The organism is Mycobacterium uberis, from assembly GCF_003408705.1.
Lineage (GTDB): Bacteria > Actinomycetota > Actinomycetes > Mycobacteriales > Mycobacteriaceae > Mycobacterium > Mycobacterium uberis.
In genome coordinates this window covers 346,029-461,371 of sequence record NZ_QAYL01000001.1, presented here as the reverse complement: position 1 = coordinate 461,371, position 115,343 = coordinate 346,029, and the positions used below count along the sequence as shown (strand labels likewise).

General features: G+C 58.8%; 105 protein-coding genes, 1 tRNA gene and 13 pseudogenes (2 of these 119 cut by a window edge). 36 read left to right on the top strand and 83 right to left on the bottom strand.

The window, feature by feature from the left end; genetic code table 11:
- Positions 1-882: pseudogene (locus MUBE_RS16710) on the bottom strand (LLM class flavin-dependent oxidoreductase); it reaches 275 nt to the left of the window's first position.
- Positions 879-1,859 (bottom strand): alpha/beta fold hydrolase, encoded by a 981-nt coding sequence (locus MUBE_RS01995; protein ID WP_424399007.1) that lies wholly within the window; start codon positions 1,857-1,859, stop codon positions 879-881. The pseudogene MUBE_RS16710 and the gene MUBE_RS01995 overlap by 4 nt, the downstream one beginning before the upstream one ends.
- 282 nt (positions 1,860-2,141) lie before the next feature.
- Between MUBE_RS01995 and ftsH the strand changes: the two genes are divergently transcribed.
- The 14 genes and pseudogenes from ftsH (at position 2,142) to lsr2 (ending at position 14,110) form a co-directional block, all read left to right on the top strand.
- Positions 2,142-4,502: an ATP-dependent zinc metalloprotease FtsH gene (gene ftsH / locus MUBE_RS01990; RefSeq protein WP_116539261.1), complete on the top strand. Its 2,361-nt coding sequence runs from the start codon at positions 2,142-2,144 to the stop codon at positions 4,500-4,502.
- Between the two features lie 16 nt (positions 4,503-4,518).
- Positions 4,519-5,136 carry a GTP cyclohydrolase I FolE gene (folE, locus tag MUBE_RS01985; RefSeq protein WP_116539260.1) on the top strand — a complete coding sequence of 206 codons (618 nt, stop codon included), beginning with the start codon at positions 4,519-4,521 and terminating at the stop codon, positions 5,134-5,136.
- Positions 5,133-5,960 (top strand): dihydropteroate synthase, encoded by an 828-nt coding sequence (gene folP, locus MUBE_RS01980; RefSeq protein WP_116539259.1) that lies wholly within the window; start codon positions 5,133-5,135, stop codon positions 5,958-5,960. Before folE ends, folP begins: the two co-directional genes overlap by 4 nt.
- A 19-nt stretch (positions 5,961-5,979) precedes the next feature.
- A complete protein-coding gene (gene folB, locus MUBE_RS01975) occupies positions 5,980-6,378 on the top strand; it encodes a dihydroneopterin aldolase (RefSeq protein ID WP_116539258.1) in 399 nt (132 codons plus the stop codon).
- On the top strand, positions 6,378-6,965 hold the full coding sequence (gene folK / locus MUBE_RS01970) for a 2-amino-4-hydroxy-6-hydroxymethyldihydropteridine diphosphokinase (protein WP_116539257.1): 588 nt from the start codon (positions 6,378-6,380) through the stop codon (positions 6,963-6,965). The genes folB and folK overlap by 1 nt, the downstream gene beginning before the upstream one ends.
- Positions 6,965-7,441 (top strand): DUF3180 domain-containing protein, encoded by a 477-nt coding sequence (locus MUBE_RS01965; protein ID WP_116539256.1) that lies wholly within the window; start codon positions 6,965-6,967, stop codon positions 7,439-7,441. Before folK ends, MUBE_RS01965 begins: the two co-directional genes overlap by 1 nt.
- Before the next feature lie 144 nt (positions 7,442-7,585).
- Complete coding sequence (locus MUBE_RS01960) at positions 7,586-8,860, top strand: DUF6779 domain-containing protein (protein WP_116539255.1); 1,275 nt, start codon at positions 7,586-7,588, stop codon at positions 8,858-8,860.
- Between the two features lie 107 nt (positions 8,861-8,967).
- Positions 8,968-9,863, top strand: a pseudogene (locus tag MUBE_RS01955) (DUF2520 domain-containing protein).
- A complete protein-coding gene (gene panC, locus MUBE_RS01950) occupies positions 9,860-10,783 on the top strand; it encodes a pantoate--beta-alanine ligase (protein WP_116539254.1) in 924 nt (307 codons plus the stop codon). Before MUBE_RS01955 ends, panC begins: the two are co-directional and overlap by 4 nt.
- A 17-nt stretch (positions 10,784-10,800) precedes the next feature.
- Positions 10,801-11,229, top strand: coding sequence for an aspartate 1-decarboxylase (gene panD, locus MUBE_RS01945; protein ID WP_116539253.1), 429 nt, complete (start codon positions 10,801-10,803; stop codon positions 11,227-11,229).
- Between the two features lie 134 nt (positions 11,230-11,363).
- Positions 11,364-11,501, top strand: a complete 138-nt coding sequence (locus tag MUBE_RS19680; RefSeq protein ID WP_424399006.1) for a hypothetical protein — start codon at positions 11,364-11,366, stop codon at positions 11,499-11,501.
- Positions 11,492-11,977 (top strand): annotated as a pseudogene (locus tag MUBE_RS19675) (type III pantothenate kinase). Before MUBE_RS19680 ends, MUBE_RS19675 begins: the two are co-directional and overlap by 10 nt.
- A gap of 167 nt (positions 11,978-12,144) precedes the next feature.
- The gene (gene lysS / locus MUBE_RS01935) at positions 12,145-13,656 is read left to right on the top strand and encodes a lysine--tRNA ligase (RefSeq protein WP_243632754.1); all 1,512 of its coding nucleotides are present in this window, start codon (positions 12,145-12,147) and stop codon (positions 13,654-13,656) included.
- Positions 13,657-13,771: 115 nt separating this feature from the next.
- Entirely contained in the window at positions 13,772-14,110 is a 339-nt protein-coding gene (gene lsr2, locus MUBE_RS01930) for a histone-like nucleoid-structuring protein Lsr2 (RefSeq protein WP_116539251.1), read from the top strand.
- A gap of 1,640 nt (positions 14,111-15,750) precedes the next feature.
- On the opposite strand, the gene tyrS is transcribed toward lsr2, so the two are convergent.
- Entirely contained in the window at positions 15,751-17,031 is a 1,281-nt protein-coding gene (gene tyrS, locus MUBE_RS01925; protein ID WP_116539309.1) for a tyrosine--tRNA ligase, read from the bottom strand.
- 10 nt (positions 17,032-17,041) lie between these two features.
- A complete protein-coding gene (locus tag MUBE_RS01920; protein WP_116539308.1) occupies positions 17,042-17,653 on the bottom strand; it encodes a DNA-3-methyladenine glycosylase in 612 nt (203 codons plus the stop codon).
- A 132-nt stretch (positions 17,654-17,785) separates the two neighbouring features.
- Between MUBE_RS01920 and MUBE_RS16705 the strand changes: the two are divergent.
- Positions 17,786-18,491, top strand: a pseudogene (locus MUBE_RS16705) (ATP-binding cassette domain-containing protein); the annotation flags it as partial.
- 562 nt (positions 18,492-19,053) lie between these two features.
- Here the strand turns inward: MUBE_RS16705 and MUBE_RS01905 are convergent.
- The 10 genes and pseudogenes from MUBE_RS01905 to MUBE_RS01845 all read right to left on the bottom strand — a co-directional run.
- A complete protein-coding gene (locus tag MUBE_RS01905; protein WP_116539249.1) occupies positions 19,054-19,287 on the bottom strand; it encodes a Trm112 family protein in 234 nt (77 codons plus the stop codon).
- Positions 19,280-22,318, bottom strand: coding sequence for an acyl-CoA synthetase (locus MUBE_RS01900; protein WP_116539248.1), 3,039 nt, complete (start codon positions 22,316-22,318; stop codon positions 19,280-19,282). Before MUBE_RS01900 ends, MUBE_RS01905 begins: the two co-directional genes overlap by 8 nt.
- A gap of 77 nt (positions 22,319-22,395) precedes the next feature.
- Positions 22,396-22,578: pseudogene (locus MUBE_RS19670) on the bottom strand (helix-turn-helix domain-containing protein); the annotation flags it as partial.
- A gap of 541 nt (positions 22,579-23,119) precedes the next feature.
- Positions 23,120-23,395: a hypothetical protein gene (locus MUBE_RS01890; RefSeq protein WP_116539246.1), complete on the bottom strand. Its 276-nt coding sequence runs from the start codon at positions 23,393-23,395 to the stop codon at positions 23,120-23,122.
- 1,121 nt (positions 23,396-24,516) lie between these two features.
- The gene (locus MUBE_RS16235; protein ID WP_207801623.1) at positions 24,517-24,762 is read right to left on the bottom strand and encodes a hypothetical protein; all 246 of its coding nucleotides are present in this window, start codon (positions 24,760-24,762) and stop codon (positions 24,517-24,519) included.
- Between the two features lie 2,797 nt (positions 24,763-27,559).
- Positions 27,560-28,189 carry a hypothetical protein gene (locus tag MUBE_RS01870; protein WP_116539243.1) on the bottom strand — a complete coding sequence of 210 codons (630 nt, stop codon included), beginning with the start codon at positions 28,187-28,189 and terminating at the stop codon, positions 27,560-27,562.
- Entirely contained in the window at positions 28,186-28,509 is a 324-nt protein-coding gene (locus MUBE_RS01865; protein WP_116539242.1) for a hypothetical protein, read from the bottom strand. The genes MUBE_RS01870 and MUBE_RS01865 overlap by 4 nt, the downstream gene beginning before the upstream one ends.
- A 5-nt stretch (positions 28,510-28,514) precedes the next feature.
- The gene (locus MUBE_RS15350) at positions 28,515-28,658 is read right to left on the bottom strand and encodes a hypothetical protein (RefSeq protein WP_165849633.1); all 144 of its coding nucleotides are present in this window, start codon (positions 28,656-28,658) and stop codon (positions 28,515-28,517) included.
- Positions 28,659-28,766: 108 nt separating this feature from the next.
- Positions 28,767-28,982 carry an adenylate/guanylate cyclase domain-containing protein gene (locus MUBE_RS01860; RefSeq protein ID WP_165849632.1) on the bottom strand — a complete coding sequence of 72 codons (216 nt, stop codon included), beginning with the start codon at positions 28,980-28,982 and terminating at the stop codon, positions 28,767-28,769.
- 1,739 nt (positions 28,983-30,721) lie between these two features.
- Positions 30,722-31,236 (bottom strand): annotated as a pseudogene (locus MUBE_RS01845) (enoyl-CoA hydratase-related protein); the annotation flags it as partial.
- Positions 31,237-31,650: 414 nt separating this feature from the next.
- Between MUBE_RS01845 and MUBE_RS01840 the strand changes: the two are divergent.
- Positions 31,651-33,396: pseudogene (locus tag MUBE_RS01840) on the top strand (ATP-binding cassette domain-containing protein).
- 119 nt (positions 33,397-33,515) lie between these two features.
- On the opposite strand, the pseudogene MUBE_RS19240 reads toward MUBE_RS01840, so the two are convergent.
- The 16 genes and pseudogenes from MUBE_RS19240 to MUBE_RS01760 all read right to left on the bottom strand — a co-directional run.
- Positions 33,516-34,120, bottom strand: a pseudogene (locus tag MUBE_RS19240) (type III polyketide synthase); the annotation flags it as partial.
- A 95-nt stretch (positions 34,121-34,215) separates the two neighbouring features.
- Positions 34,216-35,625 (bottom strand): argininosuccinate lyase, encoded by a 1,410-nt coding sequence (gene argH, locus MUBE_RS01830; protein WP_116539239.1) that lies wholly within the window; start codon positions 35,623-35,625, stop codon positions 34,216-34,218.
- Between the two features lie 78 nt (positions 35,626-35,703).
- Positions 35,704-36,900, bottom strand: a complete 1,197-nt coding sequence (locus tag MUBE_RS01825) for an argininosuccinate synthase (protein WP_116539238.1) — start codon at positions 36,898-36,900, stop codon at positions 35,704-35,706.
- Positions 36,900-37,403: an arginine repressor gene (locus MUBE_RS01820; RefSeq protein ID WP_116539237.1), complete on the bottom strand. Its 504-nt coding sequence runs from the start codon at positions 37,401-37,403 to the stop codon at positions 36,900-36,902. Before MUBE_RS01820 ends, MUBE_RS01825 begins: the two co-directional genes overlap by 1 nt.
- Positions 37,404-37,475: 72 nt before the next feature.
- The gene (gene argF, locus MUBE_RS01815) at positions 37,476-38,408 is read right to left on the bottom strand and encodes an ornithine carbamoyltransferase (protein ID WP_116539236.1); all 933 of its coding nucleotides are present in this window, start codon (positions 38,406-38,408) and stop codon (positions 37,476-37,478) included.
- Positions 38,405-39,607, bottom strand: coding sequence for an acetylornithine transaminase (locus MUBE_RS01810; RefSeq protein ID WP_116539235.1), 1,203 nt, complete (start codon positions 39,605-39,607; stop codon positions 38,405-38,407). Before MUBE_RS01810 ends, argF begins: the two co-directional genes overlap by 4 nt.
- Positions 39,608-39,656: 49 nt before the next feature.
- Positions 39,657-40,550 (bottom strand): acetylglutamate kinase, encoded by an 894-nt coding sequence (gene argB, locus MUBE_RS01805; RefSeq protein ID WP_116539234.1) that lies wholly within the window; start codon positions 40,548-40,550, stop codon positions 39,657-39,659.
- 7 nt (positions 40,551-40,557) lie between these two features.
- The gene (argJ, locus tag MUBE_RS01800) at positions 40,558-41,742 is read right to left on the bottom strand and encodes a bifunctional glutamate N-acetyltransferase/amino-acid acetyltransferase ArgJ (RefSeq protein WP_424399015.1); all 1,185 of its coding nucleotides are present in this window, start codon (positions 41,740-41,742) and stop codon (positions 40,558-40,560) included.
- 26 nt (positions 41,743-41,768) lie between these two features.
- Positions 41,769-42,812, bottom strand: coding sequence for an N-acetyl-gamma-glutamyl-phosphate reductase (argC, locus tag MUBE_RS01795; RefSeq protein WP_116539232.1), 1,044 nt, complete (start codon positions 42,810-42,812; stop codon positions 41,769-41,771).
- 176 nt (positions 42,813-42,988) lie between these two features.
- Positions 42,989-43,348 carry a hypothetical protein gene (locus MUBE_RS01790; RefSeq protein WP_116539231.1) on the bottom strand — a complete coding sequence of 120 codons (360 nt, stop codon included), beginning with the start codon at positions 43,346-43,348 and terminating at the stop codon, positions 42,989-42,991.
- Between the two features lie 293 nt (positions 43,349-43,641).
- A complete protein-coding gene (locus tag MUBE_RS01780; RefSeq protein WP_116539229.1) occupies positions 43,642-43,821 on the bottom strand; it encodes a PE domain-containing protein in 180 nt (59 codons plus the stop codon).
- A 196-nt stretch (positions 43,822-44,017) separates the two neighbouring features.
- Complete coding sequence (pheT, locus tag MUBE_RS01775; RefSeq protein ID WP_116539228.1) at positions 44,018-46,513, bottom strand: phenylalanine--tRNA ligase subunit beta; 2,496 nt, start codon at positions 46,511-46,513, stop codon at positions 44,018-44,020.
- Positions 46,513-47,565: a phenylalanine--tRNA ligase subunit alpha gene (gene pheS / locus MUBE_RS01770; protein WP_116539227.1), complete on the bottom strand. Its 1,053-nt coding sequence runs from the start codon at positions 47,563-47,565 to the stop codon at positions 46,513-46,515. The genes pheT and pheS overlap by 1 nt, the downstream gene beginning before the upstream one ends.
- Positions 47,566-47,681: 116 nt before the next feature.
- Complete coding sequence (locus tag MUBE_RS16695; RefSeq protein ID WP_243632736.1) at positions 47,682-48,011, bottom strand: hypothetical protein; 330 nt, start codon at positions 48,009-48,011, stop codon at positions 47,682-47,684.
- Positions 48,012-48,081: 70 nt separating this feature from the next.
- Entirely contained in the window at positions 48,082-48,270 is a 189-nt protein-coding gene (locus MUBE_RS16690) for a hypothetical protein (protein ID WP_243632735.1), read from the bottom strand.
- A gap of 315 nt (positions 48,271-48,585) precedes the next feature.
- Entirely contained in the window at positions 48,586-49,560 is a 975-nt protein-coding gene (locus tag MUBE_RS01760) for an adenylate/guanylate cyclase domain-containing protein (RefSeq protein WP_116539226.1), read from the bottom strand.
- A 159-nt stretch (positions 49,561-49,719) separates the two neighbouring features.
- Between MUBE_RS01760 and MUBE_RS01755 the strand changes: the two are divergent.
- Positions 49,720-50,763, top strand: a pseudogene (locus MUBE_RS01755) (oxygenase MpaB family protein).
- A gap of 68 nt (positions 50,764-50,831) precedes the next feature.
- Here the strand turns inward: MUBE_RS01755 and MUBE_RS01750 are convergent.
- The 4 genes from MUBE_RS01750 to infC form a co-directional block, all read right to left on the bottom strand.
- On the bottom strand, positions 50,832-51,611 hold the full coding sequence (locus MUBE_RS01750) for a TrmH family RNA methyltransferase (protein WP_116539225.1): 780 nt from the start codon (positions 51,609-51,611) through the stop codon (positions 50,832-50,834).
- Between the two features lie 25 nt (positions 51,612-51,636).
- The gene (gene rplT, locus MUBE_RS01745; RefSeq protein WP_116539224.1) at positions 51,637-52,026 is read right to left on the bottom strand and encodes a 50S ribosomal protein L20; all 390 of its coding nucleotides are present in this window, start codon (positions 52,024-52,026) and stop codon (positions 51,637-51,639) included.
- Positions 52,027-52,079: 53 nt separating this feature from the next.
- Positions 52,080-52,274 carry a 50S ribosomal protein L35 gene (rpmI, locus tag MUBE_RS01740; RefSeq protein WP_116539223.1) on the bottom strand — a complete coding sequence of 65 codons (195 nt, stop codon included), beginning with the start codon at positions 52,272-52,274 and terminating at the stop codon, positions 52,080-52,082.
- A 62-nt stretch (positions 52,275-52,336) separates the two neighbouring features.
- Positions 52,337-52,945 carry a translation initiation factor IF-3 gene (gene infC, locus MUBE_RS01735; RefSeq protein WP_243632753.1) on the bottom strand — a complete coding sequence of 203 codons (609 nt, stop codon included), beginning with the start codon at positions 52,943-52,945 and terminating at the stop codon, positions 52,337-52,339.
- 534 nt (positions 52,946-53,479) lie between these two features.
- Here infC and lysX point away from each other — a divergent pair.
- A complete protein-coding gene (gene lysX, locus MUBE_RS01730; protein WP_116539307.1) occupies positions 53,480-56,809 on the top strand; it encodes a bifunctional lysylphosphatidylglycerol synthetase/lysine--tRNA ligase LysX in 3,330 nt (1,109 codons plus the stop codon).
- A gap of 439 nt (positions 56,810-57,248) precedes the next feature.
- On the opposite strand, the gene uvrA is transcribed toward lysX, so the two are convergent.
- Positions 57,249-60,152 carry an excinuclease ABC subunit UvrA gene (gene uvrA, locus MUBE_RS01725; RefSeq protein ID WP_116539222.1) on the bottom strand — a complete coding sequence of 968 codons (2,904 nt, stop codon included), beginning with the start codon at positions 60,150-60,152 and terminating at the stop codon, positions 57,249-57,251.
- 125 nt (positions 60,153-60,277) lie between these two features.
- On the opposite strand from uvrA, the gene MUBE_RS01720 reads away from it, so the two are divergent.
- Positions 60,278-60,967 (top strand): MBL fold metallo-hydrolase, encoded by a 690-nt coding sequence (locus tag MUBE_RS01720; protein WP_116539221.1) that lies wholly within the window; start codon positions 60,278-60,280, stop codon positions 60,965-60,967.
- 35 nt (positions 60,968-61,002) lie between these two features.
- Here the strand turns inward: MUBE_RS01720 and MUBE_RS01715 are convergent, their stop codons facing one another.
- Positions 61,003-61,446, bottom strand: a complete 444-nt coding sequence (locus tag MUBE_RS01715) for a universal stress protein (RefSeq protein WP_116539220.1) — start codon at positions 61,444-61,446, stop codon at positions 61,003-61,005.
- Between the two features lie 313 nt (positions 61,447-61,759).
- Between MUBE_RS01715 and MUBE_RS01710 the strand changes: the two genes are divergently transcribed.
- Entirely contained in the window at positions 61,760-63,331 is a 1,572-nt protein-coding gene (locus MUBE_RS01710; protein WP_116539219.1) for a mannosyltransferase, read from the top strand.
- Positions 63,332-63,397: 66 nt separating this feature from the next.
- Here MUBE_RS01710 and MUBE_RS16685 read toward each other — a convergent pair whose 3' ends face one another.
- The 3 genes from MUBE_RS16685 to MUBE_RS16675 form a co-directional block, all read right to left on the bottom strand.
- On the bottom strand, positions 63,398-63,640 hold the full coding sequence (locus MUBE_RS16685) for a hypothetical protein (RefSeq protein ID WP_243632734.1): 243 nt from the start codon (positions 63,638-63,640) through the stop codon (positions 63,398-63,400).
- A gap of 114 nt (positions 63,641-63,754) precedes the next feature.
- Positions 63,755-64,006 (bottom strand): hypothetical protein, encoded by a 252-nt coding sequence (locus MUBE_RS16680; protein WP_243632733.1) that lies wholly within the window; start codon positions 64,004-64,006, stop codon positions 63,755-63,757.
- A gap of 29 nt (positions 64,007-64,035) precedes the next feature.
- Entirely contained in the window at positions 64,036-64,284 is a 249-nt protein-coding gene (locus MUBE_RS16675) for a hypothetical protein (protein ID WP_243632732.1), read from the bottom strand.
- Positions 64,285-64,477: 193 nt separating this feature from the next.
- On the opposite strand from MUBE_RS16675, the gene MUBE_RS16670 reads away from it, so the two are divergent.
- Positions 64,478-64,666: a hypothetical protein gene (locus tag MUBE_RS16670; RefSeq protein ID WP_243632731.1), complete on the top strand. Its 189-nt coding sequence runs from the start codon at positions 64,478-64,480 to the stop codon at positions 64,664-64,666.
- A gap of 104 nt (positions 64,667-64,770) precedes the next feature.
- Here the strand turns inward: MUBE_RS16670 and uvrB are convergent, their stop codons facing one another.
- From uvrB to MUBE_RS16665, 3 genes are all read right to left on the bottom strand, one after another.
- Entirely contained in the window at positions 64,771-66,930 is a 2,160-nt protein-coding gene (gene uvrB, locus MUBE_RS01700) for an excinuclease ABC subunit UvrB (protein WP_207801621.1), read from the bottom strand.
- Between the two features lie 114 nt (positions 66,931-67,044).
- Complete coding sequence (locus MUBE_RS01695; protein WP_116539218.1) at positions 67,045-67,263, bottom strand: hypothetical protein; 219 nt, start codon at positions 67,261-67,263, stop codon at positions 67,045-67,047.
- A gap of 556 nt (positions 67,264-67,819) precedes the next feature.
- Entirely contained in the window at positions 67,820-68,023 is a 204-nt protein-coding gene (locus MUBE_RS16665; RefSeq protein WP_243632730.1) for a hypothetical protein, read from the bottom strand.
- Positions 68,024-68,095: 72 nt separating this feature from the next.
- On the opposite strand from MUBE_RS16665, the gene MUBE_RS16660 reads away from it, so the two are divergent.
- Positions 68,096-68,398, top strand: a complete 303-nt coding sequence (locus MUBE_RS16660) for an FHA domain-containing protein (protein WP_243632729.1) — start codon at positions 68,096-68,098, stop codon at positions 68,396-68,398.
- A 2-nt stretch (positions 68,399-68,400) separates the two neighbouring features.
- Positions 68,401-69,185, top strand: a pseudogene (locus tag MUBE_RS16650) (ATP-binding cassette domain-containing protein).
- Positions 69,186-69,315: 130 nt separating this feature from the next.
- On the opposite strand, the gene MUBE_RS16645 reads toward MUBE_RS16650, so the two are convergent.
- Together MUBE_RS16645 and MUBE_RS16640 are read right to left on the bottom strand one after the other, a co-directional pair.
- A complete protein-coding gene (locus MUBE_RS16645) occupies positions 69,316-69,519 on the bottom strand; it encodes a hypothetical protein (protein WP_243632726.1) in 204 nt (67 codons plus the stop codon).
- 306 nt (positions 69,520-69,825) lie between these two features.
- Positions 69,826-70,044, bottom strand: coding sequence for a hypothetical protein (locus MUBE_RS16640; RefSeq protein WP_243632725.1), 219 nt, complete (start codon positions 70,042-70,044; stop codon positions 69,826-69,828).
- A gap of 108 nt (positions 70,045-70,152) precedes the next feature.
- Between MUBE_RS16640 and MUBE_RS16635 the strand changes: the two are divergent.
- Both MUBE_RS16635 and MUBE_RS19235 read left to right on the top strand, forming a co-directional pair.
- Positions 70,153-70,559 (top strand): annotated as a pseudogene (locus MUBE_RS16635) (DUF402 domain-containing protein).
- Positions 70,560-70,757: 198 nt separating this feature from the next.
- Positions 70,758-71,058, top strand: a pseudogene (locus tag MUBE_RS19235) (hypothetical protein).
- On the opposite strand, the gene coaE reads toward MUBE_RS19235, so the two are convergent.
- Positions 71,051-72,289 (bottom strand): dephospho-CoA kinase, encoded by a 1,239-nt coding sequence (gene coaE, locus MUBE_RS01675; protein ID WP_116539217.1) that lies wholly within the window; start codon positions 72,287-72,289, stop codon positions 71,051-71,053. The pseudogene MUBE_RS19235 and the gene coaE sit on opposite strands and share 8 nt — an antisense overlap.
- A gap of 25 nt (positions 72,290-72,314) precedes the next feature.
- Positions 72,315-73,763 carry a 30S ribosomal protein S1 gene (gene rpsA, locus MUBE_RS01670; protein WP_116539216.1) on the bottom strand — a complete coding sequence of 483 codons (1,449 nt, stop codon included), beginning with the start codon at positions 73,761-73,763 and terminating at the stop codon, positions 72,315-72,317.
- A 532-nt stretch (positions 73,764-74,295) separates the two neighbouring features.
- Here rpsA and MUBE_RS16630 point away from each other — a divergent pair.
- The gene (locus tag MUBE_RS16630; RefSeq protein ID WP_243632724.1) at positions 74,296-74,460 is read left to right on the top strand and encodes a hypothetical protein; all 165 of its coding nucleotides are present in this window, start codon (positions 74,296-74,298) and stop codon (positions 74,458-74,460) included.
- A 191-nt stretch (positions 74,461-74,651) separates the two neighbouring features.
- Here MUBE_RS16630 and polA read toward each other — a convergent pair whose 3' ends face one another.
- Positions 74,652-77,324, bottom strand: coding sequence for a DNA polymerase I (gene polA / locus MUBE_RS01660; protein ID WP_116539305.1), 2,673 nt, complete (start codon positions 77,322-77,324; stop codon positions 74,652-74,654).
- Positions 77,325-77,484: 160 nt separating this feature from the next.
- On the opposite strand from polA, the gene MUBE_RS01655 reads away from it, so the two are divergent.
- The gene (locus MUBE_RS01655; protein WP_116539304.1) at positions 77,485-77,925 is read left to right on the top strand and encodes a Zn-ribbon domain-containing OB-fold protein; all 441 of its coding nucleotides are present in this window, start codon (positions 77,485-77,487) and stop codon (positions 77,923-77,925) included.
- Positions 77,922-79,130, top strand: a complete 1,209-nt coding sequence (locus tag MUBE_RS01650) for a lipid-transfer protein (RefSeq protein ID WP_116539215.1) — start codon at positions 77,922-77,924, stop codon at positions 79,128-79,130. Before MUBE_RS01655 ends, MUBE_RS01650 begins: the two co-directional genes overlap by 4 nt.
- Positions 79,131-79,177: 47 nt before the next feature.
- On the opposite strand, the gene MUBE_RS01645 is transcribed toward MUBE_RS01650, so the two are convergent.
- Positions 79,178-79,807 (bottom strand): ANTAR domain-containing response regulator, encoded by a 630-nt coding sequence (locus tag MUBE_RS01645; RefSeq protein WP_116539214.1) that lies wholly within the window; start codon positions 79,805-79,807, stop codon positions 79,178-79,180.
- A gap of 112 nt (positions 79,808-79,919) precedes the next feature.
- Between MUBE_RS01645 and MUBE_RS01640 the strand changes: the two genes are divergently transcribed.
- The 4 genes from MUBE_RS01640 to MUBE_RS16615 all read left to right on the top strand — a co-directional run bounded on the left by MUBE_RS01640 (position 79,920) and on the right by MUBE_RS16615 (position 81,789).
- Positions 79,920-79,996, top strand: a tRNA-Leu gene (locus MUBE_RS01640).
- Between the two features lie 420 nt (positions 79,997-80,416).
- Complete coding sequence (locus MUBE_RS16625) at positions 80,417-80,686, top strand: hypothetical protein (protein ID WP_243632723.1); 270 nt, start codon at positions 80,417-80,419, stop codon at positions 80,684-80,686.
- Positions 80,687-81,421, top strand: a complete 735-nt coding sequence (locus MUBE_RS16620) for an ABC transporter domain-containing protein (RefSeq protein WP_243632722.1) — start codon at positions 80,687-80,689, stop codon at positions 81,419-81,421. It begins immediately after the preceding gene.
- Between the two features lie 182 nt (positions 81,422-81,603).
- Positions 81,604-81,789, top strand: coding sequence for a P-loop NTPase family protein (locus tag MUBE_RS16615; RefSeq protein ID WP_243632721.1), 186 nt, complete (start codon positions 81,604-81,606; stop codon positions 81,787-81,789).
- A gap of 675 nt (positions 81,790-82,464) precedes the next feature.
- Here MUBE_RS16615 and MUBE_RS01630 read toward each other — a convergent pair.
- From MUBE_RS01630 to MUBE_RS01575, 12 genes are all read right to left on the bottom strand, one after another.
- Positions 82,465-82,980, bottom strand: coding sequence for an SDR family NAD(P)-dependent oxidoreductase (locus MUBE_RS01630; protein WP_165849629.1), 516 nt, complete (start codon positions 82,978-82,980; stop codon positions 82,465-82,467).
- Positions 82,981-83,843: 863 nt separating this feature from the next.
- Positions 83,844-84,071: a hypothetical protein gene (locus MUBE_RS16610; RefSeq protein ID WP_243632720.1), complete on the bottom strand. Its 228-nt coding sequence runs from the start codon at positions 84,069-84,071 to the stop codon at positions 83,844-83,846.
- 481 nt (positions 84,072-84,552) lie between these two features.
- The gene (locus MUBE_RS01620) at positions 84,553-85,428 is read right to left on the bottom strand and encodes an acyl-CoA thioesterase II (protein WP_116539303.1); all 876 of its coding nucleotides are present in this window, start codon (positions 85,426-85,428) and stop codon (positions 84,553-84,555) included.
- A 118-nt stretch (positions 85,429-85,546) separates the two neighbouring features.
- The gene (gene pyk / locus MUBE_RS01615) at positions 85,547-86,965 is read right to left on the bottom strand and encodes a pyruvate kinase (RefSeq protein WP_116539212.1); all 1,419 of its coding nucleotides are present in this window, start codon (positions 86,963-86,965) and stop codon (positions 85,547-85,549) included.
- A 99-nt stretch (positions 86,966-87,064) separates the two neighbouring features.
- Positions 87,065-87,418, bottom strand: a complete 354-nt coding sequence (locus MUBE_RS01610; RefSeq protein ID WP_341537688.1) for a DUF2752 domain-containing protein — start codon at positions 87,416-87,418, stop codon at positions 87,065-87,067.
- 76 nt (positions 87,419-87,494) lie between these two features.
- Positions 87,495-87,887: an NINE protein gene (locus tag MUBE_RS01605; protein WP_116539302.1), complete on the bottom strand. Its 393-nt coding sequence runs from the start codon at positions 87,885-87,887 to the stop codon at positions 87,495-87,497.
- Between the two features lie 26 nt (positions 87,888-87,913).
- The gene (gene lgt, locus MUBE_RS01600; RefSeq protein WP_424399014.1) at positions 87,914-89,173 is read right to left on the bottom strand and encodes a prolipoprotein diacylglyceryl transferase; all 1,260 of its coding nucleotides are present in this window, start codon (positions 89,171-89,173) and stop codon (positions 87,914-87,916) included.
- 5 nt (positions 89,174-89,178) lie between these two features.
- On the bottom strand, positions 89,179-89,991 hold the full coding sequence (trpA, locus tag MUBE_RS01595; protein ID WP_116539209.1) for a tryptophan synthase subunit alpha: 813 nt from the start codon (positions 89,989-89,991) through the stop codon (positions 89,179-89,181).
- Complete coding sequence (gene trpB, locus MUBE_RS01590; RefSeq protein WP_116539208.1) at positions 89,991-91,253, bottom strand: tryptophan synthase subunit beta; 1,263 nt, start codon at positions 91,251-91,253, stop codon at positions 89,991-89,993. Before trpB ends, trpA begins: the two co-directional genes overlap by 1 nt.
- A gap of 66 nt (positions 91,254-91,319) precedes the next feature.
- Positions 91,320-92,138, bottom strand: a complete 819-nt coding sequence (gene trpC, locus MUBE_RS01585; RefSeq protein ID WP_116539207.1) for an indole-3-glycerol phosphate synthase TrpC — start codon at positions 92,136-92,138, stop codon at positions 91,320-91,322.
- A gap of 114 nt (positions 92,139-92,252) precedes the next feature.
- A complete protein-coding gene (locus tag MUBE_RS01580) occupies positions 92,253-92,915 on the bottom strand; it encodes a TIGR02234 family membrane protein (RefSeq protein WP_116539206.1) in 663 nt (220 codons plus the stop codon).
- A gap of 68 nt (positions 92,916-92,983) precedes the next feature.
- Positions 92,984-94,546 (bottom strand): anthranilate synthase component I, encoded by a 1,563-nt coding sequence (locus MUBE_RS01575; protein ID WP_116539301.1) that lies wholly within the window; start codon positions 94,544-94,546, stop codon positions 92,984-92,986.
- A gap of 130 nt (positions 94,547-94,676) precedes the next feature.
- Between MUBE_RS01575 and MUBE_RS01570 the strand changes: the two genes are divergently transcribed.
- A complete protein-coding gene (locus tag MUBE_RS01570; protein ID WP_116539205.1) occupies positions 94,677-95,141 on the top strand; it encodes a peroxiredoxin in 465 nt (154 codons plus the stop codon).
- 92 nt (positions 95,142-95,233) lie between these two features.
- Here the strand turns inward: MUBE_RS01570 and MUBE_RS01565 are convergent, their stop codons facing one another.
- The 11 genes from MUBE_RS01565 to hisD all read right to left on the bottom strand — a co-directional run bounded on the left by MUBE_RS01565 (position 95,234) and on the right by hisD (position 104,382).
- The gene (locus tag MUBE_RS01565; RefSeq protein WP_116539204.1) at positions 95,234-96,328 is read right to left on the bottom strand and encodes a calcium:cation antiporter; all 1,095 of its coding nucleotides are present in this window, start codon (positions 96,326-96,328) and stop codon (positions 95,234-95,236) included.
- 278 nt (positions 96,329-96,606) lie between these two features.
- Entirely contained in the window at positions 96,607-96,855 is a 249-nt protein-coding gene (locus tag MUBE_RS15340) for a hypothetical protein (protein WP_165849627.1), read from the bottom strand.
- A 721-nt stretch (positions 96,856-97,576) separates the two neighbouring features.
- Entirely contained in the window at positions 97,577-97,792 is a 216-nt protein-coding gene (locus MUBE_RS15335; protein ID WP_165849626.1) for a hypothetical protein, read from the bottom strand.
- Positions 97,793-97,979: 187 nt separating this feature from the next.
- Complete coding sequence (gene hisI / locus MUBE_RS01555) at positions 97,980-98,327, bottom strand: phosphoribosyl-AMP cyclohydrolase (protein WP_116539203.1); 348 nt, start codon at positions 98,325-98,327, stop codon at positions 97,980-97,982.
- Positions 98,324-99,109, bottom strand: coding sequence for an imidazole glycerol phosphate synthase subunit HisF (gene hisF / locus MUBE_RS01550; RefSeq protein WP_116539202.1), 786 nt, complete (start codon positions 99,107-99,109; stop codon positions 98,324-98,326). Before hisF ends, hisI begins: the two co-directional genes overlap by 4 nt.
- Positions 99,096-99,911: an inositol monophosphatase family protein gene (locus MUBE_RS01545; protein WP_116539201.1), complete on the bottom strand. Its 816-nt coding sequence runs from the start codon at positions 99,909-99,911 to the stop codon at positions 99,096-99,098. Before MUBE_RS01545 ends, hisF begins: the two co-directional genes overlap by 14 nt.
- Positions 99,912-99,918: 7 nt before the next feature.
- Complete coding sequence (gene priA / locus MUBE_RS01540; RefSeq protein ID WP_116539200.1) at positions 99,919-100,668, bottom strand: bifunctional 1-(5-phosphoribosyl)-5-((5-phosphoribosylamino)methylideneamino)imidazole-4-carboxamide isomerase/phosphoribosylanthranilate isomerase PriA; 750 nt, start codon at positions 100,666-100,668, stop codon at positions 99,919-99,921.
- Between the two features lie 9 nt (positions 100,669-100,677).
- Positions 100,678-101,298: an imidazole glycerol phosphate synthase subunit HisH gene (gene hisH, locus MUBE_RS01535; protein WP_116539199.1), complete on the bottom strand. Its 621-nt coding sequence runs from the start codon at positions 101,296-101,298 to the stop codon at positions 100,678-100,680.
- On the bottom strand, positions 101,295-101,927 hold the full coding sequence (gene hisB, locus MUBE_RS01530; protein ID WP_116539198.1) for an imidazoleglycerol-phosphate dehydratase HisB: 633 nt from the start codon (positions 101,925-101,927) through the stop codon (positions 101,295-101,297). Before hisB ends, hisH begins: the two co-directional genes overlap by 4 nt.
- Positions 101,924-103,057, bottom strand: coding sequence for a histidinol-phosphate transaminase (locus tag MUBE_RS01525; RefSeq protein WP_116539197.1), 1,134 nt, complete (start codon positions 103,055-103,057; stop codon positions 101,924-101,926). Before MUBE_RS01525 ends, hisB begins: the two co-directional genes overlap by 4 nt.
- On the bottom strand, positions 103,054-104,382 hold the full coding sequence (hisD, locus tag MUBE_RS01520; protein ID WP_165849640.1) for a histidinol dehydrogenase: 1,329 nt from the start codon (positions 104,380-104,382) through the stop codon (positions 103,054-103,056). The genes MUBE_RS01525 and hisD overlap by 4 nt, the downstream gene beginning before the upstream one ends.
- 137 nt (positions 104,383-104,519) lie before the next feature.
- On the opposite strand from hisD, the pseudogene MUBE_RS01515 reads away from it, so the two are divergent.
- A pseudogene (locus MUBE_RS01515) lies at positions 104,520-104,884 on the top strand (PNPOx family protein).
- Between the two features lie 313 nt (positions 104,885-105,197).
- Here the strand turns inward: MUBE_RS01515 and MUBE_RS16230 are convergent.
- The 6 genes from MUBE_RS16230 to nadA form a co-directional block, all read right to left on the bottom strand.
- Entirely contained in the window at positions 105,198-105,398 is a 201-nt protein-coding gene (locus tag MUBE_RS16230) for a hypothetical protein (protein WP_207801620.1), read from the bottom strand.
- A 148-nt stretch (positions 105,399-105,546) separates the two neighbouring features.
- Positions 105,547-105,684, bottom strand: coding sequence for a hypothetical protein (locus MUBE_RS16225; RefSeq protein ID WP_424399013.1), 138 nt, complete (start codon positions 105,682-105,684; stop codon positions 105,547-105,549).
- A 26-nt stretch (positions 105,685-105,710) separates the two neighbouring features.
- Positions 105,711-105,851 carry a hypothetical protein gene (locus MUBE_RS16220; RefSeq protein WP_207801618.1) on the bottom strand — a complete coding sequence of 47 codons (141 nt, stop codon included), beginning with the start codon at positions 105,849-105,851 and terminating at the stop codon, positions 105,711-105,713.
- Between the two features lie 282 nt (positions 105,852-106,133).
- Positions 106,134-106,988 (bottom strand): carboxylating nicotinate-nucleotide diphosphorylase, encoded by an 855-nt coding sequence (nadC, locus tag MUBE_RS01505; RefSeq protein ID WP_165849625.1) that lies wholly within the window; start codon positions 106,986-106,988, stop codon positions 106,134-106,136.
- A gap of 2 nt (positions 106,989-106,990) precedes the next feature.
- Positions 106,991-108,574 carry an L-aspartate oxidase gene (locus MUBE_RS01500; RefSeq protein ID WP_116539194.1) on the bottom strand — a complete coding sequence of 528 codons (1,584 nt, stop codon included), beginning with the start codon at positions 108,572-108,574 and terminating at the stop codon, positions 106,991-106,993.
- Positions 108,574-109,614, bottom strand: coding sequence for a quinolinate synthase NadA (gene nadA / locus MUBE_RS01495; protein ID WP_207801628.1), 1,041 nt, complete (start codon positions 109,612-109,614; stop codon positions 108,574-108,576). The genes MUBE_RS01500 and nadA overlap by 1 nt, the downstream gene beginning before the upstream one ends.
- Before the next feature lie 64 nt (positions 109,615-109,678).
- Between nadA and MUBE_RS01490 the strand changes: the two genes are divergently transcribed.
- Positions 109,679-110,389 (top strand): NUDIX hydrolase, encoded by a 711-nt coding sequence (locus tag MUBE_RS01490; RefSeq protein WP_116539193.1) that lies wholly within the window; start codon positions 109,679-109,681, stop codon positions 110,387-110,389.
- A gap of 204 nt (positions 110,390-110,593) precedes the next feature.
- Positions 110,594-111,934 (top strand): lipase family protein, encoded by a 1,341-nt coding sequence (locus tag MUBE_RS01485; RefSeq protein ID WP_116539299.1) that lies wholly within the window; start codon positions 110,594-110,596, stop codon positions 111,932-111,934.
- 6 nt (positions 111,935-111,940) lie between these two features.
- Here MUBE_RS01485 and MUBE_RS01480 read toward each other — a convergent pair whose 3' ends face one another.
- From MUBE_RS01480 to MUBE_RS01455, 6 genes are all read right to left on the bottom strand, one after another.
- Entirely contained in the window at positions 111,941-112,585 is a 645-nt protein-coding gene (locus tag MUBE_RS01480; RefSeq protein WP_116539192.1) for a DUF2567 domain-containing protein, read from the bottom strand.
- Entirely contained in the window at positions 112,582-112,836 is a 255-nt protein-coding gene (gene bsaP / locus MUBE_RS01475; protein ID WP_165849624.1) for a biotin synthase auxiliary protein BsaP, read from the bottom strand. Before bsaP ends, MUBE_RS01480 begins: the two co-directional genes overlap by 4 nt.
- Positions 112,823-113,881: a biotin synthase BioB gene (gene bioB / locus MUBE_RS01470; RefSeq protein WP_116539190.1), complete on the bottom strand. Its 1,059-nt coding sequence runs from the start codon at positions 113,879-113,881 to the stop codon at positions 112,823-112,825. Before bioB ends, bsaP begins: the two co-directional genes overlap by 14 nt.
- 218 nt (positions 113,882-114,099) lie before the next feature.
- Positions 114,100-114,627 (bottom strand): 2'-5' RNA ligase family protein, encoded by a 528-nt coding sequence (locus MUBE_RS01465; RefSeq protein ID WP_116539189.1) that lies wholly within the window; start codon positions 114,625-114,627, stop codon positions 114,100-114,102.
- The gene (bioD, locus tag MUBE_RS01460) at positions 114,627-115,307 is read right to left on the bottom strand and encodes a dethiobiotin synthase (protein ID WP_116539188.1); all 681 of its coding nucleotides are present in this window, start codon (positions 115,305-115,307) and stop codon (positions 114,627-114,629) included. The genes MUBE_RS01465 and bioD overlap by 1 nt, the downstream gene beginning before the upstream one ends.
- Positions 115,304-115,343, bottom strand: partial view of an 8-amino-7-oxononanoate synthase gene (locus tag MUBE_RS01455; protein ID WP_116539187.1) — the final stretch only. 1,118 nt of this gene lie beyond the right edge of the window; the window shows 40 of its 1,158 coding nt (coding positions 1,119-1,158); its start codon lies beyond the right edge, outside the window — the gene reads right to left on this strand; it ends in the stop codon at positions 115,304-115,306. The genes bioD and MUBE_RS01455 overlap by 4 nt, the downstream gene beginning before the upstream one ends.

The window sequence follows — 115,343 nt, the reverse complement described above, 5'->3', positions numbered from 1 at the left end:
GTATGCTAGTATAGCAGTCGCGTAGGCTTTGACAAACTAATTAGTTCTTTGCGTGCCGTCGACTGTGTTGGCAAGTGGAACGAATTTCACCACGCTGTAATAATTTGGCGAGTTATTACAATCCATAGATGCAGTTGTCAATAGCCTGGCCGCGAATTTTCGCAATATTCATAATTTTCAGAACACACTCATTATCCCGGCCCGGTTCGTTCCTGGCCGATTTGGTTGTCCACTTGCGCACTACTTCCCAAGAGTTTCTAGAGCAGCATAGCCTCCGGATATAGACATCGACAATGAGAGCAATAACGTGCTCAGTACTTCGGCCAGGTGTGGATCGGACGGCGAAATCATTGTTGTTATAGCGATTTTCGGGTTAGGTATAATGCAGGGACGGATATGTAATTGTGTGTAGTGCAAGGTGAATCAATCGAAGTGGCGTTCGACTCGCTTAGCGGATGCAGTACAAAATGGCGCTAAGATCGCGTCGATCAACTATTGTACTATTCTTCGTTGCTCAATTTGATCGATATCCAAATCATATAAGCGTTTTACGGCAGCACACCAAAATCGGGGCCAAACATAATCCAGTCCTACTGAGGATAGTTTACCATAATCAGCATAATCAGAGGGTGGTGGTAGAGTTCCGCTGTCGCACCACATGTGTTCGGTACGCTCCGCTGTGCTGGCGATGAACACTTCCGCGCGCGATCACTCTCGTAGCCACCGGAGTGGTGTTCGTTGAACCACGCCTAATCGAACCCCAGGAGAGCTAGTGCAGCACCACGCTCCATATAAATATAAGTAGTGCAACCTCACCGTGGGAGATTGGACGATTGGATGAAACGACGTGATGAAAGCGCTGAAACGGTGAGGTGCACTCACCGCAACTTCAATCCATTGAGGAAATCCAACAAGGTGGCGTTCACTTGCTCGGGTCGTTCCTGCTGTAGCCAGTGCCCCGCTCCATCGATCGTTACTTGGCGGTATGGGCCGGCGATCACCTCTGAAGTGCGGTCGGTGCGGATGAATGTCGATACCGGGTCGGCAGTTCCGGCGATAAACAACGACGGCACGGAGATAGTGGCGCCAGCGAGTTCAGCGGTGGTCTCCCAATTGCGGTCAAAATTGCGATACCAGTTCAAGCCGCCGGTGAACCCGGTGCGGGAAAATTCGCTGACATAGTGGTCGAGTTCCTCTTGACTGATCCAGTACGGCAGCTGGTCCGGTTCTGGAAGCCGATCGATAAAGCCTTCCGGACCGGGGGCGGCCATCCGTGTCGCTTCGCTCTGGTCGCCGAATGATGTGCGCATGGCGCCCATCATTCGGCGCATTGCGCGTGCAGGGTCGCCGCTGAGTTCGGCATCAGCAACACCTAACTCCTGAAAATATAACATATAAAAAAAGTTCTCCCCGAATGTCCGGCGGAACGCCTGTGTCGGGGGCACCCGCGCGCGCGGCAGTGCCGGCACACTCAACCCGGCGACCGCGGCGACGCGGTCGGGGTGTAGGAGTGACGCGTTCCATACCACGACAGCACCCCAATCGTGACCAATCCAGACCGCCTGCTGGGCATCAACATTGTCGAGCAGACCAACGATGTCGGCGGTCAGCTCGTGGATGGTGTAAGCTTCCACCGCATCTGGACGAGACGAGCCGCCGTAACCTCGCTGATCTGGAGCTAGGACATGGTAGCCGGCCTCGGCGAGGACCGGAATTTGGTGCCGCCACGAGTAGGCCAGTTCGGGAAAGCCGTGGGCCAGTACCACCACTGGTGCGCCGCGATCCCCGGCCTCGATTACCCGTAGCTGCACGTTATTGGTATTTATGTATCGTTCGGTTCCCAGTCGATTTGAACGCATCGTCTCACCAAATCACAATGGCACCAGGCTGAGAAGGACTTGTATTCCTTTGCGGTTAGCCTAGTCGGTGTGTGCGGCTAGGCAGTCGACTGTGCACTCAGGGTGAATTCGCCTGGCGTTTCGTCACCTAGGCTAGGTAACTGCCGGTTCTTGGTCTGAGCAAGCTGGTGGTGACCCACTGCGTTCGGCTCCGCCCGAGCTAGTGATCACCGTTGACGGTAGCCTGAACTTTTCTAGCTGCGTGTATCGGGGAAGGAACCTGGCCAGCACGGCCGATGCTTGATGAACCGAAGAAACGTGATCCGCACGGTTACAGCGATCGCCATAGTGGTGTTGCTCGGCTGGTCGTTCTTCTATTTCAGCGACGACACTCGCGGTTACAAGCCCGTTGACACCTCGGTGGCAATGGCTCAGATCAACGGCGACAATGTCAAGAGCGTGCAGATCGATGACCGGGAGCAGCAGCTGCGGTTGACCTTGAAGAAAGGCAACAACGACACCGATGGCTCCGACAAGGTCATCACCAAATACCCCACCGGGTATGGGGTCAATCTGTTCAACGCGCTGAGTGCTAAGAACGCAAAGGTCAGCACCGTCGTCAACGAAGGCAGCATTCTGGGTGAGTTGCTCGTTTACGTGCTGCCGCTGCTTTTGCTGGTAGGCCTGTTTGTGATGTTCTCCCGCATGCAGGGTGGCGCTCGAATGGGCTTCGGATTCGGCAAGTCACGCGCCAAGCAACTTTCTAAAGATATGCCTAAGACTACCTTCGCCGACGTCGCCGGCGTCGATGAGGCGGTCGAGGAGCTCTACGAGATCAAAGACTTCCTGCAAAACCCCAGTCGGTACCAGGCGCTCGGCGCGAAGATCCCCAAGGGTGTGCTGCTCTACGGGCCGCCGGGTACCGGTAAAACGTTGCTGGCCCGTGCTGTCGCGGGTGAAGCAGGTGTTCCCTTTTTTACCATCTCCGGCTCCGACTTCGTTGAGATGTTCGTCGGCGTTGGCGCCTCACGCGTAAGAGATCTGTTTGACCAGGCTAAGCAAAACAGCCCGTGCATCGTCTTCGTAGACGAGATCGACGCGGTGGGCCGTCAGCGTGGCGCCGGGCTCGGTGGTGGCCATGACGAGCGCGAGCAAACACTGAACCAGTTGCTGGTCGAGATGGACGGTTTCGGCGATCGGGCGGGCGTTATCTTGATCGCGGCCACCAACCGGCCCGATATCTTGGACCCTGCGCTGCTAAGGCCCGGCCGCTTCGACCGGCAGATCCCGGTGTCCAACCCTGATCTGGCAGGTCGTCGGGCTGTCTTAAGAGTGCATTCCAAGGGCAAGCCGATCGCCGACGATGCCGATCTCGATGGACTTGCCAAGCGCACGGTCGGCATGACCGGTGCGGATCTGGCTAACGTCATCAACGAGGCGGCGCTGTTGACCGCCCGAGAGAACGGCACTGTCATCGCCGGACCCGCCTTGGAGGAGGCGGTGGACCGGGTGATCGGCGGGCCGCGTCGCAAGGGTCGTATCATCAGCGAGCAGGAAAAGAAAATCACAGCTTATCATGAGGGTGGGCACACCTTGGCGGCTTGGGCGATGCCCGATATCGAGCCGATCTACAAGGTGACGATTCTGGCTCGAGGACGTACCGGCGGGCACGCGGTGGCGGTGCCCGAGGAAGACAAGGGTCTGCGTACCCGCTCGGAAATGATCGCGCAGCTGGTGTTTGCGATGGGTGGACGCGCTGCCGAGGAACTGGTGTTCCGCGAGCCGACGACCGGTGCGGTATCGGATATTGAGCAGGCCACCAAAATCGCGCGCTCAATGGTCACTGAATTTGGTATGAGCTCCAAACTTGGTGCGGTCAAGTATGGCTCCGAGCACGGGGATCCGTTCCTCGGTCGGACTATGGGAACTCAGGCGGTTTACTCCCACGAAGTCGCCCGAGACATCGATGATGAGGTTCGAAAGCTTATTGAAGCCGCACATACCGAGGCGTGGGAGATTCTCACTGAGTACCGTGATGTGCTCGACACCCTGGCCGGCGAACTGCTGGACAAAGAAACCCTGCACCGATCGGAGCTGGAGGGGATCTTCGCTGGCGTCGAAAAACGGCCCCGGCTTACCATGTTCGACGATTTCGGTGGGCGGATTCCGTCGGACAAGCCGCCTATAAAGACACCCGGCGAGCTGGCGATCGAACGCGGCGAACCTTGGCCCCAGCCGGTCCCCGAACCGGCGTTCAAGTCAGCCATCGCACGGGCTTCACAGGCTGCTGAGGCCGCGCAACAAGCTGTTAAGTCGGATGCTGACGGACCTGGCCACGGTGCCAATGGTTCACCTGCTGGGGACCGTCAGCGTCAGCATGGCCCTACCCAACCCGACTATGGCGCTCCGGCGGGTTGGCATGCGCCTGGGTGGCCGCCGCAGCAGTCGCCGGGTTACTGGTATCCGCCTGCACAGCAACCCCCGCAGGCGCCCTATTGGCCGCAGCCAGCGCCCAGTTATCCGGGCCAAGCCCACCCTCCGTATCCGTCGTGCCCGCCCTATCCGCCTTATCCTTCTCCTGGTCAATCCGCCCCGGACGCAGGTAAGTCGCCTGAACAGCCGGACGAGGGCGCTAGCCCCTCCAACCCACTGACGCACGGCTGACGAAACGGAGGATTCGATGGCCTTAACGGATTTAGGATCGGAGAGCATCGCGGTTCCGTGTATCCGGGTTTTCGACAAGCAACGTGCCGAGGCCGCGATTCGCGAGTTGCTATATGCGATCGGTGAGGACCCGGATAGGGAGGGTTTGGCCGGCACCCCGGCTCGCGTAGCGAGCGCGTACCGCGAGATGTTCTCCGGGCTTTACACCGACCCGCAAACCGTGCTGAACACCATGTTTGATGAAGAACATAACGAACTGGTGATCGTCAAAGAGATTCCGATGTATTCCACCTGTGAACACCATCTGGTGTCCTTCCACGGTGTGGCCCACGTCGGCTATATTCCGGGTGAGGACGGAAGAGTGACGGGCCTGTCGAAGATCGCTCGGCTGGTGGATCTCTATGCTAAGCGGCCGCAAGTGCAAGAGCGGCTCACCAGCCAGATCGCTGACGCCTTGATGAGCAAGCTCGATCCACGTGGGGTCATTGTCGTCGTCGAGGCCGAGCATCTGTGCATGGCAATGCGCGGTGTTCGCAAGCCCGGTGCAGTTACGACGACGTCGGCGGTGCGAGGTCAGTTCAAAACCGATGCTGCTTCTCGAGCCGAAGTGCTCGACCTCATTCTGCGTAAGTGAGCCCGGCGCTGGTGCAGGTTATCGGGGTGCTGAACGTCACTGATGATTCGTTCTCGGATGGCGGGCATTACCTTAATCCTGACGACGCTGTACAACACGGTCTGGCAATGGCCGCGGAAGGCGCGGAGGTTGTCGACGTCGGCGGTGAATCGACTCGGCCCGGCGCTATTCGAATAGACCCTCGAGTTGAGCTCTCTCGTGTCGTTACTGTCGTCAAAAAGATTGCAGAGCAAGGCATTACAGTAAGTATAGATACTATGCGTGCTGACGTTGCGCGGGCAGCGCTGCAAAGTGGTGCACGGATCGTCAACGATGTGTCTGGTGGGCGAGCCGATCCCGCGATGGCTGCTCTGGTGGCTGAAGCCGGTGTTACGTGGGTGTTGATGCACTGGCGACCGGTGTCGGCCGACCGACCGTATGAGGCTCCGCATTACCGCGATGTGGTGGCCGAAGTGCACGCTGACCTACTGGCCGGCGTTGACCGGGCGGTAGCTGCAGGTGTCGACCCCGGAAAGCTAGTAATCGATCCCGGGCTTGGATTCGCCAAGACGGGACAGCACAATTGGGCGCTGCTGAATGCGTTGCCGGAATTGGTGGCCACGGGGATCCCGGTCCTACTTGGCGCCTCGCGTAAACGGTTCCTGGGTAGCTTATTAGCTGGTTCTGATGGCGCGGTGCGACCACCGGACGGATGTGATACCGCGACCGCAGCGGTTTCCGCACTTGCCGCCCTATACGGGGCTTGGGGTGTGCGGGTGCACAACGTGCGGGCCTCGGTCGACGCTCTCAAGGTCGTCGAGGCTTGGCTGCATGTTGGGCCATAGACGGGAAGGTTTGAGTACGATGGCTGACCGAATCGAGTTGCGGGGCTTGACAGTTCGTGGAAAGCATGGGGTCTACGAAGACGAACGTGTCAACGGACAGGACTTCGTCGTGGACGTTATCTTGTGGATCGATCTGGCCGATGCGGCCGCGAGCGACGACCTGGCTGACACCCATGACTATGTGGTTCTGGCTGAGCAGGCTGCCAAGATTATTGCTGGCCCACCACGGAACCTGATAGAGACGGTTGGTAGCGAGATTGCCGAATTTGTGATGAACGATGAACGCGTGCATGCCGTCGAGGTGGTGGTGCACAAGCCGCAGGCGTCGATACCGCAGAAGTTCTCTGATGTGGCGGTGGTGGTTCGGCGGTCGCGGCGCAGTGGTCGTGGTTCGGTTATTCCTGGGATCGGGGTGTGATGACGCGCATTGTACTGTCCATCGGGTCCAACCTGGGTGACCGGCTGGCGCGGCTGCAGTTAGTCGTCGACAGGCTGGGTGGTGCGGTGGTCGCGGTCTCTCCGGTATATGAAACCGTCGCATGGGGTGGCGTGGAGCAGGGATTGTTTCTTAACGCGGTGGTGATCGCCGATAGTCCGGCGTATATTGCACAGGATTGGCTGTGCTGGGCCCAGGAGCTCGAGCGGAAGGCAGATCGGGTGCGCGGCCTCCGTTGGGGGCCGCGCACCCTCGACGTCGATCTGATCTCCTGCTACCAGACGTCGGGCGCTACGGCCGGTATGGCCGAGGTAATCACGCACGAACGCAACCTTACATTGCCGCATCCGCGGGCTCATCTGCGGGCTTTCGTACTGGTTCCGTGGTTAGCCATCGACCCGAATGCTGAGCTGACCGTCGCTGGGCGGACGCGACGGGTCGACCGGCTGTTGGCCGAAGTGGAGCCGACCGAGCGGGAAGGTGTGCGGTTGACTCGTCTGGCTCTCAAGCTGACGCGTACTTTGAAATGTAGTTCGCCAGCGTGGCTAGTCAGCCCGAAATCAGACTGATGGGACCGACCCGGAAACGTGACCTGACGGCTGCGGTGGTCGGCGCTGCAGCGGTGGGTTATCTGCTGGTGATTGTGTTGTACCGGTGGTTTCCACCCATCACCGTGTGGACTGGTCTGTCGTTGCTCGCAGTTGCCATCGTCGAGGCGTTGTGGGCGCGCTACGTGCGGACCAAAATCAACAATGGGGAGATCGGCGATAGCCCCGGTTGGCTGCACCCCTTAGCGGTGGCAAGCAGCCTGATAGTTGCCAAGGCGTCAGCCTGGGTGGGTGCGCTGGTGCTGGGTTGGTGGGTCGGCGTGTTGGTGTACTTTTTGCCGCGGCAGTCGTGGCTGCGAGTTGCCGAAGAGGACATTTCTGGAACGGTCGTGGCGGCCTTCAGTGCCCTGGCACTAGTGATTGCAGCTCTCTGGCTGCAACATTCCTGCAAATCTCCACAGGACCCCACCGAGCACGGCGAAGATGCCAAAAGTTAGCTTGCTCGCCGACGTTGCAGATCGCAAGTTGTAGCGAGGATTATCAGTTTGGTATTTCACCACAATTTGACTCAGGATTGACACAGGTGGGAATCGCTGGACTGGTGCGACACGCGGGTTGACCTCGCCGGGTACAGTCAGGCCATGACCGTTCTGTCCCGCGGCGCCCGGGTCCGGCGCGGCGGCTGCAGGCCGGGTTGGGTGCTCTTGACGGTGTTGCTGGTCCTCGCGATGGGGGCCAGTTCCGCACTAGTTTTCACCAATCGGGTGGAACTTCTCAAGCTCGCTGTGATCCTGGCATTGTGGGCCGCAGTCGCCGGCGCCTTCGTGTCGGTGCTGTACCGCCGGCAGAGCGATGCGGATCAGTCTCGGGTGCGTCACCTCAAGCTTGTCTACGATCTGCAGTTGGATCGAGAAATCTCGGCTCGCCGCGAATATGAACTGAAGGTGGAGTCCCAGTTGCGCCGCGAGCTGGCCTCCGAGCTACGCGCTCAGGCCGCCGACGAAGTGGCAATGCTGCGTTCGGAGTTAACCGCATTACGAACCAACCTGGAGATCTTGTTCGACACGGACCTCCAGCACCGCCCGGCATTGGCGGGTGTGGAAACACCGCAGGCAGAAGCAGCCCCCCCAACGCGCGCTTATAGCGATCAGGGCCGTGATAGCCGGAGCAAGCCCGTTGACTGGGTGCCCAGCGATCGGGTCACATCGGTCCGCCAGGATCGTCAACACTGGGTGCCCAGCCGTACCGAGGACGCTTCGATCATCGACGTGCCCGAGGTGGTGGGAGTACCAACCGCTAGCGAGGGACCACTGCCGCCGCGAGGGCCGGCGGTCTCGCGGGAAGAGGTGCGGCCGCATTTTGAGGCCCCGTCGTTACAGTCAGATTTGCTCTTCGAACCTCGCCACCGGCCGCCAGCATCATCCTCACCACAGGAACTGTTGCAACCGCAAGTACCGGATTGGCAGCCGGTCACGGCCGACGAACGGTGGTTGTCCCCCGGTGCGCCAGACAATGCCTGGGTGGGCGTCGAGTCGGCGAGCACCCCGCCAGGTCGTCAGCGGCGGGCCCGCCATTCCAGCCCGGACCAAGCCGTGGCAGCTCCCCCTGGCGATGCCGGGACAGCGCAGCAGCACAGCGGGTCCGGTCGTCGGGCACGGGCGCGCCAATTCGCCGAATACCACGAATACAGTATCAAGGACATTGCTGCCAAAGGTGGCACCTCGACCAGCCAGCCGCCGCCACCTGCTGATCGTGTTTTCGCTGAGCAGGCGCCTCGGCACCGCAGCGCAGATTCTTCGGCGGACGGGGTGAAGGGACGCGACTTAGCCGCCGGTGGTCAGTCGGTCGCCGATCTGATGGCGCGACTAGGGGCTGAGCCGACCTGTCGTGGCCGGCGTCGCAGACGTGAGCCGTGACGCATAACCCTGGGTCCTGACTGCCAAATCGACTACGGTCTTAGTGACCGTCTGGTACTCGTGTTATGGGACTGGAACGAACCAACAAACATGTGAGGTCGTCTGCGATGGTGCAGTTCGACGGTTTGTGCCTGGCTAGGCTCAAGGTGGGGATCATTTCCGTCGGCCGGGCGGGTACTGCGTTGGGTGTCGCACTGGAGCGCACCGACCACGTGGTGGTATGCAGCACCGCCTCGCCTGCATTGCGGCAGCGGGTGCAGCATCGCCTGCCCGAAACCACGCAGGCCTTGCCGGCGGAGGTGACTGCCAATACCGAGCTACTGCTATTGTCGGTTTCCGACAGCGAGCTCGCCGGCCTGGTATCTGGCTTGGTGGTGACTTCGGCAGTATTACTGGGGACGATCGTTGCACACACTGCGGGGGCTAATGGGGTCGGCATCCTTGCGGCACTGAGCAAGGATAGTTGTATTCCACTGGCAATTCATTCGGCGATAACGTTCATCGGCTCCGAAGAGGATCTCAGCCGATTGCCGGATACTCGCTTTGGGATCACCGCGGCCGACGATATCGGGTGTGTGATCGATCAGTCGTTGGTCTTGGGGTGGGTGGAGAGCTGTTATGTGTTCGCGAGGACGCCCGCATTTTCTACCACGCCGTTCTAGCCCATGCAGGCAACCTCAGTATGACGGTGTTCGCTGACGTGCTCAAGGCGTTGCGCAGCAGCGAACTGCTAGGGCAACAAACCGTCTACGACCAGCCTGGTGGCATTGCCAAACGCATCGTTGGGCCATTGGCTCGGGCGGCGTGCGAGAATACCCTGCAACGGGGTCAGGCCGCATTTACCGGACAGGTCACCTGCGGTGATGCGGCTGCGATCGTGGGACACTTGGCCGCGCTGATGCAGGTTTAGCCCAGAAGTAGCCCAGGCGTATCGGGTGAATGTCCTGTGACTGCCCAGCGTGCACGTGCTTACGACGATATTGTTGAGGTGCTGATGTCATGACGAACAGCCGACCACCGGTATTCAACCCGGGCGAACTCAATGTATATTCGACCCCCCGAGATGTCACCAATGTCAGTCGAGCGCTGCGCCATATCGGTCGCCGGGTGATGCTGGTGCCGACGATGGGCGCGTTACACGGGGGGCACCTGGCTCTAGTTCGCGCTGCTAAACGCGTTCCCGGCTCGGTGATCGTGGTGTCAATCTTCGTCAACCCGTTGCAATTCGGCGCCGAGGAAGATCTCGATGCTTACCCCCGCACCCTCGATGACGATTTGGCGCTGCTGCGTGCCGAAAATGTCGAGATTGTGTTCACGCCGACCGCCGCAGTGATGTGTCCCCACGGACAGCGCACCACCGTGCATGCCGGGGCGTTAGCGTCCGAGCTCGAAGGTGGACCGCGACCAACCCATTTTGACGGGGTGTTGACTGTTGTGCTCAAGTTGCTCCAGATCGTGCATCCTGACCGGGTTTTCTTTGGGGAGAAAGACTACCAGCAACTAGTCCTGATCCGACAGATGGTCGCCGACCTGAACCTCGACGTCGTCGTGGTTGGTGTCCCGACCGTGCGCGAAGCCGACGGGCTAGCGATGTCGTCGCGCAACCGCTATCTGGATCCTGTACAGCGTGATCTAGCCACGACGCTGTCGGAAGCGTTGACAGCCGGGGCGCACGCCGCAACTGGGGGGGTGCAGGCTGCGCTGGACGCGACCCGCGTGGTGTTGGACGCTACACCCGGTCTTGTGGTCGATTATGTGGAGCTACGCGATGCCGGGCTTGGCCCGGTGCGCGACAACATGTCCGGCCGGCTGTTAGTGGCGGTCAGGCTTGGCAGCACCAGACTGCTGGACAACATCTCGATTGAGATCGGCAATTTCGCCGGCACTGCTAGGCCGGATAAACGTCGGGATGAACACGCTTAAACACCCTGGAGGATCTGATGCTACGGACGATGCTGAAATCGAAAATCCACCGCGCCACCGTCACGCAGGCTGACTTGAGCTATGTCGGTTCGGTGACCATCGACGCCAATTTGATGGACGCTGCGGACCTGCTCGAAGGTGAACAGGTGACCATCGTTGACATCGATAACGGTGCCCGGCTGGTAACTTACGCGATTGCTGGCGAACGTGGTACCGGTGTGATTGGAATCAATGGTGCCGCAGCACATCTCGTTCATCCGGGTGATCTGGTGATCCTGATCGCGTATGGGATCATGGGAAACGCCGAGGCACGTGTCCACCAGCCGCGTATTGTGTTCGTCGACGCTGGCAACAAGCCAACAGACTTGGGCCGCAATTCAGGCGATGTGCCCTTCGGTGTATCTGGCGCTGCCGAACTATTTGATTCCCGGATAGACGCGCGGTAACTGTGTTGCTGGCCATCGATGTCCGCAACACGCACACCGTCGTAGGGTGGCTGTCTGGATCCAAGGAGCACATCAAGGTCGTGCAGTAATGGCGGATCCGAACCGAATCAGAGGTTACCGCGGATGAACTAGCCTTGACTATCGACGGCCTGATCGGTGATGACTCAGAGCGACTCACTGGCGTCGCAGTGTTGTCCACCGTCCCGGCGGTGCTGCATGAGGTTCGTATCATGCTCGATCAGTATGAGCATCGGCGTCAGATGTGCTGGTAGAGCCAGGGGCGCGTACCGGTATTCCGCTGTTGGTCGACAATCTGACAGAAGTGGGCGCCGACCGGGTCGTGAACTGCCTGGCGGCGTTCCACAAGTTTGGCAAGGCTGCTATTACCGTCGATTTAGGGTCGTCGATATGTGTGGATGTGGTGTCGGCCAAGGGGGAGTTCGGGAGTTCCTGGGCGGTGCCATTGCCCCCGGAGTGTCAGGTGTTTTAGGATGCCGCGGCAGCTTGCTCTGCGGCGTTACACTGTGTCGAGTTGGTCCGGTCCCGATTGGTGATCGGTAAGAACGCGGTCGAATGCATGAAGGCCGGTGTGGTGTTCGGCTTTGCTGGACTGGTAGATGGCTTGGCCGGTCGCATTCGCCAGGACGTGGAGCGATTTTCCGATTGCCTCGGCGCTCGGGTAGCGGTCGTGGCTACCGGGACACACCACATCGTTGCTGTCCGAGCTGCATACCGTCGACCACTATGACCAGCATTTGATCCTGCATGGCCCTGTGTCTGGTCTTAGAACGTAACCGAGAAGCGCAGCGCGGCCGGTTGAAGACGGCGCACTAGCAGCGGCTGGCAACGCACGCGTGACGTTGCTCGATGTCCACCAAGCCAGTGCCGGTGAAGGGTCATTTAAGCTGGCATGTCGTGAACGCCGACCCGCCGGAGACCGGCGTTGCTCTTCCTGAGCAATTTAGGATTCGCCGGGACAAGCGTGCGCGTCTGTTGACGCAGGGACGCGACCCGTATCCGGTCGCTATCGAACGTACCCATACCTTGGCGCAGGTTCGCGCCGCCTATTATGACTTGGCGACCGACTCCGCTACTGATGACATCGTTGGTATCGCGGGTCGGGTAGTATTTGCGCGTAGCTCGGGGAAGCTATGCTTTGCGATCTTGCAGGACGGTGACGGCACCAGCCTGCAGGTGATGATAAGTCTTGGCAAAGTTGGTTCCGAAACGTTCAATACGTGGAAATCCGACGTCGATCTTGGCGATATTGTCTATGTACACGGGAATGTGATTAGCTCACGTCGCGGTGAATTATCAGTTCTTGCTGATTCCTGGAAGATGGTATCCAAGGCGTTGCGGCCGCTGCCCGTCCCGCATAAGGAGATGAGTGAAGAGTCGCGGGTACGGCAGCGTTATGTAGACCTGATTGTCCGGCCGCAAGCGCGAACGGTAGCTCGTCAGAGAATCGCCGTTATTCGTGTGATACGGACTGCGTTAGAACGGCGCGGGTTTCTCGAAGTTGAGACGCCTATGTTGCAGACTCTAGCCGGTGGCGCGGCGGCCCGGCCGTTCGTAACGCATTCCAATGCTCTGGACATCGATCTGTACCTACGGATCGCACCGGAACTGTTCCTCAAGCGATGCATCGTCGGTGGTTTCGACAAGGTCTTTGAACTTAATCGAGTGTTCCGAAACGAAGGAGCCGACTCTACGCATTCCCCGGAATTTTCTATGCTAGAGACCTATCAGACCTACGGGACCTATGAAGATTCAGCGGTTGCTACCCGAGAGCTTATTCAAGAGGTGGCCGATGAGGCGATCGGGACCAGACAACTGCCGCTTCCTGACGGTAGCGTCTACGATATAGATGGAGAATGGACGACTATACAAATGTATCCGTCCTTGTCGGCTGCGTTGGGTGAAGAAATCACGCCGCAGACGTCGGTCGATCGGCTGCGAGCCATCGCAAGTCGACTTGGCCCTGATCTTCTTGACAAGCCCAGCTACGGGCACGGGAAATTTGTTGAGGAACTATGGGAGCACACAGTGGGTAACACGCTGACTGCACCCACATTTGTCAAGGATTTTCCGATCGAGACAACTCCTTTGACTCGCCAGCATCGAAGCATCCCTGGAGTGACCGAGAAGTGGGATCTTTACCTTCGTGGAGTTGAACTGGCCACGGGGTACTCCGAATTAAACGATCCCATCGTGCAGCGGGAAAAATTTGATCAACAAGTCCGCGCTACAGTCGCTGGCGACGATGAGGTGATGGCACTTGATGAGGATTTTTTGGCAGCACTGGAGTACGCGATGCCGCCATGCACCGGAACTGGAATGGGTATCGACAGGTTGTTGATGTCTTTGACTGGACTGTCAATTAGGGAGACCGTTTTGTTCCCGATTGTTAGGCCGTACTCTAACTGAACTGTTCGTGTTGTGTCGCGATTGAGTGTGTGGCGTTCTTATGGCAGATTAGTATCGGGTGAGGTTGATCCAAACTGTTCAGCAACTGTTCAGGAAGAAACGCGAGGGTAAGGTAATGGCGAAGAAAGTGACCGTCACTTTGGTCGATGATTTCGACGGTGCGGGCGCCGCCGATGAAACGGTCGAATTCGGGCTTGACGGTGTGACGTACGAGATCGACCTTACGAACAAAAATGCTGCGAAACTACGCAGCGATTTGAGGCAATGGGTGTCCGCTGGACGCCGCGTCGGTGGTCGTCGGCGCGGGCGTGTCAGCTCTGGACGCGGCCGTGGCGCGATCGATCGTGAACAGAGCGCGGCGATCCGGGAATGGGCTCGTCGCAACGGGCACAATGTGTCGACTCGTGGCCGTATTCCGGCCTACGTGATCGACGCATTTCACGCAGCGACCTAACAAATTGTGTGCCGACGCCCGGACCCTATGGGTCCGGGCGTCGGTGTTTTTTTGCTGATTTCGCTACTATTTCTGATTTCTCAGCAGCTGGTGGAAACGGTTCGGCGGTTTTTTGGTTTGTTCGGGAGTTGGGGTGTTAGGTGATTGGTGTGGCGACTGGGGTGATGGGGTCGTGTTGTTGAGCGAAGACGGGGTCCAGTAGGCAGATGGTGCGGGTTCTTACGCCATGTGGACCTATTTACTGGGGAGTTGTGTGGCTGATCTTATGTCGTTTCCTGCTGCTGTCTATACGATCGTGCGTAGGTTGGAGTTGGGGGACGATTACCGGCGCGACTATTGATGGCGATGTCATGGTGTTGTTTTGTGGCCTTCTCGATGGTGGCCAGCGTTGTTGTCTGGGTTGTGGTGGTGAGGAGAGGGGATTTACCGCGATAGCGTTGTGCGTAAGGTGACTGATGTGCCCGTTGTCGGGTATCCGTTGCGGGTGTGGGTATCTCGCGGTACTGCTGCCTAGTTAGTGACTGTGATCGGGAAGTGTTTATCCACAACATCTCCTGGCTCGTCGGATCGGGCTGGTTAACTACGCTGTGGTGTGTGCGCTGCATTTTGCGGCCACTCATGATCAACCGCACCCCCAACAGGCCCACCAAAGCTATCAACGGCTTCCTAGGAGCCCTATGTCGAAACGTCCTCGAATTCCCCAACCTCGCCTACTACTGAATCCTATCCCTACCACACTGCGGCAACCTCACCCAACAAATCGACGCACTCTAAACCGGAAAAACCAGTTTTCCTCGTTTTCTAGGGTTAAGACCCTGGCGTCGCAAGGCAACGAAACCAATCGAAAGAGACAGGCGATCACAAATTGTGGACAGCCGTCGGCGTAAGTGGACGCTTCGGGGCCTGTTGTCCCCCAATCGAGAGATAACAGGATCCTCCGGACTCGATTTTTTCTCCCACCCCAGCCATTCATGGGATAGCAGCACAACGGAAAAACCCGAAAGCTGTATCTCGAGAAGAATTATCCAGCTAGAACCCCAATTCCGCTCACGTATCGCGCGATTAGGGATTAAGAAGCATTGACCCACTTCGGTAACGCGAGTTCAAGACTGCAAGCACCTCTCAGGTAATGCTATAGACCCCAGCGGGATATCGTCGCCCCTCCCCTCAATCCCAGATAAGGCCCCGCTGAGTATCCTCGCCACCACCAACGATTAATCACCCGGCGTACTCCGCAATCTTCTAATACACCGGCGTCCAACTCAGTTAGCGTAAATTCCTATGTCGGAATGCCACCGCCTCGATACCACTGAGCCAATGGTATCGAATTGGCCGCACTAGCCAACACCGGTATTGAGCAATGCCAACTCCATGATAATTGTCCACCTATCAGGCACCCACCGCATAGCATCCCCCAAGCAGATCGAGCTCGCCGTACAACCTCTGCTAAAAACGGCTGGCATCATCAGAACAGCCAACCCTAACCTCGCTCGACGATCCTTGGAATCCCCACCGTGCAAACCGTACGGCCCGCCTCGCTGACCTTGTCGGTCAGTCAGGGAAAGGCGACCCGCTACCGCACCGCTGACCATCGAGACCGGCCCGCTGGGTCCGAGTAGCTAGTAATCACCCAACCCACGCTAAACCCTTTCTATCCCGGCGATATTCCGCTTACCGCGGCGCAGCACCAGCCAGCGGCCGTGCAGAAAATCTGATGTCTGCGGAACCCATTCCTCGCTCTGGATGCGAATGTTATTGACCGACACCCCGCCTTCAACGATCGTGCGCCGCGCCGCACCCCTGCTAGCGGACAGACCGCTGGCCACCAACAGATCGACAATACCGTCGGGACTGCCGGGTTTAAGCTCGGCGATCGCCGTCTCGCGCAATGCCGCTGCCAGCGTCGCCTCATCAAGGCGAGTAAGTTCGCCCTGACCAAACAATGCCTGGCTGGCATGTTCAACGGCCTGGGCTGCCAGAGTGCCATGCACCAAAACCGTGAGCTCGGTAGCGAATCGACGTTGCGCGACACGTTCCTGCGGGCGTGAGGCCGTAGCCTGCTCCAGTTCGGCCAGTTCGTCGGGCGACAAAAAAGTGAACCAACGCAAGTACCGAATGACATCCGCATCGGCGGTATTGATAAAATATTGGTACCAGGCGTACGGACTGGTCATGTCTGGATCCAGCCACAAGTTGCCTCCTCCGGAGGATTTGCCGAACTTAGTGCCATCGGCAGCGGTCACCAGTGGGACTGTGAGCGCATGCACTGTAGCGCCGAGTTTTTGGCGTACCAAGCGAACCCCGGCGATGATATTGCCCCACTGATCGGAACCGCCGATCTGCAGGACACAGCCGTGGCGCTGATGCAACTCGACGTAGTCGTTGGCTTGCAACAGCATGTAGCTAAATTCGGTGTAAGAGATCCCTTCACCATCCAACCGTCGCCGGATCGTGTCCCGATCTAGCATCACGTTGATCGAGAAGTGCTTGCCTATATCACGCAAGAATTCTATCGCCGACATTCGGCTTGTCCATTCCAGGTTGTTGACGATGACGGCTCCGGTCCTAGACTTTGCGGCTTCGTCGAATTCGACGAAGCGTTCCAACTGTCCGCGGATTCGCTCGGTCCATTCAGCTACGGTGTGCGCCTCGCTAAGGGGGCGCTCACCAACATCGCGCGGGTCACCAATCATGCCGGTAGCACCGCCCGCGAGCACAATTGGCCGGTGGCCGGCGCGTTGAAAGCGCCGCAACGCCAACAGGGGCACCAGATGTCCGGCATGCAGGCTCGGCGCGGTGGGGTCAAAGCCAGCGTAGATTGCCACCGGTCCGCGCCGCAACTCGGCGGCTAACGCATCGAGGTCGGTGGACTGCGCGATCAATCCGCGCCAACCCAGCTCGTCGAGGATGCTGGAAGACATCCAAAAGAGGCTAGTCGCTAGCACCGGAAGCCGGTGCTCGGGGACTTCGGCGATAGGCCGAGACCTCGGGCCGGCCTGCCAACCACAATCGCCAGGGTCGGTCAGCGGCGTGACTGACTCCAACACGTGGGCCCGACATCGCTCCCTGAGCATCATTGAGAACCAGTGTTACCGGACTGCCGGTATCGAATAAATCAATACCATTGTCAGCCATAGTAATTCCTAGCGAAGAGCACAGATTTCCAGGACCACGCGCCAACGCTACGGTACGGACAGATGCACCGCGTCGGTACCTGGCGACATCGGCACCGTTCTCGATAACACCGGCACGAATCAGGACTGCGGCAGCCGTCCCATCGGGTCCACACGAGACGTTGGCGCAGACGTGGATGCCGTGGCTGCGGTAGGTGTAGAGCCGGCCGGGCGGCCCAAACATCACGGCGTTACGGCCGTTGCGGCCACGATAGGAGTGGGCGGCGGCATCGGGCCAGGGACCGTCGGGAACCCCGCCATACGCCTCCACCTCAACGACAATGGCGCACACACCCCGGCTGGTAATAGCGGCGCCGAGTAGTCGATGTGCGGCCGCGACCGGGTCAACAGCCAATTGGTCAGCACTCACGGCACAAATTGTGCACTGCTGTGGTGACCACAAGTGCAACAAAGATAAGTATAGTTTAGTCACCACCATCACTATCATTTATTGGCCCTTGACAACTCCAGGGTAGGAAGAAGTATTTATGCGGTGGGTTAATCGCACGATGAATTAACATCAGATGACGCGAACCCAGTCGTCAGTGTCAAGCACCGGCGGGTGATTCGCAGTAAACATCCAGCGCTGCACGATTTATCGGTGGATATCACCCAAGGGAATATCATCGGCCTATTCGGTCCATCCAGCTGCGGTAAAATCACATTGATTTTTACATCGTCGGCATCCAGACCGTGGGCAGCCACTCTAAGGGAGTTGTCGCCGTACTGGGCAAACTGGCCGAATACGCAGCATTACGTTACCAAATCGGAAACTATGCCACAGAACCCCACGATTTACAATAACCTGCGCATCATCTACGAACGTAAGCTACTTCACCGCGCTGTATGGCTTCGATGGCCATGCCACTAATGTCGCCATCGAGCGGGTTGGATTGACAGATCATCGAACGCCTTTCTACAGCAACCTCTCCGGCGGTCAAGGCACCGGGGTGTCACTGGCATGATTCTTGGTCTGCCAACCCGCGTCGCTCGTGCTCGATGAACCGACGATGGGCTTGGATCCCGTATTGCGGGTGGATCTCTGGGTGCAGTTCACCGACCTAGCCGACGTTGACGCCACGCTGCTGGTCTCCAGCCATGTGATGGATGAAGCCGACCACCACGGTGACCTGATTATCATCGTGATGGGTGTCGCGCTGATGTCATTGTATTTATCTGCAGCAAAGCGAAAGCGACAGACTCCGTAGCACATTGGACGCCAACCCAAACCACAGGCGATCGGGGGAGATTCCGATACCTAACAAGTATATTTAAGTACACACAATGGTATTTATAAAATGTCAACAAGATGTGTGCCCGTGGCCACCGAAATCGATGCTATTGTAGCATAGCACTATTTCGATACTAAGCAGCAGCTGTTCGCCGCCACGATCTACCTTACGTATTGATCCCTGACGGTGTTCGTGCCAACGCGGGAGACACCTGTCGAGACACTCAGATACACAGTTTCTGTTACTGTTGTTACCAATCTGGAATTCCGAATCGGGTGTAAGGCTGATTGCAACATTAAGATCGTTAATCTCAGGCTCCGAGATGAGTTTGGCGAGCTCGTTTCTGCAGGAAGTAACCACCGTAAAAGTCGGTGCCCGGGTCGACAACCCGCCGAGGAGCGGAAAATCTCCATCCAGTTGGTCGCATCGCAGTTGATCAGCATGATCATAGCTCGCTACATCGTTAAAATTGAGCCATTCGCGTCGTTGCCAGCCAAATAGATCGTGCAAACCATCGAGCTGACCTTGCAGCGCTGCTTTACTGAGGATCTGCCAGAGGCGCTTGCGCCATAAACCGGGCGTGCTCGTCGTCGGCGACATCGCGGGCCTCGTCAACCAACAGCACCGGAATACCGTTGTCGATGCGATAGGCACGATGCAACCTTGGGTTGTAGAGCAATTGGCCGCTTGCCCCATCACCTTGGTGGACCAATACCAAAGGCCCCCGGTCAGCAGGGCACACCAGAATACTCAGCAGCAAATCGTCAAGCATGGGTGCGCGCGTGCCTGCCAATTAGCTCCGCCCGCACCCCCGGAGTCAACCGTCTGAACTGGTTAGTGACGGAATCGAAATACCACACCTGACGTCCCGCTTTGGGAACCCCAGCTCTACACAAAGCACCGACGATTGGACGGTAAGTTGCGCTCAGAGTCAACTCGGGCACCACGTGCACAATGTCGGGTCCCAGTCCGACGGGCATGATAGCAACAGCTTCGGTCAGGTCAGCCCTCGTGATGGCTGCGCCAGGCAGCAACGTCACCGCCGACACCGCCAACTGATCGTCGCCCACCTCCACACTATAGGTCACAGCGAGGTCGACCCCAGTGATGAGGCCGAGAGCGTCGGTTACTAGCTCAGCATAGACTAATCCGCGGGCAGTGCGAACCACCGAGTCACGCCGACCCGCCAGCCAATAGTCTCCATCGTCGTCGCGGCGGAACAAGTACTCGATCGATATCCAGGTGTCGGCCGGAGCAAAAACGCCGCGTTTGACAGAAGCGGTCGGATCGATCGGTCCGCGGGACGCGGCGAGTAGCACACCGACCTGGTTGACGTCGGCGACCTGGACAAAGCCGCGGTCGTTTTCCAGGATCAGGTCCTGTTCGGCATCGTAGGCACCTAGCTCGACATGCCCTACACCGGGCAGCGGACGGCCTTTGCTGCCAATCTTCGCGCCCGACACGTTAGCCAGCACGGCCTGTCCGTCGGTGGTAGCGAAGAATTCGACGACATGAGCGGGTGCGAACGCTTCGATGACTCGCTTCCATAGTCCGGTCGGCATCCCCGAGCCGATGAACAGCCGCACCGAATGATTGCCGCGCAGTACAACTGCCGGGCCGTCGACAAGTTCACGCAGCATGGCCCAGGTGTAGGACACAACGGTGACACCGTATTGCCGCACCTCGTGCACGAACCGGTCCGGACACAGACCGCGCGACAGCGCGATGCGGGCACCACCAACGACCGCGCCGCCCAGGCTGACCAGCAGTGCGGACTCGTGGTGCAACGAAGTCAAGCAGTACACCGTGTCCCGGCGATCGAGGGTGGCCGTTGAGGCAGTTCCGAAAGCCGAAACCGCCCACCGGTAGTTAGTGATCTGCTTGGCGACCAACTCGCCGCCAACCGTGCTGAACGCGATGAACGCCAGATCCCGAGCCAATCCCAGGTCGGGTCGATACCAGGCCGGCAGCTCAACGGCATCCGGATCGATCTGTTCCATGTCGATGACGTCAACATCCTCCGACAGATGCAGGTCGCGTGACTCACCGCCACCGAGCACCAGTACCTGCCCCGTCAACTGGCGCCTGTAAGCAAGCACTGCGTCAAGATTAGCGGGATCAGTCAAAATCTCGGTCGCTCCCCCGAGCCGGACCGCCGCGGCCAGATCGACATCTGGCCGCATCATCACAGCAACCGCACCCAGCCGAGACAATGCCGCAATGGCGACCAGTGCGCTGGGGCGAGTGTCCATCAGCACACCCACGCGGTCACCCTGCCGCACCCCGACCTTGATCAGGCCTCGAACAACGTTGTTAACTCGCCGATCGACAGCCTCGTAAGTATGTACACGTCCATCGAACAACAGGAATTCACCCCGCGGGGCATCGTGGGCCTGTTCGCCGATGATGCGTCCTAGCGATATCCGAGTGTAGTCGTTGAGCTGTCCAAGCCGAGTTAAACGCGGCAGTGTCCGGACTGTCTCCACAGCCAACGTGCGCACGGACCTGTTGGTGGCGACAATCACGTCGGCCACGCCGCGAGCCAGCGCCAGCGCTGCCTCGGAGACCTCTCCCAGTCCGTGCGCAAGCCGAGAACTAAACACGACACCGCTGACGGTACGTTCGGCCGGTTGATCCTGCATCGGATAGATATTCGCCGGCTTGTCGGCACCGGTAGATAGCCAGTGCACCCATTCGGCGACAGTCGGCCAGCTCTGTTGAGCCGCCCTGGATCCCACGACCAAGCCGAAATGTCCTGTCCGGACCAGAGATTCGTATACCTCGGCGCTGGGAACTGCCCGCCGAATGCCACGCACTGACGCTGGCTGGCCAATGTCGTCAACCTCACCAACGAAAGCCAGTACCGGGCAGGTGATATCGGTGAGCGTAACCATCTGTTCGTTAATGGCGAAACCGCCCGTCATCATTCGGTTGTGCGCGATGAACTGCTTGAGCAGCTCGGAAATCGCTGGCCCCGACCACGCGATCCATCCTTCGGATTCAAGGAATCGGCGCTGCGGTTCACGCGGCAGCAAAGCCTCACGATCGTGCAACTGACGCACAAAGTCGACCCGGGCCTTGGCGGTTTTAAGCGGATCTAACATCTGAAAGCCTGTGCGCGCCAACCAACTCGGGATATCCAAACGATTGAAGACATGATCTGCCATGAAATTTGCGAATGCTACACCGAAGTTGGGCGGGATACCCATGGGCAGCGCGGCCAGGGCGTCGACCGGGGAACCAAACGTCACAATGCTAGCAATGTTTTTCGAACGCCGGTATGCGGCAGCCTGATAGCAGAACATGCCGCCCTGCGAATATCCGACCAGGTGTACATTATCGCCGGCGGCGTCCTCGACCGTGTCTACAGCCTTACTGAGTGCCACGATGTGGTCGGTCAGATTCCGGCGCATTCCGCCCTCGATCTTGTCGGGTGAGCCGAAATCGATAACCCAGGGATCCAGCCCCCTGGCGTGCAGGATCCCTACCGCGCCCTTCTCCCGAGTGACGTCCCACATATCCGCCGACATCATCATCGGGTGCACCATCAGCACGGGTGAGCCCACCGGCAGTTGCCCGGGCTTGTTATCTGGCGGAAAATACCGTCGAAGTTTGTACATCGGCACGCTCTCGACAATCTGCGATGGCGATGGAACATCGTCTCTTTCTAACCCCCCCAACCGCAAGACTTCCAGACCATTTTGTGCTGTAGCGATCAGACGCTCGACTGATCGTGTGACCGTCGAAAAATTGAGATCCACTGCTGCTCCCTGACTCTTGACAGCTTGGACATCATGGCACATCGCCGAGTCCGGCCACTCTGGTCACACTGTTTAGTTGGCTCCAGTGCGGGCCGACTGTGACCTGACGGCTGCCGAAACCGATTAGCTATGGCACACCACTTCTTACGCGAGTTAAGTGTGAGTTTGACGTAGACGTGAGTGAGGTGGGATTGCACGGTGCGTGGCGAAACAAATAACCGTGTCACGATGCCTTGATTGCCCAGCCCGTTACCCACCAGCTGCACCACGTTGCACTCGGCAGAGGTTAATGAACCCCAGCCCCTGCTTCAATGTTTGCGTCGCCCGCACTGTCAGTGGAGCACCTCGTCGAATGAACATCACGACGCCGTCGGACTAAACGGAAGCGAAATCGTCTCCACCCATCGCATAACTCTCCACCCATTGCATCACGAATCATCAACACCGAGACCTGGCAGTCAGCCTCCCAGACCTTGAAGCGGACCCACTGCCCCCTGTCTCCGGGTGGCCGCTGCGCCTAAAGGCACGCCGTGACACAATAACTGTCGGACTCGCCGTTCAGTGAAACGATGGAGCCCAATGGCATCCAACACCCCTGCGGACGCGTAAGTCGGTTGCGCATAACAGAACTGCGTGCGAATCATTGCATGCTAGATCCCGCTCACCGTGTATAAGCGCTATGCGCACTCGCGTTATCAACGCCACCATTCGGTGCCATCCACTCGTCGACCTAACAGCATCATGGGCATACTTTGGCGCCACACTCGCATCGCTGCGCACCAGGGCTAACTACACCATCAACTAGCGGTGGTGCGCTAACAAATCTAGATGAGCACAATAATTTCACTGATCCGCCACACAAGTATCGATTACCGGTACATTGCCCGCGACCGGGCTCGCACAAAACGTCGCCATACAATATGTTATCTTAACATATGCAATGCCCAACTCTGCCACAGCGGCGATGCATGTAGCGGCTGCGACCTCGGCCGCACTAGCATCCAGATGCACTAACGCCAGAACCTGGATGTACAGGCCAAGAACGGTCGCGACCACGTCGGCTTCAGCCGTAACCACACAAAATGGCGCAACCGCACCATTCAGATTGCCTTTCCACATGTGAGCCTCACTGCGCCACAAATGGCATTGGCATGCAACGAACTGGTATCCGATGCTTTCGAGGAGCTCTTAGGCTTTTTCGACAGCAGCTCGCCCAGCGACCCTACCATCCACCACGCAGGCCCCCGCCAACAGTTCATGTAGAGAGCTTGGCTCAATGTCCATTTATCAATATATACCCTATAGTTAGGATATTAGGGTGTAGGCTAGCTGGATAGCCTTGGGAAGGTAGGCTTGAACTGCTTCTGGCTGGTAACCGCTACTGCAACCGCAGGCGGCGAGGGCCCGAGCTAACATCACTGGAGTCGTCTACGTCGCGTGTCATAACCAGCGCTTACCCAGGCCGAGCGATGATGTCGAGGTCATCCATCGGGCTCGTAGCCAGCAAGGCGCCGAGCATCACTTTGTCCACGAGTGCGCACCCAAACACTGGCTGATACTGCGAGCCGACTAGCATTGCCACTTCCCAAGACCAAATCAAACCAGGACAAGCCCTCGTGCTGGCGAGCCACGTCCGAACCAAACCGGTTGCAACCAGGAAACGAGCTGCAATGCGCTTACACCAGCATTGTTTTTGCGGTTCCAAGTGAAGCAAACGCGAGGCTGTCGATCTCGAGCTCAGCCTACTCCAGCAGCTCAAAGTGATTACACCGACTCGGCACATCCAGCCTAGAAGCCAATGTCTTGTAGTAACAATGACGCGCAAGCAGATCGATTTCGCAGGATTCATCCAGCTTTCCTAGCGTATACTTACTGCACCGTTTCCCGCTGCCTATACCACATGAACTCTAGAGCGTCTTGACTACTATCAACGATTTGTCGATGAGCAACGCCAGCTGATCAAGGATTGGACAGATCGCCAAGCCCCTGCCGAGCATAGCTCACGCTACGGCCGAGTTAAACCTGCCCGTGAAAGCCCCCGGTCGGCAAAACAAGATCCGTTCGCTCTCGATCACCGATCCATCGATGCGCTAGAGGGTTTGCTGACGGCGCACCGTGCTGTGCGCACTACCCGTCAGCAACCAGAATCGGTCCTAGGCGATCTAGAGCGGCGACCGCACCCGTGCGGCGGCAAACTCAATCGCCAGGGATACGCTGTTCTAGCCGCTGGCAAGTCTAGCCTACCGCCTCGGTGTTAGCGCTAACAACGCGAAAAGCTGACTGAACCAGGGGCGGGCGCGATCAGCGAACAATTCACTCTCCTCGTCGGTTAACAACAACGACGACACCCGCCAACTGATCTCACCAGCGACCGCGATCGAGTCGCGTCTAGTCGCTAAAATCGTCAATGCCGGGAAGGCACCCAAAAACGCAACGACTAGTTCGGCACAGGCATCGAGAACGTGCTCGCAATTGTCCAATACCATGAGTTGGTAACAGCCACTGATAAAGCCGGTAATTGAAAATGGATAATTGCACTACAATCTTCCCGGCTGATCGGTCAAGCCTAGCACGCGAACCCCGGCAATAAGATCGCCGGATCGGTCAACGAAGCCAGACCGACATACGATAGATTACTATGAAACTTATTATGCAACACCGTGCTACCGCGCAACTTGGATAGCCAGCCTGTTATTGTCCACACCGCCCTCACCGGTCACCGCCATTGGTCGGTTACTCGCCAAGAGCCTTTGCACAGCTTTCGTCCGTGTATCGCCGCCGATAAAAGTCGTGATCTGAACGGAAAGTTTTTATGTGAAAAAGGGTTGCGGGGTGCACAGCGCCGGAAGGCTATTCCGAAGTTCGGAATGACACATCTGTATAACCCGTTCAGGATGCAATAAATCACGAAGCGCACGGCTACCGAGATTGATCAGCCAAGCATCGGCCGAGAGATTGTCAATGACCAAATCACCTGTGATGGTCGAAACCGCAGCCTGCCACCATAGGCCAGGTCTCACAGATTCGCAGCCCGATTAACCGCGGAACCAGTATAAGTGCCTTAATCGCGCGACTGCACCGAGCCAGTGTAAAGACCAATGCGCAGTTTGATCGTGCTAGCAATGCCGCGCAATCCAAACCAGCGATAGCGGCCTCCATCTGCTCAGGCCGCTTCTGCCATAGCATCGTTGACCCTTCAACATCGGCTAATAACAGCATCACTATACCCGACAGCCGCGGTAAGCTCACGTCCGCGTCACTGTGTTGTCGTCGGGGCGTGCCAATATCTCATCAACTGGTATCCGATTCATGCGCGTCACACTGATACACAACCTCAGTCCAGGAATGCTACGCATTCGAGCCGAGGTTTTTCCAATTGAATTTCTACAGTTCAGCCTAATCATTGGAGCACCAACCTGAGGCACAAACACAGCTTTATTCGAACGTTGTGCTGTCGCCAACCATATAATCAACCGAATGACCCAATTCTGTTTAGTGCTTAGTACTTCGTTGTGCAAGACTCTGCGGACCTCTGTCTTGACACAATAGACGCGCTCTGCGCGGCGAGCTGCTGAAGCTATCGCGCTTTAAGATTGGCAAGTAGTTGGCCGCAGCGAACATTGGTCATCAATGCGTTCAGCTGCAGCACATCGCGGACTGGTAAGCCGCCGTCGCATACGGTGTGTTGTGATCGCCTGAGCCTGGCATATAAGTATTGGCAGCGATTCACCGGTTGATCAACCTGCCTGTACAACAAAGTTATTACGTAGATGCTGGTTTCACCAGTGTTTGCGCTGTTCATAGGTGACGTACACGGATGCAGCGGCTACCATGAGCTTTACTTTTTCTTGGGCCCTTGATAGCGACAGAGATGACCGACGATACTCGAAGCGGAAAATCTGCGACCCTACAGCGTCAAATCTACGCATTACAACGGATGGTTTTGACTCCTCGATGTCCCACAGTTGAGTAATCATCGATTAATCGCGAGGGGGGGGCTCGTGTGACAAGCGTGGTCGAAGTTAATACCAAATCTAGCTCCACGGCCATGTCGACCAGACCACGGCACGTGAACAGGGTATCGCGCTATACCGGAGTACAGCTAGGCTCGGAGACGAAAACTGTCCTGAAAACAGCAACACAACCGCCGATATCGGCCACCGATCATGCAGATGTTTTGAACGCCACCGCAGTCACACTCGCACGACTAAGAACTATCCGTCAGCTTCCCAAGATAATTGAAGTAACCCGCACGAAAATAGTTTTAAATTTTTTGTCATTAAAGCAAGTTCACCTACGGGGAAGTCACCGTTGGCCGCGGCGATACCCAACGCGTCTTGAGTTTCTCGGACAGTCCCAAATGGCACGCGAGATGCGTCGCCTATGAATTTAGGTTAGGACACGTTCACATGTAGAGACAAGGGTGACACATTCCGTGCAAGCCGCCCACCACGCTAGCCAGTGCCATGCCGACATTCCTGCTTGACAGTAATCCATCAGATAGGACTGTCCAGCTCGTACGTGAGTTGGACGTGGGAAGTGAGTCCGAGCTTAACATAGAGATACGAGTCAGGTTTTGCACGGTCAGAAGTGAGATGAAAAGCTATGTTCCAATCTCCTTGTTGCTTTTAGAACAACGCTGGCCAGGTACGTGACGTCAAGCTCAACTGACGTAAGCGCCGCCCCGCCTAACCGTTATCTGGCCGTTTGTTTGTTAAGACGTACGCTACGTTGCCCGTGCTTGAGCGCTTCCTTAATCGACAACTTCGTGTTTTCACGTCGCAATCACTCTCCCCCATTGCATCTCGCGAGCTTAACATCAAATTCTGATATCCTGACTAGTGGATAACAAATACAGGCCAAGCCGATACGCTGCTATATAGCCTAAGCCAGGCCAAAAGCCTCTCCACTTCCTGGTAACCGTCGTCGAGGCCGACGACGGATTCGAGCACGTCTGGAAGATCCAGGTAGGTCTCACAGTTAGCTAATTGGGCAAGTGCCTTCTGAGCGTCGCATTCACGCATCGTCACTGCCATCATAGAGCTTAACCCGCATGCGGTACATATCCGAGATAGCAAAGCAGGGTAGTCGACTTCACGTGCAATCTACAAAGCCTGCTGGATATGGTCAATGCCCGCGGTGACATCGACAAGGATGTAGAGCACAGCCGTCCCTCGCTCGCACCACCGGCGGCAACCCAAGCTGGCTGCCGGCCTCACCGCGGAGAACAGCGTCAAACCAGGCTCGCCCCTGGCTAATACGGCCACGTGTCAGCCATACGGGCTACAGTGAAGACGCCAGCGTTAGTGCGAGTTCAGTGTCGAAGCTCTCGCAGGTCCACATGAGGCGCGCGCAGGTTGTCTTTTCGAACGCCGCCTGTTCGATGCACTGCCCATAGTCAGTGTCGCCCAAGGCGTCGAGCAGAGCGACCAGCTTCACGTAGTAGTTGCGGTGTCGCAGCCGCACAGCATCGATCTCCCCGGACTCGCCAAGTTTTCTCCAACACGTACCGACGCATCGTCTCCGACAGCCAATAGCATGTTCGACCGCTGCTATAGTCGGCGACCACCAACGACTTGTCGATAAGCAGCACGAACACATCGAGTACTTAATAATGCTCCACCTCACCACCACCCGCGATCGCTTCCGCAACATCAAGGAAAGCAGACCACAAACACGGCCAATCGGCGGAGCAAGACCCGTTCCGGTCCGCTCAATAGCGCATGGGGCTAGTCCACCGAAGTCCACAGAGTCTGCTGGCGGGCCGGCTGCCATACAGACACTACTGGTCAGCAACTGGAAACGGTCACCTAAACCGTCGACAATGTCGGCCGGTGATAGCGCCCGAACCCGGGCTGCCGCTAGCTCAATAGCCAGTGGCCAACTGTCCAGACAGCCGCAGACTCCCGTCACAACGGCCGAGTCGGCTTCGGTAAGGTGGAAATCCGGCCGCACCCACCTGCGGCTCGGTCGCAAAATAATTCGACGGCCTCATCGCTTACGGACAGTGCCGGCACCCGCCAGTGCACTTCGCCCGTGAGACGAAAAGGTTCGTGATTAGTCGCCAGAGCCCTAACTCCTGGACATGCGTACACCAGGCGCAACACCAACTCCGTAGTAACCTCCACCAGATGTTCACAGTTATCCAGCATTAGTAGCGCTTGACACCCGGCCCGGAAATGCAACACCACGCTCACGGTGGAGCGGGCGAGTTTGTCACGCAGACCCAGCACACGGGCTACCTGGTCGGCGCCAGATCAGGATTGCTGGTCAGTGCCAAATCCACATACCATCCGCCGCCGACCTCACCGGCAAGCTGGGCCACCACCTGCAGCGCTAGTCGTTTCTCGCCTACACCACCGACACCTGTCAAGATGACCACACAGTTACCGGCCACCGACTACTGAACCGCTCTGAGTTGTCCGCAGCGTCCGACAAAATTCGTTAGTTGCATAGGAAAACTATGGGTTAGAACATCCTTGGACCGAGGTTAGACTACGCCAGCCGGTAAGTCCCCAGATAGGTCAGCCAAACCCCCACTGGGGAGCCCGTCAAACACCAAGTTCTTGGTCGCACTCGATAGCAAGATCTGGCCTCCATGCGCCAAGTTGCGCAGGAGCGCAGTCCTGTTGACGGTCGAACCAACATAGTTGTAATTGCCCTTATCGCGCAGCCGCACCTCCCCGGTATGCACCCCAATACGCAACCAGATCGAGCCCAGCTAAGTTCGCTGCAAGTTCAATGCAGCCGCCACGACGTCCGACACACTAACGAAGCTGTCGCCTTCGCTCTGCCTCGACCGGCCGTACTCTTTCATAGCTTGCTGTGACGTCGGACATCGTCTCATCTAAACGTGCGGCCGCAGCGCTTATATCCTGGACGCGCTTCTACCACGGCCAAGTCACATCCTCAACATCCCCAGGAACAAGGTTACCGTACCCACCGGCAGGTAGTTTGGTCACGACCACATTGCGGGAATTGTCCGCGCGCATCTCTACCGACGCTCAGCGGTTATGAAGTCAGCGAACTCAATCCTCGTTAGCTATCAGCACGCCATCAACTCGGTGGCCGAACCGGCGCATCTCACCGGGAGCATTGTGCCCTCGCCTGCCAGCCGTGCGTGTTAAGCCAATCCATGGCGATCGCTCAGTCCTGGTCGTGATACATCAAATCCTGCAGGTATACGTACTGCTCGATGGCGAGTTGATCAGCCGCCTTTCTAGACCGCTCCCGTAGCTGCGTACGCCGCTCATCTGAATAACTGACTGCGGTTTCTACTCTAAATACTGCTGCCGAGTGAGCTCGGCTGGGTGATCTGCTCGAGGAACCGATCGTGAACATCGGCAGACAGGTAAATCAACAGGGCCTTCAGCCAACCAGGCCGTCGGCGTCGTTGGACTGAACCCCTCGTCGCAAAGCGCGGCCAATCAGTCACGGCGTAGGTCGATGGACACCTCGCGGCAGTTCACCCTTAGTTTCACATCATGCGCAGCCAACGTCGCGGATTTGGCAGATCTGTAGTCAAGGGACATGGGTTTGTTCGATCTCTATAGACGGTGCATTTAAATTAACCAGTCTAACCGATAGGCTGGAGAATCCAGTCTATCGGTTAGAAAATCAACACCACCTGGTCGAATTCCACCAATGACTATGTCGGCAAAGTAGCCGTCAAAAAAAAGCGCTTCTGAACTGCTTAATAGCGACACACGTAGGCAATCATTGCGAAAGTCGCAGGATCAGTGGACTTTAATTTGGTGAACATTTACTCGTCGAACATGACGTTCCATATATTGATAGCGACGTTTCCTGTCAGGAACCGCACGTAGGGGTCGTGGATCAATAGACCTGTCTGGTCAGTTTTGGCGACTCGGGCGGCAGCCACCACGATGACGGTGATGCCGACACTGGTTGTGATATCCTAAGTGCTGTCATGGGTACGCAGATAGTGTTCAGTGTGTTCCCTCGATTCCAAGTGCCTCCTCTATATACAGCTGCTGGTTGGTGGTCGGCGCTAAGTTGACATGCCACTGCCTGTTACAGCAGTTATCGACAGTTTGAGCGACTACATGTGACACCAGCCATATTTTGCTGACCTCGTCGATACCGGTCAATGTCACCGCCTGGTTGCCAGCCAACAACTGCGGCACATAGTGTTCATTTCGATCACGCGGCCAACAAAGCTATTCACGTGGCTTGGAAGACATAGGATAACCATATCCATTGACGGAACATTAGCGTGAAATATGATTTCTCGAAAGCATTACCGTGGGCTTGCGGCGCAGTCTCCAGTATCGACGACCACCGGTGGCCGCTTCTCAATATGTGCGGCAGCTGTTTCTTCAAAACCGCTAGTATGCAACGCTATGGGCTAGTTGCGCCAAGCTCGCACTTTGCATCTGCTTCTACAGACTAGCGGCGTCCAAGCCACCTCACAAAAGCCTGCTACGATCCGACCACCAGGGGAAGCAGGTAGCTCAGCTCCAGCTCGCTGGTACTAAGCCCGTTGTGATGCCCGCGGCCCGCAAGTAAGCCCTGATCAAAGCCAGCCGAACATCTGCAGCTAACGCCAGAACCAGCCCACCACCTATGGCCGAACCATAGACCGCGGCGATCACAGGTTAGTGCAACCGCCGCAACACCAAGATGACATCTTCAAGGAGCTCCCGGCACGCAACGCCCGGACCGGCTGTGTCGAGTGGCACAGTTGCCGTGGGCTGTTGATCTGCACCCGAACAGAACCCGCGACCCGCGCCAATTAGCACAACAACCCGCACCGAGTTGTCTTAGATACCCCATTTTTTGAGGATCTGTCTGAGCGACTTCATCCGATCAAGTGCCATGGAGTTCATCCGGTCGGGCCGATTCAGAGTGATCAACACAACATCAGGCCGCGGGAAGCTCAGCACGAACCAAGTCTGTGCAGTATTAGTAAGATAGTTTGATGCCAGTGTATGACGCATCAATCTGGGCCACTCAAGCAACTTATAGCCGTTATGCTGGTAAAAACATCGGCTGAAACGTATACAAATGCGCGAAACGGTGCGCATAGGTAGCGGCGCACCCAGCAGCGAGTCACCGCAAGAAGCCGTGCGTGCGCACTCCGCTCGGATCGTAAGGCGGTTGGGTCCGACACTTGAAACCCCAGCAGATGTGCGATTGGTCTTAACGACCAGCCTGCCGGCTGGAACCTAGGTGCTCAATGCGCAATCCCATGCTACACAACATGATCAAATTGCCAACGGGATCACCGGCAAGCTAGCACGGGTTGGAGATTACTTCTTTACACGAAGCCCGCGAGTTCACACTGAATCGCCCGACTCCGCCTCCCATCGCCCTGCGGTGGACATCGTCGGCAAACTACGGCCGGCCCGGTAGTGCACCTATTGGGAAATGAGGCCGTACATCTGGAACATCTGACGCAGTGGTGTTCGAGTCAGTCACACTCGAGGTGAGCGATGGCGCGCGCATCAACATCTTCAGGCCGCAACGGCGATGGAAAGTCCAGTTTGCTGGAGTTGCTAACGGATCAGCTGCAGCCGGACTCCGTCCGTATGACCTGGTGCAGCGGATTGTGGGTCAACGTGTTGCGCGAGGTTAACACCCACGACCAGCAACGCATTATCGGTTGGACGCTGGTCGGCGACCAAGCCCAACATCAGTGGGCAAGCAACGCGCATATCCGCAACTTGGTCAGCCGGATGAACTCCAACATTGCTTGGAAAGCAACTAGTTTCACACTCAGTGGCAGACAATATCGACGAGTAAAACTGGCCAAACTGCTAGTGGGCGATTAAGACGTGATCACTCTTGATGAGCCCACCAATCATCTGGATAGCGAGGGCATCATCTGACTGGTCGGCAATCTGCAACAACGCTGGGCACGCAACACCGGCGGGCTGCTGCTAATGACACACAATCGCTGGTTTCTGGACGAAGTCGCTACCACGACATTCCGAAGACAGGTACGCAACGTATGTGTTACAGCGTGTCGAACTAGACCGGCTGGCCACCAGGGTCGCGGTCAAGCGGCAGAACCTTATGCGCAAGGAGTTGGCCTGGTTACGTCGCGGTCCTCCGACGCGCATCTCGAAACCCAATTTTCGAATCGAGGCCGCCAACAGGCTGATCGCCTACATGCCACCACTACGCAACACCGTCGAGTTGGCCAAACTAGCAACGCCATGACTCGGAAAGAACGTCATCGATCTGCTGTACGTGTCAGTCTCGTTTGACGGCTGTCCGATATTGTATGATATTAAATGGCAGGTTGATTAGAATGAGCGTACTAGAATTGCCGGAGCCAACAGCGCCGGAAAGTAGATGCTACTGGGATTGATCGTCGGTCCATTGCGCCCGACGCCAGGCATGTTAAGCACGGCCAGACCATCCAGCTAGCGGTTCTTGATAAACAGGGCGATCAGCCAGCACCATTCTTACGCGACCGGATCGCCAAGGTGTTGGGCCGACTACGCGGCAACTATCAAGTCGAGGGCCGTAAGGTCACCTCGACTCAGTTGTTGGAGCAACTCGGCTTCACCCCGCGAGCAGTTGTCCACGCGAGTCGCTGAACCCTCTGGCGGTCAGCGGCGGCGGTTGTAGCTCATACTTAACCTTATTGTCCGAACCGAACATGTTGCGTCTCGACAAACCCACCGATGACATCAATGCCGATATACTGAACGCGACCGAGGACTTGCTCGACTCCTGGACGGCCACCTCCGATCATCGTCGTCTCACATGAGCGGTACCTACTAGAGTGTGCCACCGACCAGCAAGACGCGATTTTCGACGATCGGCTGCGGCATCGGCCAGGAGGCATTGACGAATAACTGTGGTTAAGCGCATCCGCCAAGTATCTTGGCTACCAAGGCCGCGGCGCCGGCGTGACAGGCGATATCGGGCGCTGAGCGGCGTGCTGGCGAGAAGGAGTTGGCGTCGATCGATTGCCAACTCGCCCACCGCGCTGACTGGATCGCAACTAAACACTCCAAACTCACCGAGCATGACCAGTCCGACCACGTCGCGGCGACTCGACTGACACGAAAGTTACACACCCTTGAAGACTGAGGTCGCAGCCAAGGAAAGTCAGCGGGTTCAGCCTTTCAGAAATCGTCGAATAACGGCAGCGTCCGGGCCGCCAGGACCGGCTGACCGGCTGCATTTACCCACTCAGCACACTCATCGCGTTCCGCGCACGCAATAGCCCCCTGGTTAGGATGGGCCATTGCCGGTCATCAACTCAATGCCAGCGCAGCAACACAAGTTCTGCGCAGAATCCGGGCCCCATCGCGATCATCAGCCCTGAACTCCCGCTGGGCGACGGTTTGGCAGTAGCGTCACGTAATATGCGCAGCACCGACTCCGGCAAAAGGCTAGCAATCTCACTCAACGAGTACCAGGTCAACTCGAGCGCCTCAGAGGGCAATCCAAAGCTCTTGGTGATCACATGAATGATCTTGAGACCACCGGGATGGCTAACCCACGCACCAATGTCGTCTTGTTCAACCCATGCAAAGCGAGAAAGTCCCGTGACGTAATCGGCCAGGTGCCGCTCAACAAACACCCGTCAGTTCCGGATACAACACCACTTAGAGGCCCGTAGAACTGGCATTCCAACCCCTATTATCCATAATATATAGTGATTTCAAGGTATAGAAGGCTTCATAAGTCGAGGATGTCCGGCCCGCTGGCGCGGACTTGCCCGTCTTCGACGCGACATTCGCCGACTGCCACCACCACGGCTGCGTGGTCACTGAACAGCGCCGTCCTCACCAGTCCCGACACAGTTGGCTGGATTGCGAGATAAGTGAGCGAGCAAAGCTCGACCGATACCAGGACCGCAACGACGAATAGCTCAACCCAATCACTTAGAGCTCGAAGTCTAGCCCACTGACAACCGTCCGGCAAAAGAGTCGATGGTGGCCCATCTAGGCCGACCGCTAGCGGAGCCGGCCTCGCAGTGCGTCGCAATTCGCCAGCACCAAATTCAGTTGGTCCGCGACTTGAGTTGGCGCGGTACCACCGCGGGCAGCCCGCGACGACACCGAACCCTCGGCCGTCAGCACCTCACGGACCTGCGGCGTCAACTCGACGCTGATAGCAGTCAGTTCATCGTCAGTCAGCTCCTCGAGTCCGACACCACGATCCTCGGCGACCCGCACCGCTGCACCCGCAGCCTCATGCGCGGATCGAAACGGAACACCTTGGCGCACAAGCCATTCAGCGACATCGGTGGCCAACGTATAGCCAGCCAGAGCCAGGGCGCCCATCCGTTCGACGTTGAACGTCAAGCTGGATACCAAACCGGCCATAGCCGGCAGCAACAGTTCCAGCTGGGCCACCGAATCGAACACCGGCTCCTTGTCTTCCTGCAAGTCGCGGTTGTAGGCGAGCGGCTGAGCTTTCAAGGTTGCCAGCAGTCCAGCCAGGTTTCCGATTAGTCGCCCGGACTTGCCGCGGGCCAGCTCAGCAATGTCCGGATTCTTTTTCTGCGGCATAATCGAGCTGCCGGTGGACCACGAATCATGCAACGTGACGTAGCCGAACTCCGTTGAGCTCCAGATAATGATGTCTTCGGCCAGCCGCGACAGATCGACAGCGATTATAGCGAAGACGAATGCCGCCTCGGCCGCAAAATCGCGGGCGGCAGTCGCATCGACGGAATTGTCAGCTGCGGCCGTGAACCCCAGGTCATGGGCAATCGCGTCCGGATCCAGGCCTAACGACGAGCCGGCCAATGCTCCCGAACCATACGGGGACACTGCGGCCCGTTTGTCAAAGTCGACGATCCGGTCCACATCACGCAGCAACGGATGCGCGTGTGCCAACAGATGGTGTGCCAGCAGGATTGGCTGGGCAGACTGCAGATGGGTCTTACCGGGCATGATAACGCTCGGGTGCGCGGCCGCCTGGCCGGCCAGTGCATCGACAACCGCGAGCGCACCGGCAGCGACCCGTCGCACCGCGTCACGTAGCCACATCCGGAACAGCGTGGCCACCTGATCGTTACGAGACCGGCCGGCTCGCAGCCGGCCACCTAAATCGGGACCGACCCGATCGATCAGCCCACGCTCCAATGCGGCGTGCACGTCCTCGTCAGTAACCAGAGGGCCAAAACTACCGTCGGCAACATCCTCGGCGAGGCTGTCTAACCCAACCAGCAACCTGTCGCACTGCTCTTCATTGAACAATCCAGCCCGGAATAACACTTTCGCGTGCGCCCGAGACGCAATGATCTCATAGGGAGCCAGTGCCCAGTCGAAATGGGTCGACTTGCTCAGCACAACCAACTCCTCTGAAGGACCGGCGGCGAACCGCCCGCCCCACAACGAACCCTGATTGGTGCTCATAAGCCTGTCACTCCATCCCAAGTGTGAATCTAACAACGCCTTGTCGACCTGTCGCGTCGCTTAGTTCACACTCGTGCCTCACCTCAAGTCCCTACGTGCCGCGAGTTTCGATGACAACCCGTGCACGTAGACGAAGCCTCGGGCAGCAGACTGGTCGAAGGTATCCCCTTCCCCGTAGGTGGCCAAATTGAAATCGTACAGGGATTCAGCACTGCGCCGTCCATTCACCGCAATGTGGCCGCCATGCAACACCATTCGGACTTCACCGGTAACATGCTGTTGCGTCGTTGCGGCAAAACTCTCCAGTGCTGCTTTCAGCGGCGAGTACCACAGTCCGTCATATACCAGTTCGGCCCAGCGCTGATCCGTCTGACGCTTGAAGCGTCCCAACTCGCGCTCCAGCGTAACGTGTTCGAGTTCAGCATGCGCAGTGATGAGCACCATCGCCCCGGGTGCCTCGTAGATCTCGCGGCTCTTGATACCCACCAGTCGGTCCTCGACAACGTCTAGACGCCCGACACCCTGCACGCCAGCGCGGCGGTTGAGTTCCTCGATAGCGCTCAGCACTGACACCGGATTGCCGTCAATCGACACTGGCACTCCCCGCTCGAACCCGACGATCACCTCGTCCGGAGTGTTCCAATTAACGGTAGGGTCATCAGTGTAGGAGTAGACGTCCTCGGTGGGTGCATTCCACAGATGTTCCAGGAAGCCGGTTTCCACTGCGCGACCCCACACATTCTGGTCAATCGAGAATGGCGAACGTTTCGTGACATTGATGGGGATGGCGTTCTCCTGAGCGAACGCGATCGCTTTCTCTCGCGTCCATGCGTAGTCGCGCACCGGAGCGAGTACTTCGAGATCCGGTGCTAGCGAAGCGAATCCGGCTTCGAATCGAACCTGATCGTTACCCTTGCCGGTGCAACCGTGCGCGACGATGCCGCCACCGTGCTCACGCGCGGCCGCTACCAAGTGTTTGACGATCAGCGGTCGGCTGATCGCGGACACCAGCGGATACCGATCCATGTACAGCGCGTTGTTCAAGATAGTGGGCAAGCAATAGCCCTCGGCGAACTCGTCGCGGGCATCAACAACGACGACCTCAACGGCGCCGCAATCCAATGCCCGTTGACGTACGACCTCCATGTTCTCACCGCCCTGACCGAGATCGATCACCACCGCCACGACCTCACGGCTAGTCTCCTTGCCGATCCAGCTGATCGCTACCGAGGTATCAAGCCCTCCGGAATACGCCAGGATGACGCGTTCTGACATCAACCAATCTCCTTGCTTTCGAGAATAATGGCCAGCTCAGAGCCAGTCATCGGCTCACGGGCAACCACGAAGACGGTGTCGTCGCCGGCGATGGTACCAACCACGTACGGTAGAGCTGCACGATCGATCGCGCTTGCCAAGTAGTCAGCTGCACCGGGTGGAGTACGCAGCACGGCGAGGTTTGCACTGGAGTCGGCGGACACCAGCAGCTCATTTAACAACCGAGACAGTCGCCCGGTACCGCCGGACACGCCGCGTACTAGGCTGCCCTCCTCAGGGACAACGTAGACCCCGACACCGCCATCGGCGCCACGCAATTTCACCGCGCCAAGCTCTTCGAGATCTCGCGACAGCGTGGCCTGAGTGACATCGATGCCCTCATCTACGAGCAGCGCCGCCAATTCGCTTTGACTGCGCACTGATGCCGATGACAGTATAGCCACAATGCGGGCCTGGCGACCTGCCCGGGTGGTCTCGGATACGACCTTAGGACCGCTAGTCATTTGCGCCGCTCCTCTCCCCCCAAGCGGGAAGTGCCCCCACAGCGTTCCCCCTGCATCGTCGCCGGCGCAGAGTCATCGTGACCGCTCCAGCAGCCACACCAGCAGCGCCTTCTGCGCGTGCAGCCGGTTCTCGGCCTCATCCCAGACCGCGCTGGTCGGTCCGTCCATAACCTCGTCGGTGATTTCGTCACCGCGGTGCGCCGGAAGGCAGTGCAGCACAATAGCTTCCGAGTCGGCCAGCCCCACAAGTCGAGTATTGACCTGAAACGGCCAAAACGGCTGGACCCGGTCCAGCCCGTCGTTCTCCTGTCCCATCGAGGTCCAGGTGTCGGTGACCAGGACGTCGGCGCCCACAGCAGCCGCGTCCGCATCGACGGTCACGGTCACCGACGCGCCGGTCGTCTCCGCACGCTGCCTGGCAGCGGCCAATACTGACGGATCCGGTGCAAAACCTACTGGGGCAGCGACAGTGACGTAGACGCCTGCGGTGACCGCACCAAGCATCAGCGAATGAGCTATGTTGTTGGCCCCATCGCCAAAATAGGACAGCCGCAAGCCATTCAATGAGCCCTTGCGCTCTGCGATGGTCTGCAGATCGGCCAGTACCTGGCACGGATGGAACTTGTCGGACAGTGCGTTGACTACTGGCACCGTCGCAGCCGCCGCCATGGCATCTAGCCGATGTTGACCGAAGGTCCGCCAGACGATGGCATCGACGTAACCAGATAACACCCTTGCCGTGTCCTGTAAGGTTTCATCGCGGCCCAGCTGGGTGCTGCCCCCGTCGACAACAACGGGATGCCCGCCGAGCTGCACAATGCCTATCTCGAACGAAAACCGGGTGCGAGTGGAGTTCTTGTCAAAAATGACCGCGACCGCACGCGGACCCTCGAGGGGACAGTGGCTGAACGGGTTCTTCTTCAGATCGGCAGCGAGCGCCAGGACATCGGCCTGCTCGGCCGGCGACAGATCGTCATCACGCAAAAAATGTCGTAGACCGCTCATGTTGCTGCCTCGACGGCGTCTAGAATGCTTGGCAGAGCGGCGATGAAGCTGTCGATCTGGGACTCGGTGATGATCAGCGGCGGGGCTAACCGGATGACCCCGGGTACTGCGGCGTTGACCAAAAACCCGGCGTCGCGCGCAGCCGTCTCAGTGTCTTTAGCACAGGGCGCGGTTAACACGATGCCCAATAGCAAGCCGCGCCCGCACACCCGTTCGATCAGCGGGTGACCAAGTGATTCGATATCACAGCGCATTGATTCGCCCAACACCTCAGTACGCCGTACCAGGTCCTGGGCCGCCAGTACCCGCAACACCGCAAGTGCCGCCGCGGTGCAGACCGGGTTGCCGCCGAAGGTGCTGCCATGCAGACCCGGCGTCAACAACTCTGCGGCCGGCCCGGTGGCCAGGCACGCCCCGATCGGAAGCCCGCCGCCGAGGCCCTTGGCCAAGGTCACCACATCGGGGGTGATGCCGGCGTGTTGGTGGGCGAAAAAGGCACCGGTGCGGCCCATACCAGTCTGCACCTCGTCGAGCACCAGTAAGGCACCATGTAGCGTCGTGATATCCCGGGCAGCAGCAAGGTAGCCTTCGGGCGGGACAACGACACCGCTCTCCCCCATGATCGGCTCAAGGAACACTGCGGCGGTGTCGTTGTCGACCACGGCAGTCAGAGCACCGACCTGACCGTAGGGCACATGCGTGACGTGGCCAGGCAATGGCGCGAACGGCGCCTGCTTGGCGGGCTGACCGGTCAACGCCAGTGAGCCTATCGTCCGGCCATGGAAAGCTTCCTGCGCAGCAACCAATTTCGTGCGGCCCGTGAGCCTGGACAGTTTGAAAGCCAGTTCGTTGGCTTCGGTACCGGAGTTACAGAAGAACACCCGCGTCTGTGTGTCGGCACCCAGTAGAGCGACCAGTTCTTCGGCAAGCACGATACCCGGTTCGGTGGCATACAGGTTAGACGTGTGCCCCAGAGTGGCCACCTGCTGCGTGACGGCCTCGATAACCGCCGGGTGACAATGGCCAAGAACGTTTACCGCGATACCGCCTAGCAGGTCCAGATAGGTATTGCCGTCCACGTCGGTGACCACCGCGCCGTCACCACTGGCCAGAACTACCGGTGGGATACCGTAATTGTTCATCATCACGGTTTCCCAGCGGTGCCGCATAATCGCAGTGTTGGTCAGTGTCTGGGTCATGGGCACCGCTCCTCTCCATCGCTTCGCTCCGCATCGTCGCCGGCGCGTGTCATGCACTCACCACTTTGGTGCCGGTGCCTTCATTGGTGAACAACTCCACCAACACACAGTGTTTGACCCGCCCGTCGACGACGTGCGCACTGGGCATGCCGCCGGTTACGGCACGCAAACACGCCTCAACTTTAGGAATCATTCCCGCCTCTAATGTGGGTAGCAGTTGTGCCAGTGCGGCGGAGTCAATTTCGCTGACCAGCGAATCCCGGTCTGGCCAGCGGGTGTACAAGCCTTCGACATCGGTCAGCATCAACAGCTTTTCGGCTCCCAGAGCTTCGGCCAGCGCCGCAGCAGCGGTGTCGGCGTTGATGTTGTGCACCACGCCGTCGCTATCTGGCGCAAGTGTCGACACCACAGGGATACGGCGCGCGGAAATCAGATCAAGCACCGCGGCGGTGTTGACCTGCTCTATGTCTCCAACCAGGCCGATGTCAGTCGCCACACCGTCGACAGTGACGCTGCGCCGCACAGCGGTGAAAAGTTGTGCATCCTCGCCAGTGATGCCCACTGCGTAGGGCCCGTGCGCGTTGATCAGGTTGACCAGTTCACGGCCCACCTGCCCAAACAACACCATCCGCGCGACGTCGAGCACTTCCGGTGTGGTGACCCGGAAGCCACCCTTGAAGTCACCTTCGATGCCAAGCCGACGCAGCATGGCGGTGATCTGTGGCCCGCCGCCGTGCACAACGACCGGATGGATACCGCAGTTACGCAGGAACGCCATATCAGCGGCGAACGCACGCCGCAACGTGTCGTCAGTCATAGCGTTGCCACCGTATTTAACCACGACAACCTTGCCGTGCAACTGCTTCAGCCAGGGCAAAGCTTGGGCCAAGACCTGCGCCTTGACCTGGGTAGATAATGCTTCGACGTCGTCGGTACGGTTCATCGGACAGTCACGAACTGTAGGCCGAATTCTCTTCGACATAGGCGTGCGACAGGTCGGTGGTCCGGATAGTGGCAGAGGCGTCGCCGACTCGGAGGTCGACAGTGATATCGATATCAGCAGCTGAGAGGTCTACGTCACGCGCACCCGGCGCACCGACTCCGTCTATACACACCGCAGAACCGTTGAACGACACGCAGATTCGATCAGGATCGAGCGTGACTGGTGCCGTCCCGACGGCCGCGAGCACCCGCCCCCAGTTGGGGTCCGACCCGAATGCCGCAGTCTTGACCAGACTGTCACGGGCAATTACCCGAGCGGCGGTCAGCGCGTCATCATCGCCGGCGGCCCCGGTTACGGTCACTGTGACGCGCTTCGTAACACCCTCGGCGTCGGCCTGTAGTTGTGTGCACAGGTCGCCGCAGACCTGCCGGACAGCGTCATCGAGATCTGCCTGCGGCGGAGCGATCCCGCTGGCACCGGATGCCAGCAACAGGACAGTATCGTTGGTGGAACAGCAGCCATCAATGTCTAGTCGGTCAAATGTATGGGCAGTGGCGTGGCGCAGCACCTGATCAAGTACCGCCGGCTTCACAACCGCGTCGGTGGTGAGCACACACAGCATGGTGGCCAATGACGGCGCCAGCATGCCCGCACCTTTGGCCATTCCGCCAACCGTCCACTTGTTGCGATGGTGCAGCGCAACCTGTTTAGGTACGGTGTCGGTGGTCATGACGGCCTGGGCAGCGTCGTCACCTCCGGCCAGCCCTCCAGCCATCTCATGCACGATCTCGCGGACCCCGGCAAGCACTTTGTCCATCGGCAGCCGGTCGCCGATCAGCCCGGTGGAGCAGACGGCAACCTCGATTGCTCCGGTTTCGGTCCCCCAATCCGACAATGCTGCGGCCACCGCCTCCGCGGTGGCGTGGGCGTCCTGAAAGCCCGCGGGTCCAGTGCAGGCGTTAGCGCCACCGGAATTGAGGATCACAGCACGCAGCTGACCAGTACTCAGCACCTGCTGCGTCCACAGCACCGGCGCAGCCTTGACTTTGTTGCGGGTGAATACTCCGGCAGCCGCATAGTCAGGCCCTTCATTGAAAACCAGGGCCAAGTCTGGGGCCCCCGATGCCTTGATTCCGGCAGCGATACCGGCGGCCCGAAAGCCCGCGGGAGCGGTGACGCCCTGTGCGCGCATCAACCGCGTCTCATTGGCTATCTCGGTCACGGTGCCACCCCAACCACTGAAAGGCCCTCTATTTCCGGCCAACCCAGCGCTAAGTTCATCGACTGTACAGCGGCACCAGCGGTACCCTTGACGAGGTTATCGATCGCCGAGATGGCGATGAACGTCTCAGCTTCCTGGTCCACCGCGATAGCAATATGTGCCGCGTTACTACCAATCACCGCACCGGTGCAGGGCAGTTGTCCCTCAGGCATCAGGTAGACACAAGGCTCTGTTTGGTAAGCCTTTTCATAGGCTGCGCGTAGCTGCGAGAGCGGCAAGGAGGTGCGCGCGGTGCAGGTGGCTAGAATGCCACGGGAGGTAGGGATCAGCACCGGGGTGAAGGACACGGTGACGGCACGATCAGTCACCGTTCGCAGCCCCTGCACGATCTCAGGAGTGTGCCGGTGGATGCCGCCAATGCTGTAAGCCCGCGCCGACCCGATGACCTCCGAGCCGAGTAACTCGGTCTTAGTCGCACGACCGGCTCCGGAGGTACCGCTCACCGCGACCACCTGCACGGCGGGTTCGATAAGGCCCTCCGCCATCGCAGGTAGCAACGCCAGTAGTGCGGCCGTAGGATAGCAGCCGGGAACCGCGATGCGGCGTGCACCTTGTAGCCGCTCCCGACCACCGGGCAGTTCCGGCAACCCATATGGCCAGCTGCCGGCATGCGGAGATCCGTAGAATCGACCCCAGGCGTCGGCGTCGGCGAGCCGGAAGTCCGCACCACAGTCGATGATTAGGGTTTCTGGACTCAGTCGTTCGGCCAGCGCTGCCGAATGTCCGTGCGGCAAACTAAGAAAAACCACGTCGTGACCAGCCAGCACGGGCAACTCGGTAGGCTCGAGTACTCGCTGAGCCAGCGGAGTCAGGTGTGGATGGTGCTCGCTGAGCGTGTCACCCGAACTGACCGCGGCGGTTAGTGCGCCGATTGCCAGCCGGTGGTCGGCGTGCGCCGGATGCCCAAGTAACAACCGAAGGATCTCGCCGCCCGCATAACCGCTGGCACCGACTACCGCCACTCTTATCGTGTGGGCCATTTTATGGAGTGTGAATGATTATGCATGGATTTGCAAATTCATACTGTTCGGCACCGGATTGATGGACTTCGCCTTGTTGACGACCTAAGCGTCATATTGCATGGCTGTGATGGAGGTGCAGTACGGACCATTTCGCCGTTCGACCGCCACACGACCGTACGCGGACGACTGCCAGCCTAGACCCCTAACACTGCGGCAACATCGTCCGCGTCCATCTGAACGTCGCTGACAGCCTGGACAAAATGGACACCAGCGATCTGCAATGTAGTTAACCCGGGAGCAGCATCTTGTCCAGCTAGCATCAGGCAACTAATGCTCTGAGGAAAGCTAGTATAGACGTCCTGCAGCGCAGCGAACCCCGTAGTAACGACCGGCTCAACCAACATCAGGTTGTTAACATCAGACGCGAGCTCGACGTCGACAGTCCCCAGCAGACCAAGTCCGCCCAGGGCACTCGGCCCAGCCAGTACAATGCATCTTGAACTCGGCAGCGCAGTAAGCCCAGTCAGCACCCGTACCAGCCGACAGGAAAGCATTGTCGGCGTCCATCAAAGTCGGGACGGGCTATAGCTGTTCAACACCAGCGAAAGCGACCTTTCTCACCATCATCCACTCACTAGCAGCTTCAACTGCCACAAACCTGGCGGACAAATCCTGTCTGAGCGTCACGACGTCGGCGCCAGTTTCAAACCAGCCCAGCACTGGCGCTCTGCAGTACAGCGATCCCAGCTGCAGTGTTGGCAGCTGTAGCGCTGAGATATGCATCCACGCCAGCCTGCAACGAGTTGACAAATTCGTCACGAAACGCGGCCGCGTGGGGGTTGAGAGTTTAGCACTCCCGGCCGAAGTCGCCAAACAGCGTCGCGACCGCAACCGATATAGTCAATGTATCATTCTCAGCAACAGCAACCACTGCAGTCGTGGTTGCCGCGACGACCGCGGAAGACTCAATCAGCGTCGAGCGAATACCGGCCAAACTGTGAGCCGTAGACTCAATCTGCTCAGACATCACGCCTAGGAACAACCTACTCTATTTTCCCTCGACTCACTACAGCTATCACGCGACGGCGATCAAGGCACACCGACAGTAATAAAATTTCACGTAGAATTTTATGCTTCGCGAAGGAACGTCAGCATCAAAGTTTAGTCTGAACACGTTGCACCAACGCACGGGCGACACGCACCCTATAAGTTTGAAGAAGGCTTTAGGTGCGCAATGTCGCACCGACCCGTTCGGCGGCGCACCGTACCGCAGCGTCGCGGGCCACGCTGGCGTCGTCTTCGGTGAGCGTGCGATCAGGCGCGCGAAATCGCAGTGCAAATGTCAACGACTTGCATTCCTCGCCAATCTGCGGACCAGTGAAGACATCGAACAATCGAATGTCCTCGAGCAACTCGCCAGCACCCTCACGAATGGCGTCCTGCACCTCCTGAGCGGGAACCTGTGCCGACACCACGAGGCTGACATCCTGCAACACAGCAGGAAATGGCGACACCCGAGGTGCCGGCAATCCTTCGGCAATAGGAATAGCAGCAAGGTCCAACTCGATCGCGCAGGTGTCCTTCGGCAGACCGGCACGCTCAATCACGGCCGGATGCAGCTGCCCGGCATGGCCGACGGGCTTTTCATCAACAAATACCGCAGCGCACCGACCCGGATGCCACGGCAGATATTGGACCGCCCGAAAAACCACATCGACTCCGCTGGCCCGTGCAACGATGCGCACCGCCTCAAATGCGTCGGCGGCCTCAGCTCGACGGCCAGGACCCCACGGCCCTCGCGGTTCCCGCAACCCAGCCAACACTGCGGCCACGTGCTGTGGCTGCCGGGGCAAGGACGCGTCCAGCATGGCGATTTCAGCATCGGTCGGTCGACGGTCGACGGGGATGGATCCTACGCTGCCAGTCCGCTCGGTCGACTCGACCACCCGCGCGATAGCAAACAACGCAACGTCGACGAGACCTCGAGATACATTGCTCCCCAACACTTCCAGCAACGCTGGCAGCAACGTGGTGGCGAGCTGCGGACGATCGGACTCCAGCGGGTTGAGCACTCGCGTTGTCGTCCGTCGCGGGTCATCAACCGGCAATCCCCAAAGGTCGAACACATCGGCAGGCAAAAACGGTGTCGGCAAGATCTCCACATAGCCGGATTGGGCCAACACTTTGCCAATCGCACGGTGACGCTTTTGCACCGCGGTGAGTCCCCGACCCGCGGATGCGGGCGGCAACACCGAGCCGATAACCTCTAGCCCTTCCAGCCGCATCACCTCCTCGACAAGGTCAGCGGGCTGTAGTAGATCAGGCCGCCAACTCGGCGGAGTGACAGTCAAGGTGTGACCACGTTCGGTAACCACAGCGCCGATCTGGCTCAGCCGCCTGGCAGTTACACCTTGGCTATAAGCGACCCCTGCAACCTGGTCCGGCAGATCGACCGCAATCCGAATCGGCGGCAATGACCAATCATCCCGCGGCGGGTCACCCCGCCAATCGGTCAGAGTGGGCGAAACCGCTCCCCCAGCGATACCGGCGAGCAGTGTCGCACACCGATCTAGGGCAACGACCGAGATAGCCGGATCCACTGCCCGTTCATAACGGCGGGCAGCCTCGCTGGGCAGGCGCAGCCGCCGCTGGGTGCGCGATACCGCCGCCGCGTCCCACACCGCGGCCTCCAGCAGTACATCGGTGGAGTCGGGACGCACCTCGGTGCTGGCGGCACCCATCACGCCACCGATTGCCATGGTCGCGACGTCATCGACAATGAGGACATCAGTAGGATCAAGCCGACGCTCGATGTCATCAAGGGTGACGACAGTCTCGCCGGGCCAAGCAAACCGCACGTTGAAGCCCCCGGTAATACGGTTGCGGTCGTGGGCGTGCAGCGGATGACCGAGTTCCAGCATCACATAGTTGGTGACATCCACTGCCGGTGCGGTCGCACGGATACCGGAGAGCAGCAGCCGACGCTGCAGCCACCACGGCGACACGGCGGCAGGATCGATCCCGATGACTGGACGCAAGGCGAACCGCCGAACTCCCGTTTCAGGCTGCACCGTCAACGGCCACGCCTGTCCCTCGACCGGCAACGGCGGCACCACTTGGTCGCTGGCCGGATCGACGAAGTCAAGGCCGTAGGCGCATGCGATCTCACGGGCTAAGCCTCGCAACGAAATGCAGTACCCACGGTCAGGGGTGATCGCCAAATGGTAGACCACATCGTCGAACCCAAGTACTTCGACACCGTCAGACCCTGGTTTGGCGGTTCCGGGCGGCAGCACCAAGATCCCGGAACGGTACGCACCTAAACCGAGTTCGGCCACCGAACAGATCATCCCGTCAGAGTGGCGACCATAGATCTTGCGGGCCGTGATGACGAACCCGCCAGGCAGTGTAGTGCCAGGAAATGCTACTACGACCAGATCGCCAACAACGAAATTTGTTGCACCACAGACTATCTCATACTGCTGATCATCTCCGACGTCGACCATACAGGCACGGATCGATTTTTTGAAGCCAGTGAGTTCTTCGATATCGGTGACCCGTCCCACGGCCAACGGACCATCGACCGGGCCGAGGGTAATGATCTCTTCGACTTCATGGCCTATACGTACCAGCGTCTGCTCAAGATCACCGGGGGCAACGTCCCAGCCCGGAGCTCCGACCGAGATGATCTCGCGCAGCCAGCTATGCAGAACGCGCATCAGGCACCTACCCCGAACGGCAACGAGAATCGAACGTCGCCTTGGACCATGTCGCGCATGTCGGGAATGCCGTTGCGGAACTGCAGGGTGCGTTCCAGGCCCATCCCGAATGCGAAACCCGAATAAACCTTCGGGTCAATTCCAGCAGCTTGCAACACGTTTGGGTGCACCATTCCACAGCCGCCCCACTCTACCCAGTCAGCGCCGCCCTTTTTGTTCGCAAACCACACATCGAACTCGGCGGACGGTTCGGTGAAGGGGAAGAAGTGTGGCCGGATCCGGGTACGCGCAGACGGTCCGAACTCGGCACGCGCAAAAGCATCCAGTGTTCCTCGCAGATGAGTCATGGACAGACCACGGTCCACTGCAAGGCCTTCGACTTGATGGAAGACGGGCGTGTGGGTGGCATCGAGTTCGTCGGTACGGAAGGCACGACCAATTGAGATGATGTAGACTGGCAGCTCGCGCTCGAGCAAAGTCCGTACCTGCACCGGTGAAGTATGGGTTCGCAGCAACCGCCGTGAACCGTCCGGCGCAATGTAGAAGGTGTCTTGTTCACTACGCGCGGGGTGATCCGCAGGGAAGTTGAGGGCGTCAAAGTTGAACTGCTCAGTCTCGACCTCGGGCCCGTCGGCTAGTTCCCATCCCATCGCGATGAAGGTGTCGACTATGTGCTCAGCCAATATCGAGATCGGGTGCCGTGCGCCGATCGGCTGCCGTGTTGACGGCAAGGTGACATCGATACATTCGGCGATCAGCACGGCCGCGTCGCGCTCGGCCCGCAGCGTCGCCAATCGCTCGTCGTAGCCGCGCTGGACCTCGCAGCGGGCGATGTTGACATGCTTGCCGACATTGGCCCGGTCAGCCTTCGACACGCTAGCCAGCGCTTGTCGAGCGAGCGCCAGCGGCGAGCGGTCACCGAGGTGTTCAGTCTTGGTGCGCGCTAACGCGTCGAGATCGTTGGCAAGCGCAATGGCTTGATGAGCAGCATTGACGGCCTTGGCCAGTGCTTTCGACGACAACATCGACAGATCGACAGGCTGATCACCCACGCGGCGACACTCTCCTTACTGACGAGGCCGGTCGTACTGCCCACATCGGCGCTGAGTTGGGCTGGACTTGCCCGGCTTCTCCTCGGTCCGCTGCATAAGCCTGACGCAAGTGCCGATCATAAGTGATTGGACCCATGACCTTCGCGACCGCTTACGATCACGTGGTGGGACCAGCAAGCACTGACCGCAAGGTCAGACGTGACCATCAGCTGCGGACCAGTCAACGTGTCCGCCGGCACGGGATTACGCGCTGTGATCAACCGGAGTGACCAGTGGGCCAGCACGGCGCCCTGCACACAGTATGCCAGCGCAGCAACCATTGACGCCCAGCGGTGGGGCAGCACCATGAATCCGAACTCCGAGGATGCCGCCAACACCAGACACCGCACCAGTGTCTGGTGGATCGGTCGACGGAACCGGACCGCCACCCACACCCCCAGGATCACGGCGACGGGGTGCTCCGCATTGGTGAAATTGGCGTACAGGAGCCTTGGGGTGAAGACCGCAGAATACTTACTAGCTAATCCAAGCCACCCGCCACCGCCGCGGAATCGCCGTCGCTAGCGCTCCCACCACATCATTGCTTATCCCGACGTCACTGACCCGGATGATCGACACTGACAGCCAACCAAACTCGACCGCCGTCGCAAGAGTAGCGACCATCACTAATGTCGCGCCGACATAGCCGACCGGCAATGACACCATCAGCCGGATGGTGCGCAAACGCAGTTCAGTTGAGAGCCAGCAGACACGTCAACAAGGTACTCCCCAAGTAGAGCGGACCGGCATCGACGACAAATGTGCTGGACAAAAAGGATCATTAGGTGTCCATGGAACAGGTGGTGCAAATTGGTGCTCTAGAGTGCCCAATGATCAAATTTCTGAGCATGCGGACCAAGCACCAAGATTGCGATGCTGACTGCGGCCAGAACTGTCACAATAACCAACGGTGAACCGAACCAGAGCGAGCCAAAACAAGGTCCCGTAAATCAACACGGTCCCGTAAATCGTCGACATCCACTATGGCAGGGAATTTGTTTCTGCTGTCTCATCTGAAGCTATCAACTCCCTAGGAGTCTTGAGGCGATAAATCGCCATGTTCGAGGGAATACCGGTGAGTTTGCTGGCGAACATGGATCTACGGACGCGCCTGACAACAACACCCAGTTCGTCCAGCTCACTTTGCGTTATCAAGTCTAGGGTGGGGCCGGACACCATAATGCCACCTTTTGTCGCACGCTCCATCACGCGCGCGGCTATATTGACGTCGACACCTAGCCAGTCAGCAGCCAGCCGTTGCGGCCGGCCAGTGTGTATTCCAACCCGAATGCGCGGTGTGTAACCTTCGACCTCAACCAATTTCATTGCTTCTGTAGCGGCGAGTACGGCCTGTACGGCGATTGTCGGATCACGGAACACCACCATGATCCCGTCCCCCATTCGTTTGACGATATGCCCGCCAGCGTCGAGCAGCGGCGCCTCAACAGCGCGCGCTACCTGTCGCAGCAGTGCCAGAATCGCCTCGTCACCAGCTTGCAACGACCATTCGGAGAAACCAACCAGGTCGGTGAAGACCAGCGTCACCTCTTGATTAGCCGGCCGTCGAGAAATGGCCTCAGTCAACGCTTGCCACACCTGCAGCACACCCAGACTTACCTCACGCGACGCCGCGCCACGATCCCCCAACAGCCGGTCGGCCGCTCGTGCCGCAGCACGCGGACCCCCCTCGCCTGCGATGGACAGCGGGTCACCAAAGTCAGGATCGCCAGGCAAAATGCGTCGAGCCCGCCGGACCATCGCCACCAGCCTGGGGCTGCGGTTTGTGGTGTGTAGCCACTGCGCCGCATTGTGCATTGACACCGAAGAGCGTCGTAGGAAGGCCCGCACCAATGCGGTGACCGTGTCCTCGTCCGGTTCTCGAGGCGCGGCCGGGGTCCCATCGCGAGGCGCGCCTTCCACTTGGCCAGGGTAGGTGGATTTCGCGGACGGGGGCAATGGTGTTTATGTCACAACACCCAGTAAACGACCCGATCACGCCGTTGCGACACCAATGTTAACAATCGATAACTCCCCGTATCAGCAGGTGTCGAAAATTTAGACAATGTGTGTTATCATACCTTTATTGTGGGCGCAATAATTGCGTAGGAGGCCGTGGTGACTGCTACTTCGAAGACACCCGGTGAACCGCTCGGGCCTGATCCACTCACCCGGAAGTATTTCGGTGATGTAAAGTATTTCAGTGGTGTGCGTACCGGAATAGTACAGGGCGTGGGTCGGCGCGATCCAGAGCATGCGATCCTGATGCGCGAGCCGTTGCAGCGGGTGACTCGATCGATGTATCCGATCGTGGACGTCGTCTATGACGATAATCGAGCGGCTCAGACGAGTCTAGTAGGTCAAGAGTCACCACACCACGATCAAGGGCGTTGACGCCGCCGGGTGTCGCTATCACACGCTGAATCCGGAGACGTTTTCCTGGGCGCACACGACGTTTTTCATGCTGGTCGTCAAGGTAGCCGAATATTTTTGTGGCAGCCTGGCCGAGGACGAGAAGCAGCAGCTGTTCAACGGACACGTGCAGTGGTACCGAATGTATGGGATAAGCATGCGGACGATGCTCGACTCATGGGAGGAGTTTCGGCAATCCTAGGCCCGAATCTACCGCGAGGAGCTGTAGATTAACCAGGCCACCCTGGATATCTTCCAAATGCGGATTCCCGAGCCAAAGCTTGTACTCAATACCAACACCGATCTTGGACCAGCTGTTCAAACCATTGGTGGCGGGTCAACGCTGGGTCGCGGCTGGACTATTTGACCCTGACGTTCAGCAAAAAAGCGGGAATGCACTAGACACCAGGCAACGAGGTGTTGCTGCGACTGTTTGATAAGTTGGCCGAGTTGACGTTCCCAACGAAATCCGGCTGCATCCGCGCGCTGGTCAACTACCGTCGGACTCACGGGCGACTACCCAGCGACGCTCCGTTGGTGGAGGCACCAGGCTTTATGGCGTAACCACGTGACCACCACGGGCTGCCAATGCACCATATTCCTTATATTTCTTTCCTCCTCTCCGTACCACCTCTGCTGACACACCCTCGGCCATTCTCGGCACCGCCCCACTCGGACTCTGATGGAGCGGGCGGGATCGCTGGGTGCATGTACCACTACCCGCGGCCTGCGGCTGGTGCAGCACCCTAGATAAAGCTGAGTAATTCAGTGCTTTATCAGAGCTCGCGTGCGCTGCGTCGTTAGCCGCCGTGCGGCGGCTAACGACGCAGCGCACGCGAGCTCTGATAAAGGCAGATAGCTGCGGCCACGGCCACGTTCAAGCTCTCCGCACCACCGACCATCGGAATACTCACCCGAAAGTCCGCGGCTTCTGCGATTTCGGTTGACAAACCGTGTGATTCAGGCCCGAAAAGCCAGGCTGTCGGCTTGTCTAGCAGCGACTCGGCTTCGTCAAGGGGCGTCTCACCGTCGACCGTGGTGGCCAGCACTTGTAGCCCAGCGGCGCGGAACTCCATTACGGCAGCGTAGGCATCAGGCGCCACGACAACCATTATCGAGAAGATACTGCCAGCCGAGGAACGCAGACATTTGCCGTTGTACGGGTCCACGGTGTGCCCACCAAAGATCACAGCCGCAGCGCCCATGGCATCGGCGATGCGAATTACAGTACCCGCGTTGCCTGGCTCACCGATCCCAACAGCGACCACAACCAGCCGGGGTGAGCTAGCCAGCACAGTCGCTAACCGGGTCATCGGCATTTCGCACACCGCGACCAACCCCGTCGGAGTGACTGTGTCGGAAAGCGCTTTTGCGGCACGCTCGCTTACTGGATAGACCGGACAATCCAGCACAGCCAGCAATGCAGCGTGCCGCTGGGCCGCGACTTCTGTGACAAATACGTCACGAACTAACCCACGTACCGAAGCAGCTTTGACAAGATTAGGGCCTTCAACGAGAAATCGCCTGGAGCGCCACCGCACAACTTGGCGATGCAACTTGACTGCCGCAACCACCCTGACGGAACGCTCCGTAAGCACCGGAGACAACGGCGCTGCCCGCAGGCTATGCAGCTTCTCTCGAGGGGGTGTTGACATCGTCGGGCAGCGCGGCACGGGCAATCTCAACGAGTACGGTGAACACTGCCGGGTCGCTGACCGCAATATCAGCGAGATTCTTGCGGTCTAAGTCGACACCCACAACCTTCAGGCCCTGGATCAACCGGTTGTAAGTGATGTCATTAGCGCGCGCAGCCGCATTGATCCGCGAAATCCACAATTTGCGGAACTCACCTTTACGCGCACGGCGGTCGCGGTAGGCATAACCCAACGAATGCAACTGCTGCTCTTTAGCTTTGCGATAGAGCCGGGATCGTTGGCCACGATAGCCTTTCGAAGCCTTCAGGACGGTTCGCCGCTTCTTGTGGGCGTTAACTGCCCGCTTTACGCGTGCCATGGATATTTCCTACTCTCGTTCGTACGTAACTGGCCAGAGGCTAACGCAACTGGTCAACCGTTCAACAGTGAATTGACTCGTTTGGCGTCGTTGGCCGAAACCGTTGTGCGGCCGTCTAGCCGCCGGGTGCGAGTACTCGGCTTGTGTTCGAGCAGATGCCGACGATTGGCTTTCTGACGGACAATCTTCCCGGTTCCTGTACACCGAAACCGCTTCGACGCTCCGCTGTGAGTCTTGGCCTTGGGCATGTTTCCTCAGTTCTGCTGTTTCTACTATTCAGCTGCTCACATTGTGCTGACTAACGCGCTAGTTAGTTCAATGAACCGTCAGCATTGCCAGCTACATCAAGATCCTGTGTTGACCCAGCCTCGGGTGCTCCCGAATGCCGCGCCCTGGCACGAGTCTTCGCGCCGCGATGCGGTGCCAGCACCATCGTCATGTTGCGTCCATCCTGTTTGGCCGACGTTTCGACAAAGCCGTATTCGGCGACGTCCGCACCCAGCCGCTGCAGCAATCGGTAGCCCAGCTCGGGCCGCGACTGCTCACGTCCGCGAAACATGATGGTGACCTTGACCTTCGATCCTGCTTCCAGGAAGCGGACCACGTGGCCCTTTTTGGTCTCGTAGTCATGATCGTCGATCTTGGGTCGCAGCTTTTGTTCTTTGATGACAGTCTGCTGCTGGTTGCGGCGGGATTCGCGCGCCTTCTGCGCCGCCTCGTATCTGTACTTGCCGTAGTCCATGATCTTGCAGACCGGTGGTCTGGCATTTGGGGCAACTTCGACAAGGTCGAGATCGGCGTCCGCAGCGACACGAAGTGCGTCCTCAATCCGCACGATGCCTACCTGCTCTCCCCCTGGACCGATCAACCGGACTTCAGGTACGCGGATGCGCTCATTGACGCGAGTCTCAGTGCTGATGGGGCCTCCCTTGTTGGGCCATAGTGGGCGCAATAGGCATCTACTTAGCTATCCTTAAGGTTGTTTTCCAGCAACTCCAGGTTGTCTTCTAGCAACGACCAGTGCTTGGCTCGATCGGGAAATCAGCAGTAGAAGCACCACACCATCAGCAAAAAACCCTACACAAGCAGGGCCCAATGCCGACCGATCACGGCTTGACACAACTCAAGCCGTCCACGTCACACGCGGAACAGGCACTACAAGATGCCTGTGACCGGACCCCTCAGCCTTGAAAATAATCTCGTAGCTAACGGTGGGAGTGGAACTCCGCTTACTGCTCCCGACCTTCGCCGGAATGGTCGTAGAGACCAGTCTAGCAGTCACGAGGCGTCACTCGGCACTTCGAGGCAAGGGCCGGGGTCAACCGACCTCTGGCGCGCGAGTTGCACCAGTCTGGCAAGTCGATAATCATTCTTTCACCGTCGACAATCGCTCTTGACCATTGTTGGCGCTTCGCCAGGCATTTCACAGTTTAAAGGAATATCCTCGCGGTCTGTGACAGTCGCTACACCTCGCTCAGGCAACCAGTCGCATTCCCAGTACCGCTGGGTACCGGCGGCAGCCGGCTGGACCGTCGGCATTATCGCCACGCTGTCGCTGGTAGCAAGTGTGTCGACTCTGGTCAGATGGCTTATCAGGGTCCCGCGCGAATTCATTAACAACTACCTCTTTAACTTTCCGGACACCAGCATCGCCTGGTCGTTTGTGCTGGCGCTGTTAGCCGCAGCGCTAACCGCGCGCAAACGCATCGCCTGGCTGCTGTTACTAGGCAATATGGTGCTCGCCGCCGTGTTGAACGCAGCGGATATGGCAGCGGGTGGCAACACTCCAGCCGAAACGTTTGGAGAAAACCTCGGGTTTGCAGTGCACATCGTCGCGATCGTTCTACTGGTTTTGAGCTATCGGGAATTCTGGGCCAAAGTCCGCCGAGGCGCGCTGGTGAAAGCGGCTGTGGTGCTGATTGCCGGAGGCGTGATCGGGATCCTATTGTCTTTGGGACTAGTCGAGCTATTCCCTGGATCGCTAGCGCGGCAGGACCGCCTGCCGTATGTGGCTAATCGGGTGGTCGGATTCGCCCTTGCCGATCCCGACCTGTTCACCGGCAAACCGCACGTCTTGCTCAACGCCATCTTCGGCTTGTTCGGTGCCCTCGCGTTAATCGCTGCCACCATCGTGCTGTTCCAATCCCAGCGTGCGGATAACGCCTTGACCGGCGAGGACGAGTCCGCTATACGCGGGCTACTCAAGCTGTATGGCAATAACGACTCACTGGGTTACTTCGCCACTCGGCGCGATAAATCGGTGGTCTTCGCGCACAGCGGTCGCGCGGCCATCACCTATCGAGTCGAGATCGGCGTCTGCTTAGCCAGCGGTGACCCAGTGGGCGACCCTAGGGCGTGGCCGCAGGCCGTCGACGCGTGGTTAGGGCTTTGCCAGACATACGGTTGGGCACCCGGTGTGATGGGGGCCAGTTCGCAGGGCGCCCGGGTATTTCGTGAGGCCGGCCTAAACGCCATAGAACTCGGCGATGAGGCGATCTTACGGACCGCTGATTACAAGCTTTCCGGCCCCGACATGCGCGGAGTGCGCCAGGCGGTGACACGGGCACGCCGGGCCGGACTAACCGTACGCATCAGACGACACCGCGACATCTCCGCCGACGAAACAGCAGACATCATTGCTCGTGCTGACGCCTGGCGCGACACCGAATCCGAACGTGGCTTTTCGATGGCACTGGGCCGGCTTGGCGATCCGGCTGATTCGGACTGCCTGCTGGTCGAAGCAGTGGACCGCGACAACCATGTCGTTGCAATGCTGTCGCTGGTCCCGTGGGGAACCACCGGCGTTTCACTGGACATGATGCGACGTTCTCCACAATCTCCGAACGGCGCTATCGAACTCATGGTCAGCGAGCTAGCTCTCAACGGAGAGCCCCTTGGTATTACCCGTATTTCGTTAAATTTTGCCATGTTTCGCGCCGCATTCGAACAAGGTGCTCAACTCGGCGCCGGCCCAATTGCACGGTTATGGCGGGGGCTGCTGTTATTTTTCTCGCGGTGGTGGCAGTTGGAGACACTGTACCGTTCGAACATGAAATACCTCCCTGAATGGATCCCCCGCTACGCCTGCTACGAGGATGCCCGGCTGATTCCGCGAGTAGGGGTTGCCTCGGTTATCGCCGAAGGGTTCCTCGTGTTGCCGTTCAGCCGGCGCGACCGAGTACACACTGGCCATCATCCGGCTGTGCCAGCACGGTTAGTCGAATCCGGGCTACTACATCACGATGGGTCGACTCCAGACGTCAGCGGATTGCAACCTGTGGATGCCGATTTGAAAGTAGTGAATTCCCGTCTCCCCGAACAAGTCCGGGTGCGCTTGGCTAAGCTTAAGAGGTTGCAGCACAACGGTATTGATGCCTATCCGGTGGGAAATCCACCCAGTCATACGGTAGCCCAGGCGCTAGACGCCGACGACCAAGACGCCGTCTCAATATCCGGACGCATACTGCGTATACGTGACTATGGCGGTGTGCTGTTCGCCAACGTGCGTGACTGGTCAGGCGAAATGCAAGTACTGCTCGACAATTCGGTGATCGAGCGCTGCTGCACCGCGGATTTCACCGCGACTATTGATCTGGGCGATCTAGTTGAAATGACCGGGAACATGGGCTTCAGCAAAAACGGCACCCGCTCGCTGATAATCCGCAACTGGCGGATAATTGGTAAATGCCTGCGACCGCTGCCGAACAAATGGAAGGGGTTAACCGACCCAGAAAACCGGGTGCGAACCCGCTATGTCGATCTGGCGGTCAATACTGAGTCTCGTGACCTGATCATGGCTCGCAGCAACGTGTTACGCTCGGTCAGGGAAACATTGTTCGCCAAGGGATTCATTGAAGTCGAGACCCCAATCCTGCAGCAGATCCACGGCGGTGCCGCCGCTCGGCCATTCATCACTCACATCAACACTTATGACATGAACCTGTTCCTGCGCATAGCCCCGGAGCTTTACCTCAAGAGACTGTGCGTCGGGGGCGTGGAGCGGGTCTTCGAGCTGGGCCGGGCCTTCCGCAACGAGGGGGTGGATTTCAGTCACAATCCGGAGTTCACCTTGCTCGAGGCCTACCAAGCACACGCAGACTACCTGGTGTGGATCGACGGCTGCCGAGAATTGACCCAAAAGGCCGCCGAAGCCGCGAACGGTGCACAGATCATGATGCGGCCGCAGATTGAGGGAGCCAGCGGAACCGCTAACCACCTCGAACCGATCGACATCTCCGGTGTCTGGCCAGTGAAGACCGTATACGAAGCGGTATCCGAAGCGCTCGGAGAATGCGTCGACACCAGCACCGAACTCACTACTCTACGTAACCTGGCCGACGCCGCACACATCCCTTATCAAGCACATTGGGATGCTGGCGCGGTGCTACTGGAGCTCTATGAACACCTGGTTGAGGACCGAACCGAGCAACCGACGTTCTACATCGACTTTCCAACGTCCGTGTCGCCGCTAACTCGGCCACATCGCAATAAGCTCGGCGTCGCCGAGCGTTGGGACCTGGTGGCGTGGGGTGTAGAGTTAGGCACCGCCTACAGTGAACTCACCGACCCGATGGAGCAGCGACGCCGTTTACACAAGCAGTCCTTGTCGGCCGTCGGTGGAGACCCTGAAACGATGGAGCTCGACGAAGACTTCCTGCAAGCCATGGAATACGCGATGCCACCCACCGGCGGCCTGGGAATGGGTATAGACCGTCTTGTGATGCTGATCACCGGCCGGAGCATCCGCGAAGCGCTGCCGTTCCCACTGATCAAGCCACACTAACTCGGCGATGGCCACAGGTATAGCAACAAGATTCGCAACGACCGCCACTAAATGCTTAACAATCAAACGTGAAGGATACTTTGACAGCGACGACAGGCTAGGCGTTGGACCGCCTTGCCCTGGCTGGACATCCCGAGACTGCTCAGCACATCCCTCTCGAGGCAGGCAGCCAAGGCATCGGACACCGGAGCCAGCAAAGCCGTTTGCCCAGCCCGACCCGGGGTAAAACAACGTGGGCGTGCCAACCTTCAAATCCGTCCGCAAAAAAGATCGAATCCAGGCATGCGACGGCGTTAGGTGCCGCGGAATTCGACACCGAGCCACCCCACGGCCGAGCCGTCGAAAGAACAGTACCAAGAGCGCCAACACGCAACAGCCAAACGTTTAAGGGCAAGTCCACAAGGCAATGGGCTCCACGGCCTGCTGCCGGACACGTGCGTCATGTGCGTAAGCTACGTCTCACAGAAAAATCAGGCACTGACTTGGCGGCGACGACCTCGGCGAGAAACTGGCCGGTGTAGCTTTCTGAAACCGCGGCGACATCCTCCGGAGTGCCCTCAGCGACAACGGTTCCACCCTGAGCACCACCCTCGGGCCCCATGTCGATGATCCAGTCCGATGTCTTAATCACATTCAGGTTGTGTTCGATCACAATGACCGTATTGCCTTTGTCGACGAGGCAGTTAATGACGTTGAGCAGCTTGCGGATATCGTCGAAATGCAGCCCAGTAGTAGGCTCGTCAAGAATATAAATGGTGCGCCCGCTCGAGCGCTTCTGTAACTCGGACGCCAGTTTCACCCGCTGTGCCTCACCACCAGACAACGTCGGCGCGGGCTGGCCCAGTCGGACATAGCCCAGGCCGACATCGACCAACGTGCGCAGGTAACGGTGAATGCCGCTGATCGACTCAAAGAACTCTGCCGCTTCCTCGATCGACATGCCTAGCACTTCGGAGATAGTCTTGCCTTTGTAGTGCACCTCGAGAGTCTCTCTATTATACCGGGCGCCCTGGCACACTTCACACGGCACATACACGTCCGGCAAGAAGTTCATCTCAATCTTGATGGTGCCATCACCGGTGCATGCTTCACAGCGACCACCCTTGACGTTGAACGAGAATCGGCCGGGTTGATAGCCGCGAACTTTCGCCTCGGTGGTGACAGCAAACAAGGTCCGGATCCTGTCGAACACCCCGGTATAAGTTGCCGGGTTGGATCGCGGTGTGCGGCCAATCGGCGACTGATCCACCCGCACCAGCTTGTCCACCTGGTCCAGTCCAGTCACCCGAGTATGACAACCCGGGACTTGACGAGCGCCGTTGAGCCGATTGGCCAGGACCGCCGCCAGGATGTCGTTGACCAAAGTTGACTTGCCAGAGCCCGACACACCGGTCACCGAAGTCAACACGCCAAGCGGAAACGAAACGTCGATCCCGCGCAGGTTATGCTGTCGGGCTCCGACGACAGTGAGCTGACGCTTCCGGTCAACGGAACGCCGACGGGTGGGAATGGCAATACTTTTTTGGCCGGACAGGTAAGCACCGGTAATCGAATCCTTATTGGCTAGCAGTTTGCGGTAGGTCCCGCTGTGCACGATCTGGCCACCATGCTCACCTGCGCCCGGGCCGATGTCGACGATCCAGTCGGCGTGAGCGACAGTATCCTCGTCATGTTCGACGACAATCAGCGTGTTGCCCAACGCCCTTAATCGCATAAGGGTTTCGATGAGTCGACGGTTGTCGCGCTGGTGCAGCCCTATAGACGGTTCGTCAAGAACGTAGAGCACGCCCACCAGACCGGAGCCAATCTGGGTGGCCAGCCGAATGCGTTGGGCCTCACCGCCGGACAACGTGGCGGCCGCTCGAGACAGCGCGAGATACTCCAGCCCGACGTCGAGCAGAAAACCGAGCCGCGACTGGATTTCCTTGAGCACCTGCCCCGCGATCGCTCGCTCGCGCGCACCGAGAGTGAGCGCGTTAAGAAAATCCAAGCAATCCGAGATGGACAGATCACAAACACCGGCAATGGACTTCACGCCACGCTCACCCGCAGCCAGCGTCACCGCCAGAATCTCTGGCTTGAGTCGCGTACCCTTACACACTGGGCAAGGCACGTCACGCATGAAGCCTTCATAGCGTTCCTTCACCTGTTCGGACTCGGTCTGCTCCATTCTGCGCTGCAGAAATGCCAGCACGCCTTCGAAATCGGTGTAGTACGAACGGGTTCGACCGTACCGGTTGCGGTAATGCACATGGACCTGATGGTCGGAGCCCTCGAGAATCGCCTTGCGAGCCTTGGCCGGCAGTTTGCGCCATGGTGTGTCGACGTCGAATCCCAGCTCCTTTCCAAGCCCAGCCATCATTCTAGTGAAGTACTCCCCGGTGTGCCCCGCCGACCATGGCGCCACAGCACCCTCGGCCAGAGTGCGATCCGGATCGGGCACCACCAGATCCGGGTCGACCTCTTTGCGGATCCCCAAGCCCACACATTCGGGACAGGCGCCGTAGGGAGAGTTGAACGAGAACGAGCGCGGTTCCAGATCGTCGACAGCCAGGGGGTGCCCGCTGGGGCAGGCCAGCTTCTCGGAGAAGCGCTGCTCACGCGGGTGGCCGTGTTCGTCATGATCGTCGGGAAATTCCAGCACCACGATGCCGTCAGCCAAGTTCAGTGCAGTTTCCACCGAGTCGGTCAACCGCTGCTTGGCGATGACCTTGACGGTGAGTCGGTCCACCACCACCTCGATGTCGTGCTTCTCCTGCTTTTTCAGCTTCGGCGGATCAGCCAACGGGTACACCACACCGTCGACCCGCACCCGGCTGTAGCCCTGCGCATTGAGCTTGTCGAACAGGTCAGCGAACTCGCCTTTGCGGGTACGCACCACCGGGGCAAGCACCAAAAATCGGGTGCCCTCCGGCAGTAACAGCACCTGATCGACAATTTGCTGAGGCGTCTGACGGGTGATCCGCTCGCCACATATCGGACAATGCGGCGTGCCGGCCCGCGCATACAGCAACCGTAGGTAATCGTACACCTCAGTGATCGTCCCAACCGTCGATCTGGGATTGCGGTTCGTCGACTTCTGGTCGATAGACACTGCCGGGGAAAGACCTTCGATGAAGTCAACGTCCGGCTTGTCCATCTGCCCCAGGAATTGGCGCGCGTAGGCCGACAATGACTCCACGTAGCGGCGCTGCCCCTCGGCGAAGATGGTGTCAAAGGCCAGTGACGACTTGCCCGATCCGGACAGCCCAGTGAAGACGATCAACGAATCGCGCGGCAGGTCAAGATCGACGCCTCGCAGGTTGTGTTCACGGGCACCCTTGACGATCAGGCGGTCAGCCACGCTGCCCCTCTCCCTGAAACTCTCACTCGCCGAACGATGGTACGGCGCACTCTACGCTAGATGTGCCCACCAATAAGCAACACACGCAGGCCTCAACTCTGCCGCAGCCAAGTAACGTGACAGCAATGATTAGCGTGGACGACAATTACACTGGGCACGTTGACCCGGGTACCGCAACCCGCCGGACCTTACCCGGCGCCATGATCCTGAAGGCGTCGGTGGGCCCGATGGACAACAACGCCTATCTAGTGACATGTTCGGTCACCGGAGAAACACTTCTGATTGACGCCGCCAACGACGCCGAGGTGCTTATAGATCTAGTCCGACGCTACGCCCCGAAGCTGTCGCTCATTGTTACCAGCCATCAACACGTCGATCACTGGCAAGCACTGGAAGCGGTGGTCGCGGCTACCGGTGTGCCGACCGCCGCACATGAGATCGACGCCAAATCACTACCGGTCAAACCGGATCGTCTGCTGGTTAACGGTGACTGCGTACAGATTGGGGAGCTGATGTTCGACATTATCCACCTGCGTGGGCACACACCCGGGTCGATCGCACTGGCACTCGGCGGAGCCACCCCCGGCCCCAAAACTGGGGGGATCACGCAGTTGTTCACTGGCGACTGCCTGTTCCCCGGGGGCGTTGGTAAGACGTGGCAGCCTGGTGACTTCACCCAACTGCTCGACGACGTCACCACCCGAGTGTTCGATGTGTATACGGACGCTACGGTCATCTACCCCGGCCATGGCGATGACACGGTACTCGGCACGGAGCGCCCCAACTTAGCAGAATGGCGCGAGCGAGGCTGGTAGGGCTCTGGCTGCCAGACTCACTGGTGCTTCACACTTTACGGCGTGGTGTGCACAATCAAGACGTCAATTTTGGCCCGACGCGAGACATTGGCCGGAACCGATCCCAGCAGCCGGCCTGCAATTGTACTCAAACCGAAATTGCCAACCACCAGCAGATCGGCATTTGCTTCCTCGGCGAGGTTCACCAGCGCATCGACCGGAACGCCGACGACTGGTCGCTCTTCGACGTTCTTCGCCCCGGCAACGTGCGCCCGCTCCTTCGCGTCGTGCAGGATCTCGTAGATCGGGGCGGTGCCCGTCACTTTGTAGCTTTCGTCCTTCAGGATGTCGGCCGCCCGAGCGTCGTCATGCTGGGGCAAGTAAACCGATGCGATGATCAGCTTCGCATCCGACCCGGCAATCTTTCCTGCCCGGTCCACTGCGCGCAACGACGAATCCGAGCCGTCGGTCCCCACCACCACGGTCTGATAGGCGCCCATTTCCCCTCCAAATGTCAGTTGCTAAGCTCAAGACAGTATCGCGTTATTCAATGCAGATGGGCCAGAGGACCGACTCAGCAGCATGGCGCGGCCAGTTTTTTGTCCAGCCAGGGCAACTCGAGAGGCAATACCTGCAAATAACACGATGTTCGACTGCTCACACTCAACGTATTAAAGTCCTACTGCGCACAGCTTTTACATGACTCGCAGGCATCGAGTACGGACAACCCGGGCTGACGCCGTACCAGCTACACCCCGCCAGCGGGACCGCTAGTGACCAGGCTCATCGCGTACATTTTACAGTGACAGCATCATGTCTGCATCGGCACTAGAGCTGCGCACAACGGACGTAGGTGACGATTCGGCACGCCAGCATACGCACGGCGCACTGCTTGACCCTTGGGCAATTGCTGTGCTAGCCACCATAATCAGCGGGGCCTGGGCCAATCGGCCTTCACTCTGGTTTGATGAGGCTGCGACGATATCGGCTTCAGCAAGCCGCACTGTGCCAGAGCTATGGAAGCTACTAGGTCACATCGATGCTGTGCACGGCTTGTACTACCTGCTGATGCACGGCTGGTTCGCGATATTTCCGCCGACCGAATTCTGGTCACGGATTCCAAGCTGTCTGGCAATTGGTGTCGCTACTGCCGGAGTCACGGTGTTCACCAGGCAATTTGCCACGCGGACTACTGCGATATGTGCAGGCATTGCCTTCGCCATTCTGCCGCGCGTTACCTGGGCAGGTATCGAAGCTCGCTCGTCTGCTTTGTCGGTGGCCGCAGCTATCTGGCTGACCGTGCTACTCGTGACCACGGTACGGCGCAATAGACCATGGCTGTGGCTGTGCTATGCGCTAGCATTGATGCTGTCGATGTTGCTGAGTCTCAGCCTGGTCACGCTGGTGCTGGTTTACGCCGCAGTCCTGCCATGGTTCACACCCAACAAATTTCGGAATTCTCCGCTCATCTGGTGGGCAGTTACCTCAGTCGCCGCACTCGGGATCATGACGCCGTTCATCTTGTTTGCTCATGGCCAGGTAGGACAGGTCGGCTGGATCTTCCGGATCAGCTGGCACTACGCCTTCGACATCACGCAACGGCAGTATTTCGATCACAGCGTCCCGTTCGCGATTGTCACGGCCATCGTCATCGTCGCCGCGATCGCGGCTCGACTGGGCGGTCTGCACGCTCCGGCAGGCGACCTCCGCAGTCTCGTGATTATCTGCACAGCGTGGATCGTCATTCCGACCGCCCTGCTGGTCATCTATTCGGCGGTCATCGAACCAATCTACTACCCACGCTACCTGATCCTCACCGCTCCGGCGGCAGCTATCATCACAGCGGTCTGCATCACTACGGTCGCCCACAAGCCGCAGTCTATTGCCGGCATTTTAGTACTGTTCGCTGTTGCCGCTTTTCCGAATTACCTCCTCACGCAACGCGGGCGATACGCTAAAGAGGGCTGGGACTACAGTCAAGTAGCTGATGTGATCAGTTCCCGTGCTGTGCCCGGGGACTGTCTGATCGTGGACAACACCGTGCCCTGGCGGCCCGGACCGATCCGCGCACTACTGGCCGCTCGGCCAGCGGCCTTCCGATCGCTGATCGACGTCGAGCGTGGTTCCTACGGGCCTAAAGTTGGTGCTCTGTGGGACGGCCATGTCGCCGTGTGGCTGGTGACGGCCAAGATCAACAAATGCTCCACGGTGTGGACGATCTCCGACCGAGACAAATCACTGCCCGAACATCAAACGGGACAATTACTGTCACCAGGACTCATATTGCGACGTGCACCAGCGTATCAATTCCCCAGCTACTTGGGGTTCCGCATTGTCGAGCGGTGGCAATTCCACTATTCGCAGGTCATCAAGTCAACGCGGTGAACGATGGCTGCGATGGGTCGAAGCAACGAAACCGACCGCGGCCAACATGGTGAAAACCAGATAGAGTCAACGAGCTGCTGCCGCTTCGCCGGCCTTGGCTGTGTCGACCACCACGCCGACCGGCCCTGCGCCAAAAGCCGCTGAGGCCAGCTGCACGATGCAGACCGCGGCGGCAAGCACGCTACTCTCAGCCAGACCGTTGACGCAAGCCATTGCACGTTTGGCTTGATGGGACCACCCAGCCTCGCTACTTGCCCCGGTGACCAACACAACACCAGCGCCCAGAGCGCGACTAATCCCGATCAGCACGTTAGCACACTAGTGGTTGCGCCCAACGCCGTAACGAGCAGCGCAGCTGCAACCACGCACCCGACAACACGAGGATTGCTCAGCGACGCGCTAACGATCTCGCCGGTGGTTCAATCAAAAGCCAGAGCCGCGCCCCAGAAACCCGGCTGCTACCGAGCTCAGATGCCCGAGTTGCTGACCAAACAGCGGCACATACATGGTAGCCATTACCACGACCATCGACACCATCATGACCAGGTAGATCGATTTCAACGATCCGGAACCAAATACGCTGAACGGCAACACTACAACGTGCATTCGCCAATCAACGACCACAAACATCCCTATTAACAACGCGTCGACGACGAGCAGGCCGGCAGTCACCATACAAGTACTATGGATAGAGTTCAGCGACGCTAACCACCATCCCAGCTGTACCCATCAGCAGCATCAACCGCGCCGGCACTTTGTATGCTGGAGCCGACGATGGGGTAGCGGCGCTCGGGGAAGCCTGATTTACGAAGAATACGAACCGGCACCAATAAACTTAGGGCCATCAGGGCAATCATCATCACCATCGCCACCGCGCCAAATGCCCATCGCCACAGTCCGAGCTGGGCAAACTCCCCAACGCGAGACCGACCTAAAGTCGCGACATCCCACATCACCTATACCTAGTGCTGAACCGCAAGTCCACAGCGACTGAAGCAAGGCAGAGGTGCAGAGCGCGTAGCCCAAGCCGACTGTCAGTCCACCAGCCACACCTTGCAGGGTGTGTCCAGCTACCAGAACTTCCATGGCCGGCGCAGCCGGCGCACACTAAACTGATGACGCCAAATGCCGCCCGTCCCACCAGGGATGACGTACGCGCCCCTACGCAGGGCAACAGCGACTGACCGCAGTCACTGCGACGACCGACCTGACCAGGTAAAGGGCAGTTATCTAAGCATACAGCCGGCTGCCGCCGATTTCGGCGATCGCACTGAGGAGCAGACTGGCGGTCAGGAACTCGTTAGTGACATACAGCCCCACGCCACCGGCCAGTAAGATAAACGTACCGATCTACTCGCCCAGCGGCTGCCGTCAACTGCCAGTATCGCTTTCCGTATCCCGTCACGCCTATACCGTAGGAGTTTGCACGCAGCTGACATTCACTTGAGGCCCGCCGCATCCATCCCACGCATTTCCTTTTTGAGATCTGCAATCTCGTCACGGAAGCGCGCGGCCAACTCAAATTGCAAGTTACGAGCAGCGGCCATCATTTGGGTGGTGAGATCGTTGATCAGGTCGGCGAGTTCAGCACGCGGCATACCAGCGATGTCGCGACCCTCGAACACACCGGTGCTGACCGGGTAACCAAGTTCGCCCTGGACGCGCCGGCTACGGGACGCGTTACGCCCCGATTCACCCACCCCAACGGTGTCGGTATTATCTGCCTCACGATAAACTTGATCGAGAATGTCGCCGATCTTCTTGCACAGCGGCTGTGGGTTAATGCCATTGGCTTCGTTGTAGGCGATTTGCTTTGCCCGCCGCCGCTCAGTTTCATCTATAGCCTCGGTCATCGAATAAGTGATCGTATCAGCATACATATGCACTTCACCGTAAACGTTGCGGGCCGCCCGGCCGATGGTCTGGATCAGACTACGTGCCGACCGCAGGAAGCCTTCCTTGTCGGCATCCAGGATCGCTACCAACGACACCTCGGGCAGGTCAAGGCCCTCACGCAGCAAGTTAATGCCAACCAGCACGTCATACTCGCCAAGCCGCAGTTGACGCAGTAATTCTACCCGCCGCAGAGTGTCGACCTCGGAGTGCAGATAACACACTCGGATGCCCATCTCCAACAAGTAGTCGGTGAGATCTTCGGCCATCTTCTTAGTCAGCGTCGTAACCAACACCCGTTGATCGGCGTCGGCGCGTTTGCGGATTTCGCCAATCAAGTCGTCGATCTGCCCCTTGGTTGGCTTGACCACCACTTTCGGGTCGACCAGACCGGTCGGCCGGATCACCTGCTCGACGAACTCGCCACCGGACTGGCTGAGTTCATACGGTCCCGGGGTGGCCGACAAGTACACCGTCTGTCCGATCCGGCTGGCGAATTCTTCCCAGGTTAGCGGACGGTTGTCACACGCTGACGGCAGCCGAAACCCATATTCGACGAGGTTACGCTTCCGCGACATGTCACCCTCGTACATGCCACCGATCTGCGGAACAGTGACGTGTGACTCGTCGATGACAAGCAGAAAGTCCTCCGGGAAGTAGTCGAGAAGGGTCGCAGGAGGGGATCCAGCCGATCTCCCATCTATGTGGCGGGAGTAGTTCTCGATACCCGAGCAGAACCCGACCTGCCGCATCATTTCAATATCATAGTTGGTGCGCATACGCAGCCGCTGCGCCTCCAGCAGCTTGCCCTGGCGTTCGAATTCGGCGAGCCGCTCGGCAAGCTCTTCCTCGATGGTGGAGATCGCCTGAGCCATCCGCCCGGGACCAGCCACATAGTGGGTTGCAGGGAAGACTCGCAGAGCATCGACCTGACGGATCACCTCGCCAGTGAGCGGGTGGAGATAATATAGTGCCTCGATCTCGTCGCCGAAAAACTCAATTCGAACCGCAAGCTCCTCATAAGACGGGATAATCTCCACTGTGTCGCCGCGCACTCGGAAGGAGCCTCGGGTAAAGGACAAGTCGTTGCGGATGTACTGCACGTCCACTAACAGCCGCAAGAGGTTGTCACGAGGCATCTCGTTGCCGACCACCAACTCGACGGAGCGGTCCAAGTAGGACTGTGGAGTGCCCAGGCCATAAATGCACGACACGGAGGCCACCACCACCACATCACGCCGCGACAACAACGACGACGTCGCGGAGTGCCGCAGCCGCTCTACATCGTCGTTGATGGAGCTATCCTTTTCAATATAGGTGTCGGTCTGCGCAATGTACGCTTCCGGCTGGTAGTAATCGTAGTACGACACGAAGTATTCGACCGCGTTGTGCGGCAACATCTCTCGAAGTTCGTTCGCCAGCTGAGCGGCCAGCGTTTTATTTGGCGCCATCACCAGGGTAGGCCGCTGCAGCCGTTCGATGAGCCAAGCGGTGGTCGCTGACTTCCCGGTACCGGTGGCGCCAAGTAGCACCACATCACGCTCCCCCGCTAAGACCCTCCGTTCCAACTCGTCGATAGCGGCGGGCTGGTCACCGGCCGGTGCGTACGAGCTGACCACCTCGAAGTGGCCACCGGTGCGTACGACTTCCTCAACGGGACGGTATTCCGAATACGCTACTACTGGATGCTCAGTGGCGAAGGCCATGCCTCCAGCGTAGAACCAAACACCAACAGAGTGACTCCGGTCCAGCAGGGTCTATCCGGTGGAACGGGTCCATACCTGAGTGGCAGGATCGCATTGGAGCAGGTAACCAGCGTTTCAGGTGAACATGGCAAACACCGAGGCGCCCAGCCAGTCACACAAGCTATCGGAGGCGTGAACTCCGGTCGTAATGAAGGTTTTAGCGCAGCTTTTACCTGCACAGACGATCTGCTCATTGCTGGTTGGGTCGTATACGAGTTTGCCGACACCGCTGCACAACTCGCCAAGGACAGGCAGCAGCGACGAGGTAGCAGGCGCGGCCGAGGCGTTAGACACGACTGCGGGGCGAAAAACCTTGAGTGCTAAGTCTCGGCACGGAGTCCGGACATGCCTCTTTGTGCATCCCGCACGTTCAAACGATGCCGGGTCCGCATAGAGGGTAGGTCGATGCTTGCTATGAAAAAGCTACGAGTGGCCAGATCGAAACAAAGCGAAATCATAGACGAGTCTAGTAGAAACGACGAACTCGGCCAACTGATTACTGATGTAGTGAGTCGACCAGCCCCGCTAGTGCTTACAATTTGGTACAATGGGCCTCATCAATCCTGCGCAGCAAGTCATGAAGTAGTCGTTAGGCATAACGCGCGCACCGATCTGCATATCGCGGATCTAAGGATCTCTTCTACCCATCTTATTCTCTGTTTTTGATCGGAGTCAGCTGCTAGCGATCGACAACGGCTCGTTGCACAGAACCTACGTAAACGGTTACCGCTTGCCGGTGTTCGACATTTACGGCAGCCAGAGCGTCAACATCAGAAATCCACATGGGCCGCGGCTAACCTTCGAGATCGAACCCCGGCAAGCGACGACCAGCCAGCCGCCACAGACGAGGTCAATGCCAGACTCGGGGGCCACCCACCCTTGCCTGTTCACTGACTCCAGAACACCGGATCGGAGGCCCTTCTCGGGGATGCCCAAATACCGCTCGTTCCCCACGCACCGAAGCACCTTCGCGGGTGCACCCATCCGGGATGCCAGCACGGTCCTCGCTCGACGCGGTGACCGTGGCCAACCCTGGAGCGATTGCCCCGCCCAACTCGACGTCACTTCAGCAGAAGTTTCCAAATTTGCGACAAAAACGGCGAAGTTCTTGTCAGAGCAACCCTCTATGGCTCCCGGTCCCGTCCGGATGTCTGAGTCGACCGGCACGGTCACGATTGGCCAAGCTAACGACAACAACATCGCCACTCCCAGTATTTTCGCCTCGTATTATCACGCAACGCTGGTTTTGACACCGCTTGGCAACGAAATTCTGGACCGCAGCATCAACGGGACGTTCGTCAACGACATCCACGGCGGGTCGGCGATCTGGACCGAGGGCAGCGTGGTCATCAGGCAATGTCGATCTGATGTCCAACTAACAGCACCCTGTTACCCCACAGCTAGGCGACTACGTGCACTGGTGGGCTAGAGGTGCGCGGGGTCAAGTACTACATCAACACCGGAAAACAACTGCTGGACAACATCTCACTGCTCGCTGGGTTCGACACACTTACAGCGACTATCGGCGGGTCCGATGCCGGCAAAACGACCCTCGCACAGCAAATCGTCGGTTACGTCCGCGCGACTTCCGGCTCAGCCACGTTCAAGGGATACGATATCCACGCAGAATATGCGTCGTGCGCATAAGGATGGGAATGGTCCCGCAAGACGACATGGTACACTGCCAGTTGATAGTTAACCAGGTGCTGGGCTACGCAGTCGCACTGCGACTACCGCCCGGCACCAGCAAATATGATCGCGCCAAGGTTGTCCCCCAAGTACTCGCAGAACTCAATCTAACCAAGCATGTCGACACCCGAGTCGACAAACTGTCCGGCGGTCAACACAAGCGCACCTCGATGGCGCTAGGGCCGCTCATCCGATCGTTGCTGCTGATTCTTAACGAACCGATGCCGAGCCTACATCCAACGCTAGACCATCAAGTGATGATGATGTTGCATCACTTGGCTGACGCCGTCCGCATAGTGATTGTGGTTACACACATGTTGTCCTCTCCCAAGATATGCGACCAACTGCTGGTGGCACTGGGTGGGGAGACGGTGTATTGCGGCCCTCCGCAGGACATCAGCAAGGCGATGCGAACTACCGACTGGGCCAAGACCTTCGCTCAGGTAGGCGTCGATCTCGAGAAAGCCAACCGAAACTTCTTGCCTCATAACCGGAACCAACTTAAGGCACCGGCCTCAGCTCGATAAGCCAACCAAGCTAGATAGACCAGTACACACCAACGTGAGATGGCAAATCTCGAACATTGTGCGCTGGTAGGACCATCGGCTGGTCGCCGATCGCGCTTACTTTGTCTTCCTGGCGTTGCTGCCATTCATTCTAGGTGCATTGTCGCTGACCGTTCCCAGCACCAGCAGTTTCCACATCACCGACCCACACACCGGTACTCCGGATGCATCGACCCAGGTGCTGAAACCTGCTCCTGCTCACCGCGATCTCCATAGGCACCGCACTGGTAATCCACAACCGGGTTAGCGAAAGCACGATCTTCCAACGCCAATAAGCATTCGGCTTGTCCATCATAGCTTACTTGCTAGCCAAGACCGCAATCGTCTGCATGTTCGCCATCCTGCAATCGACAATCACTACCACGATCGTAATTCTCGGGAAAGGCACGCCGACTCGCGGCGCCGTGCTGTTGGGCTGCAGCATTTTACAGCCACAACCAAGCTGTTTGTGACTGCCACCACGACGTATAGTGCCTCATCTGTCCTTAGCCTGGCCATCTCGGTACGAGTCCGCCCTCGCAAGAAGATCTTACCGCTGTTCGTGGTGTAGATTATGGCGCAGCTAGTCTTGTGCGAGGGATAGTCTTGGTTGCCGGCCGGCTCATGCTTGGCCAACTGTCCGTCGCAATACCTGACCACCGGAGCTCACCGCGGCGGCATCAACGGTCGACCTGCCAGCCTTGGCGTCGCATTCGTTACCCGCCCAAGACCAGTTCTGGCAACACACATCGAAGATTTGGCTGTTCAACATCGGCATGTTGATGGGCATTGTCAGCTGTTCTACGCCAGCCATATGCGGCAGAAAGCCCAGCTCCGCCATTAAAGGTCAGTAGGGGCCGCTGAATCAGCGATAGGGTGACATCATCCATCCACCCAAGCATGAAACGTTCTGCCTGGCCGCCCGGATCAACTAGCGGATCCCAAAGGGATCGTACGGACCGTCGACAAGTACAAGGCCCAACCGTGGGGGCTCTATGTTGCTCGACCCACTCCCAGCCTAGCCCAATTCCATCCAAGGTTTTTCACGTCAAATCGGACCACAAACGGGATCACGACTACTACCTCAATGTGGGCAAGTAACAAGCCTGGCCCAGCCGTGTGGCGTTCCGAAGATCATTACCTAGACATCGAGGTCCACACCGGCGCAGCGGCAGGACTGACTGATGTCGACGAACTGCTGAATACCGTCCGTCACAGTTATACTGACCCCAGAAGTCACCGAGCAGACAGTGCGGCGTACTGTAGCTGCAGTCAACTGCCTGGCTCGCAACGACTATGACCTCTTAACGGTGGCTGGCTACCCATGGCATGGAAGTCACCTGGCATGGGCAATAGTTCGACAGGCGAGGGCCCAAACGCATTTCCGAGTTCAGTCACTTTACTTACCCCTACGAGCAACTTAACCAAACAGGCGACCTTTGAACTCGATGTAGCACATGCGTTATCGCATTGGTGAATCACGCAATAGTCAGCGTACAGCACCAATGTGGTCCATGTAACCCACGATAGACACCGTGCGTAATCTCAACAGTTATGAGCTCCGGCAAACGCAGGTGGATACCGATTATCGCCGTCACGTTTATTACTGCTGGCTCCCAGTTAAACCCAGCGACTGCGCGGAAGACCTTCACAATGTCACCTACATCGCCAGGATCGATGGGGTGACAATCGGAAGCCAGGCCACTCTCATCACCAGCGGCGGCCAGACGAATACCACTGGTCTGAGATGGAAGACCATCTTCTCACCTCAGTCGACCAATGGGTTAGACCGGTGCTCGGAAATACCGATCCCTTGAACAGTGCGCTGTGGTTCGGCGTACCCTTATCTACGTAGAGCCCATCTGGGGCCGCCATCTCGTAGAGTCGGCCCACTCCCAAGCTCGTCGGTAAGCGTCAAGGAACCACAGTTCCTTAGCGTCGGCGTAGCGGCGCATGTTGCCGTCCGCTAGCCAGTCCGCCGTACGCTTAGCGCCGAAGTAGTCGGTGAGCACATCCGGGTTGGCTTTCAGCCAGTCGACAAACAGCAAGCCGAATTGCTGATTGGGCCAGCCATCCACCCGGATATGCACGTGCGTCGGTCGGCCGGGATCTGCCGAGGCATGGAACCTCTTGTGCCATAACTCTGGATCGTTACTGTGTTCGTAGCGACCCATGGTGCTGCGGGCATCGGCCTTGGCGACATCAGCAGTGATGTACTGCAAACGCGGATACCCGGCAGACAGCAGGGATTCGGCGAGTTCGTCAGCCACCGCTAGTGACTCGACAGTGATCTGAATGTCGATGATGTCTTTGGCTTGAAAGCTCGGAAAATGCGGCACCGCGGTCGAGCCGATGTGGTCAACGCGCAACGCCTTGTGGCTACATGTAGTCTTCAACCGAGCAACAATGCGCTTCGCTTGGTCCGGCCAGGTCGGATCGACCGCGACCAGTCTTGCCGGTACATCGACCGTCCGACGCTGACTCAGGTTGTGGGCGAACGGCAATGCCCGGTGGTACCACACGTCACGAGCCTGCTGGACCAAAACCTCTGGGGCACTTGAATTATCCAACCAGACGTCGGCAACAGCACGGCGCTCCTCGTCACTAGCCTGCGCAGCGATCCTGGCGCGCGCGTCAGCTTCGGCCATACCGCGTTGCTCGACCAACCTTCGCACTCGCAGTTCGACGTCAGCATGCACCACAATGACCAGCGGGAACAACGGTGCCATCCCGGATTCCACCAGCAATGGAATGTCCTCGACCACAACCGCACCCTCGGATACCGCCGCAATGATCTCCGCGCGACGGTTAGCCACCAGCGGGTGTACAATCCCGTTAAGCACATCGCGCGCCGCGTCATTTCGAAAAGCCTTGGCAGCCAAAGCCCGCCGATCCAACGCGCCGTCGGAAAGCAGGATGTCCGCACCAAATGCATCGACCAGCAATGACAATCCTTCGGTACCGGGCTGCACCACTTCGCGTGCCAGTACATCACCGTCGACGATGACCCCACCACATTGCGAAAATATGCTGGACAACAACGACTTCCCGGCGCCGATGCCACCGGTGAGCCCGATGCGCAGCATTACGCGAATGCAGTCAGACCCGGGATTATGCGCTTCCGGCGAGCTTTTCCCGTAGAGCAGCTAGTTGGGCATCACTAGCCAGAGACCCGCCTGCAGTTTTCTCGGACGATGAACTGCCGCTGGCCGGGACTTGCTCGCTGCTGCCGTGTCCGGCCTCCTCGGCGGCAGCGAACTTCTCCATCTGGGTAGTGTGCATCTTGTGCCGACGCTCGGCTTCGGCGTAACGCGCCTCCCAGTCGGCGCGCTGGACGTCGAATCCTTCCAACCACTCGTTGGTTTCGGGATCAAAGCCCTCGGGAAAGATGTAGTTGCCCTGATCGTCATAACTGTCGGCCATGCCATACTTCGCCGGGTCGAACTCCTCGGTGTAGTCCTCGTTGGCCTGCTTCAAAGACAGCGAAATCCGGCGCCGCTCCAAGTCGATGTCGATGACTTTGACCATCGCATCGTCGCCAACGGCAACCACCTGATCAGGTACCTCGACGTGCCGCTCAGCCAACTCTGAGATGTGCACCAGACCTTCGATGCCCTCCTCAACACGGACGAAGGCACCGAACGGAACAAGCTTGGTGACCTTGCCTGGCACGATTTGGCCAATGGCGTGGGTACGAGCGAAGTGCCGCCACGGATCCTCCTGAGTTGCCTTGAGCGACAACGATACCCGCTCACGGTCCATATCGACGTCGAGCACCTCGACGGTGACCTCATCGCCCACCTGGACCACCTCGGACGGATGGTCAATGTGCTTCCAGGACAGTTCGGAGACATGCACCAGACCGTCCACACCGCCCAGATCAACGAACGCGCCAAAGTTGACGATGGACGACACCATGCCCTTGCGGATAGCGCCTTTCTGCAGCTGGTTGAGAAATTCGCTGCGCACCTCAGATTGGGTCTGCTCCAGCCAAGCCCGTCGTGACAACACCACGTTGTTGCGGTTCTTGTCCAGTTCGATGATCTTAGCCTCGATCTCCTTGCCGATATACGGCTGCAGATCGCGAACACGCCGCATCTCAACCAACGAGGCGGGCAGGAAGCCACGCAACCCGATATCGAGGATCAAGCCACCCTTGACCACCTCGATAACAGTGCCCTTGACGGCCTCGTCCTTCTCCTTAAGCGCCTCGATGGTGCCCCAGGCGCGCTCGTACTGCGCGCGCTTCTTGGAGAGAATGAGCCGGCCTTCTTTGTCCTCCTTGGTTAGGACCAGGGCTTCAACCTCGTCGCCGACGGAAACAACCTCGTTGGGGTCGACGTCGTGCTTGATAGAGAGCTCACGAGCAGGGATGACCCCCTCTGTCTTGTAGCCGATATCGAGGAGCACCTCATCCCGGTCCACTTTGACGATAGCGCCTTCGACGATGTCGCCATCGTTGAAGTACTTGATCGTTTTGTCTATTGCGGCGAGAAAGTCCTCACTAGAACCTATGTCGTTGACGGCTACTTGCGGCGAGGTGACGATGGGACTCGGCATATTGTTGGGTTGCTCCGGACAGATTCACTCGTATAGATATGATCAACATTACGTACCCACCATCCAGCACAGGCAGGCACCTACCGAGGCTACTCGACTGGGCACATGCCGGACAAACCCACGCCTTAACTCACCGAAAATGCGCGCTGCTCATTCACCAGCACATCCGCCACCTGCTGCAAACACGGTGATAACAAAATAGCTTGACTCATTCAACATACTCCGGTCATGCAACATTTTGGTCAAACATACTGCCGGCGTTCCTGTTGATATGCGTCATCCTCGCTGTTCTTCCCGGTCCCGCCACCGCATTGTTCCTGCACCGCTCGGTCCGAGCACGATTGTATAGCGGGTCTGACAATCATGGTTGGCAACAAAATCCGGTTGTTCGGCTGTATTATGACCAACCGCACGCTGTCAGAGGCACTGCATATCACCGGGACGGCAACCATGGTCTGGCTTCGGCACCAGCGCGTGGCGTAACACGAAGCACCCAACCGATATTGAGGTCCCCATCGCGCCCCGTGATAGAATGCCGCCTGCGATATCCCGTACGTCGTTGGTTTCGATCCCCGCCAACTCGAAAGCGGCCATGTCCGGGATCACGGTGCTGCCGCGGTTCCTGCCGTCCAACGAGGCGGCACTTCCGACGCTCTTCGTGCTGACGGCTATTCAGCTCGTAACCGACACCGCGTGATTTTTCGGTGTTGTTCTCGGCGCAGACCGGGCCCGCGAAATCCTTACCAGTGCGCACGTGCGCCAACGCATCATACGGACTTTCGACGCCGTCCTGCTGGCATTAGGCCTGAGCATAGGTGCCCACGCCTAAACTATTATCCTAAATACTAATAATTGAGTATATTTGAGTCAACGCGTCCGATTGCCACGCTAGTGCGCGGCGGCGTCCCAGGAGTGGCCAAAACCAACACTCACCTCCAACGGCACATCCAAGGGGTAGGCACTGCCCATCTGCTCGCGCACCACAGCCTCAATCTGCTCGTGCTCGCCGGGCGCGACTTCGAACAACAACTCGTCGTGTACCTGGAGCAGCATTCGTGACGCCAGTCCTGCCCCTTTGAGCGCCTTGTCAACCGCGATCATCGCCACCTTGATGATGTCTGCAGCACTGCCCTGGATCGGCGCGTTTAACGCTGCCCGCTCGGCCGCCTCCCGTACCTGACGATTACTGCTGTCCAGTTCAGGAAGGTAACGCCGACGACCCAACACAGTCGAGGTGTAGCCGTCATTGCGAGCCTGCTCGACAACATCCATCAGGTAGTCACGCACCCCACCAAATCGGGCAAAGTACTGCTCCATCTGGATCTTCGCCTCCTCGGTGGAGATTTTCAGCTGGGCAGACAACCCGTACGCGCTTAGCCCATAGGCAAGCCCATAAGATATCGCCTTGGCCCGACGCCGCAATTCGACGGTGACTTCCTCGATCGGCACGCCGAATGCCCGCGAAGCCACAAACGAATGCAGATCCTCCCCGGTATTGAAGGCCTCGATGAGACCCTCATCCTGGGATAGGTGTGCCATGATTCGCATCTCGATTTGGCTATAGTCGGCGGTCATCAGCTCGGTATAGCCACCATTACACGAGTCGACGACGAACGCATCCCGGATCTGCCGGCCGGCGTCGGTGCGGATTGGGATGTTCTGCAAGTTGGGTTCTGTTGAGGACAGCCGGCCGGTTGCCGCGATCGTCTGGTTGAACGTGGTATGAATCCGGCCATCCGCGGCGACCGCATTCAGCAGCCCGTCGACGGTGATTTTGAGCCGGGTAACGTCGCGGTGGGTGAGCAGATACTGCAGAAATAGGTGCCCGGTTTTGTCGAACAGAGACTGCAAAGCATCCGCGTCGGTGGTGTAGCCGGTCTTGGTTCGCTTGGTCTTCGGCATGCCCAGTTCATCGAACAACACGACTTGGAGCTGCTTGGGTGAGCCCAGATTGATCTGCTTGCCGATGACGGCATAAGCGGCCTCGGCAGCGTCTCGGATCTGATCGCCGAATTGGCTCTGCAACTCAGTGAGCAACCGCAAATCGACAGCGATGCCCGCCTTCTCCATGCCCGCTAGCACCTGTTGGACCGGCAGCTCCATCTCACCCAGTAGTGCAGTGGAATCGATGCGATCCAGCTCGGCGTCCAACGCATCGGCGAGGTCTGCCACGGCCCGGGCCCGCAATATCAGGGTCTGGGCGGCTTGCCCGTCCCCCCCGTCGATGTCATCAAGCAGCGAAAGCTGTTCCTGAGCAGAAGTTTCCGTGCGCAACTCGCGACACAGGTAGCGCAACGAAAGGTCGTCCAGAGTGAAGCTGCGTTGTCCCGGTCGCACCAGATAAGCCGCCAGTGCGGTATCAGATGTTATGCCGCCCAGCGTCCAACCACGTCCCGCAAAATCGTGCAGGGCTAGTTTCGCCTCATGCAGTGCTTTGGGTTTGGCGGGATCGGCCAACCAGCCAGCCAGCGCGGCCTCGTCGTCGGGAGTCAACGTCTCGGTATCGATGTAGCCGCCGTCGCCGTCGGCGACGGCTATGGCCAGTGCGGTGACGTCCCCGCCATGCGGCAGATGCGTACCCACGGCTACCAGCCCAAACCTGCGCCCGTCACCGACGTGATCAGCAAGCCACCGCCCCACCGTGCCGGCTTCTAGCACGTCGCCATGGACGTCGAACACCTCGTCGACCTCGGGGTCCACGGGGACCAAGGTCTCGAACAACCGGTCACGTAGCACCCGGAATTCCAGATCGTCGAAAAGCCGGTGAATTTGGTCGCGATCCCACGGCTGCAGCCGCAGCGTGTCCGGAGTTGGCATCAGCGGCACATCTTTGATGAGGTCGGTAAGCTCCCGGTTGCGCACCACGCTGACTAGATGTGCCCGCAACGCGTCGCCCACCTTGCCGCGCACCGACTCGACGTTGTCGACCAGTCCCTGGAGCGAGCCATACTCGACAATCCACTTGGCCGCGGTTTTCTCTCCCACGCCGGGAATGCCGGGCAGGTTGTCGCTGGGATCGCCACGTAGTGCCGCGAAGTCAGGGTACTGTGCCGGCGTCAGCCCGTATTTTTCGATGACGACTTCCGGGGTGAAGCGGGTAAGTTCACTAACGCCTTTGCGCGGATAAAGCACCGTCACGTCGTCACTGACTAACTGCAGCGCGTCACGGTCACCGGTAACTACCAACACGCGGTAACCCTCACTTTCGGCTTGACTAGCCAACGTCGCAATAAGATCATCCGCTTCGAATCCAGCCTCCGCGAGCACCGTGATTCCCAACGCGCCCAGCACTTCCTTGGTGATATCAATCTGGCCGTGGAACTCATCGGGAGCCCGTGACCGGTTAGCCTTGTACTCTGGATAGCGCTCGGACCGAAACGTCTGGCACGACAGGTCAAACGCTGCGGCGATGTGCGTCGGAGCCTCATCACGCAGCAGGTTAATCAGCATGGCCGTGAAACCGTACACCGCGTTGGTGGTGAAGCCACCGCGGGTCTTGAAATTCTCCGCTGGCAGTGCGTAGAACGCGCGGAATGCCAGCGAATGACCATCCAACAACATCAGCGTCGGCTTAGCTTGGTCTTGGCAGGCTTTACTAGCGGCGGTGGCTGCGCTCACGACTCACACTCTAAGGTTTATGAGCGACGACCCGCCGCGCCAGGCTTCACCGCAAAACTGCAACACGTTTCAGTTTTGTAGTTCGGCTCGGTACGCTGGCGCTATGCCAGAGGCTACCCATCATGAACCAGCGATCGAAGGTTGGTTTGCCACCGACTACACCGGAAATCCACATCTGATCGGCAGCAAGTGTCCCCAATGCGGCACCTACGTCTTCCCACCTCGGGAGAACAACTGCCCCAACCCAGCCTGCACCAGCGACACACTTGAATCCGTCACGTTGTCGACACGGGGGACGCTGTGGAGCTACACCGAAAACCGGTACGCACCACCCCCGCCCTATCCTTCCCCAGATCCTTTTGAACCGTTCGCCGTCGCCGCGGTTGAGCTAACCCACGAAGGAATAATCGTGTTGGGCAAGGTGGTGGAAGGCACATTGGCCACCGACCTGAAGGTCGGTATTGAGATGAAGCTAGCCACCATGCCACTGTTCGTCGACGATGACGGTGTCGAACGCATCGTGTATGGGTGGAGTATCGCGTGAGCATGAGCACACCTGAACCAGTGTACATCCTCGGCGCCGGCATGCACCCGTGGGGCAAGTGGGGCAACGACTTCACCGAGTACGGAGTGATCGCCGCCCGTAACGCTCTCACCGAAGCCGGTTTGGACTGGCGTCAGATCCAGCTGGTGGCCGGTGCAGACACGATCCGCAACGGGTATCCGGGGTTCGTTGCCGGTGCCACATTCGCGCAGAAACTCGGTTGGAACGGCGTGCCAGTCAGCTCGAGCTATGCCGCGTGCGCTAGCGGTTCTCAGGCACTGCAAAATGCGCGAGCGCAGATCCTGGCCGGTTTCTGCGACGTCGCGCTGGTCATAGGCGCCGACACTACGCCGAAGGGCTTTTTTGCACCGGTGGGAGGCGAGCGCCGCAACGATCCGGACTGGCAGCGGTTCCATCTCATTGGGGCTACCAACCCGGTGTATTTCGCGCTGCTTGCGCGGCGACGAATGGATCTGTACGGGGCGACACTCGAAGACTTCGCCCAGGTGAAAGTCAAGAATTCCCGACATGGCCTGCAGAATCCCAATGCCCGGTTTCGCAAGGAGACATCGGTCGACGACGTAATGGCCAGCCCGGTGGTGGCCGATCCGTTGCGGCTGCTAGATATCTGCGCCACTTCCGACGGAGCGGCGGCGCTGGTCGTGGCGAGCGCGAAGTTCGCCCGCCAACACCTCGACTCGCTGAACAATGTGCCGTCGGTACGCGCGATCAGCACCGTCACCCCACACTATCCGCAATCCCTTCCCGAATTACCAGACATCGCAACGGATTCCACTGCTGTTGTACCAGCACCAGACCGAGTGTTCAAGGACCAGATTCTCGATGCAGCCTATGCCGAGGCCAGCATGGAGCCTAGCGACCTGAGCCTAGCCGAGGTTTATGACCTGTCCACCGCATTGGAACTCGACTGGTATGAACACCTGGGGCTGTGCGCTAAGGGTGAAGCTGAGGCACTGCTGCGCAGTGGCGCGACCACTTTGGGCGGGAAGATCCCGGTCAACCCGTCGGGAGGGCTAGCATGCTTCGGCGAAGCCATCCCCGCCCAGGCGATCGCCCAGGTCTGCGAACTAACCTGGCAACTCCGTGGACAAGCCACCGGCCGTCAAGTCGAGCATGCCAAGGTTGGCATCACCGCCAACCAGGGCCTGTTCGGACATGGCTCGTCGGTAATCGTGGCACGCTAAGGGCCTTTCTCGCGCATTTGCTGTCCGAGCGTGCTGTGCCGATCGACTCAAGTGTCTTTGTCGGTGTCTTTAGGAGTGTCGAGGGTTTCCAGGACGACCTCAGCCACCCGTTTCATCGTGGTCCGTCGATCCATGGCGGCACGCTGAATCCATTTGAACGCCTCAGGCTCGGTCATGCCTTGTTTGACCTGCAGTAGGCTTTTGGCGCGCTCGACGAGCTTGCGGGTCTCCAGCCGGTCAGCCAACGTCGCCACTTCGCGTTCCAGCGCGGTAAGTTCACTAAACCGGCTCACCGCCAATTCGATGGCCGGGATCAAATCGCTGATGGTGAAAGGCTTCACCAAGTAGGCCATCGCCCCGGCATCGCGTGCACGTTCGACCAAATCGCGCTGGCTGAATGCGGTCAGCACCACGATCGGTGCGATGCGTTTGCTGGCAATCTCCGATGCTGCGTCGATCCCATCACGGCGCGGCATCTTCACATCCATGATCACCAGATCGGGTTTATGAAGCTCTGCTAGTTCGACCGCTTCCTGGCCATCAGCGGCCTCGCCGACGATATCGTAACCCTCATCTCGCAGTATCTCGGCCAGGTCAAGTCGGATGAGTGCTTCATCTTCAGCAATCAGAACCCGGTGTGGCGTGGCGGGATCAGTGTCGATCGGAGGTCCGGTCATGACGACATTCTGACGTGGCCGCTAACAACTAGTAACCTCGGGGGCAGTGAGAACCCGTTGGAGGCTCCTCAATAATGTTGAAGGCTCCTCTAAGGTAATTGCACCAGGTAAAGCCCTCGTATCCCAACTGGCAGAGGAAACGGACTCAAAACCCGTTCAGTGTGGGTTCGAATCCCACCGAGGGCACCATTGAAAGCTGTCGGCAATTCACTGACTACGCTCAGCAAACATTGAGCTTAGCGATTAGACTTTGAGAGTATCCGCTAAGAAGTGCGGCGCCTTATCGGCAGGACCAGATGGCTCGGCGCGCAGCCTAGGCTTTGTCGCAGCCATGTGGAAACAATCCTGCGACCGGCAATCAGTACTACACCGAAACCACACACGGCGGCAGCGCATGCTTACCATCACCGCCCGACTGGCCATGGTGGTAAGCGCAAGCTTGGTGATTGTGCGGAGGTGTAGAAATGTCCTTGGAATCGCGGCAGCTGCTGGACCTGACATGAGCACTGGGATCAGACGCATCCAGACTACTACAAGCCAACCGCACATCTGGATGCCTATACCGAGAACTGATGGCCATAAGCCATCGCCAAACGTACGTGCCCCTGCATGACGGTGGTGACCATCGATCACCACAAGTATGCTATCATCATCGATGACCAAATTGTCAATGTAACCGCGGATGTTTCGGATAGCGGACCCCGCTATCCCGCGGCGATCGCAAGCATGGCGAAATCCGATGCAGCCGGTCGCCGTCAGAAAGCCCTGCTGACCGTATCAATCCTGTTGCAACAACGGCTGTTACGCATTTTAACAGCCAGCACAATGGAGATGTTGTCGCTAGGCAGTGCGCTGGCACTTGCTGAGGTTCCGGCATAGTTGATCACCCGGGCCTGGCAAATGCTGTCCATGCTGGACCTGTCCGTTGTGGTAGTCGAGGTACGACCCTTCACGATTTCGCAGGGCTTACTGTATTATTGCGAGCGACTGGTCACGCTCAATATTGCGCTATGTGCAGCCAGCACCGCTCACGTGCAGATCTATTATCGGCTAGCCTGCGAACCGACAGCGGCTGCCGCCCGACTGCACAGTGGTGAACTAGTGGCACGAGCCGGTGCTGACGTCAACAAATTGGCCAACACTCTGGTTCGAGCCGTGGTGCCCATGGGTGTCGCACTAGTCTTGTTACTGGCGGACACCGCGGTTGTTACGGCTATTTCGCAGCCGTCCACAGCAATACTGGCAATCTTTCTGTTAATTACAAGCATTGTGGCACCGTGGTTTGCCGGTAGGACCATTGTGTCGCAAGGAACAATTTTCCGGCAACATCATTCCGAGTGCTATATGTCGGCGATGACCGCGCTCGAATACTCACCTAAACTTCTCGTCGCAGATGCGCATCTGGTTGTCATCGCCGAATCGCGACGTCAGCAACGTGCTCGGGGTGCCGTCCTCGACACCGCAACCAGATCAGCTGCGGTCGTTGAGGCGATGCCGACCGTGGCGATTCGGGGCCAGCATGCTCGGATCCCTGGTGGCCGGAATCGTAATAATCCCAACTGTCGCACCAACTACACTGACTGTCCGGATGTTGTTACCACTGAGCATATTTGAAGCAATAGCTCCATGACCTGCGGCCACCATCCAGTTGATACGATCGCGGATCGTGGCACGCCACTTCCTCGACCTAGCTCCGTCAAACCCGCCCTTGGCGTGCGGAATCTAGAACAACACCACCGTTAGCTACCTGCACCAGCCGGTTATTCGTCGATATTTGTTCAGGACACGCCGATGCAATGCGGCCGACCCGGATGACCCTCGACCTGCCTACCGGTGCCCGGCTGACCGTCACCGGTGCCAGTAAAGCTGTTAAGATGACACTGCTGTCGTTGCTACGCGGACAGATGATACTGGACGGAGTTGATGTCAGCCAACTCGGTGAAGGTCAATTCCACAGTAATGTCAGCACAACCTATTGGTAACGCACAGCGATTACCCAGACGACGACTTGACCTTAACATTGGCGGCAGTCGACCTCAGCAATTCAGTGCAGGAGGTTGTTACTGGCTCGTGCGGTGCCCTCACCCACCCGGATCGTGCTACTCGACAAACCCGCCGAACACCTCGATACGATCGACACCGAATGATATGCTTACCTCTTGTTTCTTACTTACGCATTGACATCCAATGATAGGACCATTGGGTGACTACTCATTGCCTACCCAAAAACCTTCGCTGCTACGAACTACGTATCGACACAGCGAGGGTGTCCTCAGTTTCGGCCAACTAATCTCAAAAGCTTTGAACTGCAACAGCTAAAAACCGAACCATCTGACGGTCATCGCTTCGCATCGCCATCAACCGGAACGACCGGCGACGGCTGGGCTGAGAATATCCGGGTTGATGCGTCACCCGTCGAAGAACCTAATTGCGTGCAGTCGTGGACAGTTGTTCCATCAGTGCCTGCTATAACTTGTCGCCGGCAGCGATGAAATATCGGTCAAGGAGCTGCCACGCAATCAGCATCTTAGCGATATAAGCGAGTTATCCAGGCCCGTGAAAAGGTCTTTGTGCAATCCACGGTAGTCCGTCGACAGCCTCAACACCGCGGCATCCAATATGTCGTGTCCATCCCGATACATATCGATGTCCGTCGCTCAGACCTCGATGAGAAAAGTGACGGTATTCCACTGTTTAAGCCCCATGCTCAGAACGTCGCCCGCGGCCTCAAGGGTGAATCTCGACGCACAATACGAACCGATCAACGGAAGCGCTACCTTGCCAATGAGATTCGAGATGAGCACGATCTGAACCCGTGCACGCCATAGCCGTGGCAGTACCGTCTGGGTCACCGCGATCTGGCTGATAACGTTTACTTCGAATTGCCTCCGCAGCTCCGCCAGCGATAGAGCTTCGAGGAGAACGCCGGCAATGGCACCGGCATTGTTGCCGACGGCATCCAGGCTCTTGGGAAGCAAATCATACAGTGCAACAACATGATTAGCGTCAGTGATATCGAATATGACCGGCGAATTCGGATGGTCCGCTGTGATCGTGGTCGCTTCGCCGTCAGCGCAGAACCCGGCGAACACATCCCAGCCATTCGCCGCCAAGTGGATAGCAAGCGAGCGTCCGCTCCCACTGGCGAGGTCGGTGGTAAGGGCCGATAGCATGCCCGCGGTTGTAGACCCAGTCCAGCGCATGATCGGACTGTTTCAAAATCGACAGGCCGGGCGGGCTGATTGGCCGCTAATACCTCCTTAAAAGTGTCGACGACACAGCATTAAATCAAGCTATAGCAACACGAACACCAAGAGAATTATCTTCAGATCGAGGTCAGTGCATAGCATCACTCGTACATTGTGTGCAACTTACACACATACAGCATAACAACTCAAGTGCCATCAACGGGTCTAGGATATAGATCAACTGGTAGAAGACGCGCTGCAATCGACCGGACTGTGCGTTGTCGAAGATCTCCGGGAATGCCGCAACCAACAGCAACATCCGCCGCTCCCCGGAATCTTTGACGAGCATTGTCACCGTCGATACTAAGATCCCGTTCGTTGTTCCAATACAACACCAAAGCATATCAAGGGTGGTATCGGTACCACCGCCGGCAGTCCCATACCAGTAAACGGCCCAAAGCGTTCTTGGCGATAAGAAGCTACACGCCGGGAAACCTTTCCCCCTGCACCCCATCGAGATTCACATAGAATCCGCGAGCCATGTGTGCTTTGCTGGGGGAGAACGCACTATGGCAGTCAGCTCAGCAAGCCGCTTATCGTCCAGTTCCTGTCCTGCCACGATATCGGTCGTGATGCTGCAATTGTGGGTGTATTGCACTGTCCTTGACACAGGTTGCGGAACTTCCGTCCCACCATGTTAAAGCTAGCCACGTCGGTGACGACATCGCTGCCGATTGGTATTGCCCACAGCGATTGCCCAAGCGTGACAGGATCACGCCATAGCTTGAGCCGCCGCTCGCTGCAACCCATCCACCAGCCGTGGATATGACACATGGCGGCAAAGCCGGTTACCAACTCGGGAATTGTCCCTCAGTACCGATCAGGTCCCCGCCAACCACCGCATAGCCCATCCACGTCCAGTATGCCAGCGCCGCGATACCGTCCGCCGTGAAATAGCAGCTCTTACCCCTCTGCATGGCGAACGGTACCAGGGATATCCCCGTGGTGGCGTTGATCAGATCAATCTCGATACGCACGGAAAATCCGCAGGTTGCGAACGTAACGGGATAGGCCACATTCACACCATCCTCGAGCTAGCGATCAGCACGACAACGGGCAAATCGACGAACGAGCATATGCACACCCCAAGCCCACCAACACGAAGAGAGCCGCAGTGGTCGCGTACATGGTCGTCACCGGACGTCCCATGAAGATGCTACGAGCGACCGATGCCACGACAGCCAGGACTGCCATCGACCAGCGGCATGCCACTTCGAATGATGATCGCGATGAGCGAGCAACACGATCAGCCAGAGTGCGGCACAGAACAAAACCGCAGCATCGATCCCACGGGCAACGAGCGAATCGACGCGAACCACGACGCGGTCACTGCACGCGGAGCCTCGGCACGACATCGATCGGCAGTCCGTTGACAATTACCTCCCGAGTTGATACTTCTCAACGACGCAGCTCACCCACCACTTCCACCTACCGAAACACTACGCCTGATCAGGACAGTACTGAGCCGAAATTAGGCGATTAGCTTGCGCATCTAAGCTATTGACGGTAAGTGGGAAAATATTTTAGTACCCCTTCTTGGACCACCGTGGCAATGAGTTGCCCCGAGCGATCAAACAAATGCCCAGTACCCAACCCGCGTGAATCCGCAGCCACTGGCGACGACGTCGAGTACAACACCCAGTCATCGAAATTCACTTGCCGATGAAACCACACCGAATGGTTGGCGGACACAGCGAAAATGCGGTCTAAGCCCCATGACAACCCGTGGACGGTTATGACCGAGTCCAGCACGGTGGTGTCCGTGGAATACAGCATTGCCGCGGTGTGTAGTACGGGATCGTTGGGCAGTGCACCCAGCGCCTTGACCCAGACTCCATTGTGGGCAAGCCGTTGGCCTTTGTCACGCATCACCCAAGACGGATCGTTGGTGTAACGCCATTCGATCGGTTGCAACGCGTTGACAAAGTGCGACATGGTCTGCTCGTAGCCACGTAACAGCTCACCAATCGGCGGCCGAGTATGGGGTTCGGCTACTTCCGGCGGCTTGACAGCATGCTCGAGGCCGCGACCGCCAGACATGTACGAAACCATCGCTGAGGACAACAACAAGCCTTCCTGCATAGCGTCGACGCGACGATTAGCGAAGCGCCGCTCGTCACGCAACCGCATCACGTGAAACTCGATGTCCTTGGCTGTATCACCACCGTTAATGAAGTGCACCGAGAATGCGCTGGGCGGCAGGTCGTCTCGGGTTAACGTGCGGCTACTAGCCACAAAGGACTGCGCCATGAGCTGCCCGCCGAATGTCCGCAGCGGGTTCTTGCTGGGATGAGATCCAATGAATAGGTCGTCGGCGACACGGTTGAGATCCAATACCGCAAGCAGTTCCTCGAAGTCCGGCGTGGTTCTTATCCCAGGGTCTTCTCGCACGTTCGGCTCATCACCAGCCGACACGGGTTCTCCTCAAGCTGATAGCCCAACTCCTCCCCGGGCCGGTGCCCCGATTCGCATCGTCGCCAATCGGGGCTCCCTATACGTCGTTCTCCCCGATCCGGTGCACATGGATCAGGTTTGTCGAGCCTACCGTGCCAGGTGGCGCGCCAGCGACGATCACCACCAAATCACCACACTTGTAGCGACCAAGTTCGAGCAGTGACTTGTCCACCTGGCGAATCATGCCGTCAGTGGACAGCATCTTTGGGACGAGGAATGTCTCGGTGCCCCAAGTCATGGCAAGTTGACTGCGCACCTCGGGCCATGCAGTGAAGGCAAGCAGCGGCAATGGGGTATGTAGACGCGCCAGTCGCCGCACAGTGTCACCGGATTGAGTGAACGCGACCAAGGCCTTGGCGTCAAGTCGTTCACCGATATCGCGAGCAGCGTACGAGATCACGCCCCGCTTGGTGCGAGGCACGTGCGTTAACGGCGGTGCGGCCGTGGAATTCTCCTCCACGGCGCACACAATGCGTGACATCGTTTTCACAGCCGCCAGCGGGTACTTCCCCACTGACGTTTCCCCGGACAACATGAGCGCGTCGGCGCCGTCGAGCACCGCATTGGCGACGTCGGAGGCTTCGGCTCGAGTCGGTCGTGAGTTCTCGATCATCGAGTCGAGCATCTGGGTCGCTACGATGACCGGCTTCGCATTTTCCCTTGCCATCTGGATAGCCCGCTTCTGCACCAGTGGGACTTCTTCTAGCGGCAGCTCGACACCTAGATCACCGCGAGCCACCATGATGGCATCGAAGGCCAGCACGATAGCTTCGAGGTTGTCGACAGCTTCCGGTTTTTCTAGCTTGGCGATCACTGGTACCCGCCGCCCGATACGATCCATCACCTCGTGGACCAGCTCGACGTCCGACGGCGAGCGCACGAACGACAACGCAACCAGGTCGACGCCGAGGTTCAGCACGAACGTGAGATCCTCGATGTCCTTGTCCGACAAGGCCGGAGCGGACACGTTCATCCCCGGCAGCGACATGCCTTTGTTGTTGCTAACCGGGCCTCCTTCAGTGACAGTACAGACCACATCGTCGCCCTCGATAGCCGAGACCGCCAGTTCGACCTTGCCATCGTCGACCAGAACCCGGTCACCAACCACCGCGTCTCTGGCCAACTCCTTGTAAGTGGTTGATACCCGGTCGTGACTGCCATAACAGTCGGCCACCGTGATCCGTACCGTTTCACCGTCAGCCCAGTAGGTGGGTCCGGTGGCAAAGCGGCCCAGCCTAATCTTCGGGCCCTGCAGGTCGGCAAGCACACCGACCGCGCGGCCGGTGGCATCAGACGCGACACGCACCCGATCGTAGGCGGCTTTGTGATCAGCGTAATCGCCGTGACTAAAGTTGATTCGGGCAACGTCCATTCCGGCTTCGACCAGCGCCCGGATCAACTCGTCCGATTGTGTTGCAGGGCCAAGGGTACAGACGATTTTCCCGCGTCTCGTCACGGCGAGCTAGCCTAGTCTCGCCAACAGCCGTCGCGGATTTCGGGTACATAAGGATTTCGGGTACATAAGAACAGTGAACGTATCCGGTGCAGCGCGTGGCTACCCGCTGTAAACGGTCGGAACCAACGGGAACCCTGGCAAGTTGCGTAGCACCATCCACACGATCGACGCGACCACGATCATCAACCACGCAGCTGTCGGCAGTGCTTGCTGTCCACGGCGGCGACACAGCACAACCCAGCCGATCAACACTGGGATTCCGATCAACAGGAATACATTGTCATTGACAGCCACCGCCAGATTGCCATGCAACAGGTCATACGTCAAACGAAGACCGCCACAAAGCGGGCATTTCCAGCCCGTGACCATCACGAAGAGACACAATGGATACACCGAATCCGCGTTGTGCGGGTCGACGAGTCCAATATAGCTAAACGCACCGACCAACAACACGCCCGCACCAACTATGCCGCCAAGACAACGACGCGGGCCCTGCCGACGACGCCACCGTATGGCTCGCGAGACCTGATTAGGTGCCATCGAACAACGGGCGACCCGATGGGTCGCTGACCTTCTCGGTCAATATCAACAGTGCGTCGACAACGCCCCAGACAACCGTGCCAAGTCCGCACGTACAGAGGACCACCAACAGCTGCGCGATACCCAGCCCGGTGCCGCCGAGGTAGATACGGCTGATGCCCACAATGCCGATGGCGTCAAACAGCTGCAACAGACCCGCGACGGTCTTCGACTTGTCGGAAAGCGGCTGCCCAGTAACCGGATGCCGACCCCAGGGTGCGGCCGGATCGAGGTAGCTCACAGACCCCGGATAGTGCGGATACGACGGCGAATATCCAGAAGGATAGCCCGGCGGCGGTGTGAAACCAGACCCTGTTGGATCGGACCACAACTGATCAGTCACATTTTTAGCATGCCAGATCCACCAGACTATCGACCCAGCCACCGCGCAACGTGGGTTCGACAACTACTCTGGCCCGAACGCAACATCCGGTTCCTCAACCAGACGGCCCATCGCTGCCGAGCTGCCCTATCGTCACCGCTGGCAAGCGGTTCCCCAGCCTGCTCAACAACGGACTCTGCTGACTCGGCGTCGACGTCGGCCTCGGCGCCGATAACCGACTCTTCCTGCTCAGTGGATTGCTCAGCTTTGTCTTCGACAGCCTCAACATTGCGCTCTGCTCCAGTCCTAACAACTTCGGCGGATTCGAGCGTTGCTGACAAATTTTCGTCGACAGTAACTGGCACCGCCGTGGTGGCAGCGAAGGCCGAAGCCACAATCACACGCTGAGTAGCCGACTCGGGTTCTGAAATTTCTCCAGCTACAGGCTCAGCACCACAAAGGGTCTCAGGATCCTCGCGGCCTTCCGATGCCAGACTTATGCAAACCACCGCCCCGATAAACACGAAAGCCGATGTGAACGAATTGATCCGGATTCCAGCTATGTGCGTGACAGCGTCGTCGCGGAACAGCTCAACGAAGAACCGCCCGACACAGTAGGAGGCGACATAGGTTGCAAACAGTCGACCATGACCTAGCGTCAACCATCGGTCCACGTAGATCAACGCGACAAATACCAGAATATCCCAGATCAATTCGTAAAGAAATGTCGGCTGTACGACGAGCGCCAATTGCCCAGTCGACACACCATCGAGCATATGTGGATCCACATGCCCCGCAGAATCCCGACGGTAGAAGACCTCTAAACCCCACGGCATCGTCGTTTCTCGGCCGTAAAGCTCCTGGTTGAAATAGTTCCCTAACCGGCCGATCGCCTGCGCCAAGATGATTCCCGGAGCCAGCGCATCACCGAACGCCGGCAACGGAATCTCGCGACATCGACAACCAATCCATGCGCCCACACCGCCGAGAGCCACCGCTCCCCAGATGCCCAAGCCGCCATCCCAGATTCGCAGCGCCGCGCCAAGACCGACACCACCCGGTCCAAAGTAAATCCGCCAATCAGTGGCGAGATGGTAAAGTCTACCACCAACCAATCCGAAAGGCACAGCCCACAACGCTATATCATAGACTACGCCGCGTTCGCCGCCGCGAGCTTCCCAGCGCCGGTCACCAATCACCAGCGCGGCAACGATGCCAATGATGACGAACAGCGCGTATGCTCGAATCGGTAACGGCCCAAGGTGCCAGACCCCACGCGGCGGACTGGGAAAATAGCTGGGTAGCATCCTCGTCACATGGACGCCCTTTGGCGTACGCCGGCGGCAAGCTCCTCAGTCAAAGAGCGTAAGCGAGGCAAACCGCTACTCAGAGCCGACACCAACGCAGAACCGACGATGACACCGTCAGCATAACCGCCGATCTCCGCAGCTTGCTCTCGTGATCGCACACCCAGGCCGACGCCGACCGCAATGTCAGATACTGCCTTCACCCTGGCCACCAGTTCTGGCGCAACCTGCGACACCGCGTCACGCGCCCCGGTCACACCCATCGTGGACACCGCATAGACAAATCCGCGTGATGCCTCCACTGCGGTCACCAACCGGTGTAACGTCGATGACGGCGCCACCAGAAAAATGCGATCCAACCGATGTTTCTCGGATGCCGCGATCCACTGGCGTGCTTCGTCGGGAATGAGGTCGGGGACGATCAGACCGCGTCCTCCAGCCGACGCCAGATCCCGCGCGAAAGCATCAACACCGTAGCGCAACAACGGATTCCAGTATGTCATCACCACGGCGCAGCCGCCAGCTTGGCTGATTGCCTCGACCGCGGCTAACGTATCGCGTACTCGCACTCCCCCACGAAGTGCAGCCTCGGTAACCCTCGCGATGGTTGGACCGTCCACACCCGGATCCGAATATGGCACACCGACTTCAATGATGTCGCAACCGGATTCCACGAGCGCGGTCATCGCATCCAACGAAGCAGGCACGTCAGGGTAACCGGTGGGTAGGTAACCGATCAGCGCTGCACGGTTGTCCGCGCGACACGAATCGAAAACCGGCTCGAGCCTACTTGCTTTGTTCTGCTCCACAATCATCATCAGTCACCCAACAAGCCGAACCACTTAGCGGCTGTCTCGACATCCTTGTCGCCACGACCCGACAGGTTCACCACAATGACCGCGCCATTTCCCATTTCAGCACCCAACTTGAGAGCCCCCGCCACCGCATGCGCGGACTCAATGGCCGGGATGATGCCTTCGGTGCAACACAACAGACGAAACGCCTCCATCGCCTCGGAATCAGTAATGGGCTGGTATTCGGCACGCCCAGTTTCCTTTAGCCACGCATGTTCGGGACCGACCCCCGGATAGTCTAAACCTGCTGATATTGAATGGGATTCGATGGTCTGACCATCTTCGTCCTGCAGCAGATAGGAGAACGATCCCTGGAACACTCCAGGCAAACCTCCGGTGAACGTTGCCGCATGCCTACCGGTCTCGACGCCATCGCCGGCCGCCTCGAACCCAATCAATCGTACACAGGGTTCACCGAGAAACGCATGAAAGATCCCAATGGCGTTAGATCCTCCGCCGACGCACGCTGTGACCGCGTCCGGCAACCGACCCGCCTGATCCTGGATCTGCCCGCGTGTCTCGAGACCGATGATGCGCTGAAAATCCCGAACCATGGTCGGGAAGGGGTGCGGTCCTGCCGCAGTCCCGAAGCAATAGTAGGTGTTGTCGGCATTGGTAACCCAATCCCGAAAAGCATCGTTGATAGCGTCCTTAAGCGTTTGCGAGCCAGTCTCGACCGCGACCACCTTTGCACCAAAAAGTTGCATCCGCGCCACGTTGAGTGACTGCCGGACAGTGTCAACCGCACCCATGTAAATCACACAGTCCAGGCCAAGCAGCGCGCACGCCGTCGCCGTGGCCACCCCATGCTGACCGGCGCCCGTCTCAGCGATCACTCGAGTCTTGCCCATTCGTTGGGCCAGCAACGCCTGACTGAGCGCATTATTGATCTTGTGAGAACCCGTATGGTTCAGGTCCTCTCGCTTGAGGAAGAGGCGCGCCGAGCCAGCGTACTCACTAAGCCGAGTAGCCTCATATAGTGGGGACGGCCGGCCGGTGTAGTTTGCCTGCAACTTGTCTAGCGTATCCAGAAAACTCTGATTGACACGTTCCTTCTCGTAGGCAGCGGTGACCTCTTCGATCACCGCCATCAGCGCTTCAGGAACGTAGCGGCCACCATACCCATCGGGCCCGCCGAAATGCCCACCCGAATCGGGATCGTAGCGAGTGGATTCGGAGATGGCCGCACTGAAACGCGGAAGACTCGGACGGGAAAGACCTGGCATCACCAAAGCTCAACAGGCAACAGACTGATCAAGTTCAATGTTTCACCACTAGGTCTCGTCGAACGACTAGCGAGCCGGTTTTGGACATGACGGATGAGTACCCGCGGTGACCAGATCGGCAACCGCTGCACGTGGGTCACCGCTTTTCACCAGGCCTTCGCCAACCAATACGGCGTCAGCTCCCGCACCGGCGTACGCCAACAGATCCGCAGTACCACGCACGCCGGATTCGGCGATCCTGATCACGTTACTCGGCAGTCCAGGAGCAATTCGCGAGAAGCAATCCCGATCCACTTCTAGCGTCATCAGATCGCGAGCGTTCACGCCAATCACCTTGGCCCCCGCCTTTAGCGCCCGGTCCGCTTCTTGCTCCGTGCGGACTTCAACAAGAGCAGCCATGCCAAGTGATTCGGTTCGGTCCAACATCGACACCAGCGCCGACTGGTCCAACGCGGCAACAATAAGCAACAACATATCAGCCCCGTGTGCGCGCGCTTCATGGATCTGATATGGCTGCACCACAAAGTCTTTGCGCAATACAGGCACTGAGACAGCGGCACGCACTGCATCGAGGTCATCGAGCGAGCCGTTAAAGCGACGTTCCTCGGTCAAAACGCTGATTATCCGTGCGCCACCGTTCTCGTAAGCTTGGGCTAGCTTTGCCGGGTCGGCGATAGCAGCCAATGAGCCCGCCGATGGACTGGCGCGCTTGACCTCAGCGATAACACCAATGCCGGGCTCGCGCAAGGCAGCCATAACATCCAAAGGTGCAGGCGCGGCCGCCGCAGCCGCTTTGATCTCGGGCAGGCTGATGCGGGCTTCGCGTGCGGCAACATCGGCCCGGACTCCCTCTAAAAGAGAGTCAAGCACGGTTGCCGGACACATGCTTGTCGTTTCCTTTCCCACGGGTCACCCACCGTCGCCGAACGGATAACTAAACGGTCCCCCGCCGATTTCGACGACCTTCATGAAGGGTAGCGACCGTCGGCGCACGGCCCGTCACCGCCCCTCGACGTCAGGATCGCAAGGCCATTCCGTTAAGTCTTGGTCCTCGTCAAGTGCATCCCAGATCATCCGCTCTGACATCTCCGGGATCGTCATCGCGACATCGTCACGCCGCGCAATCGAACGGCGTTGCGCTGGGGCCACGTATTTCGATCTACCCTGGCAGGCGGATCCAGTGACGGAAGCCGACCGCATCAGTAAAGCAGCAGCAATGAGCGTACACCCAGAAACAGACACCGCAACCCCCGCTCCCAGGTAATGTCGTTGGCTTTCCACCAGCGCCAGCAGTGAAACGTGCGCCAGGTCAGCTCCGCGCACCGCTACATCGGGCAACACCCACAGGCTGGCGCCCAAATAGCCGACCAGTAAGCTAGCCGCTGCCAGCAGCCCCGCCAACACCCGCAGCAGCCAGCCACGTACTGCAATCGCTGCGACGGCCGTGGCCAGCATGAGCAGCGCTAACGGCAACAGCACCGTCGACCACGACGCCCCGGAAAGCGCCACCTCCTTCGGTGGACCCAGCCCGTCGAACGACCGAACAACGACCCACGGTAGCCGTGCCGCCATCCACAGGGCGCCGGCGGCAACCACCAACAACAACTGCGCTATACGGATCGTCAGCAGGTCGACCCGGGCACTCCTGGTGTCGGGAGCCATCGCTACTCCATCTTCATTGCCTTAATAGCCCGCCTCGCTCTCTGGCCACTGCGCGGCCAGAGATATCCTCACCTCAGGCCGTTTACGGCCTGCATCTTCGCCGTGTCGAAATCCGGTGCGGTCAGCGTCTCGGCAGCGGCAATCGCGTTCAACACCGCTCGAGCCTTGTTGCTCGCCTCGATGTATTCGCAGGACCCGTTGGAGTCGGCCACGACTCCACCGCCGGCTTGAACATATGCGATGCCGTCACGCATCAGTGCCGTGCGTATGGCTATCGCGAAGTCAGCGTTACCGGCGAAGTCAAGGTAACCGACCACGCCGCCATAAAGGCCACGGCGCGTCTTCTCTACTTCTTCGATCAGCTCCATAGCCCGCACCTTTGGTGCACCCGACAGCGTGCCGGCCGGGAAGCAAGCGATCACTGCGTCCAGAGCGGTTCGGCCTTCGCTGAGCAGCCCGGTCACCGTAGACACCATGTGCATGACGTGACTGTAACGTTCGATTTGGCTGTAATCTTCGACGCGTACGGTGCCCGGCGTGCAAACCCGACCGAGGTCATTGCGGCCGAGATCGACAAGCATCAAGTGCTCTGCTCGTTCTTTCTCGTCGGCGAGTAGCTCTTTCTCCAGTAGCTGATCTTCCTCTTCGGTCTGCCCTCGCCAGCGGGTTCCGGCGATCGGATGCGTCGTCGCCCGGCCATCCTTGACAGTCACCAGCGCTTCCGGACTGGATCCGACAATCGAAAAACCAGTTGTGCCATCGCTATTCGGCACGTGTAGCAGATACATATAGGGGCTGGGGTTGGTGACCCGAAGCATGCGGTAGACGTCGATCGGATCGACATCGGTATCCACCTCAAAGCGCTGCGAGGGCACCACTTGAAAAGCCTCGCCGGCCGCGATCTGGTCGACGAGGTGGTCGACGATCGCACCGTATTCCTCAATGGTACGTTGCGCCCGGCGCCGAGGGTCGGGCAGGCTGAACGTGGCAACAGTCGACGGCAGCGGCTGGCCCAGTGCTGCGGTCATAACGTTCAGTCGTGCGATCGCATCATCGTAGGCCTCATCTACCCGCTCATCGGTACCGTTCCAGTTCACGGCGTTGGCGATCAGGGTGATCGTGCCCTCATGGTGGTCAACGGCCGCTACGTCGGCGGCCAACAACAGCAGCATGTCGGGCAACTGCAGATCATTGAGGGCAAGTTCAGGCAAGCGTTCCAGGCGCCGCACCATGTCGTAGGCAAAGAAGCCCACCATGCCCCCTGATAACGGTGGCAGCCCTGGCATTGCCGCAGTGGCAAGTAGCTCAAGCGTAGCTTGCAGAGCGTGCAGCGGGTCGCCGCCGGTAGGTGCGTCTTGCGGCACAGTACCTAGCCACACCGCTTCGTCGTCACGAACCGTCAAAGCCGACGGCGCCCCCGCGCCAATGAACGACCAACGCGACCAGGATCGGCCGTTCTCGGCCGACTCCAGCAGGAAGGTGCTCGGACGATTGGCAGCGAGCTTGCGGTATGCCGACAACGGGGTCTCACTATCGGCCAATACCTTGCGGGTGACTGGAACCACACGGTGATCTGCCGCTAGCTGGCGAAAGTTCTCACGTGACGTGGTGGCGACGAGGTGAGCATGCACCAATTTATCCTCGCAGATGGGCTGTATAGTGCCCGAACGTCCCCAAAATGCCGCTCCATCCGGCCGGCGTGTAGATGTGCAGACGTACGCGCCCGCGGGCGATTGAGCGATCGGGCGTAACGTGGCGGCCATGGAAACTGGTGGCACCGTTACTGACTTCGAACTTACCGATCAAACCGGAACGCCGCGTAAGCTCAGCGCGCTGCTTGCCGAGGGTCCCGTGGTGCTGTTCTTTTATCCGGCAGCGATGACACCTGGCTGTACCAAGGAAGCGTGCCATTTCCGCGACTTGGCGAAGGAATTCGCCGCGGTCGGGGCTAGCCTGGTTGGCATCAGCGCCGATTCCGTTCAAAAGCAAGCTAAGTTCGCTAACACCCATAATTTCGACTACCCCTTGTTGTCGGACACCGACGGTAGAGTAGCTACACAATTTGGCGTCAAGCGCAGTTTGCTTGGCAAACTCATTCCGGTCAAACGCACAACCTTTGTCATCGACACCAACCGCAGGGTGCTTAACGTGATCTCCAACGAATTCAGCATGGATACCCACGCCAACAAAGCACTAGAGACGCTGCGAGCCAGACCGACCGCTTAAATTAAAATTTTTAAATAATTAAAATTTTTAAATCTTGAAGCATCTTAAATTAAAATTCTTAAATCTTGAAGCCGCCGATACTGCTTGGAATCTTACGGGATGATCGCCAAAAATACGAAAGCGGCGAGCAACACTAGATGCACCTCGCCCTGAAGTCGAGTAGCCCGTCCAGGAACCACGGTCAGCACGCTGATGACAACAGTCAGCGCCAGCAACACCAACTGGGTCGCGCCCAAACCAAGTATCAGCGGCCCGGTAAGCCAGATGGAGGCCAGCGCGATGGCCGGGATGGTCAGCCCAATACTGGCCATCGCCGAGCCGTAGGCCAGGTTCAGGCTGGTCTGGATGCGTCCTCGACGCGCCGCACGCACCGCTGCAAGTGTTTCTGGCAACAACACCAACGTGGCGATCACCACGCCAACGAATGGCTGGGGGAATCCAACTGCTGTCACCACCTGCTCAATTGCCGACGACTGTAGTTCAGCCAGACCCACCACCGCGGTCAGCGCTACAAGCAGCAGCACGAGGCTGATCAGCGCCGACCGACCGCTGGGCGGATCGGCATGGCTTTCATCCTCCTCGAACAGGCCTTTTTGGCCCTTCTGTGCGACCGGCAGAAAAAAGTCACGATGCCGGATGGTTTGCATGAAGACAAACAGCAGATACAGCCCTAACGACGCGACAGCAGCGAAAGCCAGCTGGCCAGGTGAGAACTCATTGCCGCAGTGACTAGTGGTAAAAGTGGGCAGCACCAAGCTTAGCGTCGCCAACGTCGTTAGCGTAGCTAACGCGGCCCCGCTACCGTGGGCGTTGAACAATGTCACACCGTAGCGTCGAGAACCCAACAGCAGTGACAAACCGGCGATCCCGTTAGTGGTGATCATTAACGCGGCGAACGCGGTGTCCCTAGCCAGCGTCCAGGATTCGTTCTCGCCAGAGGCCATGAGTGTGACGATGAGGGCCACCTCAATGACCGTCACCGCAGCAGCGAGCACCAACGACCCGAACGGCTCACCGACACGGTGCGCGACGACCTCCGCGTGATGAACCGCGGCTAGCACGGCACCGGTCAACAATGCCGCCTGCAACGCGGTCACTATCGGACCGATCTCCTTGCCCCAGGTCAATGCCAGCACGGCCAGAGCTAACAGCGGGACCAGTGCGGTCCAGGACATCCGTTTCAACATCGCCCGTCATTCTCATCGAAGTCATCTGCCGGCTCCCCAGCGGCGCGAACGCGGAACCACCATGACCAGTGCCGCTTTCCCGCGATTATTCGGGGTGCGGCCGTGGGACCCTCAGTAGCATGCTCACATGCCACAAAGTGACGGCCTGACAGCAGTCACAGGTAGTTCGCCGGATACACCATCGCTTGGCGTCTCGGGGCCGGTGGGATGGCTGGGTGTATCTGGCGCAATATCTGAGGCTACCGCGCTGCGATACCCTCAAAATCTTGCCCAGCAACCTAACCGCGAACCTCCAATTTCGTCAACGCTCTAACCGGGAAACCGACATGGCCGTGAGTTTGTACCACGAGCACATCGCCGGGATCCACGACCGCGGCGAATACCAGGGATAATTGTGGATCTCCAGGGACTACGTGGAAGGAACAGATGCTGCAAAGTTGCCGCGCAGCCAATACCCGTCTGGGATGCCGCGAGCAGACGTTGTCGGAATCATCTCGGCCGTTGCTGACATGCTTGATCACGCTCATGCACACGAACTACCGGATTGTGGCGTCAAGCCGGCCAATATCCTGCTGAAATTATACCAGCCCTTGACAGCGGATCCTGCTCGCCGATTTCGGTATCGCCCGCCAGCTAGGCGAGATTAGCGACCAACATGTGTATGTGGGGGCCACCGCCTACTGCACGAACGAACGACTACAGCGTGAAGACCTCTACGCGCGAGCCGACTAATACACACTCGGATGCACCACGTTTAAGCTGCTGACCCGGTCCGCTCCAGCACTCTACCCGGGTGACGGTGATTAGCCAGCAACTATCCGCACCACCTCCACTTTTTAGCGAGTAACAACCCAAGCTAGCAGAACTCGACACCGTCATTTCCAAAGTGCTAACCAAAACCCCCATGCGCGTTATCCGACGTACGCGGATTCCGCGTCCGCACTGGCCGGCCAACCAGTAACCATTCCGACCGGCGAGGTGAGCGCTACCTAAAATCACCGGCGTACCAACACGGGTCATCGCAGTACTTACGGCTGCAGTCGACGAAAAGTGCACACAAGCCGGCTGGGGCCGACGATACTTATCGCGATACTGGCCACTGTTGGGTTGGCCGCAGCAGTCGGCCCGGTCGTGGGTGCTCGGATACTCGGCGCTCGCGCTAATCAACAGACCGTCAGTGCCCCTTCGGCGTCGGTGGCCCCACCGAGTAGCACCGCTGCAACACCCTCGTCAACGCTGACAATTAAGTTAACCAGCCAAGTCACCGATCAATCGGATGTACTCAACCCGACCGAGCACCTTGCCATGGACAGAGCGCGCACCAAACTCTACATCGGACGCAGCACCCGCGTATGAGTAGTGTATGTCAAAGACTTTGGAGGTCCCAAGCCACTCACTGTAGGCCGAAAACACCATGCCCGCCAACGGCTTGACCGATGCCGATGCTATTTCGGCTATAGCCACAATCGAACCATCTTTCTCCTTCCAAGCTCTCCCGGACACTACACGGGGTAAGGCAATAAATGTCGAGGTCATTCGCCGTAATTGCATCCAGCCGGCCGTGGTCCACCACTAATGGACACGCGCAGCGATAGCCACAGTCAACGAGTTGGATACTGCGCCTCGCTAGTAGACATAGGTGAGGCTCCGTCTAGTCCTGAGAAACCAACAACACTATGGCATCGAAGCAACTGTGTGCGCCGGTGTGGCAGGCTCCGCCGACCTGGTCGACTGTCAACAGCACAGTGTCGCCGTCGCAGTCCAAGCGCACCGAGTGGACATACTGCGTATTGCCGGAAGTCACGCCCTTGACCCACTGTTCGGCCCGGGATCGCGAATAGTAAGTGGCCTCACGGGTTTCCAGAGTGCGAGCTAGTGCTTCGTCGTCCATCCAAGCGACCATTAGCACGTCGCCGCTGGAGCGCTCTTGCACAACTGCGGTGAATAAACCCTCGGCGTTGCGCTTGAGGCGCGCCGCGATGTCTGGGACAAGTGTCATCGCACCGTGATCCCTGCTGCAGCCATGGCGGCCTTGACCTGCCTAATCGTCAACTCTCGGAAATGAAAGACGCTTGCCGCCAAGACCGCATCGGCACCAGCAGCAACTGCTGGCACGAAGTGTTCAATTGACCCGGCACCGCCGCTGGCTATGACTGGCACCGTGACCGCGGCGCGAACGGCCCGAAGCATCGCCAAGTCGAACCCGGCTTTAGTGCCGTCGGCGTCCATCGAATTCAGCAGAATTTCCCCGGCCCCGAGGTCGGCCCCACAGATCGCCCACTCGACGGCATCGATACCGGTGCCGCGGCGACCGCCATGAGTAGTCACCTCCCAACCGGACGATGTCGGTGTTGATCCGGTACGCACAGTGCGCGCGTCGACAGATAACACAATGCACTGGGAACCGAATGTCCTTGCCATGTCTGCCAACAGCTCGGGGCGATCGATTGCAGCAGTGTTGACGGCAACCTTGTCAGCTCCCGCGCGCAGCAACACGTCGACATCGACAACCGTACGCACTCCACCACCGACCGTCAGTGGAATAAACACCTGTTCGGCCGTACGGCGCACTATCTCCAGCATAGTGCCCCTGCTCGACAACGATGCAGTCACGTCAAGAAAAGTCAGCTCGTCTGCACCTTCGGCATCGTAGACAGCAGCCAACTCTACGGGGTCACCCGCATCCCGGAGGTTCTCGAAATTGACCCCTTTGACCACCCGCCCTCCGTCGACATCTAGGCAGGGAATCACCCGCACCGCAAGACCGTTACCCGAGTACATCTTGGTAATCTTCCAGTTCTCCTGTACTGCAAATGATCTCGATGATCTTGCTATATACTCCTGGTGTTGCCGCTACCACGAACGGCGAAGCCGGCACCCACGATTCACCGACCAGATCGATGACAACGCCGCCGGTGGTTTGCACCAGAGCGAAACCCTCGGCGTTATCCCAAATATGGTAACCGCAACTTACTTCTTCACGAAGGATTCCGTTGGCAATCCAGGAAAATTCGGTGCCAATTGAACCAGGCATGCGCAACTGCAAACCGGGTCGGCTGAGATTTTCCACCATCGTTAGCCGATAGCGTCCGGAGATCCGGCTCCGTGTATCCACATTGAATGTACCGATGCCGACGAGCGCCTTGCTCAACTCGCTGTAAGACAAAGGTAATTGCAAAACAAAATTTTTCATCAGAGCTATGCTCGCGATGGCCGTGCAACGCTCACCGATGAACAGTAACCAAATCAAGCCCTCCACTGGCTCGCCGTGGTTGAGTAAATCCAACAGCATAGCGCCCATTGGTGATCCGGCCATGTAGTTGAATGTGCCATCGATTGGATCTAGTACCCATACCCACGACGAGTAGACTGCCGTACCACCGAACTCCTCGCCGTGTAAGCCGATCCCCGTGATCTCGACCAACGCGGTAACGACCCACCGTTCGATGGCAAGATCGACTTCGGTGGCGAAGCCGTCGCCTTTCTTGCGGACCACCGAATCGGCGCGATAGTCGACCAAAAACGGACCAGCTACAGCATCAAGGATTGTCGACGCCTCAGCTATCAACGCATCAAGATCCATCGCAGGGTTACACCCGCACCGCGGCTAGTGCCTGCGGCAAGGTGAACCGCCCGGTGTAAAGGGCCTTGCCCACGATGGCGCCTTCAATCCCGCGGCCAGTGAGCGCAGCGATGGCACGCAGGTCGCCCAAGCTGGAAACGCCGCCGGACGCGATCACCGGGGCGTCGGTGTGATCGGCAACACTTACCAGTAGACCGAGGTTGGGGCCACTCAGTGTGCCATCCTTAGTAACGTCGGTGACAACGAACCGTGAACACCCTTGGCCATTAAGGCGTTCCAGCACTTCCTGCAAATCTCCCCCATCGGTTTCCCAACCGCGTCCGCGTAGCCGATGCTGGCCGGCTGGATTTCCTTGATCAAACTGAACGTCTAGTCCGACGGCAATCTTGTCACCGTGCTCAGCAATCACCCGTGCGCACCAGTGCGGGTTTTCTAGTGCCGCCGTCCCTAGGTTGACCCGTGCACAGCCGGTAGCCAGCGCCTCAGTCAGTGAATCATCGTCGCGGATACCGCCGGATAGCTCGACCTGCACATCGAGCTTGCCCACCACCTCGGCGAGCAGTTCGCGATTAGAACCGCGGCCAAACGCGGCATCCAGATCCACCAGGTGGATCCAGTCGGCGCCGTCGCGCTGCCAGCCCAGCGCAGCGTCCAATGCTGAACCGTACTCGGTTTCGCTACCGACCTTGCCTTGAACCAGGCGCACAGCGCGACCCGCGACCACGTCGACAGCGGGTAAAAGTATCAGCGACATCATTAATATCCTTTAAAGTCCCTCAACCCAATTACGCAGCACGGCTACCCCAGCGTCTCCACTCTTCTCCGGATGGAATTGGGTGGCAGCCAGTTGCCCTTCTTCCACCGCAGCCACAAACGGCACTTGGTGGGTAGCCCAGGTCAACAGCGCCTCGGATGAACCTTCCCAACGCTGCACGGCGTAGGAGTGCACGAAATAGAACCGGGCGCCAACACCTAAGCCCTTAAACAGCGCACTTCCAGAAGCGGAATTGACTACATTCCAACCTATATGGGGAATGACCGGGGCATCGAGCCGGGTCACAACGCCCGGCCACTGTCCACATCCTGTTGTTTCCACGTTGAACTCGACACCGCGGGTGAACAAGATCTGCATACCGACACAGACCCCCAACACCGGGCGTCCTGCGGCGATCCGCTCGGCGATGATCCGCTCCCCCGCGATTTTCCGCAGGCCTGTCATGCACGCCTCGAACGCGCCGACGCCGGGCACCAGTAACCCGTCAGCTGCGGCACCTGCAGCTGAGTCAGTCGTAACTTCGACCTCAGCGCCAACCCGCTGCAGCGCGCGTTGCACTGACCGCAAGTTACCCGATCCGTAATCCAGCACTACAACCGATTTACTTCTCACAGAACACCTTTAGTGGAAGGCACACCAGAAAACCGAGGATCGGGTTCGACTGCCTTACGTAGTGCACACGCGACGGCCTTGTATTGTGCTTCAGTGATATGATGCAGGTCGCGACCGTACAGGACGCGTACATGCAGCGCGATACGTGCGTTGGCTGCCAGAGACTCGAACACATGCCGGTTAATGACAGTGTAATATGGTACCGAGCTGCCAGCAATGGTGGTGTACTGCAGATGATCCGGCTCCCCGATGTGCACACAATAGGGCCGACCGGATACATCGACTACAGCATGGGCCAGGGTCTCATCCATCGGGATGAACGCATCGCCGAACCGACGGATGCCCTTCTTATTGCCCAGCGCCTGTCCGAGTGCCTGACCCAGCACAATCGCGGTGTCCTCGACGGTATGATGAGCTTCGATCTCTACATCGCCCTTAGTACACACGGTCAAGTCAAAACTAGCGTGACTGCCTAGCGCGGTCAGCATATGATCGTAGAATGGGACGCCGGTATCGATGTGGACCTGCCCGGTACCGTCCAGGTTAAGTTCAACAACGACGTCTGATTCGCGAGTGCGGCGTTCAATACGCGTATGACGCGTTGCTTGCCCTGTCTTGGTGTGGGTCACGGAGCTCCTACTGGGGTGGCTGGGGCCAATTCGGTAGCAGCGATCTCGGCGCTGACTTGAAGGAACGCGTCGTTCTCTTCGGCCAAGCCCATGGTAACGCGCAGGTAACCGGGAATACCGACATCGCGGATCAGCACACCGGTGTCCAAGTAATGCCGCCAAGTTGCTGCCGCGTCGGCGAATTGTCCGAACAGCACGAAGTTTGCGTCGCTAGGGATTACCCGAAAACCCATGTTTATCAAAGCCTTTGTCACCCGTTCCCGCTCATCGATCAACACCGCGACACTGTCCAGGGTGTCATCAGCGTGCCGTAGTGCCGCCCGAGCCGCTGCTTGAGTGACCGACGATAGGTGATATGGCAGCCGCACCAGCAGCATCGCTTCCACCAGCGCCGGCGTGGCGATCAAGTATCCAAGCCTGCCGCCGGCGAAGGCAAACGCCTTACTCATAGTGCGGGTGACAACGAGTTTTGTCGGATATTCACCTACCAGCGCCACCGCGCTAGGCCGTAAGGAAAACTCACCATAAGCCTCGTCGACGATCAAAATCCCCGCCACCACATCGAGCAGCCGCCGTAGATCGGCCATCGAAATACTCTGCCCAGAAGGGTTGTTGGGGCTTGCGATGAACACCACATCGGGCTTGCGGTCGGCGACGGCGGCGACGGCGGCCTCAACATCGAGGCTGAAGTCGTCGGCGCGGACGGTCTCTATCCACTCGGTGTGGGTACCGTCGGAAATGATGGGATGCATCGAGTAGGATGGAACAAAGCCGATCGCGCTGCGCCTTGGCCCACCGAAAGCCTGCAGCAGCTGCTGCATAACCTCATTGGAACCATTAGCAGCCCAAATATTTTCTAGACCAAGCCGGGTCCCGGTCTGCGCGGTGAGGTAGACAGCCAAGTCGTGTCGCAGTGCCACTGCATCGCGATCGGGATAGCGATGCAAATCGACAGCCGCCTTTTGTACCGAGCGTACCACGTCGTCGACTAACGCCTTGGTGGGTGGGTGTGGGTTCTCGTTGGTGTTCAGTAACACTGGAACCACCAACTGTGGTGCACCATAAGGTGATTTGCCACGAAGGCCTTCGCGCAGCGGCAGATCATCGATCCTGGGCTCAGGCATGCTCATCGCTCGAACCTCCGCCGTACTGCCTCACCGTGTGCTGGCAGGTCTTCGGCCTTGGCCAGCGTGATCACGGGCCCACAAATGTCTTTGAGAGCCGCCTCAGTGTAGTCGACGACATAGATGCCATGCAGAAAGGTCTGCACCGACAGGCCGCTGGAATGCCGGGCACAGCCTGCAGTTGGCAACACGTGGTTAGAACCGGCACAGTAGTCGCCGAGGCTGACCGGCGCCCACGGTCCGACGAAAATAGCTCCGGCGCAACGTACTCGGCTGGCAACTCGTGGAGCGTCGGCAGTCTGGATCTCCAGATGCTCAGCTGCATAGGCATTGACAACTTTGACACCTGCGTCCAGGTCGTCGACCAGAATGATAGCTGACTGGCATCCCCCCAACGCAGCCGTCACCCGTTTCCGATGCACAGTGGTCTGCAACTGGGCGCCCAGTTCAGCGTCTGTGGCATCAGCCAGATTCGTACTGGGAGTCACCAAGACACTGGCAGCCATCTCATCATGCTCTGCCTGGCTGATCATGTCAGCAGCCACATGCGCTGGATCGGCGGTATGATCGGCGAGGATAGCGATCTCAGTCGGGCCGGCCTCGGCGTCGATGCCCACTCGGGAGCGACATAGCCGCTTGGCGGCGGTGACATAGATATTGCCGGGCCCGGTGATCATGTCAACCGGTACCAATTCGCAGCCATCACTATCGGTGCCACCGTAGGCCAGCAACGCCACCGCCTGCGCCCCACCGACGGCCCAGACCTGGTCGACTCTCAATAGCCGGGCCGCAGCCAGAACCGTCGGATGCGGCAATCCGTGAAATCGGCCACGGGAAGTGACCTGAGGAGGGCTGGCCACCACCAGGGAGTCGACTCCCGCAGTCTGCGCCGGCACCACGTTCATCACCACGCTGGACGGATACACCGCATGACCGCCGGGCACATAAAGACCCACCCGCTCAACGGGAACCCACCGTTGCGTGACCATCGCGCCCGGGCCAAGCGAGGTGGTAACGTCGACGCGCCGTTGGCCAGCGTGCACGACCCGAGTCCGCTCAATCGTCACCTGTAGCGCGTCGCGGATATCGGGGTCCAATTCGGCCAGCGCGGCGTCTAGCGCGACGTCGGGCACCCGGACAGCCGAGGGCCGCACGCCGTCGAACGACGCCCCGAATTCCAAAGCTGCCTCCGCTCCGCGCTCAGCGACAGCCTGCACGATCGACCGCACCGTAGGGAGCACGGCCTCTACGTCGGCGCCACCACGCGGCAGTGCGGCCCGTAACTGAGCAGCCGTCAACTCCGCACCCCGCAGGTCAATACGGGCGATCAGGGGTGATGGCGCGATACTCATGACAACCAGTGTCCCAGAGCAACTCAAGTCGATATCCGGCCAGTACAACACCGGTAACAGGCCTACACCCCGTTTACGTCCGCATTGAGATTTAGAATCTGCTTAAGAAAGCAGACATCTCCACTAAGGGGCACCCCAATAGAGACCCCGACGTACCGACAGTGTTCCGGCCCCGGCTCTAGTGCTTTCAGCTCAAATACACGAATTTAGCGCTCAAACCAATCGCGCCTTACCTGCCGTGCAGCGCTATCATAACGCACCAGAGCCGCAAATTCGGCAAGCCGTACCAAATCATTGTGACCGCCTACCGCAAAGGCGATGTGCTGGCAACTGCACCGAGCCACGGAAAACTAATTGAGTCAAAAACGTGCTGGCCATCGGCGACGCCAACGTGCACTTCACCCATTGCGACGCGCATATCATCAACCTCCGGATTCTGCCCGCCGGCTCCGACGACCCGAACATTCAACAGTTGCCGTAGATTGTGCGCGTACAGCCGCACCGAATTGCGGTCTTCGTCAGTGACCTTACCTAAGCTGGTGCCGGTCTAACACCCTGGCGAAGACAATTTCTCCCGTCATCGCCGGGACCGGGCTAATGAGGCACCTTTCCAGGCAACCACGCGCTCAACAGCCGGTAACAAATCGCATCCGTCGATGAGCACGTCCAAAATACGTGAGACGACACTAACGCACGTTGACGCGCCCAGTAACAAACCTCACCCCGCAAGTGTACATTCAATCTCTACCGTGGGTTGGTAACAGGTACCGATATCAGTTACAGACGCTGTCTGGTCAGGACTTGCCCGGCTTTACCCGATCGTGCATCATCGCCCCAAGTTTCTCGACGGCAGCCAGCCGCTGCTGACCGGTGTCGACATAGTCAACGTGTGCCCCAAGCGCTGCCGCATGCCATCCGATCGATAGCTGACCGACTACCAGGACACGGCGGTAGGCCCGGTCAAGACTAAACAGCTCCGCTGCGAATGGCCTCACTGCTCGCCAACCGTCGGAAATGTCGTCCGCACAGCGAAACAATGGCAACTTGATCTAGATAGAACGTCTGGCATTGGGATCAGCATCGCGTCGGCGTACGGCATAAGCATCAGATCCAACAGAAAGCCGCCACCATCCAGGTCTGCAATTAGAGCCATCCCGTACGCCGCCATTCAGTAACATGCGAACCGCATAAACCAGTCAAGCTACAGCGGCATTTACAGCAGTTTCCACAGCTAATCTGAAAAGGCGCCACCACCCGATCACCCACATGAACACTGCTCACGTCATCGCCAACAACGATGACTTCGACTAGGCCTTCGTGGCCCACCACATCCCCTGCGGCAGTGACAGCCGGCCATGGCAGACCAAGCGGACATCCAGATCACAACAAGCCACTAGCAGCAGCCGAACCAGCGCCTGCCCTGACGACGTGATTTTGGGGTTAGGCATCTCGTGCCTGTGTATCGCCAGGCCTCATTCAAACGTTAACCGCTTCATCCGGAGAATTTTTGAGCGATAACTTCCCGCAGGCAAACAACATTTCTCACTAGCGACTGACACACTGGTGAACGGCCAGTACCCATTGGTACGCACAGCAACCCCACGCGTTTGACGCAGTGTACACTGAAACATCCATAATATGTGCACCAGGGCGGAATCCGCCGACAGTTTTCTGCCCCGTGCACCCAGTTGGAGTCACGGGCGCACACTCCAAACGCCGGCGGCAAGCGGCTACATATCCAAGCCGATATCGAGGATCCGCACCGAGTGAGTCAGCGCACCAACAGCGAGGTAATCCACGCCGGTCCCCGCGTAGGTCGCCGCGTTCTCGAGGCTCAGCCCACCGGACGATTCGAGCAGAACGGCAGGTGCTCGTGTGTTCCGACGCTGTACCGCCGCTTGTGTCTGCCACACCGCGAAATTGTCTAGCAGGATCAACTCGGGTTCCTCGGCCAGCACGGCGTCAAGCTGCTCGAGTGAGTCTACTTCAACTTCGCACGACAACTCAGACGCAGCTGCCCGCACTGCCCGCAACGCGCCGACCACCGATCCCACGGCAGCAACATGATTGTCCTTGATCAATGCGACATCGCCGAGCCCCAGTCGATGGTTGACACCACCGCCGACACGCACCGCGTATTTCTGCAGCACACGCAGGCCAGGCAGCGTCTTGCGAGTATCGCGGATCTTGGCTTTGGTGCCACGTACGGCATCAACCCAGGACGCCGTCACGGTGGCGATCCCGGACATGTGGCAGACCAGGTTCAGCATGGTCCGCTCCGCGGTCAACAGCGCCGAGGCTGCTGCCTGCACGGTCAGCAGCGGCTGGCCCGGCTGTAACCGGACACCGTCCCCGACGCGGTCAAGCACCCGGTAGCCGTCGACCCCGAGCATCTCATCGAGGACTAGTAACGCGACATCTACCCCAGCAATTACACCTGGCTCGCGGGGCACCATCGACGCCGTAGCGACCGTGCCGGCTGGCACCGTCGCCTGTGTGGTGATGTCGAGCCCATACTGTAAATCCTCATGCAGAGCACGCCGAATAGTGTCTCGTGCCGCGTCGAGTTCGCAGTCGGACAGCATCGTCAACCCACCGCCGCCAATGCCCCCACTAGCACCGAGTTCTGATCATCGGCCAGCCGGAGCACACTGCTGCGGCCATACTCCGGCACGGCATCCAGGTACTCCGTGCGGTGATGACAACCCCGGCTTTCATTTCGTGCCAAAGCCGCCGCGGTCACCGCCCGGGCGGTCAGTGTCAACGCGACGTCCTCGAAATCACGACGACTGGTTACCAAACGGACCGGTGCCTCATCCAACGTGTTGGACAGCCGCTGCAGGCCGGCGGCGTTGCGCATCACCGCGGCATCCTGGCTCATCGCACGCTGCAGCTCACGGCGTTTCGGTGCGGTATGTGTTACAGGCTCGAGATCCGACGCGCACGAGCACCCAGCCGCCGCATATATAGCCGCAGCCTTTCCGGCGCGGCCACCGACCACCAACCCCTCCAACAAGCTGTTGGACGCCAAACGGTTGGCACCGTGCATCCCAGTGCGAGCCACCTCACCAGCGGCGAACAGCCCAGCCAGCTCGGTTTGGCCGTACACATCGGTGACGATGCCGCCGCAGCTGTAGTGTGCCCCCGGAACAACCGGAATCGGTTCACGAGCCGGGTCGATGCCTGCGTCTCGGCATGCGCCGGCGACGGTGGGGAACCGGGCTGCGAAGCCGTTAATGCCGCGTGCGTCCAGGTATACGCATGAATCGCCAGTGGCTTTCAGCCGCGCGTCGATGGCAGCCGCAACAACATCGCGCGGCGCCAGATCGCCCATTGGATGCACCCCGGCTGTTACCGAATTGCCATTGCTATCAAGCAAAATCGCACCCTCACCGCGGATAGCTTCGGTGACCAACGGCCGCCGCCTGTCGGTGTCGTTGCCGGTACCCGCCACGAAAAGCATAGTCGGATGGAATTGAATGAACTCGAGATCACTAACCGCCACACCAGCCCACAGCGCTAACGCGATCCCATCGCCAGTGGAACCTTCCGGATTGGTAGTCGCGCCGTAGAGATGCCCGAGCCCACCGGAAGCCAAGATCACCGAAGGTGCGCTGACGATGCCCCATCCGTCTGGGTTGAGCACCGCCACCCCATTCACCACAGTACCGTCGTGCAGTACCCGCAACACCAAGTGACTAGTGCGGATGTCCAACACGCCGGCGGCATGGTCGAGCGCCCGCTGCACCTCGGCACCAGTGGCATCGCCACCCGCGTGCACGATACGCGGCCGCGAGTGCCCACCTTCGCGCGTCACAGCCCAGCGGCCGGGAACCGATTCGTCGAAACGCGCTCCGTCACCAACCAATTCGGCAACCGCGCGGTAGCCGTCAGCGACAATCGAGTACACGGCGTCGGGATCGCACATGCCCGCTCCTGCCGCCAGGGTGTCGGCGACATGAGCGTCGATAGAATCGTCAGAGCCCGGCAACACCACTGCAATGCCGCCTTGCGCATAGTGCGTTACGGTCATACCACACCGCTGGTCGGATTTGCTTAATACGACGACGCTACGGCCGGCGCGGTGAGCGGCAAGCGCGGCCGCCAAACCCGCCACGCCGGTTCCCACTACCACCACATCGGCCGCGTATTTCCAGTCGGGACCGACCATTATTCGCTGCCGCCAGGCTGGCCAATTTCGATCATCCGCTGCACACTGCGCCGGCCTGCTGCTGCAATTTCCGGGTCTACGTGAACTTCGTCGGCACCCTCGACCAGACAACGCAACAGTGCACTGGGGGTGATCATCTTCATGTACTTACACGACGCATGTTCGTTGACCGCGCGGAAGTCGATTTCCGGTGCTGCCCGGCGCAGCTGATACAACATGCCAACCTCAGTGGCGACCAAAACTTTGCGGGACTGCGTCTGGTTAGCGACCGCTAGCATACCGCCAGTGGACAAGATCTTAACCCGGTCCGGCGGAAACGCACCTTCACTAGCGAGGTACAGTGCTGATATCGCGCACCCACATTCCGGGTGTACAAACAGCTCCGCGTCAGGATGTGCGTGAGCCTGCTTAGTGAGCTCGTCACCGTTGATCGCGGCATGCACGTGACATTCCCCCGCCCACACATGCACGTTCTTGCGGCCAGTCACGCGACGGACATGAGCGCCCAGGAATTGATCTGGGCAAAACAGCACCTCGCAAGTAGGGTCGATTGCCTCGACCACGTCCACCGCATTTGACGAGGTGCAGCAGATATCGGTGAGCGCCTTCACCGCCGCCGTGGTGTTGACATACGACACCACGGCGGCGCCAGGGTGCTCGTCCTTCCAAGCACGCAGCTCATCGGGAGTGATCGAATCGGCAAGGGAACAACCCGCTCGCTGGTCCGGGATGAGCACGGTCTTGTTCGGGCTGAGGATCTTCGCAGTCTCGGCCATAAAGTGCACACCGCAGAACACGATGATGTCCTCGGGTACTTCGGCGGCAATCCGCGACAACGCCAACGAGTCTCCCACGTGGTCAGCGACGTCCTGGATAGCGGGCAACTGGTAGTTGTGCGCAAGCACGGTGGCGCCACGTAATCGGGCCAGCCGTCGAATCTCGGCGGCCCATTGCTCATTACCTTCCACGCCGGCGTAACCAGCCGGTGAATTGGTGATGCCGGCGATCATGGCAGTCACGTCGCCGGCGAGCGACTTCATGCCATTTAGCACCGTCACGGCAGCTCCTTTCGGCACAGGAGGTTTTCGACTTACAATCGAAAACATGGACCATAGTAGCACCGTCCACGAAGTGCTCGCAGTTGTGTTCCAGGTTCGCCGAGTTACCAAGCAGGTGAAGGGAGCACCGCAAACGGAAAAACCTCAGCTTAACGTACTGTTATGGGAGCGTGCCCGGAATCCGCAACGAGGCACATGGTCGCTACCGGGCGGACGGCTACGCAACGACGAGAACATGACCAACTCGGTTCGGCGCCAACTAGCCGAAAAAGTTGATCTTCGAGAGCTTGCACATCTGGAGCAGCTCGCTGTGTTTTCCGAACCCGACCGACTACCGGGCATTCGGATGATTGCATCCACCTTTCTGGGATTGGTACCCTCTCCCGCCACCCCCGAGTTGCCGCCAGACACCCGCTGGCACCCACTGAGCGCATTGCCACCAATGGCCTTCGATCACAGCCCAATGGTGATGCACGCACGCGCCAGGCTGATCGCCAAAATGTCCTACACAAACATCGGATTCGCTTTGGCGCCAAAGGAATTCGCATTGTCAACGCTGCGTGATATCTACAGCGCCGCGTTGGGGTACCAGGTCGACGCGACAAATCTACAGCGGGTACTGGCCCGCCGCAACGTCATCACCCAGACTGGCACCATCGCGCAGTCCGGCCGCAGCGGCGGACGCCCAGCCGCACTGTACCGATTCACCGACTCGCAGTTGAGGGTTACTGACGAATTTGCTGCACTGCGGCCGTGAAACCGCCCCGGAACTAGCCACACGGTCGTAACCGGGGCGCCCACCTGGACTGGCGGAAACAACGCCGCGTCTACACGCAACGTTGCTAGAACAGTGGATAACGGCACGCACACGAATGTGAGCTCGCTGATCACGTGGCACGATGGTTTGGTCACCGGCCGTTCGTGCGCAAGAATGCCCCGGATGGCCATGAAGGGAGCCTCAATGGTAGAGCTCGGCAATCTGGCGGGGACAAGCGGCGCGGAATGGATCGGCCGCCCACTGCACCAGAAGTTGCAGCGTAAGGTACGCCCGCTGTTGCCGTCGGACGACCCGTTTTACCAGCCGCCACCTGGCTATCATCACGCTACCCCCGGGACTGTGCTGCGCTCCCGCGACGTCGAGGTGGCGTTCCTGGGCCTGATCCCGCAACCCATCACCGCAACTCAGCTGCTCTACCGAACAATGGACATGAAGGGAAAGCCGGAGGCGACGGTGACTACGGTGATCCTTCCAGCTGAGTTTGCTACCGGCCAGCCCTGCCCACTGCTGTCATATCAGTGCGCGATCGACGCCATGTCACCACGCTGTTTTCCATCCTATGCGCTGCGACGCAAGGCCAAAGCCTTTGGGTCACTGACTCAATTCGAGCTTTTAATGATCATCGCTGCCCTCGCCGAAGGATGGGCGATCTCGGTACCTGACCACGAGGGGCCACACGGATTGTGGGGCGCACCTTATGGTCCTGGCTATTGCGTACTGGATGGCATTCGGGCTACCATGGATACTGAGTTCATTGGATTGCCCTTAGCCACGCCGGTCGGTTTGTGGGGGTATTCCGGTGGTGGGCTGGCAAGTGCGTGGGCTGCTGAAGTATGTGCCGAGTATGCACCCGAACTGGATATCGTTGGGGCGGTTCTGGGATCGCCGGTCGGCGATCCAGGCCATGTCTTCTGTCGCCTTAACGGTGGCTTCCTTTCAGGCTTGCCTGCCCTTGTGGTGGCCGCACTCTCACACACCTACCCTGCCCTGAATGAGGTCATCAAAGAGCATGCTAATGACAAAGGGCGTACTCTGCTGGCACGGCTGGAGCAGATGACGACGGTGGGCGCAGTCATCAAGATGGCGGGCAAGGACATCGGCGACTACCTCGACGAGCCGCTCGAAAAAACCCTGTCCAGGCCGACGGTTGCGAACGTCTTCGACAACATCAGGCTGGGTTCTGGGGTACCAACCCCACCGGTCTTGATCGTGCAGGCCATCCACGACTACCTCATCGACGTCCACGACATCGATGTGCTGGCCGACACCTATTCAGCAGGCGGTACCAACGTGACCTATCACCGGGACCCGTTCAGCGAGCACATGTCCTTACACCCACTGTCTGTCCCGATGATCCTTGGCTGGCTGGCGGACCGGTTCGCCGGCCGACCATTAACCACTCATCTGATCAGGACCAACTGGCCGACAATGCTCAATCCGGCGACCTACATTGGCCTAGTACGATTGACAGTAATTGCGGCCAGGGTCATCACCGGAAGGAAAGTACGCCGCCACCGGCCTTGACGGCCGTTACGGCACGGAAGCTTCGGGTTCCACAATGGATACCACCTTCGACGACTTATTGACCACTGGTTGACTGCCGAGGTCGTCGTGTCCATTCGCAGCCGCAAGCGCAGCATACACCAGTGCGGCGATGCCCGTCGGCCACAGCACGGTAGCCGCCACCTGCAACGGTCCGTGCGCGAAGAACACCGGCGGTGCCTGAACGACGTGCGCCACCTTTTGGTCGTCCGACAGCAGTAACGCGTCGAAATTCACCGCACCGTAACGCATCCAAACCAACAGCGCCCCTACCGTTGTCGCAGTTGCGACGCAGGCCATCGAGCCGATCGCGAGCCCGGTCACCATCCCCGGCCCACGGTACTCGCGCCACTGCCACACCAGCACCGATGTCATCACCGCCACCACAGTCAGTACGCCCAACATCAGGCAGGGTGCAACAAAGAAGTGCTCGGACTCATCGCCCAGGTAGTTGTGCACTCGCTCGCCCGTCCGCGTGAACGCAGCTACCACATGGATCGGTGGGGCAATCCAGGCCCACAGCCCACCGATCAACACACCAGTCACTGCAAGCCCCAGCACCACCCTAACGATCACACGCACCCGCGGTGGGCGGAATACCTCAGAAATGTCCGGCGCGCAATGTTCGGTCACCGCAGTACCTCCATGTCGGTCGAGTCCACCTGCCCGTGCCGCGAGCACGTTGCCCGCCAGCCGTCGGGACGAACCTGCACAACCATCCGCCGTCCGCATTCCGCACAAAATCGAGGAGGCTCCAGACCTAACTGGGCCGTTGTGGGCGTCGGAGCGCCCGCCAGTTCGCCGGTGTAGACATTGTAGACGCCCGCACCGATCGGAGCAGAAAGATCCCGAACCACAGTCCTTAAATTTCTACAGGCTGGCATTGAGTGCCTTAATAGGCATTTGCAGATCGTTGAGTAATTCGAGATCGACCTCGGCAGGTCGGCCCAACGTGGTCAAGTAGTTCCCCACGATTACTGCGTTGATGCCTCCCAACATGCCCTGCTTGGCACCCAAGTCACCTAGGGTGATCTCGCGGCCGCCGGCGAAACGCAGGATCGTGCGTGGCAACGCCAATCGGAATGCAGCCACCGACTTTAATGCTTCGTTGGCCGACATCACTTCAAAATCCCCGAAAGGGGTACCGGGCCGGGGGTTGAGGAAGTTCAACGGCACCTCATCGGGACCAAGTTCAGCAAGTTCATTAGCAAATTCAGCGCGCTGCTCGACTGTCTCTCCCATACCAAGGATGCCGCCACAGCACACACCTATGCTGGCATCTCGCACCATCAGTAACGTTTGCCAGCGCTCTTCCCAGGTATGAGTAGTGACGACATTGTTGAAAAACGAGCGGGCAGTCTCGAGGTTGTGGTTGTAGCGGTGCACACCTATACCCGAGAGCTGCTCCACCTGCTCAGCGGTCAATATCCCCAACGAACAAGCGATGTTGATCTCGACTTCGTTGCGAATCGCCTCGATGCCGGCCGCGACCTGGGCCATCAACCGCTCATCGGGCCCGCGTACCGCCGCCACGATGCAGAATTCGGTGGCACCTGACTTAGCGGTCTGCTTGGCTGCCTCGACCAGGCTGGGGATATTCAACCAGGCACTGCGCACCGGCGACGCGAACAACCCAGACTGCGAGCAGAAATGGCAATCTTCTGGGCAACCACCAGTTTTCAGACTGATGATGCCCTCGACCTCGACCTCTGGGCCACACCAGCGCATCCGCACGTCGTGGGCTAGTGCCAACAACTCTTCGAGTCGGTCGTCGGATAGCCGCAGCACCTGCAGCACCTGGTCCTGGCTCAAGCCCTCACCGCACTCTAACACCTGTTGGCGGGCCTGAGCCAAGATGTCAACAGCCACGACGTCGGCATTTTCGGTATCACCAGCACCATTAGTTGGTCGAGTCGCCGCCTGAGTCACTCCGTACTCCTTAACACGCTTTAACTAGGTCCGAGCGCACGGACCTGAAGCTGTCCACCAGGCTCGTCGCAGCCTGACATGAACGATATTCACGTTAGGGTAGCCCGTTTGCACCTGAACAAACTCGATGCCGTCAGCTCGCAACAGCTTGGCCGTCGTGCCGCGGGGTCGGGCCCGCTAAGTCAGTGCGTTGCTGGCAAACACCGAACGTCGCGAGGTTAACTGATCATGTACTCGATGTGCTTGTTGCCGTCCCAGCGGCGCAGACCGGCAAAGTGGCCGTCGATCTGTAACGGCCGGCCCGCAATGCGCAGTGCCCTCCCAAGTTGAGCACCATTGACCCGACGGGCCAGCGTGACATGTGCAGTCCACTGACCGGGCAAGCTGTTAGACAGCGGCGCAACCGCCGCTGACAGCCGGCGTGAAAAGCCTGGAAAACACAGCCGATACACCGCAGTATGCAGAACTAACAGCTCACTTGTCGGCACCACGAGGCGTGCGAACACCACGTTGGCTAGACCAAACAACACCGGTGCACCAATCGTGGCGTCCAGCGGCAGCCGCTGACGCACCGAACCTAGCAGCTTGTCGACCTTGGGGTCGATATGTTCAGCAACGGCCAACGTCATGTGCGGCCTGCTGGCTGGCGTCTGGCTAGGTATACCGGCGCTGGCCAGCTGGTCCCAGATACGACGGATCGCCGACTCGGTGTCGGGATCAAAGACCAGCTCGATCGAATGGACCATCAGCGGACCAACCTAGTTACCCAGTCCCGGTCGAAGGCCATCGCGCTCATCTCCGCGAAGTCCGCAACATCCATCGACCCGGCCCCGGCGGGCAACGTGGCACGCAGTGGAGCCAGCCGAGCCAGTGCAGACCGATTGGCTGTGTGCACCATACTGGGCCACTCCGGCCAGCTACCGATCACCAAGCCAACGTACGAAACCCCCCGTGTAGCCAGCGCCTCCAGAGTCAGCGCGGTGTGGTTGAGAGTGCCCAATTCCACGCTGACCGTGACCAGTGCCAGCGCACCGAGCTCGACGGCGAGATCACGCACGGTGGCGCCCGCGTCGGCGAGTTCGACCAGTAGGCCGCCAGCGCCTTCGACTAAAGTCAAGCCTCCCGCGCGATCCAGGCCGGCGATGAGCTCCAGCAGTTGCTCACGGGTAGGCAATGGCATCCCGGCTTGTTCGGCGGCTGCGGCTGGCGCCAGTGGCTGCGGGTATCGCGCCAGGCCGGTAAGTTCGGCAACCCCAGAAAGCCGAGCCACCTCGGCGAGGTCGTCATCTCCGGTCTGAGTTCCGGTCTGAACCGGTTTACACACGGCTACGTCGAGGCCAACCTGACGCGCATGACACGCCAGCGCCGCACAAGCGACCGTCTTGCCAACTCCGGTGCCAGTACCAGTAACGACCACGACGGTCAACGGCGCGCCATAGAACGGCCACCAAGAACACCCGTC

What these genes read in the sequence shown, in the direction of transcription:
- MUBE_RS16680 (WP_243632733.1), bottom strand. Translation starts at nt 64,006, where the DNA reads ATGGTGACTGCCGGCCTGCTCGTCGTCGACGCGTTGTTAATAGGGATG.
- MUBE_RS16235 (WP_207801623.1), bottom strand. Translation starts at nt 24,762, where the DNA reads ATGGTATTGGACAATTGCGAGCACGTTCTCGATGCCTGTGCCGAACTA.
- lgt (WP_424399014.1), bottom strand. Translation starts at nt 89,173, where the DNA reads ATGCTACCCAGCTATTTTCCCAGTCCGCCGCGTGGGGTCTGGCACCTT.
- MUBE_RS01645 (WP_116539214.1), bottom strand. Translation starts at nt 79,807, where the DNA reads ATGACCGGACCTCCGATCGACACTGATCCCGCCACGCCACACCGGGTT.
- MUBE_RS01465 (WP_116539189.1), bottom strand. Translation starts at nt 114,627, where the DNA reads ATGGTCCATTCGATCGAGCTGGTCTTTGATCCCGACACCGAGTCGGCG.
- argC (WP_116539232.1), bottom strand. Translation starts at nt 42,812, where the DNA reads ATGGCCCACACGATAAGAGTGGCGGTAGTCGGTGCCAGCGGTTATGCG.
- MUBE_RS01715 (WP_116539220.1), bottom strand. Translation starts at nt 61,446, where the DNA reads ATGGGCGCCTATCAGACCGTGGTGGTGGGGACCGACGGCTCGGATTCG.
- MUBE_RS01500 (WP_116539194.1), bottom strand. Translation starts at nt 108,574, where the DNA reads ATGGTCGGTCCCGACTGGAAATACGCGGCCGATGTGGTGGTAGTGGGA.
- nadC (WP_165849625.1), bottom strand. Translation starts at nt 106,988, where the DNA reads ATGCTGTCCGACTGCGAACTCGACGCGGCACGAGACACTATTCGGCGT.
- MUBE_RS01710 (WP_116539219.1), top strand. Translation starts at nt 61,760, where the DNA reads ATGTCTGCATCGGCACTAGAGCTGCGCACAACGGACGTAGGTGACGAT.
- MUBE_RS16660 (WP_243632729.1), top strand. Translation starts at nt 68,096, where the DNA reads ATGGCTCCCGGTCCCGTCCGGATGTCTGAGTCGACCGGCACGGTCACG.
- MUBE_RS16630 (WP_243632724.1), top strand. Translation starts at nt 74,296, where the DNA reads ATGCCGCCTGCGATATCCCGTACGTCGTTGGTTTCGATCCCCGCCAAC.
- MUBE_RS01780 (WP_116539229.1), bottom strand. Translation starts at nt 43,821, where the DNA reads ATGTCTGAGCAGATTGAGTCTACGGCTCACAGTTTGGCCGGTATTCGC.
- rpmI (WP_116539223.1), bottom strand. Translation starts at nt 52,274, where the DNA reads ATGCCCAAGGCCAAGACTCACAGCGGAGCGTCGAAGCGGTTTCGGTGT.
- folB (WP_116539258.1), top strand. Translation starts at nt 5,980, where the DNA reads ATGGCTGACCGAATCGAGTTGCGGGGCTTGACAGTTCGTGGAAAGCAT.
- MUBE_RS01720 (WP_116539221.1), top strand. Translation starts at nt 60,278, where the DNA reads ATGATTAGCGTGGACGACAATTACACTGGGCACGTTGACCCGGGTACC.
- uvrB (WP_207801621.1), bottom strand. Translation starts at nt 66,930, where the DNA reads ATGGCCTTCGCCACTGAGCATCCAGTAGTAGCGTATTCGGAATACCGT.
- MUBE_RS15340 (WP_165849627.1), bottom strand. Translation starts at nt 96,855, where the DNA reads ATGAGCGTGATCAAGCATGTCAGCAACGGCCGAGATGATTCCGACAAC.
- hisF (WP_116539202.1), bottom strand. Translation starts at nt 99,109, where the DNA reads ATGTACTCGGGTAACGGTCTTGCGGTGCGGGTGATTCCCTGCCTAGAT.
- MUBE_RS01545 (WP_116539201.1), bottom strand. Translation starts at nt 99,911, where the DNA reads ATGGATCTTGATGCGTTGATAGCTGAGGCGTCGACAATCCTTGATGCT.
- rpsA (WP_116539216.1), bottom strand. Translation starts at nt 73,763, where the DNA reads ATGCCGAGTCCCATCGTCACCTCGCCGCAAGTAGCCGTCAACGACATA.
- MUBE_RS01905 (WP_116539249.1), bottom strand. Translation starts at nt 19,287, where the DNA reads ATGCTTGACGATTTGCTGCTGAGTATTCTGGTGTGCCCTGCTGACCGG.
- MUBE_RS01810 (WP_116539235.1), bottom strand. Translation starts at nt 39,607, where the DNA reads ATGACCCAGACACTGACCAACACTGCGATTATGCGGCACCGCTGGGAA.
- MUBE_RS01900 (WP_116539248.1), bottom strand. Translation starts at nt 22,318, where the DNA reads ATGTGCCATGATGTCCAAGCTGTCAAGAGTCAGGGAGCAGCAGTGGAT.
- argJ (WP_424399015.1), bottom strand. Translation starts at nt 41,742, where the DNA reads ATGCGCGCACAGGGCGTCACCGCTCCCGCGGGCTTTCGGGCCGCCGGT.
- MUBE_RS16615 (WP_243632721.1), top strand. Translation starts at nt 81,604, where the DNA reads ATGCGGCCGACCCGGATGACCCTCGACCTGCCTACCGGTGCCCGGCTG.
- MUBE_RS01570 (WP_116539205.1), top strand. Translation starts at nt 94,677, where the DNA reads ATGGAAACTGGTGGCACCGTTACTGACTTCGAACTTACCGATCAAACC.
- MUBE_RS16625 (WP_243632723.1), top strand. Translation starts at nt 80,417, where the DNA reads ATGACGGTGGTGACCATCGATCACCACAAGTATGCTATCATCATCGAT.
- MUBE_RS01525 (WP_116539197.1), bottom strand. Translation starts at nt 103,057, where the DNA reads ATGAGCATGCCTGAGCCCAGGATCGATGATCTGCCGCTGCGCGAAGGC.
- MUBE_RS01490 (WP_116539193.1), top strand. Translation starts at nt 109,679, where the DNA reads ATGGACCATAGTAGCACCGTCCACGAAGTGCTCGCAGTTGTGTTCCAG.
- MUBE_RS16690 (WP_243632735.1), bottom strand. Translation starts at nt 48,270, where the DNA reads ATGGTGTCATTGCCGGTCGGCTATGTCGGCGCGACATTAGTGATGGTC.
- MUBE_RS01655 (WP_116539304.1), top strand. Translation starts at nt 77,485, where the DNA reads ATGCCAGAGGCTACCCATCATGAACCAGCGATCGAAGGTTGGTTTGCC.
- trpC (WP_116539207.1), bottom strand. Translation starts at nt 92,138, where the DNA reads ATGTGTCCGGCAACCGTGCTTGACTCTCTTTTAGAGGGAGTCCGGGCC.
- rplT (WP_116539224.1), bottom strand. Translation starts at nt 52,026, where the DNA reads ATGGCACGCGTAAAGCGGGCAGTTAACGCCCACAAGAAGCGGCGAACC.
- MUBE_RS01790 (WP_116539231.1), bottom strand. Translation starts at nt 43,348, where the DNA reads ATGCTTTCCTGTCGGCTGGTACGGGTGCTGACTGGGCTTACTGCGCTG.
- nadA (WP_207801628.1), bottom strand. Translation starts at nt 109,614, where the DNA reads ATGAAGTCGCTCGCCGGCGACGTGACTGCCATGATCGCCGGCATCACC.
- hisI (WP_116539203.1), bottom strand. Translation starts at nt 98,327, where the DNA reads ATGACACTTGTCCCAGACATCGCGGCGCGCCTCAAGCGCAACGCCGAG.
- MUBE_RS01965 (WP_116539256.1), top strand. Translation starts at nt 6,965, where the DNA reads ATGGGACCGACCCGGAAACGTGACCTGACGGCTGCGGTGGTCGGCGCT.
- MUBE_RS16220 (WP_207801618.1), bottom strand. Translation starts at nt 105,851, where the DNA reads ATGCCTAACCCCAAAATCACGTCGTCAGGGCAGGCGCTGGTTCGGCTG.
- lsr2 (WP_116539251.1), top strand. Translation starts at nt 13,772, where the DNA reads ATGGCGAAGAAAGTGACCGTCACTTTGGTCGATGATTTCGACGGTGCG.
- panD (WP_116539253.1), top strand. Translation starts at nt 10,801, where the DNA reads ATGCTACGGACGATGCTGAAATCGAAAATCCACCGCGCCACCGTCACG.
- priA (WP_116539200.1), bottom strand. Translation starts at nt 100,668, where the DNA reads ATGATGTCGCTGATACTTTTACCCGCTGTCGACGTGGTCGCGGGTCGC.
- MUBE_RS01890 (WP_116539246.1), bottom strand. Translation starts at nt 23,395, where the DNA reads ATGTGGAAAGGCAATCTGAATGGTGCGGTTGCGCCATTTTGTGTGGTT.
- polA (WP_116539305.1), bottom strand. Translation starts at nt 77,324, where the DNA reads ATGTTGTTGGATGGTCATTCGCTGGCATTCCGCGCGTTCTACGCACTG.
- argF (WP_116539236.1), bottom strand. Translation starts at nt 38,408, where the DNA reads ATGAGCGGTCTACGACATTTTTTGCGTGATGACGATCTGTCGCCGGCC.
- trpB (WP_116539208.1), bottom strand. Translation starts at nt 91,253, where the DNA reads ATGCCAGGTCTTTCCCGTCCGAGTCTTCCGCGTTTCAGTGCGGCCATC.
- pheT (WP_116539228.1), bottom strand. Translation starts at nt 46,513, where the DNA reads ATGCGCGTTCTGCATAGCTGGCTGCGCGAGATCATCTCGGTCGGAGCT.
- MUBE_RS16670 (WP_243632731.1), top strand. Translation starts at nt 64,478, where the DNA reads ATGACGTACGCGCCCCTACGCAGGGCAACAGCGACTGACCGCAGTCAC.
- MUBE_RS01565 (WP_116539204.1), bottom strand. Translation starts at nt 96,328, where the DNA reads ATGTTGAAACGGATGTCCTGGACCGCACTGGTCCCGCTGTTAGCTCTG.
- panC (WP_116539254.1), top strand. Translation starts at nt 9,860, where the DNA reads ATGACGAACAGCCGACCACCGGTATTCAACCCGGGCGAACTCAATGTA.
- MUBE_RS01995 (WP_424399007.1), bottom strand. Translation starts at nt 1,859, where the DNA reads ATGCGTTCAAATCGACTGGGAACCGAACGATACATAAATACCAATAAC.
- MUBE_RS16645 (WP_243632726.1), bottom strand. Translation starts at nt 69,519, where the DNA reads ATGATGGACAAGCCGAATGCTTATTGGCGTTGGAAGATCGTGCTTTCG.
- MUBE_RS01580 (WP_116539206.1), bottom strand. Translation starts at nt 92,915, where the DNA reads ATGGCTCCCGACACCAGGAGTGCCCGGGTCGACCTGCTGACGATCCGT.
- tyrS (WP_116539309.1), bottom strand. Translation starts at nt 17,031, where the DNA reads ATGTCTTCCAGCATCCTCGACGAGCTGGGTTGGCGCGGATTGATCGCG.
- MUBE_RS01960 (WP_116539255.1), top strand. Translation starts at nt 7,586, where the DNA reads ATGACCGTTCTGTCCCGCGGCGCCCGGGTCCGGCGCGGCGGCTGCAGG.
- coaE (WP_116539217.1), bottom strand. Translation starts at nt 72,289, where the DNA reads ATGCTGCGCATCGGGCTCACCGGTGGCATCGGCGCCGGGAAGTCGTTG.
- MUBE_RS16640 (WP_243632725.1), bottom strand. Translation starts at nt 70,044, where the DNA reads ATGGCGGAGCTGGGCTTTCTGCCGCATATGGCTGGCGTAGAACAGCTG.
- folE (WP_116539260.1), top strand. Translation starts at nt 4,519, where the DNA reads ATGGCCTTAACGGATTTAGGATCGGAGAGCATCGCGGTTCCGTGTATC.
- argH (WP_116539239.1), bottom strand. Translation starts at nt 35,625, where the DNA reads ATGAGCACCAATCAGGGTTCGTTGTGGGGCGGGCGGTTCGCCGCCGGT.
- folK (WP_116539257.1), top strand. Translation starts at nt 6,378, where the DNA reads ATGACGCGCATTGTACTGTCCATCGGGTCCAACCTGGGTGACCGGCTG.
- MUBE_RS16675 (WP_243632732.1), bottom strand. Translation starts at nt 64,284, where the DNA reads ATGTGGGATGTCGCGACTTTAGGTCGGTCTCGCGTTGGGGAGTTTGCC.
- MUBE_RS01485 (WP_116539299.1), top strand. Translation starts at nt 110,594, where the DNA reads ATGGTAGAGCTCGGCAATCTGGCGGGGACAAGCGGCGCGGAATGGATC.
- MUBE_RS01825 (WP_116539238.1), bottom strand. Translation starts at nt 36,900, where the DNA reads ATGTCAGAACGCGTCATCCTGGCGTATTCCGGAGGGCTTGATACCTCG.
- trpA (WP_116539209.1), bottom strand. Translation starts at nt 89,991, where the DNA reads ATGATGATTGTGGAGCAGAACAAAGCAAGTAGGCTCGAGCCGGTTTTC.
- argB (WP_116539234.1), bottom strand. Translation starts at nt 40,550, where the DNA reads ATGAACCGTACCGACGACGTCGAAGCATTATCTACCCAGGTCAAGGCG.
- ftsH (WP_116539261.1), top strand. Translation starts at nt 2,142, where the DNA reads ATGAACCGAAGAAACGTGATCCGCACGGTTACAGCGATCGCCATAGTG.
- MUBE_RS01820 (WP_116539237.1), bottom strand. Translation starts at nt 37,403, where the DNA reads ATGACTAGCGGTCCTAAGGTCGTATCCGAGACCACCCGGGCAGGTCGC.
- bsaP (WP_165849624.1), bottom strand. Translation starts at nt 112,836, where the DNA reads ATGCCAGCCTGTAGAAATTTAAGGACTGTGGTTCGGGATCTTTCTGCT.
- MUBE_RS01630 (WP_165849629.1), bottom strand. Translation starts at nt 82,980, where the DNA reads ATGCTATCGGCCCTTACCACCGACCTCGCCAGTGGGAGCGGACGCTCG.